At 55.1% G+C, this 115343-nt stretch carries 101 protein-coding genes and 1 riboswitch (1 of these 102 running past the window's edge); of the genes, 50 read left to right on the top strand and 51 right to left on the bottom strand.

The window, feature by feature from the left end; all coding sequences use genetic code 11:
* The 12 genes from alsB to KOSB73_RS03125 all read left to right on the top strand — a co-directional run.
* Window positions 1–128, top strand: the 3' end of a protein-coding gene (alsB, locus tag KOSB73_RS03180) for a D-allose transporter substrate-binding protein (RefSeq protein ID WP_004137475.1). 808 nt of this gene lie to the left of the window's left edge; only the last 128 of its 936 coding nucleotides appear in the window; its start codon lies beyond the left edge, outside the window; its stop codon occupies window positions 126–128.
* A 65-nt stretch (window positions 129–193) separates the two neighbouring features.
* On the top strand, window positions 194–1726 hold the full coding sequence (alsA, locus tag KOSB73_RS03175) for a D-allose ABC transporter ATP-binding protein AlsA (protein ID WP_024360215.1): 1533 nt from the start codon (window positions 194–196) through the stop codon (window positions 1724–1726).
* Window positions 1705–2685, top strand: coding sequence for a D-allose ABC transporter permease (gene alsC, locus KOSB73_RS03170; protein WP_004127887.1), 981 nt, complete (start codon window positions 1705–1707; stop codon window positions 2683–2685). The genes alsA and alsC overlap by 22 nt, the downstream gene beginning before the upstream one ends.
* A gap of 10 nt (window positions 2686–2695) precedes the next feature.
* Complete coding sequence (gene alsE, locus KOSB73_RS03165; protein WP_004137478.1) at window positions 2696–3391, top strand: D-allulose 6-phosphate 3-epimerase; 696 nt, start codon at window positions 2696–2698, stop codon at window positions 3389–3391.
* Window positions 3375–4301: an allose kinase gene (gene alsK, locus KOSB73_RS03160; RefSeq protein ID WP_098140221.1), complete on the top strand. Its 927-nt coding sequence runs from the start codon at window positions 3375–3377 to the stop codon at window positions 4299–4301. Before alsE ends, alsK begins: the two co-directional genes overlap by 17 nt.
* Window positions 4302–4583: 282 nt before the next feature.
* Window positions 4584–6569, top strand: coding sequence for an alkyl/aryl-sulfatase (locus KOSB73_RS03155; protein WP_098140220.1), 1986 nt, complete (start codon window positions 4584–4586; stop codon window positions 6567–6569).
* Window positions 6570–6789: 220 nt separating this feature from the next.
* The gene (locus KOSB73_RS03150) at window positions 6790–7065 is read left to right on the top strand and encodes a YtcA family lipoprotein (protein ID WP_024360211.1); all 276 of its coding nucleotides are present in this window, start codon (window positions 6790–6792) and stop codon (window positions 7063–7065) included.
* A 19-nt stretch (window positions 7066–7084) separates the two neighbouring features.
* On the top strand, window positions 7085–8116 hold the full coding sequence (gene mdtN, locus KOSB73_RS03145) for a multidrug transporter subunit MdtN (RefSeq protein ID WP_064411549.1): 1032 nt from the start codon (window positions 7085–7087) through the stop codon (window positions 8114–8116).
* A complete protein-coding gene (gene mdtO / locus KOSB73_RS03140) occupies window positions 8116–10158 on the top strand; it encodes a multidrug efflux transporter permease subunit MdtO (protein ID WP_098140219.1) in 2043 nt (680 codons plus the stop codon). The genes mdtN and mdtO overlap by 1 nt, the downstream gene beginning before the upstream one ends.
* Window positions 10155–11618 (top strand): MdtP family multidrug efflux transporter outer membrane subunit, encoded by a 1464-nt coding sequence (locus tag KOSB73_RS03135; protein ID WP_024360208.1) that lies wholly within the window; start codon window positions 10155–10157, stop codon window positions 11616–11618. Before mdtO ends, KOSB73_RS03135 begins: the two co-directional genes overlap by 4 nt.
* Before the next feature lie 198 nt (window positions 11619–11816).
* Window positions 11817–13964 (top strand): formate dehydrogenase subunit alpha, encoded by a 2148-nt coding sequence (gene fdhF / locus KOSB73_RS03130; RefSeq protein ID WP_098140218.1) that lies wholly within the window; start codon window positions 11817–11819, stop codon window positions 13962–13964.
* Between the two features lie 203 nt (window positions 13965–14167).
* Window positions 14168–14851, top strand: coding sequence for a tetratricopeptide repeat protein (locus KOSB73_RS03125; protein WP_024360207.1), 684 nt, complete (start codon window positions 14168–14170; stop codon window positions 14849–14851).
* Window positions 14852–14887: 36 nt separating this feature from the next.
* On the opposite strand, the gene gltP is transcribed toward KOSB73_RS03125, so the two are convergent.
* Window positions 14888–16201, bottom strand: a complete 1314-nt coding sequence (gltP, locus tag KOSB73_RS03120; protein ID WP_004109428.1) for a glutamate/aspartate:proton symporter GltP — start codon at window positions 16199–16201, stop codon at window positions 14888–14890.
* A gap of 411 nt (window positions 16202–16612) precedes the next feature.
* Between gltP and acs the strand changes: the two genes are divergently transcribed.
* The 3 genes from acs (at window position 16613) to actP (ending at window position 20714) form a co-directional block, all read left to right on the top strand.
* Window positions 16613–18571, top strand: coding sequence for an acetate--CoA ligase (acs, locus tag KOSB73_RS03110; RefSeq protein ID WP_004137496.1), 1959 nt, complete (start codon window positions 16613–16615; stop codon window positions 18569–18571).
* A 182-nt stretch (window positions 18572–18753) separates the two neighbouring features.
* The gene (locus KOSB73_RS03105; protein ID WP_004127871.1) at window positions 18754–19068 is read left to right on the top strand and encodes a DUF485 domain-containing protein; all 315 of its coding nucleotides are present in this window, start codon (window positions 18754–18756) and stop codon (window positions 19066–19068) included.
* Complete coding sequence (gene actP / locus KOSB73_RS03100; protein ID WP_004137497.1) at window positions 19065–20714, top strand: cation/acetate symporter ActP; 1650 nt, start codon at window positions 19065–19067, stop codon at window positions 20712–20714. The genes KOSB73_RS03105 and actP overlap by 4 nt, the downstream gene beginning before the upstream one ends.
* A gap of 42 nt (window positions 20715–20756) precedes the next feature.
* Here actP and KOSB73_RS03095 read toward each other — a convergent pair whose 3' ends face one another.
* The 7 genes from KOSB73_RS03095 to KOSB73_RS03065 all read right to left on the bottom strand — a co-directional run bounded on the left by KOSB73_RS03095 (window position 20757) and on the right by KOSB73_RS03065 (window position 28007).
* On the bottom strand, window positions 20757–21860 hold the full coding sequence (locus KOSB73_RS03095) for a type 1 fimbrial protein (protein WP_049089212.1): 1104 nt from the start codon (window positions 21858–21860) through the stop codon (window positions 20757–20759).
* Between the two features lie 22 nt (window positions 21861–21882).
* On the bottom strand, window positions 21883–22476 hold the full coding sequence (locus KOSB73_RS03090) for a fimbrial protein (protein WP_004137499.1): 594 nt from the start codon (window positions 22474–22476) through the stop codon (window positions 21883–21885).
* Between the two features lie 7 nt (window positions 22477–22483).
* Entirely contained in the window at window positions 22484–25075 is a 2592-nt protein-coding gene (locus tag KOSB73_RS03085) for a fimbria/pilus outer membrane usher protein (protein WP_049087475.1), read from the bottom strand.
* The gene (locus tag KOSB73_RS03080; RefSeq protein WP_049089215.1) at window positions 25029–25715 is read right to left on the bottom strand and encodes a fimbrial assembly chaperone; all 687 of its coding nucleotides are present in this window, start codon (window positions 25713–25715) and stop codon (window positions 25029–25031) included. The genes KOSB73_RS03085 and KOSB73_RS03080 overlap by 47 nt, the downstream gene beginning before the upstream one ends.
* A 55-nt stretch (window positions 25716–25770) precedes the next feature.
* Complete coding sequence (locus KOSB73_RS03075; protein WP_004137506.1) at window positions 25771–26307, bottom strand: fimbrial protein; 537 nt, start codon at window positions 26305–26307, stop codon at window positions 25771–25773.
* A gap of 607 nt (window positions 26308–26914) precedes the next feature.
* Window positions 26915–27604 (bottom strand): LrgB family protein, encoded by a 690-nt coding sequence (locus tag KOSB73_RS03070; RefSeq protein WP_024360202.1) that lies wholly within the window; start codon window positions 27602–27604, stop codon window positions 26915–26917.
* On the bottom strand, window positions 27597–28007 hold the full coding sequence (locus KOSB73_RS03065; protein ID WP_024360201.1) for a CidA/LrgA family protein: 411 nt from the start codon (window positions 28005–28007) through the stop codon (window positions 27597–27599). The genes KOSB73_RS03070 and KOSB73_RS03065 overlap by 8 nt, the downstream gene beginning before the upstream one ends.
* Window positions 28008–28110: 103 nt before the next feature.
* On the opposite strand from KOSB73_RS03065, the gene KOSB73_RS03060 reads away from it, so the two are divergent.
* A complete protein-coding gene (locus KOSB73_RS03060) occupies window positions 28111–29007 on the top strand; it encodes a LysR family transcriptional regulator (RefSeq protein ID WP_024360200.1) in 897 nt (298 codons plus the stop codon).
* A gap of 60 nt (window positions 29008–29067) precedes the next feature.
* Here KOSB73_RS03060 and KOSB73_RS03055 read toward each other — a convergent pair whose 3' ends face one another.
* The 3 genes from KOSB73_RS03055 to KOSB73_RS03045 all read right to left on the bottom strand — a co-directional run bounded on the left by KOSB73_RS03055 (window position 29068) and on the right by KOSB73_RS03045 (window position 32972).
* The gene (locus KOSB73_RS03055) at window positions 29068–30195 is read right to left on the bottom strand and encodes an NAD(P)-dependent alcohol dehydrogenase (protein WP_024360199.1); all 1128 of its coding nucleotides are present in this window, start codon (window positions 30193–30195) and stop codon (window positions 29068–29070) included.
* Window positions 30196–30294: 99 nt separating this feature from the next.
* On the bottom strand, window positions 30295–32004 hold the full coding sequence (locus KOSB73_RS03050) for a thiamine pyrophosphate-requiring protein (RefSeq protein WP_098140217.1): 1710 nt from the start codon (window positions 32002–32004) through the stop codon (window positions 30295–30297).
* Window positions 32005–32033: 29 nt separating this feature from the next.
* Window positions 32034–32972, bottom strand: coding sequence for an AEC family transporter (locus KOSB73_RS03045; protein WP_098140216.1), 939 nt, complete (start codon window positions 32970–32972; stop codon window positions 32034–32036).
* A 305-nt stretch (window positions 32973–33277) separates the two neighbouring features.
* Between KOSB73_RS03045 and KOSB73_RS03040 the strand changes: the two genes are divergently transcribed.
* A complete protein-coding gene (locus KOSB73_RS03040) occupies window positions 33278–34165 on the top strand; it encodes a LysR family transcriptional regulator (protein WP_098140215.1) in 888 nt (295 codons plus the stop codon).
* Between the two features lie 185 nt (window positions 34166–34350).
* Here the strand turns inward: KOSB73_RS03040 and KOSB73_RS03035 are convergent, their stop codons facing one another.
* The 4 genes from KOSB73_RS03035 to soxR all read right to left on the bottom strand — a co-directional run bounded on the left by KOSB73_RS03035 (window position 34351) and on the right by soxR (window position 39267).
* Entirely contained in the window at window positions 34351–35997 is a 1647-nt protein-coding gene (locus KOSB73_RS03035) for a Na+/H+ antiporter (protein WP_004137520.1), read from the bottom strand.
* A gap of 146 nt (window positions 35998–36143) precedes the next feature.
* Window positions 36144–37493 carry an NCS2 family permease gene (locus tag KOSB73_RS03030; protein WP_024360196.1) on the bottom strand — a complete coding sequence of 450 codons (1350 nt, stop codon included), beginning with the start codon at window positions 37491–37493 and terminating at the stop codon, window positions 36144–36146.
* Window positions 37494–37881: 388 nt separating this feature from the next.
* Window positions 37882–38550, bottom strand: coding sequence for a glutathione S-transferase family protein (locus KOSB73_RS03020; RefSeq protein ID WP_004137527.1), 669 nt, complete (start codon window positions 38548–38550; stop codon window positions 37882–37884).
* Window positions 38551–38808: 258 nt separating this feature from the next.
* Window positions 38809–39267 carry a redox-sensitive transcriptional activator SoxR gene (gene soxR / locus KOSB73_RS03015; protein ID WP_004097815.1) on the bottom strand — a complete coding sequence of 153 codons (459 nt, stop codon included), beginning with the start codon at window positions 39265–39267 and terminating at the stop codon, window positions 38809–38811.
* Between the two features lie 84 nt (window positions 39268–39351).
* On the opposite strand from soxR, the gene soxS reads away from it, so the two are divergent.
* Window positions 39352–39681 carry a superoxide response transcriptional regulator SoxS gene (soxS, locus tag KOSB73_RS03010; protein WP_004097813.1) on the top strand — a complete coding sequence of 110 codons (330 nt, stop codon included), beginning with the start codon at window positions 39352–39354 and terminating at the stop codon, window positions 39679–39681.
* Here soxS and KOSB73_RS03005 read toward each other — a convergent pair.
* The gene (locus KOSB73_RS03005) at window positions 39666–41270 is read right to left on the bottom strand and encodes an EAL domain-containing protein (protein WP_024360194.1); all 1605 of its coding nucleotides are present in this window, start codon (window positions 41268–41270) and stop codon (window positions 39666–39668) included. The genes soxS and KOSB73_RS03005 overlap by 16 nt on opposite strands.
* A 544-nt stretch (window positions 41271–41814) precedes the next feature.
* Here KOSB73_RS03005 and KOSB73_RS03000 point away from each other — a divergent pair.
* Window positions 41815–42096, top strand: a complete 282-nt coding sequence (locus KOSB73_RS03000) for a YjcB family protein (RefSeq protein WP_004097808.1) — start codon at window positions 41815–41817, stop codon at window positions 42094–42096.
* A gap of 145 nt (window positions 42097–42241) precedes the next feature.
* On the opposite strand, the gene iraM is transcribed toward KOSB73_RS03000, so the two are convergent.
* On the bottom strand, window positions 42242–42631 hold the full coding sequence (gene iraM, locus KOSB73_RS02995; RefSeq protein WP_024360193.1) for an anti-adapter protein IraM: 390 nt from the start codon (window positions 42629–42631) through the stop codon (window positions 42242–42244).
* A gap of 319 nt (window positions 42632–42950) precedes the next feature.
* Window positions 42951–45374 (bottom strand): outer membrane protein assembly factor BamA, encoded by a 2424-nt coding sequence (gene bamA, locus KOSB73_RS02990; RefSeq protein WP_024360192.1) that lies wholly within the window; start codon window positions 45372–45374, stop codon window positions 42951–42953.
* A 446-nt stretch (window positions 45375–45820) separates the two neighbouring features.
* On the opposite strand from bamA, the gene KOSB73_RS02985 reads away from it, so the two are divergent.
* The gene (locus tag KOSB73_RS02985; protein ID WP_004137534.1) at window positions 45821–46165 is read left to right on the top strand and encodes a helix-turn-helix domain-containing protein; all 345 of its coding nucleotides are present in this window, start codon (window positions 45821–45823) and stop codon (window positions 46163–46165) included.
* Between the two features lie 274 nt (window positions 46166–46439).
* Here KOSB73_RS02985 and KOSB73_RS02980 read toward each other — a convergent pair whose 3' ends face one another.
* Window positions 46440–48701, bottom strand: a complete 2262-nt coding sequence (locus KOSB73_RS02980) for a TonB-dependent siderophore receptor (RefSeq protein WP_082236843.1) — start codon at window positions 48699–48701, stop codon at window positions 46440–46442.
* A 606-nt stretch (window positions 48702–49307) separates the two neighbouring features.
* Between KOSB73_RS02980 and KOSB73_RS02975 the strand changes: the two genes are divergently transcribed.
* Window positions 49308–50834 (top strand): MltF family protein, encoded by a 1527-nt coding sequence (locus KOSB73_RS02975; RefSeq protein ID WP_098140214.1) that lies wholly within the window; start codon window positions 49308–49310, stop codon window positions 50832–50834.
* 86 nt (window positions 50835–50920) lie between these two features.
* Here the strand turns inward: KOSB73_RS02975 and ssb1 are convergent, their stop codons facing one another.
* Window positions 50921–51448: a single-stranded DNA-binding protein SSB1 gene (ssb1, locus tag KOSB73_RS02970; protein WP_004097799.1), complete on the bottom strand. Its 528-nt coding sequence runs from the start codon at window positions 51446–51448 to the stop codon at window positions 50921–50923.
* 246 nt (window positions 51449–51694) lie between these two features.
* Here ssb1 and uvrA point away from each other — a divergent pair, with 246 nt between their 5' ends.
* The 3 genes from uvrA (at window position 51695) to KOSB73_RS30770 (ending at window position 55083) form a co-directional block, all read left to right on the top strand.
* Window positions 51695–54520, top strand: coding sequence for an excinuclease ABC subunit UvrA (gene uvrA / locus KOSB73_RS02960; protein ID WP_004097797.1), 2826 nt, complete (start codon window positions 51695–51697; stop codon window positions 54518–54520).
* A 132-nt stretch (window positions 54521–54652) separates the two neighbouring features.
* A complete protein-coding gene (locus KOSB73_RS02955) occupies window positions 54653–54883 on the top strand; it encodes a hypothetical protein (RefSeq protein WP_065365704.1) in 231 nt (76 codons plus the stop codon).
* Window positions 54884–54918: 35 nt separating this feature from the next.
* A complete protein-coding gene (locus tag KOSB73_RS30770; RefSeq protein ID WP_004137542.1) occupies window positions 54919–55083 on the top strand; it encodes a hypothetical protein in 165 nt (54 codons plus the stop codon).
* A gap of 8 nt (window positions 55084–55091) precedes the next feature.
* On the opposite strand, the gene KOSB73_RS02945 is transcribed toward KOSB73_RS30770, so the two are convergent.
* From KOSB73_RS02945 to dnaB, 6 genes are all read right to left on the bottom strand, one after another.
* Window positions 55092–55445, bottom strand: a complete 354-nt coding sequence (locus KOSB73_RS02945; RefSeq protein WP_004127822.1) for an MmcQ/YjbR family DNA-binding protein — start codon at window positions 55443–55445, stop codon at window positions 55092–55094.
* A 2-nt stretch (window positions 55446–55447) separates the two neighbouring features.
* A complete protein-coding gene (locus KOSB73_RS02940; RefSeq protein ID WP_024360189.1) occupies window positions 55448–55864 on the bottom strand; it encodes a secondary thiamine-phosphate synthase enzyme YjbQ in 417 nt (138 codons plus the stop codon).
* A 141-nt stretch (window positions 55865–56005) separates the two neighbouring features.
* Entirely contained in the window at window positions 56006–56719 is a 714-nt protein-coding gene (gene aphA, locus KOSB73_RS02935; protein ID WP_004137547.1) for an acid phosphatase AphA, read from the bottom strand.
* A gap of 197 nt (window positions 56720–56916) precedes the next feature.
* Window positions 56917–58110 carry an aromatic amino acid transaminase gene (gene tyrB, locus KOSB73_RS02930; protein WP_064411557.1) on the bottom strand — a complete coding sequence of 398 codons (1194 nt, stop codon included), beginning with the start codon at window positions 58108–58110 and terminating at the stop codon, window positions 56917–56919.
* 214 nt (window positions 58111–58324) lie between these two features.
* Window positions 58325–59404 carry an alanine racemase gene (alr, locus tag KOSB73_RS02925; RefSeq protein WP_004137549.1) on the bottom strand — a complete coding sequence of 360 codons (1080 nt, stop codon included), beginning with the start codon at window positions 59402–59404 and terminating at the stop codon, window positions 58325–58327.
* Window positions 59405–59549: 145 nt separating this feature from the next.
* Entirely contained in the window at window positions 59550–60965 is a 1416-nt protein-coding gene (dnaB, locus tag KOSB73_RS02920; RefSeq protein WP_024360186.1) for a replicative DNA helicase, read from the bottom strand.
* 61 nt (window positions 60966–61026) lie between these two features.
* On the opposite strand from dnaB, the gene KOSB73_RS02915 reads away from it, so the two are divergent.
* Window positions 61027–62010 carry a quinone oxidoreductase gene (locus KOSB73_RS02915; RefSeq protein WP_098140213.1) on the top strand — a complete coding sequence of 328 codons (984 nt, stop codon included), beginning with the start codon at window positions 61027–61029 and terminating at the stop codon, window positions 62008–62010.
* A gap of 178 nt (window positions 62011–62188) precedes the next feature.
* Here the strand turns inward: KOSB73_RS02915 and pspG are convergent, their stop codons facing one another.
* From pspG to KOSB73_RS02900, 3 genes are all read right to left on the bottom strand, one after another.
* Window positions 62189–62431 carry an envelope stress response protein PspG gene (pspG, locus tag KOSB73_RS02910; protein WP_004137559.1) on the bottom strand — a complete coding sequence of 81 codons (243 nt, stop codon included), beginning with the start codon at window positions 62429–62431 and terminating at the stop codon, window positions 62189–62191.
* Between the two features lie 140 nt (window positions 62432–62571).
* Entirely contained in the window at window positions 62572–63570 is a 999-nt protein-coding gene (dusA, locus tag KOSB73_RS02905) for a tRNA dihydrouridine(20/20a) synthase DusA (protein WP_024360184.1), read from the bottom strand.
* Between the two features lie 104 nt (window positions 63571–63674).
* Window positions 63675–64163 carry a cupin domain-containing protein gene (locus KOSB73_RS02900; protein WP_004127806.1) on the bottom strand — a complete coding sequence of 163 codons (489 nt, stop codon included), beginning with the start codon at window positions 64161–64163 and terminating at the stop codon, window positions 63675–63677.
* 192 nt (window positions 64164–64355) lie between these two features.
* On the opposite strand from KOSB73_RS02900, the gene zur reads away from it, so the two are divergent.
* The gene (gene zur, locus KOSB73_RS02895; protein WP_004137565.1) at window positions 64356–64871 is read left to right on the top strand and encodes a zinc uptake transcriptional repressor Zur; all 516 of its coding nucleotides are present in this window, start codon (window positions 64356–64358) and stop codon (window positions 64869–64871) included.
* A gap of 90 nt (window positions 64872–64961) precedes the next feature.
* Here zur and KOSB73_RS02890 read toward each other — a convergent pair whose 3' ends face one another.
* The 4 genes from KOSB73_RS02890 to KOSB73_RS02875 form a co-directional block, all read right to left on the bottom strand.
* Entirely contained in the window at window positions 64962–65171 is a 210-nt protein-coding gene (locus KOSB73_RS02890; protein ID WP_004137568.1) for a CsbD family protein, read from the bottom strand.
* Window positions 65172–65307: 136 nt separating this feature from the next.
* Window positions 65308–66624 carry an MATE family efflux transporter DinF gene (dinF, locus tag KOSB73_RS02885; RefSeq protein ID WP_024360183.1) on the bottom strand — a complete coding sequence of 439 codons (1317 nt, stop codon included), beginning with the start codon at window positions 66622–66624 and terminating at the stop codon, window positions 65308–65310.
* A gap of 72 nt (window positions 66625–66696) precedes the next feature.
* Window positions 66697–67305 carry a transcriptional repressor LexA gene (gene lexA / locus KOSB73_RS02880; RefSeq protein WP_004097774.1) on the bottom strand — a complete coding sequence of 203 codons (609 nt, stop codon included), beginning with the start codon at window positions 67303–67305 and terminating at the stop codon, window positions 66697–66699.
* A 122-nt stretch (window positions 67306–67427) separates the two neighbouring features.
* A complete protein-coding gene (locus KOSB73_RS02875; protein WP_004137572.1) occupies window positions 67428–67796 on the bottom strand; it encodes a diacylglycerol kinase in 369 nt (122 codons plus the stop codon).
* A 129-nt stretch (window positions 67797–67925) separates the two neighbouring features.
* Between KOSB73_RS02875 and plsB the strand changes: the two genes are divergently transcribed.
* Window positions 67926–70349 carry a glycerol-3-phosphate 1-O-acyltransferase PlsB gene (gene plsB, locus KOSB73_RS02870; protein WP_004137573.1) on the top strand — a complete coding sequence of 808 codons (2424 nt, stop codon included), beginning with the start codon at window positions 67926–67928 and terminating at the stop codon, window positions 70347–70349.
* Window positions 70350–70447: 98 nt separating this feature from the next.
* Here plsB and ubiA read toward each other — a convergent pair whose 3' ends face one another.
* The 5 genes from ubiA to malK form a co-directional block, all read right to left on the bottom strand.
* Window positions 70448–71317, bottom strand: a complete 870-nt coding sequence (gene ubiA / locus KOSB73_RS02865; RefSeq protein WP_024360182.1) for a 4-hydroxybenzoate octaprenyltransferase — start codon at window positions 71315–71317, stop codon at window positions 70448–70450.
* Between the two features lie 12 nt (window positions 71318–71329).
* Window positions 71330–71827: a chorismate lyase gene (gene ubiC, locus KOSB73_RS02860; protein ID WP_004137576.1), complete on the bottom strand. Its 498-nt coding sequence runs from the start codon at window positions 71825–71827 to the stop codon at window positions 71330–71332.
* Window positions 71828–72015: 188 nt separating this feature from the next.
* Complete coding sequence (gene malM, locus KOSB73_RS02855; RefSeq protein WP_004137577.1) at window positions 72016–72948, bottom strand: maltose operon protein MalM; 933 nt, start codon at window positions 72946–72948, stop codon at window positions 72016–72018.
* Window positions 72949–73055: 107 nt separating this feature from the next.
* Entirely contained in the window at window positions 73056–74342 is a 1287-nt protein-coding gene (locus KOSB73_RS02850) for a maltoporin (RefSeq protein WP_004137578.1), read from the bottom strand.
* A 98-nt stretch (window positions 74343–74440) separates the two neighbouring features.
* Window positions 74441–75550 (bottom strand): maltose/maltodextrin ABC transporter ATP-binding protein MalK, encoded by a 1110-nt coding sequence (gene malK / locus KOSB73_RS02845; protein WP_004097762.1) that lies wholly within the window; start codon window positions 75548–75550, stop codon window positions 74441–74443.
* 370 nt (window positions 75551–75920) lie between these two features.
* Between malK and malE the strand changes: the two genes are divergently transcribed.
* From malE to malG, 3 genes are all read left to right on the top strand, one after another.
* Entirely contained in the window at window positions 75921–77111 is a 1191-nt protein-coding gene (gene malE / locus KOSB73_RS02835; RefSeq protein WP_004137579.1) for a maltose/maltodextrin ABC transporter substrate-binding protein MalE, read from the top strand.
* A gap of 187 nt (window positions 77112–77298) precedes the next feature.
* Window positions 77299–78843: a maltose ABC transporter permease MalF gene (gene malF, locus KOSB73_RS02830; protein ID WP_004137580.1), complete on the top strand. Its 1545-nt coding sequence runs from the start codon at window positions 77299–77301 to the stop codon at window positions 78841–78843.
* A 14-nt stretch (window positions 78844–78857) separates the two neighbouring features.
* Window positions 78858–79748: a maltose ABC transporter permease MalG gene (gene malG, locus KOSB73_RS02825; protein WP_004137581.1), complete on the top strand. Its 891-nt coding sequence runs from the start codon at window positions 78858–78860 to the stop codon at window positions 79746–79748.
* A 191-nt stretch (window positions 79749–79939) separates the two neighbouring features.
* Here the strand turns inward: malG and psiE are convergent, their stop codons facing one another.
* Window positions 79940–80350: a phosphate-starvation-inducible protein PsiE gene (psiE, locus tag KOSB73_RS02820; protein ID WP_004097754.1), complete on the bottom strand. Its 411-nt coding sequence runs from the start codon at window positions 80348–80350 to the stop codon at window positions 79940–79942.
* A 144-nt stretch (window positions 80351–80494) separates the two neighbouring features.
* Here psiE and KOSB73_RS02815 point away from each other — a divergent pair, with 144 nt between their 5' ends.
* Entirely contained in the window at window positions 80495–81004 is a 510-nt protein-coding gene (locus KOSB73_RS02815) for a GNAT family N-acetyltransferase (protein WP_024360181.1), read from the top strand.
* 8 nt (window positions 81005–81012) lie between these two features.
* Window positions 81013–81468 (top strand): acyltransferase, encoded by a 456-nt coding sequence (locus KOSB73_RS02810; protein WP_082236846.1) that lies wholly within the window; start codon window positions 81013–81015, stop codon window positions 81466–81468.
* Window positions 81469–81513: 45 nt separating this feature from the next.
* Here the strand turns inward: KOSB73_RS02810 and pgi are convergent, their stop codons facing one another.
* Window positions 81514–83163, bottom strand: coding sequence for a glucose-6-phosphate isomerase (gene pgi, locus KOSB73_RS02805; protein WP_024360180.1), 1650 nt, complete (start codon window positions 83161–83163; stop codon window positions 81514–81516).
* Between the two features lie 352 nt (window positions 83164–83515).
* Window positions 83516–83749: riboswitch (Lysine riboswitch) on the top strand.
* Between the two features lie 180 nt (window positions 83750–83929).
* On the opposite strand from pgi, the gene lysC reads away from it, so the two are divergent.
* On the top strand, window positions 83930–85279 hold the full coding sequence (lysC, locus tag KOSB73_RS02795) for a lysine-sensitive aspartokinase 3 (protein ID WP_004137585.1): 1350 nt from the start codon (window positions 83930–83932) through the stop codon (window positions 85277–85279).
* A gap of 38 nt (window positions 85280–85317) precedes the next feature.
* On the opposite strand, the gene KOSB73_RS02790 is transcribed toward lysC, so the two are convergent.
* Entirely contained in the window at window positions 85318–86106 is a 789-nt protein-coding gene (locus KOSB73_RS02790; protein WP_049087486.1) for a nucleotidyltransferase domain-containing protein, read from the bottom strand.
* A 5-nt stretch (window positions 86107–86111) separates the two neighbouring features.
* Window positions 86112–87239 (bottom strand): slipin family protein, encoded by a 1128-nt coding sequence (locus KOSB73_RS02785; protein ID WP_049087463.1) that lies wholly within the window; start codon window positions 87237–87239, stop codon window positions 86112–86114.
* A 138-nt stretch (window positions 87240–87377) separates the two neighbouring features.
* On the opposite strand from KOSB73_RS02785, the gene KOSB73_RS02780 reads away from it, so the two are divergent.
* The 4 genes from KOSB73_RS02780 to KOSB73_RS02765 all read left to right on the top strand — a co-directional run bounded on the left by KOSB73_RS02780 (window position 87378) and on the right by KOSB73_RS02765 (window position 90779).
* Entirely contained in the window at window positions 87378–87581 is a 204-nt protein-coding gene (locus KOSB73_RS02780) for a hypothetical protein (protein ID WP_071830618.1), read from the top strand.
* A gap of 105 nt (window positions 87582–87686) precedes the next feature.
* Complete coding sequence (gene rtcR / locus KOSB73_RS02775; protein ID WP_049087462.1) at window positions 87687–89267, top strand: RNA repair transcriptional activator RtcR; 1581 nt, start codon at window positions 87687–87689, stop codon at window positions 89265–89267.
* 111 nt (window positions 89268–89378) lie between these two features.
* Window positions 89379–90320 (top strand): ketopantoate/pantoate/pantothenate transporter PanS, encoded by a 942-nt coding sequence (gene panS, locus KOSB73_RS02770; protein ID WP_004137589.1) that lies wholly within the window; start codon window positions 89379–89381, stop codon window positions 90318–90320.
* Window positions 90321–90506: 186 nt separating this feature from the next.
* Window positions 90507–90779 (top strand): YjbD family protein, encoded by a 273-nt coding sequence (locus KOSB73_RS02765; protein WP_004137590.1) that lies wholly within the window; start codon window positions 90507–90509, stop codon window positions 90777–90779.
* On the opposite strand, the gene rluF is transcribed toward KOSB73_RS02765, so the two are convergent.
* Window positions 90776–91648 carry a 23S rRNA pseudouridine(2604) synthase RluF gene (rluF, locus tag KOSB73_RS02760; protein WP_004137591.1) on the bottom strand — a complete coding sequence of 291 codons (873 nt, stop codon included), beginning with the start codon at window positions 91646–91648 and terminating at the stop codon, window positions 90776–90778. The two genes, KOSB73_RS02765 and rluF, sit on opposite strands and share 4 nt — an antisense overlap.
* 348 nt (window positions 91649–91996) lie before the next feature.
* On the opposite strand from rluF, the gene KOSB73_RS02755 reads away from it, so the two are divergent.
* The 8 genes from KOSB73_RS02755 to KOSB73_RS02715 all read left to right on the top strand — a co-directional run bounded on the left by KOSB73_RS02755 (window position 91997) and on the right by KOSB73_RS02715 (window position 98706).
* A complete protein-coding gene (locus KOSB73_RS02755; RefSeq protein WP_049087461.1) occupies window positions 91997–92944 on the top strand; it encodes a sugar-binding transcriptional regulator in 948 nt (315 codons plus the stop codon).
* 70 nt (window positions 92945–93014) lie between these two features.
* Window positions 93015–93818 (top strand): SDR family oxidoreductase, encoded by an 804-nt coding sequence (locus KOSB73_RS02750; protein WP_049087460.1) that lies wholly within the window; start codon window positions 93015–93017, stop codon window positions 93816–93818.
* Window positions 93819–93827: 9 nt separating this feature from the next.
* Window positions 93828–94235, top strand: a complete 408-nt coding sequence (locus KOSB73_RS02745) for a mannose/fructose/sorbose PTS transporter subunit IIA (RefSeq protein ID WP_024360174.1) — start codon at window positions 93828–93830, stop codon at window positions 94233–94235.
* The gene (locus KOSB73_RS02740) at window positions 94235–94729 is read left to right on the top strand and encodes a PTS sugar transporter subunit IIB (protein ID WP_004137596.1); all 495 of its coding nucleotides are present in this window, start codon (window positions 94235–94237) and stop codon (window positions 94727–94729) included. Before KOSB73_RS02745 ends, KOSB73_RS02740 begins: the two co-directional genes overlap by 1 nt.
* Before the next feature lie 188 nt (window positions 94730–94917).
* Window positions 94918–95715: a PTS mannose/fructose/sorbose transporter subunit IIC gene (locus tag KOSB73_RS02730; protein WP_049087459.1), complete on the top strand. Its 798-nt coding sequence runs from the start codon at window positions 94918–94920 to the stop codon at window positions 95713–95715.
* A gap of 11 nt (window positions 95716–95726) precedes the next feature.
* Window positions 95727–96551 carry a PTS system mannose/fructose/sorbose family transporter subunit IID gene (locus tag KOSB73_RS02725; protein ID WP_004137598.1) on the top strand — a complete coding sequence of 275 codons (825 nt, stop codon included), beginning with the start codon at window positions 95727–95729 and terminating at the stop codon, window positions 96549–96551.
* A 123-nt stretch (window positions 96552–96674) separates the two neighbouring features.
* Window positions 96675–97904 carry an L-sorbose 1-phosphate reductase gene (gene sorE, locus KOSB73_RS02720; RefSeq protein ID WP_004137599.1) on the top strand — a complete coding sequence of 410 codons (1230 nt, stop codon included), beginning with the start codon at window positions 96675–96677 and terminating at the stop codon, window positions 97902–97904.
* The gene (locus KOSB73_RS02715) at window positions 97897–98706 is read left to right on the top strand and encodes a shikimate 5-dehydrogenase (protein WP_004138476.1); all 810 of its coding nucleotides are present in this window, start codon (window positions 97897–97899) and stop codon (window positions 98704–98706) included. Before sorE ends, KOSB73_RS02715 begins: the two co-directional genes overlap by 8 nt.
* A 31-nt stretch (window positions 98707–98737) precedes the next feature.
* On the opposite strand, the gene KOSB73_RS02710 is transcribed toward KOSB73_RS02715, so the two are convergent.
* Both KOSB73_RS02710 and KOSB73_RS02705 read right to left on the bottom strand, forming a co-directional pair.
* Window positions 98738–99055, bottom strand: a complete 318-nt coding sequence (locus KOSB73_RS02710; protein WP_004138474.1) for a CcdB family protein — start codon at window positions 99053–99055, stop codon at window positions 98738–98740.
* Window positions 99055–99348 (bottom strand): type II toxin-antitoxin system CcdA family antitoxin, encoded by a 294-nt coding sequence (locus KOSB73_RS02705; protein WP_004138471.1) that lies wholly within the window; start codon window positions 99346–99348, stop codon window positions 99055–99057. Before KOSB73_RS02705 ends, KOSB73_RS02710 begins: the two co-directional genes overlap by 1 nt.
* 236 nt (window positions 99349–99584) lie before the next feature.
* Between KOSB73_RS02705 and pepE the strand changes: the two genes are divergently transcribed.
* Window positions 99585–100274 (top strand): dipeptidase PepE, encoded by a 690-nt coding sequence (pepE, locus tag KOSB73_RS02700; RefSeq protein WP_004138468.1) that lies wholly within the window; start codon window positions 99585–99587, stop codon window positions 100272–100274.
* A 243-nt stretch (window positions 100275–100517) separates the two neighbouring features.
* Window positions 100518–101498: an IS110 family transposase gene (locus KOSB73_RS02695; protein ID WP_004138466.1), complete on the top strand. Its 981-nt coding sequence runs from the start codon at window positions 100518–100520 to the stop codon at window positions 101496–101498.
* Window positions 101499–101759: 261 nt separating this feature from the next.
* Here KOSB73_RS02695 and KOSB73_RS02690 read toward each other — a convergent pair whose 3' ends face one another.
* On the bottom strand, window positions 101760–103391 hold the full coding sequence (locus KOSB73_RS02690) for a Na/Pi cotransporter family protein (protein WP_004127714.1): 1632 nt from the start codon (window positions 103389–103391) through the stop codon (window positions 101760–101762).
* 185 nt (window positions 103392–103576) lie between these two features.
* Window positions 103577–107260, bottom strand: coding sequence for a methionine synthase (gene metH / locus KOSB73_RS02685; protein ID WP_098140212.1), 3684 nt, complete (start codon window positions 107258–107260; stop codon window positions 103577–103579).
* Window positions 107261–107456: 196 nt separating this feature from the next.
* Here metH and iclR point away from each other — a divergent pair, with 196 nt between their 5' ends.
* Both iclR and KOSB73_RS02675 read left to right on the top strand, forming a co-directional pair.
* Window positions 107457–108284 (top strand): glyoxylate bypass operon transcriptional repressor IclR, encoded by an 828-nt coding sequence (gene iclR, locus KOSB73_RS02680; protein WP_024360169.1) that lies wholly within the window; start codon window positions 107457–107459, stop codon window positions 108282–108284.
* A gap of 9 nt (window positions 108285–108293) precedes the next feature.
* The gene (locus KOSB73_RS02675) at window positions 108294–108698 is read left to right on the top strand and encodes an ASCH domain-containing protein (protein WP_087829759.1); all 405 of its coding nucleotides are present in this window, start codon (window positions 108294–108296) and stop codon (window positions 108696–108698) included.
* A gap of 13 nt (window positions 108699–108711) precedes the next feature.
* Here the strand turns inward: KOSB73_RS02675 and aceK are convergent, their stop codons facing one another.
* The 4 genes from aceK to metA all read right to left on the bottom strand — a co-directional run bounded on the left by aceK (window position 108712) and on the right by metA (window position 114682).
* Entirely contained in the window at window positions 108712–110454 is a 1743-nt protein-coding gene (aceK, locus tag KOSB73_RS02670) for a bifunctional isocitrate dehydrogenase kinase/phosphatase (protein WP_004138461.1), read from the bottom strand.
* 101 nt (window positions 110455–110555) lie between these two features.
* A complete protein-coding gene (gene aceA, locus KOSB73_RS02665; protein ID WP_004138460.1) occupies window positions 110556–111860 on the bottom strand; it encodes an isocitrate lyase in 1305 nt (434 codons plus the stop codon).
* 31 nt (window positions 111861–111891) lie between these two features.
* Window positions 111892–113493: a malate synthase A gene (aceB, locus tag KOSB73_RS02660; protein ID WP_049130453.1), complete on the bottom strand. Its 1602-nt coding sequence runs from the start codon at window positions 113491–113493 to the stop codon at window positions 111892–111894.
* 259 nt (window positions 113494–113752) lie between these two features.
* Window positions 113753–114682 (bottom strand): homoserine O-acetyltransferase MetA, encoded by a 930-nt coding sequence (gene metA, locus KOSB73_RS02655; protein ID WP_004138454.1) that lies wholly within the window; start codon window positions 114680–114682, stop codon window positions 113753–113755.
* 156 nt (window positions 114683–114838) lie between these two features.
* On the opposite strand from metA, the gene KOSB73_RS02650 reads away from it, so the two are divergent.
* A complete protein-coding gene (locus KOSB73_RS02650; RefSeq protein ID WP_004138452.1) occupies window positions 114839–115276 on the top strand; it encodes an acetyltransferase in 438 nt (145 codons plus the stop codon).
* Window positions 115277–115343: the final 67 nt, after the last annotated feature.

Genomic DNA, 115343 nt, shown 5'->3' with positions numbered 1-115343 from the left:
AGAACCCGGCGGATATCGGCGCGACGGGCCTGAAGCTGATGGTCGATGCCGAGAAGAGCGGCAAGGTGATCCCGCTGGATAAAGCCCCGCAGTTTACGCTGGTGGATTCCATTCTGGTGACGAAGTAAGTCTGTAAATCCCCTTTTCCTTTGGGAGAGGGGAATTCACCCAGAGGTAATGAAGGAAATTTTCTATGCTCACGCCATATATTTCAATGGCGGGGATCGGCAAATCCTTTGGCCCGGTTCACGCATTAAAATCGGTTGATTTAACTATTTACCCGCACGAAATACATGCGTTATTAGGGGAAAATGGTGCCGGTAAATCAACGCTGATGAAAGTATTGTCGGGAATCCATGAACCGACCAAAGGCACCATTACCATTAATAATGTCAACTACGACAAGCTGGACCATAAATTAGCGGCCCAGCTCGGCATCGGCATTATTTATCAGGAGCTCAGCGTCATTGATGAATTAACGGTGCTGGAGAATTTATATATTGGCCGTCATCTGACGAAAAAAGTCTGCGGCGTTAACGTCATCGACTGGCGAGAGATGCGCGTGCGGGCGGCAATGATGCTGCTGCGCGTCGGGCTGAAGATCGATTTAGACGAAAAGGTGGCGAATCTCTCCATCAGCCATAAGCAGATGCTGGAAATAGCCAAAACGCTGATGCTCGACGCCAAAGTGCTGATCATGGATGAGCCGACCTCCTCGCTGACCAACAAAGAGGTGGACTATCTGTTCCTGATCATGAACCAGCTGCGTAAAGAGGGCACCGCCATTGTTTATATCTCGCACAAGCTGGCGGAAATACGCCGCATCTGCGACCGCTACACGGTGATGAAAGACGGCAGCAGCGTCTGCAGCGGAATGGTCAGCGAAGTGAATAACGACGACATCGTACGCCTGATGGTCGGTCGCGAGCTGCAAAACCGCTTTAACGCCATGAAAGAGAGCACCGGCAATATCGTCCGCGAGACGGTATTCGAAGTGAAAAACGTTACCAGCCATGACAAGAAAAAGGTACGCGATATCTCGTTTAGCGTGAATCGCGGCGAAATTCTCGGTTTTGCTGGGCTGGTCGGCTCCGGGCGCACGGAGCTCATGGACTGCCTGTTTGGGGTTGATAAACGTAGCGGCGGTGAAATTTATCTCAATGGCAAAGCGATCTCCCCCCGCTCGCCGCTGGACGCCTTAAAAAAAGGGATGGGCTACATCACCGAAAGCCGCCGGGAAAACGGCTTTTTCCCCAATTTTTCCATCGCTCAGAACATGGCGGTCAGCCAGAGCCTGAAGCGCGGCGGCTACAAAGGGGCCATGGGGCTGTTCCGCGAAGGCGACGAACGCAAAACGGCGGAAGAGCAGCGCAAGCTGCTGGCGCTGAAGTGCCATTCGGTCGATCAGAACATCACCGAGCTTTCCGGCGGCAACCAGCAGAAGGTGCTGATTTCCAAATGGCTGTGCTGCAGCCCCGAAGTGATCATTTTTGACGAGCCGACGCGCGGTATCGACGTCGGCGCGAAAGCCGAAATTTATAAAGTGATGCGCCAGCTGGCCGATGACGGAAAAGTCATCCTGATGGTGTCATCCGAACTACCTGAAATTATCGCCGTCTGCGACCGCATTGCCGTGTTCTGCGAAGGGCGACTGACGCAAATCCTGACCAATCGCGACGACTTGAGCGAAGAGGAGATTATGGCATGGGCACTACCACAAGAGTGAAAGGCGATATGGACGAGAAAAAACCGTTTAACTTCGCGCTATTCTGGGATAAATACGGCACCTTTTTTATCCTCGCCATTATCGTCGCGATCTTCGGCACCCTGTCGTCAGAGTACTTTCTGACGACCAACAACATTACGCAGATCTTCGTCCAAAGTTCGGTTACCGTCCTGATCGGCATGGGCGAATTCTTCGCGATCCTCGTCGCCGGGATCGATCTGTCGGTCGGGGCGATCCTCGCGCTCTCCGGGATGGTCACCGCTAAGCTGATGCTGGCGGGCGTCGATCCGTTCCTCGCGGCGCTGATTGGCGGCGTGCTGGTCGGCGGCGCGCTGGGCGCCATCAACGGCTGCCTGGTCAACTGGACCGGCCTGCACCCGTTCATTATCACCCTCGGCACCAACGCTATCTTTCGCGGTATCACCCTGGTGATTTCCGATGCCAACTCGGTATACGGCTTCTCGTTTGATTTCGTTAACTTCTTCGCCGCCACGCCGCTGGGTATACCGGTTCCGGTGATTTTCTCGCTGATTGTGGCGGTGATCCTCTGGTTCCTGACCACCCGCATGCGCGTGGGCCGCAACATCTACGCGCTGGGCGGTAACAAGAACTCCGCTTTCTACTCCGGTATCGACGTCAAATTCCACATGCTGCTGGTGTTCATTATCTCCGGCGTTTGCGCCGGGCTGGCGGGCGTGGTCTCCACCGCGCGTCTCGGCGCGGCGGAACCGCTGGCGGGGATGGGCTTTGAAACCTACGCCATCGCCAGCGCCATCATCGGCGGCACCAGCTTCTTCGGCGGCAAAGGACGCATCTTCTCGGTGGTCATCGGCGGCCTGATTATCGGCACCATCAATAACGGACTGAACATTCTGCAAGTACAAACCTACTACCAGCTGGTGGTAATGGGCGGATTAATCATCGCGGCTGTCGCCCTCGACCGTCTTATCAGTAAGTAAGGAATTTATAATGAAAATTGCTCCCTCTTTAATGTGTATGGATCTGCTGAAATTCAAAGAACAGATCGAGTTTATCGACCAGCACGCAGACTATTTTCACATCGACATTATGGACGGTCATTTTGTACCGAACCTGACCCTGTCGCCGTTTTTCGTCGGCCAGGTGAAAAAGCTGGCCAGCAAGCCGCTGGACTGCCATCTGATGGTCACCCGCCCGCAGGACTACATTAGCCAGCTGGCGCAGGCGGGGGCGGATTTTATCACCCTGCATCCGGAAACGATTAACGGCCAGGCCTTCCGTCTGATCGAAGAGATCCGCCGCCACGGCATGAAGGTCGGGCTGATCCTCAACCCGGAAACCCCGGTCGAGGCCATGAAGTACTACATTCATAAAGCCGACAAAATCACGGTGATGACCGTCGATCCGGGCTTCGCCGGGCAGCCGTTTATCCCGGAGATGCTGGAAAAAATCGGCGAACTGAAAGCCTGGCGCGAGCGCGAAGGGCTGAACTACGAGATCGAAATCGATGGCTCCTGCAATAAAGCCACCTATCAAAAACTGATGGCGGCGGGCGCGGACGTCTTTATCGTCGGCACTTCAGGCCTCTTTAATCACGCCGAGAAGATTGAAGATGCGTGGCAGATCATGGTCGAGCAGATCCTGGCGGCGAAACACGAGGTACTGCCTCATGCAAAAACAGCGTAACGTTGTTGCGGGCGTGGATATGGGCGCGACCCATATCCGCCTTTGCCTGCAAACCGCGCAGGGCGAAGCGCTGCACTGCGAAAAGCGGCGCACCGCGGACGTGATTAGCGCCGACGGCCTGGTCAATGGCATTAAAAACCTGTTGCAGCAGCAGCTGACCCTGCACGACGCCCGTTGCTGCGGGCTGGTGATGGGGTTCCCGGCGCTGGTGGCAAAAGACAAGCGGACGATTATCTCAACGCCCAATCTACCTCTCGCCGCCGACGACCTCTACAACCTGGCCGACCGGCTGGAAGCAGCGCTATGCTGCCCGGTGGAGTTTTCGCGCGATGTGAATCTGCAGCTCTCTTTTGATGTACAGGAGAATGGCCTGCAGGAGCAGGAGGTGCTGGCGGCCTATCTTGGCACCGGTATGGGCTTCGCGGTCTGGCTGAACGGCGGGCCGTGGACCGGCGCGCACGGCGTGGCGGGCGAGCTGGGGCATATTCCGCTGGGCGATGACGCCCTCACCTGCGCCTGCGGCAACCCCGCCTGTCTGGAAACCGTTTGCTCCGGCATTGCGCTCAAGCGCTGGTATGAACAGCAGCCGCGAGCGTACGAGCTGGGCGAACTGTTCGTCCACGCCGAGCAGGAGCCGTTTGTCCAGACGTTGCTAAACCACGCCGCCCGCGCTATCGCCACCAGCGTCAACCTGTTCGATCCCGACGCGGTAATTCTTGGCGGCGGTGTGATGGATATGCCCGCCTTCCCGCGCGATGCCTTAATCGCGATGGTCAAAACCTACGTTCGCCGTCCGCTGCCGTATCAGGCCGTACGCTTTATCGCCGCGTCATCATCAGCGTTTAACGGCGCCCAGGGCGCGGCGGCGCTGGCACGCAGCCGTTATTTACCCCTTCCTGTTACAGTATGATATTTAACGTCAGGCCAGATGCCGCTCATATCGGTATCTGGCCCATAATATGACCATAAATCATATGCAGTTAAATGCCCCTGATTTTATAAATCATAATTGAATGTAATAACTTCATTAATCACCCTATCGCAATCCGCACAAATACCTCATAAAAAGAGGTGCCCATCTCACATTTCTTATTCTATAAACATAAAAAACCATCTTATTATGGGAAAGAAATAAAGCAGCCCTTCTTTTAACTAAATAGATTCACAATGCAAATGATAAATGGAGATTTATATGAATAACTTGCAGTTATTCCGTTTGAACAGGACTTTTATTGCCATTGCTGTCGCAACAGGGTTATTAGTTAACACCTCTTTTGCGAGCGAGACCGCCCAGCCAGCCACGCAATATACGCAGCAAATTAACCAGAAATATACCCAGTCGCTACCCTTTAACGACCGTCAGGACTTTGATGATGCGCAGCGGGGATTTATCGCCCCGCTTCTCAATCAAGGTATTCTGAAAAATGCTGATGGGAAAACCTATTATCGGGGGGAGGATTATAAATTCGATATCAATGCGCCAGCCCCCGACACGGTGAACCCCAGCCTGTGGCGGCAGTCGCAAATCAACGGTATTTCCGGCCTGTTTAAAGTCACCGAACGCATGTATCAGGTCCGCGGCCAGGATATTTCCAATATTACCTTTATTGAAGGCGATACGGGTATCATCGTTGTTGATCCCCTTGTCAGCCCGGAAGCCGCAAAATCCAGCCTCGACCTCTACTATCAGCATCGCCCGCAAAAACCTATTGTTGCCGTCATCTATACCCATAGCCACACCGATCACTATGGCGGCGTCAAAGGTATCGTCAGCGAAGAGGATGTTAAAACAGGCAAAGTGCAGGTTATTGCTCCAGCCGGGTTTATGGAAGAAGCCATCAGCGAAAACGTGCTGGCCGGGAATATTATGAACCGTCGGGTTCTCTACTCTTATGGTCTGTTGCTACCCCATAACGCTCAGGGCAATATCGGCAATGGTCTGGGCGTCACCATCAGCGCGGGCAACCCAACGATCATCGCCCCGACCAAATCGATAACCAAAACCGGTGAAAAACTGAATATCGATGGCCTGGAATTTGACTTTTTAATGGCGCCGGGCAGCGAGGCGCCATCAGAAATGCACTTCTATATCCCGGCGCTTAAAGCATTATGTACCGCAGAAAATACCACCCATACGCTGCATAACTTCTACACCCTGCGCGGCGCTAAAACGCGCGATACCAGTAAATGGACCGATTACCTGAATGAAACGCTCGATATGTGGGGCAGTCAGGCTGAAGTACTGTTTATGCCGCATACCTGGCCGGTCTGGGGTAACCAGCACATTAACGACTATATCGGCAAATATCGCGACACCATCAAGTATATCCATGACCAGACGCTCCATCTGGCTAATCAGGGCTATACGATGAACGAAATCGGCAACATGATTAAGTTGCCCCCAGCGCTGGAGAATAACTGGGCCAGCCGCGGCTACTATGGTTCCGTAAGCCACAACGCCCGCGCGGTTTATAACTTCTATCTCGGTTACTTTGACGGCAACCCGGCCAACCTCAACCCCTACGGCCAGGTCGATATGGGTAAACGCTACGTCGAAGCGCTGGGCGGCGCAAAACAGGCAATTGAGCTGGCGCAAAAAGCTTATGACAAGGGCGACTATCGCTGGACGTCAGAACTGCTCAAGCAGGTGATTGCCGCCGAACCGCAAAACCAGGCGGCAAAAGATCTGCAAGCGAATTCCTTTGAGCAATTGGGTTATCAGGCGGAGTCCGCAACCTGGCGCGGTTTCTACTTAACCGGCGCGAAAGAGCTGCGCGAAGGCGTGCATAAACTCACCCACAATACCTCAAATTCACCCGACACCATCAAGGGTATGACGGTCGAAATGCTGTTTGATTACATGGCAGTCCGTCTGGATAGCGAGAAAGCGGCAGGCAAAAATATCAGCCTGAATTTCAATCTTGATCGAGGCGAAACCCTGAATCTGACGCTGAACAATAGCGTGCTCAACTATCGCCAGGCTTCTCAGCAGAAGCCCGATGCATCCTTCACTATCAGCCGTGCTGACCTGCACGACGTGTTGACCGGCCAGGCCAAAATGGCCGATCTGCTGAAAACAGGGAAAGCCAAAGTCACCGGCGATGCGGCAAAGCTGGATGAAATCTTCTCCACGCTCGATCAATTTGAACTGTGGGTGAATATCGTTACGCCTAATTAATCAGGCTCGCTTCCGGAAATTTCTATTCTTTTCCGGAAGCGAATACATCCATGAGGGAAATATAAACACCTAAAAACAATAAAAAATATAAATAAGTTATGAATGCGGATGATTAATAAAGACATTTCACTCTCAATTAAAAATGGGGATACTGTGACCTCTTTTTCCTGTTTTACATTCACACGGGATATTTTTCGCAATAGACAGGATGTATTTCATTATGCAAACGGTTAAATCCAGTATTGTGATGCAGCTAAAAAATATATGCTGGCTCACTCCGGCCGCATTGTTGACGGGATGTACATTATCTCCGGCAATTCCGGTCATTGGCGCCTATTATCCTGGATGGCTCTTCTGCATTATTGCCGGAGTCATCCTTACGCTCATCACGCGGCGGGTTATTCTGCTCAAATATAAAATGCCAGCGCTTGCAGGCGTTATTTATACCGCCCTCTTTGCTCTCTACTCCATGCTGTTCTGGCTGGTATTTTTCTAACCCCTATTGAGATGCACTCATGGAAAGTTCGTCGAAAAAAATTCCTCGCAATAAATTACCGGCTCTGCTTCTGGTACTACTGGCCGTCGTCGTTTTACTCTTTGTCATCTGGCGACTGGATAGCGCGCCCGCTACTAACGACGCCTACGCTTCAGCGGATACGATTGATGTGGTTCCGGAAGTCAGCGGCCGCATTGTCGAACTGGCGGTTAGCGATAACCAGCAGGTCAAGCAGGGCGATCTGCTGTTTCGCATCGATCCCCGGACCTATGAAATGAACCTGGCGAAGGCCGAAGCTTCTCTTGCCGCGCTGGATAAACAGATTATGCTCACCCAGCGCAGCGTAGACGCGCAAAAATATGGCGCTGACTCCGTTCAGGCGACGGTCGCCAAAGCCCGCGCGGCGGCTAAACAGGCCAGCGATACCCTGCGCCGCACCGAGCCGTTGCTCAAGGAAGGTTTTGTTTCCGCAGAGGATGTCGATCGCGCCAGAACGGCGCAGCGCGCCGCCGCAGCCGACCTTAATGCGGTATTGCTCCAGGCGCAACAGGCCGCCAGCGCGGTCAGCGGCATCGATGCGCTGGTTGCCCAGCGAGTCGCCGTTGAAGCAGATATCGCGCTCACTAAACTACATCTTGAAATGGCCACGGTTCGCGCACCGTTCGATGGACGGGTGGTCGCATTAAAAACCTCCATCGGCCAGTTTGCCTCCGCTATGCGTCCGCTCTTTACCCTGATTGATACCCGCCACTGGTACGTCATCGCCAACTTCCGCGAAACGGAGTTGAAAAACATCCACACCGGTACACCCGCGACTATTCGCCTGATGAGCGACAGCGGCAAAACCTTCGCCGGTAAAGTCGATTCCGTCGGCTACGGCGTACTGCCTGACGACGGCGGTCTGGTGCTGGGCGGTCTGCCGCGGGTTTCCCGTTCGATTAACTGGGTTCGCGTGGCCCAGCGTTTCCCGGTAAAAATCATGGTGGATAAACCCGACGCAGAGATGTTCCGCATCGGCGCATCGGCGGTCGCCACTCTCGAGCCGCAATGATGAACGCGCTTAATTACCTGCCGCTGCCGCTGGTCAAAGCGCTGGTTTTTTTTCGCGAGGAATTAAGCGAAGAGCGCCCCGGCAGAGTGCCGCAAACCATGCAGCTTTGGGTTGGCTGCCTGCTGGTGGTGCTGATCTCAATGACCTTCGAGATCCCCTTTCTGGCGCTTTCGCTGGCGGTGCTGTTTTACGGTATCCAGTCCAACGCCTTCTATACCAAATTCGTGGCGATCCTGTTCGTGGTGGCCACGGCGATGGAAATCGGCAGCTTATTTCTGATCTACAAATGGTCTTATAGCTATCCGCTCGTGCGGCTGATCGTCGCTGGCGTAATTTTGCTGGGCTGTATGTTTATGATGCGCGCCCATCGCCTGGGGCTGGTCTTCTTCGCCGTGGCGATTGTTTCAATCTACGGGCAATCTTTCCCCGGAATGCTCGATTACCCCGAAGTCGTCGTTCGTCTGACGCTATGGTGTATCGTCGTGGGACTCTACCCGACGCTGCTGATGGTACTGATCGGCGTCCTGTGGTTTCCCGCCCGCGCGGCGGATCAGATGCGCGCAGCCCTGTGCGCGCGGCTTGATGACGCCGCCAGCCGCCTGACGCAATCCGCCGAACCGCTACCTGAAAAGCGCATTGAACAGGAAGCGTTAGCGCTGCAAAAACTGAACGTCTTCTGTATGGCCGATGATGCCGACTGGCGAGCAAGAAGCGCATGGTTGCAAACCTGCGTCACGACGGTGACCTACCTTTACGCCACGCTGAACCGCTACGACGCCGCCGCCTTTGCCAAAAATCAGACAATCGATTCTCTACGGCAAAAGCTGCAAAGCGAAATCGCCGCCCTGAAAAACGCCATTAGCGACGGGGAGACCTGGCATAGCGAGTGGCAACTGAGCGCTGAAGAGACCGCTGCGGCACGCGAATGCGGGCTGGAGAATGCCTGTCAGATTCTGCGACAGCTGGGTCAAATGGACCCGGACACGCCGCCCACGCCTGCAACCAAACCACCCTCCATGGCGCCGGATGCTTTCACTAATCCGAACTATATTCGTTACGCCCTGAAAACGCTGCTGGCGTGCATGATCTGCTACGTCTTTTATTCCGGCGTCGATTGGGAAGGGATTCACACCTGCATGCTGACCTGCATCATCGTCGCTAACCCCAATCTCGGCTCGTCGTATCAGAAAATGACCCTGCGCTTCGGCGGCGCATTCTGCGGCGCGGTTCTCGCCCTGCTGATGACCATTTTTGTGATGCCCTGGCTGGATAATATCGTTGAACTGCTGCTGGTGCTGGCGCCGGTTTTTCTCATCGCTTCATGGATCGCCACCGGCTCAGAACGCTCTTCATACATCGGTACGCAAATGGTGGTCACCTTCGCGCTGGCGACGCTGGAAAATGCCTTCGGTCCGATTTACGACCTGGCGGAAATCCGCGATCGCGCCTTCGGTATTATGATTGGCATCGTCGTTTCAGCGGTGCTTTACACCTTTATCTGGCCGGAAAGCGAAGCGAAAACTCTGCCGCAAAAGCTGGCGGGCGCGCTGGGTCTGCTTGGCAAATTGCTCCGCGTTCCGCGCCAGCAGGAAGCCGCCGCTCAGCGAACCTATCTGCAACTGCGCGTCGGCGTTCATGCGGCGTTGAATAGCTGCGAAGAGATCTGCGAGCGGGTGGCGCTGGAGCGCCAGCTTGACGATGACCAGCGTCTGCTGCTGGTGAAACGTAGCCAGGCGGTTATTCAGCAGGGGCGCGAAATCCTCTACGCCTGGGATGCCGCCTGGAATGACGCCCAGGCGCTGGATAATTCGCTATTGCAGGAGCGGGCCGGGCGTTTTGCCGATGCCCTGGAAAAATACGCCGCCGGGCTGGCCGCCGCAGCCAGCACGCCCCCGGTCATCGAGCTTATCGACACCGCCATTTCACCCACGCTATATCAACAGGAGCAACGCGTCATGCAGCAAATGGCCCGTTTACCGGACTGGACTCGCCCGGCGCTGACGCCAGCCGAAGAGCAAGTGCAAGGAGCCGCTCAACTATGACCCGTAACCTTTCACGCTTACTACTCTGCGGCCTGCTCGGTAGCGCTACGGCGCTTTCCGGCTGCGCGCTGGTGCGCAAAGATTCCACGCCGCATCAACAGCTGCAGCCAGAGCAGATTAAGCTGGCCAGCGATATCCATCTCGCCAGCCAGGGATGGCCGCAGGCGCAGTGGTGGCGTCAGTTCAATGACCCGCAGCTGGACGCCTTAATTCAGCGCTCGCTTTCCGGGTCACACACGCTTGCCGAAGCGAAACTGCGTGAAGAAAAAGCGCAATCGCAGGCCGATCTGCTGGAAGCCGGTACGCAGCTTCAGGTTGCCGCCATGGGGATGCTCAACCGCCAGCGCGTTTCGACCAATGGTTTCCTTGGCCCGTTCGCCGACCAATCCGACAGTCGGCTCATGCCGATGGACGGCCCCTACTATACCGAGGGCACCGTTGGGCTGCTCGCCGGTCTGGATCTGGATTTATGGGGCGTCCACCGTTCTGCCGTTGCTGCGGCTATCGGCGCGCAAAACGCCGCCGTCGCCGAGACAGCCACCGTAGAGCTGGCGATCTCCACCGGCGTCGCTCAGCTTTACTACAGCATGCAGGCCAGCTATCAGATGCTCGACCTGTTGCAACAAACCCGCGAAGTCATTGAGTATGCGGTAGAAGCGCACCAGAGTAAGGTTGCCCATGGCCTGGAGGCGCAGGTGCCTTATCACGGCGCCCGAGCGCAGGTGCTGGCGGTCGATAAACAGATCGCCGCGGTAAAAGGGCAGATCGTCGAAACTCGTGAAACTCTGCGCGCCCTGATCGGCGCGGGGGCTGGCGATCTCCCTGCGATCAAGCCCGTATCTCTGCCGCGGGTGCAAACCGGTATTCCAGCTACGCTCTCCTACGATTTGCTGGCCCGACGTCCGGATCTACAGGCTATGCGCTGGTATGTCCAGGCTTCGCTGAATCAGGTGAACGCCGCGCGCGCCCTGTTCTACCCGAGCTTTGATATCAAAGCGTTCTTCGGCGTCGATTCCATTCACCTGGATAAACTGTTCGAAAACCGCAGCAAGCAGATCAACTTTATTCCTGGCCTGACGCTGCCGCTGTTTGATGGCGGACGCCTGAATGCGAACCTCGAGAGCACCCGCGCCTCCAGCAACATGCTGATTGAGCGCTATAACCAGTCGGTGCTCGACGCCGTGCGCGATGTCGCTATCAACGGCACGCGCCTGCAAACGCTGAACGATGAGCGCACAATGCAGGCTGAGCGGGTCAGCGCTTTCCGCTACACCCAAGCCGCCGCCGAAGCGGCCTATAAACGCGGGCTTAGCAGCCGTTTGCTGGCGACCGAAGCCAGACTGCCGGTGCTGGCGGAAGAGATGTCGTTACTGATACTCGATTCCCGGCGTGTAGTTCAGAGTATTCAGCTGATCAAAACGCTAGGCGGCGGCTACCAGGCGCCGGTAGCCAAAAAATAACCCTCACGCCGCGTGACGTCCGTCGCGCGGTATTTTCATCGACACGTCAAAACTGACGATAGCCTGCTTTTCGTCATCATTTCGCCCAAAAAAACGACGTATTATCAGTCGATACCCACAATGAAAACATGGCATAGAAGATGCATATTGATGGCGCGATAGCGCGTGTGCGCCAATTGATTAACTGGAGCAAGACCGATGAAAAAAGTCGTCACGGTTTGCCCGTATTGCGCATCAGGTTGCAAAATTAACCTGGTGGTCGATAACGGCAAAATCGTCCGGGCTGAGGCGGCACAGGGGAAAACCAACCAGGGTACCCTGTGTCTGAAAGGCTATTATGGCTGGGACTTTATTAACGATACCCAGATCCTGACCCCGCGCCTAAAAACCCCCATGATCCGTCGCCAGCGCGGCGGCAAACTGGAATCCGTCTCCTGGGATGAGGCGCTCGACTACGTCGCCACTCGTCTCAGCGCCATTAAAGAGAAGTATGGCCCGGACGCGATTCAGACTACCGGTTCGTCCCGTGGGACGGGTAATGAAACCAACTATGTGATGCAAAAATTCGCGCGCGCCGTTATTGGTACCAATAACGTTGACTGCTGCGCTCGCGTCTGACACGGCCCTTCGGTTGCAGGTCTGCACCAATCGGTCGGTAACGGCGCTATGAGTAATGCCATCACCGAGATCGACAACACCGACCTCGTGTTTATCTTCGGGTACAACCCGGCAGATTCACACCCTATTGTGGCGAATCACGTGATTAACGCCAAACGCAATGGGGCGAAAATCATCGTCTGCGATCCGCGTAAAATCGAAACCGCGCGCATCGCCGATATGCACATTGCGCTGAAAAACGGCTCGAACATCGCGCTGCTCAACGCCATCGGGCATGTCATTATCGAAGAGGATCTCTACGATAAATCCTTCGTCGCCAGCCGTTCCGAGGGCTTCGAAGAGTATCGCAAAATCGTCGAAGGCTATACGCCGGAGTCGGTGGAAGAGATTACCGGCGTCAGCGCTCAGGAGATCCGCGCCTGCGCCCGCATGTACGCCAACGCAAAGTCCGCCGCGATCCTGTGGGGGATGGGCGTGACCCAGTTCTATCAGGGCGTGGAGACCGTGCGTTCGCTGACCAGCCTGGCGATCCTGACCGGCAACCTCGGCAAGCCGAGCGTCGGCGTTAACCCGGTACGTGGCCAGAACAACGTTCAGGGCGCCTGCGATATGGGCGCGCTGCCGGATACCTATCCGGGCTATCAGTACGTCAAGTTCCCGGAAAATCGCGAGAAGTTCGCCAAAGCCTGGGGCGTTGAAAGCCTGCCGGAACATACCGGCTATCGCATCAGCGAGCTGCCGCACCGCGCGGCGCACGGCGAAGTGCGGGCAGCGTACATCATGGGGGAAGATCCACTCCAGACCGACGCCGAGCTGTCCGCCGTGCGTAAGGCTTTCGACGATCTGGAACTGGTTATCGTCCAGGATATTTTCATGACCAAAACCGCCTCAGCGGCCGACGTCATCCTGCCGTCCACCTCGTGGGGCGAGCATGAAGGCGTCTATACCGCAGCGGACCGCGGCTTCCAGCGCTTCTTTAAAGCGGTAGAGCCGAAGTGGGACCTGAAAACCGACTGGCAGATCATCAGCGAAATCGCCACCCGTATGGGCTATAAGATGCACTACAACAACACCCAGGAGATCTGGGACGAGTTGCGTCATCTGTGCCCGGATTTCTACGGCGCCACCTACGAGAAAATGGGCGAGCTGGGCTACGTGATGTGGCCATGCCGCGATGAGTCCGACGCTGACCAGGGGACCTCTTATCTGTTTAAAGAGAAGTTTGATACCCCGAACGGTCTGGCGCAGTTCTTCACCTGCGACTGGGTCACGCCGATTGACAAGCTCACCGACGAGTATCCGATGGTGCTGTCGACGGTGCGTGAAGTCGGCCACTACTCGTGTCGTTCGATGACCGGCAACTGTGCGGCGCTGGCCGCGCTGGCGGATGAACCGGGCTACGCGCAGATCAACACCGCCGATGCCGAGCGTTTAGGCATTGAGGATGAAGCGCTGGTGTGGGTGAACTCGCGTAAAGGCAAAATCATCACCCGCGCGCAGGTCAGCGATCGCCCAAATAAAGGGGCGGTTTATATGACCTACCAGTGGTGGATTGGCGCCTGTAACGAGCTGGTTTCTGAGAACCTGAGCCCGATAACCAAAACCCCGGAGTACAAGTACTGCGCCGTCAACATTGAGCCGATTGCCGACCAGCGGGCCGCCGAGCAGTACGTGATTGACGAGTACAACAAGCTGAAAACCCGTCTGCGCGAAAGCGCGCTGGGCTAATCAGGCCGCCTCCCCGGAGGCGGCGCTTCGCACCTGTCCGGGCTACAGAATCCGTAGCCCGGGCAAGGCGTTTACGCCGCCCCCGGGAAACAGACGGCACGACTCTTCGGGTAAAACATAAGTATTCCCCACAAGTTCCCGTCGTTTTCTTCTCCTTCACCTGCCTTTATACTGCTCACTATGTCCTCTACCGATAATAAAAAATGAAATACCTCTTTTTACTGCTGGTGATGGCAAGCGTCGCCGCAGGCGCCATGGAACCCGGCAGCCAATACAAACCGCAGGCCGAAGCGGGCGACCCGCGCGCGCAGTATTACCTGGCGGATACCTACGTTAGCTTCGGCGATTTTCCGCAGGCCGAATACTGGGCGCAGAAAGCGGCGGACAACGGCGACGGCGATGCGCTGGCGCTGCTGGCCCAGCTCAAAATCCGTAACCCGCAGCAGGCCGACTATCTCCAGGCGAAAGCGCTGGCGGAAAAATCCATCCAGACAGGTAGCAGGGCGGGAGAAATAGTCCTCGCCCGGGTGCTGGTAAATCAGCAGGCCGGTACGCCGAACTATCCGCACGCCATCTCCCTGTTACAGCATGCCGCCCAGGATCCGGAAAGCGACTCCGCCGTCGATGCCCAGATGCTGCTGGGGCTGATCTACGCCAGCGGCGTTCATCCGCCGGAGGATGACGCAAAAGCGACGCAGTATTTCAAAGAGAGCTCCGCCCTCTCCCGCACCGGCTACGCCGAGTACTGGGCCGGGATGCTTTTCCAGCAGGGAGAAAAAGGCTTTATCGAACCGAACAAGCAAAAAGCGCTGCACTGGCTCAACGTCAGCTGTCAGGAGGGGTTTGATACCGGCTGTGAAGAGTTCGACAGGATCAGTAAACGATAAGAAAAAGCCCGGTGCGATGTCACCGGGCCTGCTGTTTTATTGCGCCGTTTTATCAAATTTGCCCAGCACTTCACGCTCATACGCCAGCGCTTTTTTGCGGTCAAATTTATGTTCCCACTTGGCGATAACCAGCACCGCCAGCGCGTTACCCACCACGTTCAGCGCGGTACGCGCCATATCGAGGATCCGGTCAACGCCGGCGATAAAGGCCAGACCTTCCAGCGGAATGCCCACGCTGCCCAGCGTCGCCAGCAGCACCACGAAGGAGACGCCCGGCACGCCGGCAATCCCTTTCGACGTCACCATCAGCGTCAGCACGAGGGTAATTTCCTGCCAGATGGAGAGGTCGATACCGTACAGCTGGGCAATAAAGATCGCCGCAATGCTCTGATACAGCGTTGAGCCATCGAGGTTAAACGAGTAGCCGGTCGGCACCACGAAGCTGGTGATCGACGCCGGCGCGCCATAGGCTTCCATCTTCTCAATAATACGCGGCAGCACGCTCTCGGAGCTGGCGGTAGAGTAGGCCAGAATCAGCTCATCCTTCAGAATGCGGATCAGGGTCCAGATGCTCAGTCCGCACACCCGCGCCACGATGCCTAAAACCACCAGCGCGAAGAACAGGATCGCGAAGTAAACCAGAATCACCAGCTTCGCCAGCGGCCACAGCGAAGCGAAGCCGAAGGTCGCCACGGTCACCGAGATCAGCGCGAACACGCCGACTGGCGCATAGCGCATCACCATGTGCGTCACTTTGAACATGGTTTCAGAGATAGAGCGGAACACCGTAACCAGCGGTTCGCGGTGGGTGGCGGGCAGCGAGGAGAGGCCGAGACCAAACAGCACCGAGAAGAAGATGATCGGCAGCATGTCGCCTTTCGCCATCGAGGCCACGATATTGGTCGGTACCAGCGAGAGGATCGTGCCCATCAGGCCATGCGCGTGGCTCTGCACTTCCGCCGTGGTGTTTTGATACTTTGAAATATCCACCGCCGCCAGCTGCGACATATCGATCCCGCTCCCCGGCTGGAAGACGTTGGCCAGGGTAATCCCCAGCACGATAGCCACCGTGGTGATCACTTCAAAATAGATAATGGTTTTCGCGCCGATACGGCCCAGCTGCTTCGCATCGCCCACGCCCGCAATACCGACCACCAGGGTCGAAATAACGATCGGTACGACGATCATTTTAATCAGATGGATAAAGATATCGCCCGCCGGGGTCAGCAGATTCGAGATCAGCCAATCACGGCTTTCGGCGTGGTAATGCAGGTAACTGCCCAGAAGTATGCCCAGCACCAGGGCCAGCAAAATTTGCCAGGCCAGGCTGACTTTTGTTTTTTTCTTCACTACAGACTTCCTCAATGAAAGGCACCATTCCAGGAGGTAATGGCGCCCACTGAAAGGGGTATGAATTGTGTTGCGTTGCTTTATAGGGTTATTTAACGCGCAATATCAGTATCATTTGCACGGCATGCTGCGCAAGTCTTTAAGAACAGCGGTTTACTCTGATTTTATGCATAAACCCGCTAATATCCCCACCTTATGTTGCATAAGTATTTGTTATAAAAAATATTTAATATATTCAATTTCTATAAATCCATTTCTGAAATTATTTCACCTCAAAGTTTCATTTGATTGCTTTTCATTCAATTTATTTATTGCGTGATCTGCCCCCCAAATAGCAAACAAAGCCGCCAAAGCCCCTACTATTAACGTTTATTTGACATATATTTAACAACCTACAGGAGAAAAAAAGCCATGAGCCAAATACATAAACACCCTATTCCCGCTACTATTGCGGAACGTTGCCTGATTAACCCGGAACAGTACCAGGCGCAGTATCAGCAGTCCGTCACCGACCCTGATGCCTTCTGGGGCGAGCAGGGCAAAATCCTTGACTGGATGAAACCCTACACGCGCGTGAAAAACACCTCATTCGCGCCGGGCAATATTTCGATTAAATGGTACGAAGACGGCACGCTGAACCTCGCCGCTAACTGCCTCGATCGCCATCTGGCGGAGCGCGGCGACCAGACGGCCATCGTCTGGGAGGGCGATGACGCCAGCCAGAGCAAAAACATCACTTATCGCGAGCTACACCGCGATGTCTGCCGCTTTGCCAACGTCCTGCTCGATCTCGGCATTAAAAAGGGCGATGTTGTCGCTATCTATATGCCGATGGTGCCGGAAGCGGCGGTGGCCATGCTGGCCTGCGCCCGCATCGGCGCTATCCATTCGGTGATTTTCGGCGGCTTCTCGCCGGAAGCGGTCGCCGGACGTATTATCGATTCAAACTCCCGCCTGGTGATCACCGCTGATGAAGGGCTGCGCGCCGGTCGCGCGATCCCGCTGAAGAAGAACGTCGATGACGCGCTGAAGAATCCGAACGTCAAAAGTATCGAAAATGTGGTGGTGCTCAAGCGTACCGGCGGCAAAATCGACTGGCAGGAAGGGCGCGACCTGTGGTGGAGCGATCTGATTGAGAAAGCCAGCGCGGAACACCAGCCTGAAGAGATGAACGCCGAAGATCCGCTGTTCATCCTGTATACCTCCGGTTCCACCGGTAAGCCAAAAGGCGTGCTGCACACCACCGGCGGCTACCTGGTCTATGCGGCCTCGACTTTTAAATACGTGTTCGACTACCATCCGGGCGACATCTACTGGTGTACCGCCGACGTCGGCTGGGTCACCGGTCACAGCTACCTGCTGTATGGCCCGCTGGCCTGCGGCGCGACGACGCTGATGTTCGAAGGCGTACCGAACTGGCCGACCCCGGCGCGCATGTGCCAGGTGGTGGATAAGCATCAGGTCAACATTCTTTATACCGCCCCTACGGCGATCCGCGCGCTGATGGCGGAAGGCGATAAGGCTATCGAAGGTACCGACCGCTCTTCCCTGCGCATACTCGGCTCCGTCGGCGAACCGATTAACCCGGAAGCCTGGGAGTGGTACTGGAAGAAAATCGGCAACGAGAAGTGCCCGGTAATGGATACCTGGTGGCAGACCGAAACCGGCGGCTTTATGATCACCCCGCTGCCCGGCGCCATCGAGCTAAAAGCCGGCTCCGCCACGCGTCCCTTCTTCGGCGTCCAGCCGGTGCTGGTAGATAATGAAGGCACGCCGCTGGAAGGTGCGACCGAGGGCAACCTGGCGATCGCGGACTCCTGGCCGGGTCAGGCGCGCACGCTTTTTGGCGACCACGAACGCTTCGAGCAGACCTATTTTTCCACTTTTAAAAATATGTACTTCAGCGGCGACGGCGCGCGCCGTGACGAAGATGGCTACTACTGGATCACCGGTCGCGTCGATGACGTGCTGAACGTTTCCGGCCACCGTCTGGGTACCGCCGAAATTGAATCGGCGCTAGTGTCGCATCCGAAAATCGCCGAAGCGGCGGTGGTCGGCATTCCGCATAACATTAAGGGCCAGGCCATCTATGCCTACGTGACCCTCAACCATGGCGAAGAACCGACGCCGGAGCTCTACGCCGAGGTACGCAACTGGGTACGTAAAGAGATCGGACCGCTGGCGACGCCGGACGTGCTGCACTGGACCGATTCCTTACCGAAAACCCGTTCGGGCAAAATTATGCGCCGTATTCTGCGCAAAATTGCCGCGGGCGATACCAGTAATCTCGGCGATACCTCAACGCTTGCCGATCCGGGCGTGGTGGAAAAACTGCTCGAAGAGAAGCAGGCCATCGCGATGCCATCGTAAACCAACCGATCCCCTACACCCTCTCCCCTTCGGGGGAGAGGACATAAATACATACTCCCGAAGGATTTCAGGTAGCAGGAATGCGGTAAACAGGCTGATTCCCGACAGTTAGCTGCCGGGCGGATGAGTGTTGCCGACGACCGGCGCGTGAATGACAAAAGGGAACCTCTGGAGACGCTACGATGAACGATCAGATTTGTCAGCGGATAGAAAATAGTGCGCATTTTAAGGAGCTTGTTGCAGCCCGGCAAAGGTTTGCCGCCATCCTGTCACTGATTATGCTGGTGATATATGTGGGCTTTATTCTGCTTATCGCCTTCGCCCCTGGCTGGCTGGGCACACCGCTGCATGCGGGCACCAGCGTCACCCGGGGTATTCCGATTGGTATCGGCGTGATCGTTATCTCTTTCGTATTAACCGGAATATACGTCTGGCGGGCAAATGGTGAATTTGATCGGCTGACGAAGAGCATTCTCAGCGAGGTTAAAGCATCATGAAGAAAGTCCTGACGGCGCTCGCCGCCACGCTCCCTTTTACCGCCAATGCCGCGGATGCTATCACCGGCGCGGTACAGCGCCAGCCGACCAACTGGCAGGCGATTATCATGTTCCTGATATTCGTCGCCCTGACGCTCTATATCACTTACTGGGCGTCAAAACGCGTACGTTCGCGCAGCGATTACTACACCGCGGGCGGCAATATCACCGGTTTCCAGAACGGGCTGGCGATTGCCGGCGACTTTATGTCAGCGGCCTCGTTCCTCGGCATTTCCGCGCTGGTTTACACCTCCGGCTACGACGGGCTAATCTACTCGCTCGGTTTCCTCGTCGGCTGGCCGATCATTTTATTCCTGATCGCCGAACGCCTGCGTAACCTCGGGCGCTATACGTTTGCGGACGTGGCGTCCTATCGTCTTAAACAGGGGCCGATTCGCACCCTCTCCGCCTGCGGTTCGCTGGTGGTGGTGGCGCTCTATCTGATCGCCCAGATGGTCGGCGCGGGTAAGCTTATCCAGCTGCTGTTCGGCCTCAACTACCACATTGCGGTCGTCCTGGTCGGCGTGCTGATGGTGCTCTACGTGCTCTTTGGCGGCATGCTCGCCACCACCTGGGTGCAGATTATCAAAGCGGTCCTGCTGCTTTTCGGCGCCAGCTTTATGGCCTTTATGGTGATGAAGCACGTCGGCTTCAGCTTCAATAATCTGTTCAGCGAAGCGATGGCGGTCCACCCGAAAGGCGCAGCGATTATGAGCCCAGGGGGACTGGTGAAAGACCCGATATCGGCGCTGTCGCTCGGCCTCGGGCTGATGTTCGGTACCGCGGGCCTGCCGCATATTCTGATGCGTTTCTTCACCGTAAGCGACGCTAAAGAAGCGCGTAAGAGCGTGTTTTACGCCACCGGTTTTATGGGTTACTTCTATATTCTGACCTTTATCATCGGCTTCGGCGCGATCATGCTGGTGGGGGCGAATCCAGCGTTCAAAGATGCGGCCGGTCAGCTTATTGGCGGCAACAACATGGCGGCGGTGCATCTGGCGGACGCGGTCGGCGGCAATCTGTTCCTCGGCTTTATCTCGGCCGTCGCCTTCGCTACCATTCTGGCGGTGGTGGCCGGTTTAACGCTGGCGGGCGCTTCGGCGGTCTCTCACGACCTGTACGCGAACGTGTTCCGTAAAGGCGCGACCGAACGTCAGGAGCTGAAGGTCTCGAAGATTACCGTGCTGATCCTTGGCGTAGTGGCGATTCTGCTGGGCATTCTGTTCGAGAATCAGAACATCGCCTTTATGGTCGGCCTGGCGTTCTCCATCGCCGCCAGCTGTAACTTCCCGATTATCCTCCTGTCGATGTACTGGTCGAAGCTGACCACCCGCGGAGCGATGATTGGCGGCTGGCTGGGTCTGCTGACCGCGGTGATACTGATGGTCCTCGGCCCAACAATCTGGGTACAGATCCTCGGTCACGAGAAGGCGATATTCCCGTATGAATATCCGGCACTGTTCTCTATCGCCGTTGCCTTCATCGGTATCTGGTTCTTCTCCGCCACCGATAATTCCGCGGAAGGATCGCGCGAGCGCGAGCTGTTCCGCGCCCAGTTTATCCGTTCGCAGACCGGGATTGGTATCGAGAAAGGTCAGGCGCATTAATCACACCGGTTCCCCGGCCCGATGGTCGGGGAACGCTTTACTCTAATTATAGCTAAAGGTTATCGTTCCGCTGGCATTGGCCGTTCCCGGTGTTATTTCAGAGCCGGTTTTATAATAGTTAGTCGAAAATACCAGCTGGTTCGATGCCGCAGCTCCACCGGTGTTAGCAGGATCGGCGAATATCGTATAACCAGCCTCTGCGCCGGGATTCGTCACCGTCGTTCTGTTGACGGCATCGAAGACCCTGTATGTAGAATTGTTTACGGATAGCGGCGCGCCGTTGATATTCAACTGCACCCCCACGCCGGTCGCGACATTGTCGCCTGGCGTTAACGCAATCACGGTATGATCAGGGTTATCACCTTCCGCTTCTGTCGCCGTAATACGCATCGTCACGTTGGTTCCTGGCTCGCAGCTCAGGGTAAGCGTTTGCTGAGCAAAACCGGCTTTAGCAGAGAGATTGAACGCGTTCGAGTTAACTGAGCCCATCGGAAAATTCAGCGCGGTTGTGCTCGCTGTACAGCCCATCGGCGTCAGCTGGATTTTTGTCGTACCGCTCACGTGCAGTTGGGAAATAACCATCAACTTATTGTCATCTCTAATCGAAACCGATGAGACGGGATCCTTCAATGTCAGGGCGCTATTGCTGGCTATCGCTCCGCCAGTAGCAACCAGCTGCAGCTGATATTTTGGCGTATAATTTGTGCTGGCCCAACTATCAAGAAATCCAGTTGGTTTTCCCAAATACATGTCTGCATCACCGATATAATGTTGGCTATAATCGGCATTAAAATCATCAGAATCGCCATTATATTCCCCGGTAATATTTAACCACACTTTTACCCGCAGACCGATACCTGGTACGTTAGTCGAATATATTCCATCGCTAACAGATGAGACGATATTCCCGGAAGACCATGCAAATTGAGCGTATATATTCCCTTGACAGTTAAGCACGCTGGTTTGCGAACGCGTTATTTGCCCTGAATCATAAAGAATCGTTCCTGCCGAGTAGCTTCCCGCATTAATCAATATTTTTTCAGGTAGATTCGTCATCGACACATCGCCATAATTAGTGCCCGTATCGCATGACCAGCCATAAATAGGGAAGCCTAACGCCAGTAGTAATAAAATAGTCTTAAACATATCTTTCCCTGCACGTTATGCATTATTTGTAAGACACATTAAATGTCGCGGCATAAATTACGCCCCCGGCAGTTATCTGGCCATAGGGGGTATACATTCTGGCAATCATGTCAAAAGTGTGACCGCCCTCGCCGTCACTGAATGTGTAGATATATTGATCACCTGGCCCCAGAGACTTTGAATCCTTGAGGCTAAATAGCTGTAAACCAACGCCTTTCGCTCCGCTACTATCGGTCTGGGCATTTTTATATATCATTGAATAAGTACTATCATACCCCGAGCCGCTGAAGGTAATAGTGACCGAGGCTGTACCTTGAGCGCAATTTTCAAACTGAAGATAAACAGGGACGTTTTCGCTATTAGCGCCCGCTTTTCCGGTCATATGTTGATAAGATACCGTACCTAAGTCGATATTTTCAGACGGTTTTATCGACACCTCACAGGAGGGTTCTTCTATCGTGCCGGTAACATTAAAATTCACGGTGCTATTGGCATCATAGGCCCAGGCCGCAGCGCTCACGAAGAGCTGAATAGTACAGCATAATACCAAAAGAGCGATATTCCTCGCCCGTGAAGCGTACTTCATTCCCGCCGTTAAAATAGGGTGTCTATTCATAGATTACTCATCGACAGTTCGCCTGATAAAAAATAATATCGTCGGTTGATTTATTGCCTGAAAAATCATAATTAAAACGGCATTGGGAATTCTGTTCATCGCCCCATTTCACCAACATGCGGCCTTTTTCTGGTAGACCCGTCAGATAAACCTGCCCGGCATCACCCACAATAGCGCTTCTGCTCTCTTTAGCATCCTGGCTTTCATCACTCAGTGAAACGATCGCGCCAAAAGGCACTTCTTTGTTACCAAAGCGCAGGGTCATCATTGCCTTATAGCCAATCCAGGTATCATATTTAACCTTGACGATAGCGTTACGCGTCGGTACCACCGTTCTGACGATGTTATCAATTTCCGCTCCTGAGACCTGCTGCTCATCAAGGGAGAGACTATTTTCGTGATAGGGCCGGACAAAAGGCACGACAGCGTATCCGGCGGAATCGGTCATGACGTTGGTCTGGCCGCGTACCGCCACATCGCTGACGCCGGGGGCTTCAATCAGCGCCACGCTCTCTCCAAGATAACGGGATAGCGTTATTCCACCGGAGTGCGCGAGCATCCCGCCGCGCAGCGAGTAATTATAGTGAGAGCTATAGCTGTCATAGCCATATCCGGCGGCCACCTCGCCTTTAGACCCCTGGTAGTTCAGGTTGACGTTGCCTGAGGTGCTCTTGTCGCTGGCGTTGTACCCTTCCTGCACATTCCAGTTCAGAGATCGGTCCGCAAAAGCCGCGCCGCTCAAACCAAGGCTGTGGGTAGTGTCCCCCATCCGGCTGCTGTTCATGTTGTAGTTGGCTGAGGTATTCGCGCCAAACGGTACGCTCACCGTGAGCGAGATAATATTATCGCTGGATGGCGAACTGTCGCTGTTCTGGCTGGAGCTTTGCACATTTCGGTTATAGGAGTAGTTGATGAAATATGACACCTGCCCAAGGGTATTGCTGTAACTGACACCCAGTGACTCCATACGTGAATCATCCCAGTAAGACTCGCTTACCAGCGACAGGGAGAGTGAACCAAAGCCTGAGAGAATCTGCGAGGCCGAGGCGTCAAAGCGATTTTTCGTCCGCCCGTTTGATGAACAACAGCTGCTATTAGCTGTGGCGTTATCGATGAAATTCTGCAAAGAGTAATAACCATGCGTTGAATAGCGATACCCTGCGACGGAAAAGTTGGTTCCCGTTAATGGAAAGTCTTTACTAAACCGCACGCGGTAAGACTGCCCCTCGCTGGAAGAGGTTTTATCCGCTTCCGGGTTTTCTTTTATCTCAGCCCAAGACTGGGAAGCATCAAATGAGAGCGCGCCGACAGAACCCAGATTAAACCCGGCCCCCAGCAGCGCATTGCTATATTTATCTTCCAGCTGCTGAAAACCACCGTACAGCGTGACGTTGCTCAATGCCCCCCAGGCGACGGTAGACTGCAGGAAATTGAATTCTTTTCCGCCTGAGCTTCCGGAGCGAGTTTTCCCGCTGCTGAAAGCATATTCTACCTGCCCCTCTCGCTGCAGAATCGCCAGCGAGGCAAAAGGCACAACAAAGCTCTGTTCACTACCATCAGATTCTTTCACCTTAACAAAGAGATCGCCCGCGCTCCCGGTGGGGTAAAGGTCGTTTATCTCGAATGCTCCAGGAGAGACCGTGGTTTTATAGATGCTGTATCCGTTCTGATAGACTGTAACGTCCGCCGTAGTACGGGCGATCCCTTTTATCACGGGAGCAAAACCATTCATGCTGTCCGGCAGCATCTCTTTATCAGAGTTCAACTGCAAACCGCTGAAGCTAATGCTGTCAAAGATGCCTGATGAAGTATAAGTCTGCCCTAATATCAGTTGGCCTTTCAGGGCGTGGATATCGCGAGAAATATAGCTATAGACGGAGTCCCACTGGTTGCCGTCCTCATTATGATTAAGGGTACTGTAATTACGTAAACGCCACGGCCCTACGTTCAGCCCCGGTTGCAAGCTGACAAACTGGCTGGATGTCGATTCACCACCGTGCCGCGGATCGGTTTTTTGCCCGGAAATGTTGTAATTTAGCAGCCCGGCAGTGATACCCTGCTGCCACAGGCTTTCCGGGACGTAACCCTGCGGACGGTGCCGCAGGGCGACCTGCGGTAATGTAAAATCGATTCGCTGGCGTGGAAGCAAGACCGAGGTCTCCCATCCCGGGATCGCAGACAATTTTGCGCATTCAGAGCCCGCCACCGTGAGCGCAGGGTAGTCTTCAACTTTAATCGACCAATCTTTTAGGTGCGCTACGCTGATACAAGGCTGAGCAGAAGCGCCATCACCTTCATTTTGCGGCTTAAAAACGATAGATTCAGAGGTAATAAATTTTTCGTTAATATAGACATCGAGGTTATATTTACCGGGAGGCACGCTTGCCTGGGAAATATAGGATAAATCTACGACTGATGCGCCGGTTTCATTGACTTCAAGTAAGTGGGGATTAAAATATTCCCCAGCGGAAGTCGATAACGGAAATGCGCCAAGACAGCAGAGGATGGCGACATAGCTGCTTTTCAATGAAAATGCATGATTCCATCTTACGTTATTGGATGATGGCGGTATATTTCGGCCCTGACATACCATAATCATTGATCACACTCCATGTGACTTCTCTTTTCCCAGACGAAGTTGCACTTGCTACCGGTATTTTTATTGTTGAATAAGGAGCGACAAACCACGCCTCAGGTAGCGCCTTGCCATTAATATAAATTGCGGAGAAATTCATATATAATGGAGAGTTATTTTTCACCTTGATTTCTCTTCCTTCACTGGACCACTGCAGTTTTTCAGAGAAATTTTCCGGAATCGCGTTTTTTAGGGCTGCGGGCCGATAAATAAGCTTAATCCGGGAATTAATTGCAAATTGCACCATGTTTTTGTCTGGTTCGTTGTCCATGGCCGGAATCCCTTTAACGTTGAGCCAAAACATAGATTCCCGATCTTCCGGTAGGGGTTTACCCGAGCGGAGAATGCGAACAAACCCCTGCTCGCCCGCTTTCAATCTGAACAGAGGGGGGGTAGTAATAAATGAATCTTTCGCAGGTGAGGTATCATCAACGATAGAGATCCAGGATTGCACTATATTTGTTACATTATCTTTATTTTGAACAGATACCGTCGTGGTCTTTTTTGTTCCATCGAAAATAACTCGCGTACCGCCAACGACCACGCTCGCCTGCGATACTGAAATGCAGAAAAAAAATAAGACAAAGCATAATAATCTGTTCATAACCGTGTCCAAACAGGGAAAGCAGTTGCTTTCCCTTTATGTATTTATCACTTAATCAATAATAGGTGACGTTATAAGTTACTGTTGTACTTACCGGACCTTTAGTTGGGTCGGCGGCGCCAGACTTAGCCATTTTTACGGTAAACGGAACGGTGGCTTCGCCAGTGGAAATATCCACATCAGAACCTTCGGTATTGTTCTTCTGTAAATTTCCGGCGTTATCAAAAATAGCGACAGCAACATTGGTAGCTGGAGACACTGAAGCCTGGTTTTTAAAATAATCACTATTGTAAGAATCTGCTTCACCACCAAAGGTAATTTTGGCTTTAGTCAGTGCACCAGCATCCGTAGGGCAGCCGGTCAAAGTGAAAGAGAAACTCTTTGCTGCGCTATAGGTGTTAGCTTTTAAATCTGCTACCGAAACAGTGCCCATTTCAATAGCTGTAACGCCATTATCGATAGTAGCGGTACAAGTCGTATCGGCAACGGTTCCGGTGAACTTTATGGTGTTATCCGCATGAGACATTGCAACCAGAGAGCATCCTGCAGATAAGGCCAGGATTTTAGCTAACGTTTTCACATTGGTTTTCATTTGTATTCCCCTATTTATCCAGATGAACAATCAATCCATCAATTGTTTATGGGCATATATTAGCGAATGAGATTGGATACCAACTTAACTACCGTCGGTATATTTTAGGGGAATGAATCGCTTGCATTATATTCACTAAAATACAAGAGCTTTACTTCCACATGAATCCATTCATTAATAAAAGCTCACAGCCCAAATATAACTCAACGCAGGGAAATCCTCAAGAATGAGATAAGGTGTCCTTCAGGATCATAAATAGTTCACATTAATAACCATTAAATATAATTTAAAAATAATCAAATAAAATCAGGTGATTATAAATCTCACATATTCACATAAAAAATATCACAATTAATATAAATTCAAATAACAAATAAATGCCTTCAAAAATGACACATTTAGTTACAAATAAAACGTAAAGTCATTAAGAATATTCGTGAACACATTTAAGAATAAAACACCAGCGCATCCAAATGCTATCATCCACGCAACTGATTGAATTATTACCGCTAAAAGAAAAATAACGCATAGTGCTAAACTTCGTCATTAGAAGCATTCAAAAAATCACCCCTCATCAGGCTCATCTGCCAAAAAGAGCTCAATGATGTCAGAACAGCGCCCAGCGTACCAACGGCGCCGCCAGCACCATGACTACCCCGGAAAGCATCATCACCAGGCTGGCGATGACACCCTCCTGCGGCCCCAGTTCATAAGAACGCGCGGTACCAGCGCCGTGCGATGCCGCGCCAAACCCTGCCCCTTTGGCCATCCCCTCGCGGATAGAAAGACGCAGAAACAGCACATCGCCCACCGCCATGCCAAATACCCCGGTAACCACGACAAACAGAGCGACTAAATCAGGCTGGCCGCCCAGCGGTTTGGCTGCCGCCAGCGCGAAGGGCGTGGTAACCGAACGTACCGCCAGGCTGCGCTGGATCTCATCGGGCAAGGTAAACAGTCGCGCCAGCCACACCGAACTGGTGACCGCGACAACCGATGCGGTCGTCACTCCGGCAGTCAGCGACATCCAGTGGCGCTTAATGATCGCCAGATTGTCATACACCGGTACGGCAAAAGCGATCGTCGCCGGCCCCAGAAGCCACAGCAGCCAGTGGGCCTCTCCCATATAGCATTGATAAGAGATATGACCGAAAATCAGCAATATGACCAGCAGAATCGGGGTAAAAACTAGCGGCATCAAGGGCAGTTTATGGAAGCGACGATAAAGCCGCTTGTTGGAAAAATAGAGGCCTAGCGTGACCAGAAGACACAGGACGCTTAGCTGAAAATCACTCATGTTTCATCCTACTCACTTCATAGCGATATACTTTATCAACCACCCACGCCGTTGCGCCCAGCACCATCATGGTACTTAAGCCAATCACCAGAAAGATGCGCCAGCCATCAACCATCAGCAACTGCGCGTAGTTAACGACCGCCACCACCGCCGGCACGAAAAACAGCAGCATCTCCGCCAACAGCCAGCGGGCGCCGGCCCGTACCCAGTTTAGGGGGATAATGCGGCAAACAATCAGCGCCAGCAGCATCAGCATGCCGACCAGATTCGCCGGAAGCGGCAGATGCAGCCAGTTAACTAAATATTCAGCGCAGACAAACACTCCGGCGTAGATCAGGACCTGAACCGGTACCTGCAGGCGTTGCATAATACAAGGCGTCACGCGAGCCAGCGCAAAGGCCATGAGCGGCATTCCATAAAAAGAAGACAGGCGGGTAGTATAGAGAGCCGCCAGCCCCGGCAGAAATGAATTAAAATCATCACAGGTATAGTCTCAGGGAATAATTATGGATATTCGAACGCTGCGCTATTTTGTCGAGGTCGTTCGCCAGCAAAGCTTTACCCGCGCGGCGGAAAAACTATTCGTCACGCAACCCACCATCAGCAAAATGCTAAAAAATCTGGAAGATGAGCTGAGCTGCACCCTGCTGATCCGCGACGGGCGCAGGCTGCTGCTGACCGATACCGGAAGGGTGGTTTTCGAGCGCGGGCAGGCTATTCTTGGCGAATTTCATCAGCTGGAGTCGGAGCTAAGCGATATAAATCATCTGCATAAAGGCGTGCTGCGCCTCGGCATCCCACCGATGGTCGGGATGCTGATGGCTGAACCAATTAGCCGCTTTCGCCAGCGCTATGCGGGCGTCGAACTGAAAATCGCCGAATTTGGCGGGCTGACCGTGCAGCAAGCGGTAAGCAACGGCGAGCTGGATTTAGCCATGACGGCGCTCCCGGTTGACGAGGCCAGCGGCCTGACCACGCTATCTCTGTTCAGCCATCCGCTCTGCGTGCTGACGCCGAGGACGGCGCAGTGGGAAAGCATTGCGTCATTGTCGCCAGAAGCGCTCGCCGCGTATCCGCTGGTGATTTACAACGAGGATTTCGCCCTCAGCCAGCAGCTGATGCGGCTATTTGCTCAACATGACGTCAAGCCGAGCATCGCCGTGCGCAGCGGACAGTGGGATTTTCTGGCCGCCATGGTGCAGACAGGGATTGGCGTTGCGATTTTGCCGGAACCGATTTGCCAGCGTCTCGACCCGCGGAGCTTTTGCTGGATCCCATTACAGAGCGAGCTGCGCTGGGAGCTGGGAATGATTTGGCGGGAAGGCGTGTATATGTCGCACAGCGCGCGGGCGTGGCTGGAATGTAGTAAGGCATTTTGGTTGAGCGACGATATCGCTGGATAGATCTTGTGGGAAGCATACCTTTCGCCAAAAGCTCGGCAGGTATGCTGCGCTAGCCTGCCTTTATCCGATTCGAATAACGGGTTTAATGGTTTTCCCACACTCGCTATCGTGAGCAGCCTGGTTAATCTCCTCGAAGGGATAAAAACGTATCAGCTTATCAATGGGGAAACGCCCTTGCACATACAGCTCTACCAGCTGCGGGATAAATATATCCGGGATGCTGTCGCCCTCAACGATGCCGCGCAATACCTTGCAGTTTTGCATCACATCATTCATATCCAGCGCGAACGTGGTCCCGGTTTTTGAGGCGCCGACAATACCGCACATACCACGTGGGCGTAGCGCCTCAACGGCGGCGCGGACAATCTCAGGCCGCCCGGTAGACTCCAGGCTAAAGTCAACGCCATCGCCAGTGATATGCCGGATAGCTTCAACGGGATCTTCTTTCTTACTGTTAATCACATGCGTTGCACCCAGCTCACGCGCTAATGCCAGGCGCTCCTCAACCACGTCAATGACGATGATAGTTGTTGCCCCGGCGACGTAGGCAGCCATGACGCCGCTTAATCCCACCGTTCCGCCGCCAAAGGCGGCAAAAGAGCTTCCGGCTGCTACTTTTAATGCATTCAACACCGCTCCGGCGCCGGTCTGGATACCGCAACCCAACGGCCCAAGCAGCTCCAGCGGCGCATCCGGGCGAACCTTAACAAGATTACGCTGATCGACCACGGAGAACGCGGCGAAAGATGACTGGCCGAAAAAGCGATCGTGCAGCGTTTGGTTGCCATGGTGGCATAGCGCATGGCTGCCATCACTACGCTGGCCGGAAAAATTCAGGGCATTAAAGTTTTGACAACTGGCCGGCACGCCCTCAAGACAAGGACGGCAAGCGCCGCAGGATAAAAATGTCAGTACGACATGATCGCCGGGGACCACTTTTTGTACTTCCGCCCCGACGGCCTCCACCACTCCTGCCCCTTCATGGCCCAGCACGATAGGCTGCGGGATCGGATAGAGCCGATCGCGGGCAACCATATCGGTATGGCACATCCCCGTCGCCACGATACGAACAACGACCTCATGAGGCTGAAGCGAATTTAACTGGACGGTTTCCAGTTCAAAAGGGCCGCCCGGCTGACGGACAACGGCAGCCTTAAACGATCCCGGTAAAGCGCAATGCTCGGTCATACAATCTCCTTAATTAACCTTCCCCAAAGCCAGAAGAGAACGCGTCGTCATCTCTGGCATACCACCGCCAGCAACAAGGCGGCGGCCGCCAGTCAGGTATTATTTCCCGAGAATGACGTCAACCAGCACCGAACGCTTCTGAGTACGAATAATATTGACGGCTTCCTCCAGGGTATCGAGTAAGTCCTCAGCGCGATCTACCTTCATCGCGGCCGCGCGGCTTGATGCAGCGATAGCTGCCAGATCGGGCGATAACGTAAATGATGTCGCCGGAACCTTATCCATTTTCGCCGCATAGCCGTCCGGATATAGCGCCAGCGTTCCACCGGCCACCGCGCCCCATCCAGCGTTATTGCCAACGACAACCAGCACGGGAAGCTTCATTACCTCGGCAATGTGATGGCATACCGCGGGATTGGAAAACAGATAAGAACCATCGCCAACGGCGGCGATCACTAATTCATCGCGATTGGCTAGCTGTAATCCCAGGGCGATAGGGAATGCTTCACCCAGTCCGCCGGAGAGTGCTTCCTGATAATAGCTTTCCGGCTGAATGAAGTTGGCGAACTGCGGTAATGTGGTTAATTCAGATGTGATTTTACCGTTGTATTTATTAGCCAGCGCTCCCAGACAATAGCTTAACCATGGCTTGCCGATAGGCCCTGCGTTTGCGGAATCAACAACGTTATCTCTTGTGGTTCTTTCTTTTTTATTATGCGCAGCGACATGGGAATAGCGCTCCTCGACGCTCGCGCTTTTCTCCTCCAGATAAGGTTTTAATGCATTATCCAGTAATTTGAATATCGTATCCGTTTCACCAGCCAGGTTAACATCAGATTGATACCCGCGAACCGGGTAGCGTGAGAAGAGCGGGTCGGGACCAATTTGAATAACCTTGCAGTCCGGATTAACGTTCATACTCTCAATCATCCAGGGCGCCTGCGAGTCAATGACGATGACCACATCCGCTTTTGACAACCAGTAAGCTGGCTCATTGCCGGCATACATCGGATGGGCAGCGGAAATGGTCACCTCGGTCCCCCAATATTCCACCACCGGAATCGCCCACTGTTCGACGAAGGTGCTAATCAGGTCGAAGGCTTGCCGGGTCCTTGCGCCTCTTTGCGAGAAGATAACCGGGTGCCTGGCGTTGGCAATCAGCGTGGCAGCCATTGACAGCGAGTCCGGAGCCGGGGAAAAACTTATCGGCTGCTGGGAGGGGCGGCAGTTCAGGGCGGCCGAGTCGGTGGCAAAAGTTTCGCACAAAGGCTCGCGTGGCAAGCTTAAATAAACCGGTCCTTTGGGCAAAGAGTTCGCAATCGCCCAGGCGCGATCGACATGTTCCCCGGCCTGATCGGCATAACGCAATTCAAAATCCCATTTAACCGATTCACGAACCAGCGCGGCCTGATCGCGCATTTCCTGGCCATAGCCGATAGGCGTATTCCGACAGCCGAAATGAGAATGTTCACTGATGGGCGTGCGCCCGCCAAAAATGATTACCGGTATATTACTATTGGCAAGATTAATAATCCCGCATGCGGCATTAGCCAACCCGACATTCGTATGCACCATCACAGCTTGCACTTTACCGGTTGCCAGATAGTATCCATGGGCCATGCCAATCGCGGCGTTTTCATGCGGGCAAACAACAAATTCAGGAACCAAACACCCTTCGCTTTTTAAGCGAGAGTAGGCCTCAACCATCGGCGGATAATCCGTTCCTGAATTGATAAAGATGAATTCAACGCCAAGCGCCTGCAAACGATATAATATCATTTCCGCGGCAGATATATTAATTAATTGCATATTCTCACCTGATTATTCTATCTGCATAATTAAAAGGTTAACAGGATGAATCCACCCATGGTCAGGATCGAGGCAATAATACTCAACGCCATGGTCGAGGCCATTTCTTGTTCACCCGTTTTATATTGCATTGCAATAATGATAGCAATCGATCCCACTGGAATAGCCATCGTCAATACGACTTCTTTAATTTGCTCCATTGAGAAACCGAGGCCGACCAGCGCGAAATAACACAGTCCGGGAACGATAATATTTCTGGCTATAACGGTAATAATAGTAGGCAGCGTAATCACTACACTACGCGCATAGAGCACAATACCCGCCGAGAACAGCGCCAGTCCCCCGGTTGCTTTACCCAATAATCCTAACGGCATGGCCACGGTCTCGGGAATATGGATATCCATTATCACGAGAATAAGAGCCAGAACCGGCGACCAGACTACCGGCTGTTTAATAGCATTAATCACGCTAGAGATAAACGATGTATTATTTTTGTCGCCGGAAGCATACGACATTAATATCATAACCAGCGGAAGTTGAAAAACGTTTTGCGTAATGCTTGATACCGTAATCAGCGATGCGCTTACCGTGCCAAATAAAAAAGCCAGCACCGATGTCCCAATAAAAGGAACGGCAGGAGAACCAATCGCCAGCGCCTGCAGCGTGCTTAAAGAGAGATCCCGCCTGCAGATATAACGCGCAACAAGCAATGGAATTAAAAAACTTACAATTAGCGCAACGATAATCGCGGCGGCAACGGGCCCCATATTCATAACAATACTACGCGGGGTCATCACCATATTACTAAAAATACTAAGGGGGAGAGCATAGAGCATGACGAGTTTATTTATCGCGCCAGCCTGCTCCCACGCAAAATCTTTTCGCTTACCGCTGATGTAACCAAGCAAAACGGTTACTATTACAGGTAAGATGGCACCAAGAATTAAGAGAATACTGTTATTTGTCATAGTGTCATTTCTCTTCAGAACCGATTTTCAGGTATATGTGATTTAAAACCGAACAGATTAAAACTCTTACTAAGGACTCCTTCCCGCTATCGCCATGATACTTCTCTCGCAGGCACACATTGTATTCTTACGCGTCAGGCATGAATATAAGATTACAATGAGCAATTAATTAGTTTAATGAATAATTACCCATCACTTTCAGGAAAATTTATTTTCTTGATGCTGTCTACATAATTTCCATTGATAGTAATATAGAATAAAATTGATATACAATGCGAAAACGTACCGTTTAATGAGTATTTGACATGTCTATAAAAATGAAGCAAATACAGGCATTTATCATGGTATCCTCAGAGGGTAACCTCACTCTTGCGGCAAGCAAACTTGGAATAACGCAATCTGGCCTGAGCCGACTGTTATCCGGCCTTGAGTCAGATTTGAATGCCACGCTATTTGAACGGCATAAGCATGGGGTCTCACTGAGCGAGCTGGGCACGGCCTTTTTACCTCATGCCATTACCTTAATGAACACCGAGCGAAAAGCGCGCCAGGAACTGGATCTTATTAATGGTTCAGGGAAAGGAATAGTCAGAGCTGGCTGCGTATCCAGTTTTCTATCCAGCCATTTTATCGAGAAAGTAAACAACTTCCATCAGGCCTTTCCTGATATTTATATTAAGATCCAGGATCGCATAGATTCAGAGCTTTTTAAATCATTATTAACTCATGGCATCGATATCGCCATATGCGGCCCGTTGCCGCATAATGATAAAATCATCGAGCGTGGAAAAATAAACTTCACGGATAGCATACAGATTATTTCGCGTAGCAACCATCCGTTACAGGGCAAAAAAAACTTGAAATTACAGGACACTGAAGAATATTCGTGGATTATGCCGCCAAATGATAGCACCCCTATGCAGATATTAACCGAAGTCTATCATGATAATAACATGACGCCGCCAAAACCGATTATCGAATGCTCTTCATCATCCGCGATAAAATCCCTCATATGCAACAGTGATTTATTAACCTCGATGCCAGCCCCGATATATCACCTCGAACTTACCGCCGGCCTAATTAAACCGCTAGCAATTGAAAATACCATTTTCATAAGAGATTTCTTTATTTATACTCATTTTGGCATTCTTTCTGAAACCTCTAAAAAATTCATCCAGTTTCTAAAAAGATAACGCCTTTATTTTATTCACTACTCTGCAATTACGCAGATCTTCTAATCTGCCAGGCACTCCCTTTCTTCGCACAGGCAAATAAAATCCGTGATGATAGCGTACATAATGTTGCGGGTTCATCGGCTAGCGCATCGTGAAATCCCGGTTCCCCGAGCGGCGAAGGCCATCGGGGAACCGGGAAAAGTTTAGCGATCTTCGATTAACAGGGCTTCCAGCAGGTCGAGGTCGTGCAGCAGCTTCTGCAGCGTCTCGTTACTGATCTGCCGGGTAGCGCGCAGGTGGTACAGCTCCCCGCGTTCTGAGCGCAGCGCCGCCAGACGGAACCGGCGTTCGAGGCTCTCTTCCAGCATCGAGGTTTCAACATCGTTGCGCCCATCGGCGCGACGACGCAGGTTACCAATGACCCTGGAACTGACCTCGGTCAGCAGCTGATTATCGATATTCTCTTTGGTATCCGCAGCCAGGCGCTCTTCCATTTTCTGAATCGCGACAATCGCCACATCCGCGGTTGCCGCCCGCGCCAGACGCTCCTCTTTGCGCTGCTGGACATGATCGCTCGACTCGATATGCCGCAGCAGAATCGGCAGCACAATCACGCCGACGAACAGCGAGAACAGAATCACCCCGGCAGCGAGGAACACCAGCTCATAGCGCGCCGGGAAGACGTTGCCGTCCGGCAGCAGCAGGGGAATCGACAGCACGCCGGCAAGGGTAATCGCCCCGCGGACGCCGGCGACGGAGGAGATCAGCAGCTCGCGCGTGGTCCAGGAGCCGAACTCCATCGGTTTCTTTTTCAGGAAACGCTGGCTGAGTTTGCGCATCGTCCACAGCCAGCCAAAACGCACCAGCATCAGGGCGGCATAAATCAGGATGATATCGGTAAACAGCATCCAGGTTTCGACGTTGGGATCCGCTTCCGCGGCCACCAGCGAAGTGGAGAGAATATCCGGCAGCTGCAGGCCCAACAGCAGGAAGACCATGCCGTTAAACACGAACTCCAGCATCGCCCAGGTGCTGTTGGCGCGCAGGCGCATCGCCAGCGGCGCGCTGCGCATCACCCCGGAACGCGTGATGGTCATCCCCGCCGCGACCGCCGCCAGGATTCCGGAAAAGCCGATATGCTCGGCGATCAGGTAAGAAGCGAACGGCAGCAGGAACAGCAGCACAATTTGCGTCGCCGGTTCATCGCCGCCCCAGCGGCTGAGGAAGCGCATCGAGCGCCCGTACAGCCAGCTGACCACGAAGCCCGCGAGAATACCGCCGACAGCCACCTTGAAAAACTCCACCGTCGCGCCGCCGACGGTAAAGACCATCGTGCCCATCGCCACCGCAACGGCAAACTTCAAGGAGACCAGGCCGGAGGCATCGTTCATCAGCGCCTCGCCCTGCAAAATCCCCATAATTTTTTTCGGGATGCGCCCTTCGCCGACAATCCCGGACAGCGCCACGGCATCCGTTGGCGACAGTACCGCCGCCAGAGCAAAAGCCGGAATCAGCGGAATACCCGGAACGATCCAGTAGATGAGGTAGCCAATACCGACCACCGTCACCACCACCAGCGCTAGCGCCAGACCGAAAATTTCTCGCCCATGCTCAATGAACTCGCGGGTCGGCGTCTTCCAGCCGTCGGCAAAAAGCAGCGGCGGAATGAACAGAACCAGAAAGAGTTCAGGGTCGAATTCGACATGCAATCCGAAGGTAGGCCAGGCCAACAGCGCGCCGATGCCGATTTGGATTAAGGGGAGTGGAACCTGAAAGGGCAGTACGCGTGTAACCACCCCGGAGAGAGAGACCACGAGGGTCATGATGAGTATGGTAAAGAATATTTCCATGTGTTCCCTGTTTGCTGCGTTTCTTTTTTTACATCTGAGGCGTCATGTCTCGGCATAATACGCTACTCAGATTAACGCAAAAGGAAACAGGATGTGGCTTAAAAATTAAGCGGGCGGCCAAAGCCGCCCGTTGTTAGCAGGAAAAGTTAAATCGCCCAACCGCCGGCGTAGAAGATAACCAACGCCGCGGCGATGATCACCGTACCCAGGTTTAGCTTACGCCATTCGCCGGACACCAGGCGTCCAATCACCAGCGCCGCAAAGCCGATCATGATACCGGTCACGATGTTGCAGGTCAGCACGATAAAGACCGCGGTAATCAGGCCCGCCATCGCGTCGACGAAGTCGTTGAAATCGATTTTCGCCACATTGCTCAGCATCAGCAGGCCGACGTACATCAGCGCCGGAGCGGTGGCATATGCCGGAACCAGATAGGAGAGCGGCGAGAGGAACAGGATCAGCAGGAACAGCACGCCAACGGTCACTGCCGTCAGGCCGGTTTTGCCGCCCGCCGCCGTACCGGCAGCCGATTCGATATACACCGCCGCCGGCGCCGCGCCCACCAGGCCGGAGAAAACGCTGCTCAGGGAGTCGGTGGTCAGCGCTTTGCCGCCGTTAATAATTTGCCCGTCTTTATCCAGCAGGTTCGCCTGACCGGCCACCGCGCGGATAGTACCGGTGGCGTCAAACACCGCGGTCATCACCAGCGCAAGCACGCTTGGCAGCACGACCGGGTTCAGCGCGCCCACGATATCCAGGCTACCGATCAGCGAGTTGCCTTTATCGTCGCTCAGCGACGGCATGGCGAAAATCCCGGTGAAGTGGACGTTAGGATCGAAGATCAGGCCGATAATCGAGACGCCGATAATCGTCAGCAGGATACCGCCCGGTACTTTCAGTTTTTCAAGGCCGATAATCACCGCCAGCCCGATCAGCGACATAATCACCGGGAAGCTGTCAAAATGACCCAGCGCCACCGGCAGACCATCCAGCGGGTTTTTGATAACCAGGCCCACGCCGTTGGCGGCAATCAGCAGCAGGAACAGGCCGATACCAATCCCGGTGCCGTGCGCCACGCCCTGCGGCAGGTTACGCAGGATCCAGCTACGAATACCGGTTGCGGAAATCACCGTAAACAGCACGCCCATCAGAAAGACCGCGCCCAGCGCGACCGGAATGCTGATCTGCTGACCCAGCACCAGGCTGAAGGCGGTAAACGCGGTCAGCGAGATGGCGCAGCCAATCGCCAGCGGCAGGTTCGCCCACAGGCCCATCACCAGCGAGCCGACGCCGGCAACCAGACAGGTGGAGACAAATACCGCTGCCGGCGGGAAACCCGCTTTACCGAGCATACCCGGCACCACAATGACGGAATAGACCATCGCCAGAAAGGTGGTAAGACCGGCAACGATTTCCTGACGCACGGTGCTGCCGCGAGCAGAAATTTTAAACCAGGCGTCCAATGAACCGCCGGTACGCGCAGAAGGCGTAGACATAGAAAACTTCCCCTGAGAATTTTTATCGTTCGTCTGGATGCGTGGTGGACCATCCACTGCCAGTTAAACGCGATCTCCTTGTGCTACATCGCAGCGCCAGGGGCTGTGAAAAGCAAACGTTTAACTCCGCGCATCCAATACGGTGTGAAGAATGACTTTGCTCCCCCCTGTTAGCAGAGGAAATGATGAGCAAAATAAAAAGGCAAACGATTATCCAGCCTTTAGACGGGCCTTTTCAACTGAAGTTTGTCGTATTTCGCTAAATTTCGCTTATGACGTTCAGGAAATAACCAGCCGATGCGCAAACGTTATCGTCCATGCGCAATCCGGTAACATTTTTGTATTGCGCTGATAGCAATTTTCGTCGGTCATCGGCTTTAGTAATAGTTTACTCGCCGGGTAAGGTAAACGGCCCCCCGCGCTCAATCGCCTTCTGCCAGGCCGGGCGCTGCTCTACGCGCTGAACCCACTGCGTCAGATGCGGTAAATCATCCACGCCGCCGCGCGCCAGCAGCGCCATCGCCGGAAAGCTCATCTGAATATCGGCCATACTTAGCTCCGCGCCGGCAAACCAGCGCTGGCGGGAAAGGTGCGCCTCAATAAAGCGGGCATGGGTTTCCAGCTGACGGTTAAGCCACGCCTTTTGCACCCCTTTGCCCAACGCATTGCCCAACGTGCGCATGCCAAACGGCACCGGGGGTTTACCCAGGCTGGCAAATACCAGCTTCATCAGCAGCAGGGGCATTAGCGAACCCTCGGCGTAGTGCAGCCAAAAACGATATTGCAGCTTATCTTCCACCGACTCGGGCTTTAAGCGCCGGGCGCTATCATAGGTTTCCTGTAAATACTCCAGAATGGCGCCGGATTCCGCCAGAATATGGCCGTTATCCTCGACAACCGGCGATTTGCCCAGCGGATGAACGCTTTTTAATTCCGCCGGGGCGAGCATATCCTTTCCCCGCTGATAAGAGACAACCTGATAAGGCAGCTGCAGCTCTTCCAGCGCCCATAATACGCGCTGCGATCGTGACTGATTGAGATGATGTACCGTTAACATGGGCCTCTCCCGCTGTTTGTTCAAATTAACTATAGGAACAGGCGGCGAATGACGGGAATTTTTCGGCAAACGGAAGAGGCAAATTCAGAGAAAAGAGCCACACTTAAAGTGTCGGCGCAAACCGGAACCTCCATCAAAGATTGCGCAATACTGAGGTGAGCCGACGTCGGGGGAAACCCTCCTGCGTACCAGCGGGATAGAGCGAAAGACCAAGACCGGAAAACAACTAAAGCGCCCTGTTGTGGCGCTTTAGTTTTTTTAGTCATCTTCCAACAATCGCGCGCCGGTCCCCTCTTCGCCCAGCTTATCGCCCGGGTTGCGTAACGGACAGTCGCGGCGCGACAGACAGCCGCAGCCGATGCAGCCGTCGAGCTGATCGCGCAGCGCGGTCAGGGTATGGATGCGCCGGTCCAGCTCTTCCCGCCACTGGGACGACAGCATCTTCCACTCTTTAGCGCTGAGGTTATGCCCTTCCGGCAGTACGCCGAACGCGTCGCCGATGGTTGCCAGCGGGATACCAATACGTTGCGCAATCTTAATGATCGCCACCGCGCGCAAGACGTCGCGCCGGTAGCGCCGCTGATTGCCCGCGTTGCGCTGGCTGTGGATCAGCCCTTTGCTTTCATAAAAGTGCAGCGCGGAGACGGCCACGCCGGTTCGTTTTGCCACTTCGCCGGGCGTCAGCAGCATTTTGATGCGGGGTGATTTCTTTTCCATAAAGCGCTTTACCTCAAGTTAACTTGAGGAATTATACTCGCCCGCAGACAAAACGACGAATCGAGAATTGAGAGAGGCCGCTTTATGTCCCATCAGGATATTATCCAAACGCTTATTGAATGGATTGATGAACATATCGATCAACCACTTAACATTGATATAGTCGCCAGAAAATCGGGATACTCGAAATGGTATCTACAGCGGATGTTCCGTGCCGTGATGCATCAAACGCTGGGAGATTACATTCGCCAGCGCCGCCTGCTGCTCGCCGCGGAAGCGCTAAGAACCACCCAACGCCCTATTTTTGATATCGCGATGGATCTCGGCTACGTGTCGCAGCAGACCTTCTCGCGGGTGTTCCGCCGCGAATTTGACCGTACGCCTACCGCCTATCGCCATCAAATTTCTGCCTGATAAGGCTGCTGATAAGGGCAGAGGCTGATGCGGTCATTCGCCAGCCACTGCATGAACTCCTGCGGCGGCATCGCTTTCGCAAAGTGCCATCCCTGGCAGTATTGCACGCCGCGCTTTTGGAGCCATGCGACCTGCTCTGCCGTTTCGACGCCTTCAGCCACGATTTTTAAGCGCAGGCTGTTCGCCATCTGGATAATATGCTCGGCAATCATGTGGCTGGTGGTGTTGCTCGTCAGCATGTCGACAAAAGATTTATCAATCTTAAGGACATCGACGTTGAGCGCATGGAGGTTGTTCAGGTTGGAGTACCCGGTACCGAAATCATCAATAGCGATTTCATATCCCGCCTCGCGGAACGCCTGAATCACCGGCGTCGTTTTCGCCACGTCGATAAACCCGCGTTCGGTCACTTCAATTTTAATTTGCTCCGCCTTGACCGCGTAGCGGCGGATCTTCTCGTTGATGTTCTCAATCAGGCGCGCAGAATGGAAATCGGAAGCGGAAAGGTTAATCGCCACGTACAGATGCGGCTGCCGTGCCAGAAACTCGCCAAGATCGGCAAAAACCTCTTCTATCACATAGTCGGTGACCTGCGCGATCATCCCTTCGTTTTCCGCCAGCGGAATAAACTCCGCCGGGCTCATCACCGGGCCATCAAAACCCGGCCAGCGCAATAATGCTTCGGTACCGACGCAGCGGTGATTTTTAATATCGATAACCGGCTGATAGTGCAGGCACAGCTGGCGACGGCTCAACGCCCGCTGCAGCATCTTACGCGGAGAGTGGTACTGCTGCCGGGTGCGCGACCACACCAGTAAAAGCAATACGCTGCAAATCAGCCCCAGCGGTAACGTCAACGTGACCTGGTTATAAAAATTCTGATAATAGCTGACGCGCGAGGTCGACATAATGACGGCTATCGGGCGAACGCTGGAATGGGCGATGGTATAAACGCGGCCATCCTGATGAAATAAAGCCTCTTCAGCGCGAATCAGACGATGCAGCTCAGCGGGGTCGGCATTCTTGCTGACGGAAAAAAACTGCCGGGTTTTGGTGTCAAAAACGCCCCAGGCGAGGTTGCGGTCGCTGGTTATCAACGCGCTGTATGAGAGCGGATTCACCACCACCACATAGTTGCCGCGCTGCATATAGTTCATCGCGTAGTCTGGGTAGAAAGGCGTTTCGCGGTAGTAGTAAATCGCGATATCCGGCTTTTTGGTATAGGTTGCGGCCGGAATTCGCCACCCCGTCGGGCGGCGTACCGTGGTGGAGCAGAAAAAATGGGTGCCGTTGGCGTAGATTAAATCGTCGATATAGAGCAGGCCGCGAACAATCCCGAGCAGATATTGCTGATGCTGCGGCGAACATATCTCTCCCTGATACAAACGGGCTTTATCCCGCGCTTCGTCGGCCTCACGAATCACCAACTCCGTTTTTTGCAGCGCCAGCCGAGAAAACAACCGCAGCTGATCGCCGGTTTCCGCTTTGGCGCGTATCTGCGCAAACCACAACGCCAGCAGCACCGGTAGCAGAATGACTAACACGATACCAAATATTCTCAACGCCTTACGTGGCGCGCTATGATTCATTTCCGCTTCTTATCCATGCGATACGCCTTAATCAAGGTGAGCTACCCCGATGACTCTGCTTACTTTGATATAAATCAGGGCATCTCAGCAACCCATGCTTTGACGTAAAAACCTCATGACGATGAATTATGAATAATACTGGCTTATAGAAGTCTGGAGAAACATTCTCAACAGAATGAGATTAGCTCCACTATGTTATTCGGTTTATCCGTATAATTAGCCGGAATAAGTAACAAAATCCGTAGAACATAAACCTATATAAAAAAGAAAAGTCGCCGGGAATCCCTTATAATCGGCCTTCACGCTGAAAGAAGAATCCTACCCCTCCCTATTAACCATGCTATTTGAATGGTTAATAGGCGCCATAAAAGACCTTTTTTGGGCTGGTCAATAAAAGAACAAGTGTGATATAGTTCACATTAGTTGATGAAACAAAAACGTTGTTTCATTACGATCTTGTTTGCCTGAAGATAGCCAGAGCACCGTACCATCGTCAGTCTCACCCGGTTGTCACAGGCTCCCAAATTTCGTTGAGGATAGGTTGATGGCTTCCATTACTACCAGTGTCGTACTTTTGCGCTGGCCGCTCGTGAGCGCAGTGCTGATGTTTCTGGCCAGCTCGTTAAACATTCAGCTACGTAAAAGCGATTATGCCGGTTTAGCGGTGATTTGTAGCTGTATGGGCCTGGCCGCGGCCTGCTGGTTCGCCACCGGTCTGTTAGGCATCACGCTGCTGGACGTGGCGAAAATCTGGGGCAATATCAAGGACGTGATGATTGAAGTCATGAGCCAGACTCCGCCTGAATGGCCGATGATGATGACCTGATGTCCGCCCGCCCTGGCCGGGCGCCGGTGTACCTGTCCGGGCAGTAACGCCCTGGCCCGGACAGGTGCGCAGCAATTCCCTCCTCTGCGACAGCTAAATACATCACCAGCATAAACCGCAGCGATGGCAAGGTAGCCGCCAGGTTTTAACGCATCCGCTGGCCCAGATCGCGCTGCCCCGACGGCAGCCCCGGTACTGCGCGTGGAAAGTCGTTCGGGCAGCGTTTTATGGCACAGAGCGCCTGGTAACGGCAGGAGTCTGCCGTCGTGGCGGTAGAATGATAAGGGCAGGAAGGCCGCTCCCGCAGCTTCTCCCACTGCGCCTCATCGTATCGGGTGATGTTATAAACTTTTACCGCGTGATATTGCTCGTTGATTAACACACTCGATGAGTAGAGTTTTATCGACTCGCCCGGCAGTAATAAAATGTCGGCCTCATACCAAAGAATAAACTTTAAAAACCGTAGGCTGGAAATTGAGGAAAAAGCCACCCCGGAATGTGGGCAGACAAGAGTATTATGAATAGTCCATTTCATTTTCTATCCTTGCGTGCATTGCTGATTAATGACTCTATTATTGATAGCATTCATCATAGCTAACCGCAAGGCGATCGATTAATAATGTGATATCAGACAATACTCAAAGTGCTTTATACTCACTAAGATGTAGCGTGAATATTGCATTATAACAATGAATGGTTAGTCATAATAATCAACGGCAGCGCCAGTCATGAGCATACATAAATAAGAATATATTGACAATAAATTACAGGCTACCAACAGCAGTAGCCTGTAATATTACACTGGGAATAAATCAAAAATATCTAAGCTATTGTGCGCATATTAAACGCCGGTATCACCATGTTTTACCAATATTAAACTGGAACTGTTCAGCTTTATCCCCATCGTATTTTTTAAACGGCTCGGCCCATGAGAATACCAGCGGGCCTAATGGCGACATCCACTGCACCGCAATCCCGGCGGACATCCGGATATGCGACGGATCGCCATAGTCAGGGATCCCGGCCGCCAGCGTCTGGGCGGTATTTTGCCAGGAGGTGCTCCATACCGTACCGGCATCGAGGAACAGCGACGTCCGCAGGCTGTCAGCGTATTTGTCATTCACAAACGGCGTCGGCACAATAAACTCGCTGTTCAGTACCGCCATCGCATTACCGCCAACCGCATCGGATGATGAGTCCAGCGGACAGGCGCTGTAGCTGCTTTCAGAACCATTACAACGATAATAAGCCGCTTTTGGGCCAATCGTATTCGACGAAAAACCGCGAACCGACGACGATCCGCCAGCATAAAAATTATCATAAAACGGTACCGATTTGCCGTTCAGCCCATCGGCATAGCCCGCGCGCAGGTGCTCCATCCACACCCAGCTTTTGCTCTCGGTCAGCGGCATATATTGGGTGGTATCGAAAGTGACTTTGTAATAGCTGTTATCCGAACCGGGCACGGTAACCTTGGCGGTCAGGCTGCTTTTATTCCCCGCGCGCGGGAAGAAGCCGCGATCGAGGTTGTTATAGCTCCAGCCAACGCTGGCAAAATAGTCATTGGCGCTATAGGTGGCGCCGCTGTCGCCATCTTTGGTGACGACGTCAGGATAGATACCCCGCGAGTTAAGATAGCGCCAGGTGGTGAGCTCCGGGTCCATATTGGTCAGGCGGTTATGGACATAGTCCAGGCCCAGGTTAAGAGCGTTATTCTCGCTAATCGGGAACCCCAGCGTACTGCCAACGCCGTAGCTTTGCTGGTTGTAGCTGCCGGAATCGGCATCAGAAGCATCGTAACTGTTGTAGAAGATTTTGCCGCCGAGGCTGATGCCATCCACGGTGAAGTAAGGATTCGTCGCCCCCAGCTCAATATAGGACTGGTAGCTGTTGCGCGTGCCGTTGAAGCTGACGCTATTGCCGCTCCCCAGCCAGTTATCCTGCGTGACGCCAAGCTGGTAGCTCACGCCGCTGTCGGTACCGAAGCCCAGACCCACGTTAAAGGAGCCGGTATTGCGCTCCTTCACCTTATAGACCACGTCCACCTGATCCTGACTACCGCTAACCGGAACGATCTGCTTGTCGACGGTTTCGAAAAATCCGCTACGATCCAGCCGCGTTTTTCCCTGCTCGACCTTCTCGTCATTCAGCCACGCGCCTTCCATCTGGCGCATTTCGCGACGCAGCACTGCATCGCGGGAAGTATCGTTACCCTCAAAGCGAATCTGACGCACCGAATAACGGCGGCCGGCATCCACGTTAATATGCAAAACGACGTTTTTTTTCGCCTCATCAATATCCGGCGCGGTGTTCACCTGCGGCCAGGCATAGCCGTATTTTCCCAGTAGCGTCTTAATGCTGTTCTCAGACGCCGTAATTTCCGCGCCGCTGTACCATTTCCCCGCTAAAGGCTTCACCAGCGCTTCAATTTCCTGGCTATGCTGCGCCATGTCGCCGGTCACGACCGTACTGGTCACTTTATAACGATCGCCTTCGCTAAGATTGATCGTGATATACAGCGATTTTTTATCCGGGGTAATACTGACCTGACTCGAATTAATGGTAAAACGCGCATAGCCGCGATCGAGATAATAGCTACGAATGGTCTCCAGATCCGCCGCCATCTTTTGCTTTTGGTATTTCTTATCGCCAATCACGTTCCACCACGGAACGCTGTCGCGTAGCTGCAGCTGGTCCAGCAACGTTTCTGTGCTAAAAGCCTGGTTGCCAATAATATTAATTTGCGCGATTTTTGCCGATACCCCTTCCTGAAATACAAAGGTTAAATCAACGCGATTACGCGGCAGCGGCGTGACGACAGCGTGAACCTGAGCGCTATATTTCCCGACGCTGTAATAAAAATCCTGGAGCCCTTTTTCTATTTCCGTGAGCGCATTGCGATCCAACGCGCTGCCCTCTTCAATACCTGTGGCGGCCAGATTCTCTTTGAGGGCATCATCCTTAACGGATTTATTCCCGGAAAAGCTGATTTTAGCGATGCTTGGCCGCTCTGTAACCTGCACCACCAGCGTGCTGCCATCGCGCAGGATCTGCACGTTCTCAAAGTTGCCGCTGGCATAGAGGGCGCGGACCGAATCGCTGATATCCTCATTAGAAACCTCTTCTCCCGTATGAACAGGCATGCTCAGTAGCGCAGCGCCAACGGTAACGCGCTGTAGCCCCTCGAAACGAATGTCATCTACCGTATAGGCGGTTGATGCGTAAAGCGTTAAAGGGGAAATCAATAGACCGGCGATGAGACTCGTTTTTTTTAGCATGGAGGTGTCGTCTAAAAGATATTTGGCAATAGCAGATATCCTGCTGGGAATAATGCAGTTCAGTGCGCCAGACAAATTCTGACGCAGTTTTAAATAACCTGAACGAGGCGCAGAATTGCACGCAATTATGACGAGAAAATGGAGAAAAAATGGATGTGTGAGAATGTTGAAAAAATTATTTTTTAATGGAACTTTCTTTCCCCCACCCAGTCAGATAAGCATTTCCAGGCAACATTAAAATTCTACACCGCCTGTTTTTTAATTAAAAAAATAAAAAGCCCCCTTTCGCATTGGTTGAAAGGGGGAAAAAGATCTTGTTAGGAATGATGCTCTCTGGGATAAACCAGGAACAGCCACAAACTAACCTATAACCCCGTAGATAAAATGAAGAGATAGTGAATAAATTATGCAGCCAGATTGCCATCATAATGAAATGAGTCGATATCATGCCACGAAATGAAATTCAGCGCTCAGTGCTGAGCGAGCTGGTGCGCTGGATAAAAAACAACCTTGAGAAGAAGCTCACCATGCGGGCGCTGAGCCTCTTTTCCGGCTATTCCGAATGGCACCTATTTCGCCTGTTTCGTCACTATTTTAATATGTCGCCAATGGCCTATATCCGCCAGCAGCGGATGCAATTAGCCCTTGATTTATTAAAGGTTAAACCGGCTTTTCGCATCGTTGATATTTGTATTCTGGCGGGCTATGAAGATATCAGCGCCTTTAACCGCACCTTTAAAAGGTACTATATGATGACGCCAGCCCAGCTGCGCAAAATCCTGAATATATGATGATAGAGGCTCCCCCTCCTCCGCATTGCTGCGGTTGGGAATGGAAGGGGGAAGAGGAACAACTTTAGAATGGAAATGGCAGGATGCCACCGTTAATCGTTTCTGGGATCAGGCAGACCCGATCAACAGGAAGCAGTGTAAGCTGCTATGTTGAATTAATTGTGTAGAGGCCATGGAGATTTTGTCATAATTTATATCCGAACCCAATGTCCTTGACGCTAAAATAAAAAAAACCGGAATAGTTCATTATTCCGCCGGATGATTGGGTGGTTGATCAGAAATGCGTATTCACGCTGATATAAAACGTCCGGCCCGATTCATTATAGGTCTCCGCCCCTGCGCCATACAGATAAGCGCCGGTCGTCGAATTCCCCGTTGTCTGCGCATTACCGGCACGGTAGTGACGAATATCGAACAGGTTATCCACTCCGCTGGTCAGGCTCAGGTTTTTATTCACATCCCAGGTCGCGCTGAGCCCGACAATGCTGTACGGGCTCACTTCATTTAATTCGCTGCCGGATACCGCCTCGCCTTTATAGTTGAAACGTTTAGGTTTCTGACGGCCGTACCAGGTGAAAGTGCTCTGCAACGAAAGATCGTCGCGTACCTGCCAGCTGACGGTCGAGTTCAGCGTAAACTGCGGGATCACCGACAGGCGATCGCCGGTGGTCTTGTTCTTACTCTGCAGCATCCACGTCAGGTTGTTGCTCCAGTTGACCGTTTCACTTACCGGGAGATTCAGCGAACCTTCCAGCCCTTCAACCAGCGCCTTCGGTACGTTTTCCCATTGGTAAATATTGGTGGTGCCATTGCTGGCCGTCCCCACCGCCGAGTAGCCCGACTCAATCTTGTTATGGTAGTCGTTACGGAACCAGGTCAGCCCCGCCTGATAGCCGTTGTGCTTATACTCAAGGCCAATCTCTTTATTGACGCTGGTTTCCGCCTTCAGATCGCTGTTCCCCATCAGGTAACAGGCTGAGCTGCTGGCATAACAGCCCTGGCCGTTGCTGTAGAGAATATAGTTCGGGTTGAGCTGGTAAAGGTTCGGCGCTTTATACGCGCGGGCGATGCCAAGCTTCAGCGTCCAGTCATCCGACAGCCCCTGCGAGAGATTCAGCGAGGGGCTCCAGTTATTGCCGACGATGCTGTGATGGTCGAAGCGTAGGGCCGGTGTCAGCATAGTGCTCTCGGTCAGCGCGATATTGTCTTCGGTAAACAGCGAGAAAATCTCGGCGCTGGAATAGGGGCTGCGTCCGGTTGCCGACATACCGTCAATGGAGCCATAAGAGAGCGACTGGGTGGTCGACACGCCATCTTTCATCCGCTGCTGGTTCCACTCGGTACCCAGCGTCAGATTCTGTTCGAATCCCAGGGTAAACGGAATATTCACCTCGCTGTGCAGCAGCACATCCGACAGGTCGATATCGGAGAATTCGCTGCTGGAGAAGATCCCTTCCGTTCCGCCCGCCAGTCCCTCATTCATACGCGAGTTACGGGTGTGCTCATACTGCGCCCAGGTATTGCTGGTCACGCCGTTATCCCAGCCGCCGGTCCACGTGACGCCATACGTCTGGCGATAGAGGCGGTTGGTCTCTTTCCCGTACAGACTTTTCACCAGCGTGCTGGTGTTGGTATTCTGCGTGTCGCCTGCATACAGGTTGCCCTGGCGACTGTAGCCGGTTTCAAACTCCAGCGCCTGCATCGGCGCAAATTCCCAGCGCAGCTTACCGTGGATATCTTTATTCACCACGCCTTCGCGCCCTGCAGGATACGATCCCGCATAGCTACCGGTTCGCGCCGCTTCGTGGCCAGCGTTGATATCCTGGGCATCGGCCTGCGTTTTGCTCAGGTTTCCCCATAAATTAAAGCTGACCTCATCCGATAGCGGACCATTGAGGCTGAAGTTTGTCCGCTTCGTCGCGCCCTCTTTACGATGCTGAGGTGCGTTCATATAGGTATTCCAGGACCCATGCCACTCGCTGGTGGCCGGTTTTGTGACGATATTCACCACCCCGCCCATCGCGCCGTTACCGTAGCGGGCCGCCGCAGGGCCGCGAATCACGTCGATATGATCGATCATTTCCGCCGGTACCCAGCTGGTATCACCGCGCGTATCGCGGTCGCCGCGCCAGCCATAGCGCACGGAATTACGACTGGTCACCGGTTTACCATCCACCAGAATCAGGGTGTTCTCCGGTCCCATGCCGCGAATATCGACCTGGCGGTTATTACCGCGCTGGCCGCTGGTGGAGTTACCGGTGAGGTTGACGCCGGGCTGGGTACGAATCAGCTCGGAGACATCACGCGCGGGCGGATGTTTACGGATCTCCTCAGCGGTGATGGTCGATACGCCGGGGGCTTGCAGCGTCTGCGCCGCCGCGGTGACCACCATCGTTTCATCGTCATTTACCGCAGCCGTTTCAGATATCTTCGTATCGTCTGGCATGCTGCCATCAGCGGCCTGAACCGGCAGCGTCCCTCCCCAGATGACCATCGGGATTAGTACGGCCAGCGAGTAGTGTGAATCGTATTTCATGGAATATGCCCTGTTTTTCTTTTTAGCTGTCGGGGCACGTCTTCTTCATCAGTCAGATAAACAACGGTAATGACTTTTATGCAAGCGCAGTATCTCTGCTTTTGGCGTAGCCGGGCCCTCCCGCTTAAATAGCGGAATAGCAATAAATAATGAGCAGCCAAAATAGATTTATTACTCTGGCAAAAATGAAGAAATAAACGCACCGTGCTATTCTTTGACAGCATTCGCCGAACAGCAGTAATAGGAGTCTTGTGCCACACAACGTTATTAGAAATGAGATTTATTATCAAGTGGATAATTATCCACCGCACGGATAATTTTTAACAAATCAATAAAAACAAAAAGATAAGAGAGCTAAAGTCGTTTTTTATTTTTAGAACAGTTAAATAACTGAAGTATATCCACATTAAAAAAACACAATTCAGACATATTATCTCCATAATTAATTAGGGCGTGTGGGTTTATTATTTCACGATAAATATCGTCATTGTAAATTAATAGAATAATTAAAATAGCGGACTAGCCGACTCGCATACGCGATCGCCGGGGATGCTAACGGCGTGGAATTGACTAAAATAAGAAAATCCCCCTGCGGAGCACCGCGCCATGAACACTTCATCGTTCTATCGATACCTTGTCGGCGGGCTCGCATGCTTTGCCGCCCTGCTATGCTTCACCTCCGTTTACGCCGCCGCTGAGAACAAACTGTCAGAGCCAGAGGAACGAGAGGCCCTGAAGGTCGACGTTGACGATATGCTACAGCCCTGGAAGGGAGATTTACCCGGAATGCTCGACCGGCGAACTATTCGCGTATTAACCACCTTCAGCAAAACCTTTTTCTTTATTAACAAAGGCACTCAGCGTGGCGCCACTCACGATATTTTTATGGAATTTGAACGTAGCCTTAACCAAAGCCTGGCGAAGGAGAAAAAGCTTAAACATCGTCATCTTAAGGTCCGTATCATCTTTGTGCCAGTTGCCCGCGACCAGCTCATCAGCGCGCTTAACGCCGGTAAAGGGGATATTATCGCCGCCAACCTGACGGAGACCGCTGCCCGCCAGCAGGAGATGACCTTTACCGCGCCGATATACTCTCACGTTCAGGAGCTGCTCCTTTCCGGCCCGGGTTCCCCCAAAGTGGAAAATCTGCAGCAGCTTTCCGGTAAAACGGTCTTTGTGCGTACCTCATCGAGCTATTACGAGAGCCTGGTTGCGCTCAACGCGCGCTTTGCGCAGCAATCTTTGCCTCCCATCACCCTCACATCGGCGCCCGAAGCGCTGGAGGATGAAGATCTGATAGAGATGCTCAGCGCGGGCCTGATTCCCTTGACCGTCGTCGACCGCCACAAGGCACTGTTCTGGAAGCAGGTCTTCCCCAGCATTCAGGTTCATCAAAACATCATTCTGCGCAACGAAGGCAATATCGGCTGGGCGGTACGCAACAACAGCCCGCAGCTGCTGGCCTTGCTTAATGAATTCATCAACAAAAATCGTCAGGGCAGCAAGCTGGGTAATACGATTCTGCTGCGCTACCTGAAGGATGCCCGATACGTTAAAAACGCGGCAGCGCAAAAAGAGCGGCGTAAATTTCTGACCATGGTGGAGATCTTCCGCAAATATGGCGATCGCTACGACGTTGACTGGCTGCTGATGGCGGCGCAGGGCTATCAGGAGTCGCGGCTTAATCAGTCTGTACGTAGCCACGTCGGCGCAATTGGCGTTATGCAGGTAATGCCGGGCACCGGCAGGGAGCTGAACGTCGGCGATATTAAACTGCTCGACCCCAATATTCATGCCGGGGTGAAATATATGCGCTGGATGATAGACCGCTATTATGGCGATGAACCGATGACCCAGCTTGATAAGGCGCTTTTCTCGTTCGCCTCCTATAACGCGGGCCCCGCGCGCATTGCCCGGCTACGGGCGGATACCAAAAAACGCGGTTTTGATCCAAACGTCTGGTTTGGCAACGTGGAGTATCTGGCCGCCGAGAAGATCGGTTCCGAGACCGTAAGCTATGTCAGCAATATCTATAAATATTACATCGCTTACCGGCTGATTGTGGATGAAATGGCGCGCAAGCAGCTGGCGACAGCTACGCCAGCCGCTGCGGCCACGCCCGCTTCACGGTGAAATAGCGCTGAAAAACCGCGTTTCAAAATAGAAAAAGCCCCGGGCTGGGGCTTTTTCAGAACTGACTTCACAACGGTTAATCGCGATTAGAACGGGATATCGTCGTCAAAGTCCATCGGCGGCTCATTGGAAGGGGCTGCCGGAGCCTGCTGCTGCGGACGAGACTGCGCGCCGCCGCTGAACTGGTTTCCGCCCTGCGGCTGCTGAGGCTGACCCCAACCGCCCTGCTGCTGACCGCCGCCTGCCGGGGCGCCTGCGCCCTGCTGACGACCGCCGAGCATTTGCATCGTGCCGCCAACGTTAACCACAACTTCGGTGGTGTATTTTTCCTGACCGGATTGGTCAGTCCATTTACGCGTACGCAGCTGGCCTTCAATGTAGACCTGAGAACCTTTACGCAGATACTCGCCGGCCACTTCCGCCAGTTTGCCGAACAGCACAACGCGGTGCCATTCGGTCTGCTCTTTCATCTCACCGGTCGCTTTATCACGCCAGGATTCGGAAGTAGCCAGCGTAATGTTGGCAACTGCGCCACCACTCGGCATGTAGCGTACTTCCGGGTCCTGGCCCAGATTACCGACGAGAATCACCTTGTTTACGCCTCTGCTGGCCATGTTTGTGTCTCCTGAATGCGTTTCTTAATAGTGTAAACGCGCGAGTGTACCATTTCCAGGTGCTATGTTGATAGCTGGGAAGTAGGTTCCAGATAACTCTCGCGGTGCGACATTTTTACACATCCCGCCGGAAAATGCATTCCAATACTGTATATTCAAACAGGTTAAATTGTGTCATAATTAGCCGTTTCTGCCGTTTGTCCTTCTAACAAACCAGGCAATCCGCGTATCTACCGGGAAAGGTGAATGGATAAGATCGAAGTTCGGGGCGCCCGCACCCACAATCTCAAAAATATCAACCTCGTCATCCCGCGCGACAAACTCATTGTCGTCACCGGGCTTTCGGGTTCAGGCAAATCCTCATTGGCTTTCGACACGTTGTATGCCGAAGGGCAGCGTCGCTACGTTGAGTCGCTCTCCGCCTACGCGCGGCAGTTCCTGTCGCTGATGGAGAAACCCGATGTCGACCATATTGAAGGGCTGTCGCCGGCGATTTCCATTGAACAGAAATCAACGTCCCACAACCCCCGTTCAACGGTAGGCACCATTACCGAAATTCACGACTACCTGCGCCTGCTGTACGCTCGCGTCGGCGAGCCGCGTTGCCCGGATCACGACGTCCCGCTGGCGGCGCAGACCGTGAGCCAGATGGTCGATAACGTGCTCTCCCAGCCTGAAGGCCAGCGCCTGATGCTGCTGGCGCCAATCATTAAAGAGCGCAAAGGCGAACATAACAAAACCCTGGAAAACCTTGCCGGGCAGGGCTACATCCGCGCGAGGATCGACGGCGAGGTCTGCGATCTCTCCGATCCGCCAAAGCTGGAGCTGCAGAAGAAACACACTATTGAAGTGGTGATTGACCGCTTTAAGGTGCGCGACGATCTCAGCACGCGCCTGGCCGAGTCTTTTGAAACCGCGCTGGAGCTGTCGGGCGGCACCGCCATCGTCGCCAATATGGACGATCCGAAAGCTGAAGAGCTGCTGTTTTCCGCCAACTTCGCCTGCCCGATTTGCGGCTACAGCATGCGCGAACTGGAACCGCGCCTGTTCTCCTTCAACAACCCGGCGGGCGCTTGCCCGACCTGCGACGGCCTCGGCGTGCAGCAGTATTTTGACCCGGAACGCGTGATTCAGAACCCTGAGCTGTCGCTGGCGGGCGGGGCGATTCGCGGCTGGGATCGGCGCAATTTTTACTACTTCCAGATGCTGAAGTCGCTGGCGGAACATTATGAATTCGATGTTGAAGCCCCCTGGGGCACGCTGAATAGCAGCGTACAAAAAGTGGTCCTGTACGGCTCAGGCAAAGAGAATATTGAATTCAAATATATGAACGATCGCGGCGATACCTCGGTGCGCCGCCATCCGTTCGAAGGCGTGCTGCATAACATGGAACGCCGTTATAAAGAGACGGAATCCAGCGCGGTACGTGAAGAGTTAGCGAAATTCATCAGCAACCGTCCCTGCACCAGCTGTGAAGGGACCCGCCTGAAGCGCGAAGCGCGGCACGTGTTCGTGGAAAATACCCCGCTGCCGACCATCTCGGACATGAGCATCGGCCACGCGATGGACTTCTTCAACAACCTGAAGCTCTCCGGCCAGCGTGCGCAAATTGCTGAAAAAGTTCTGAAAGAGATTGGCGATCGCCTGAAGTTCCTCGTCAACGTCGGTCTGAACTACCTGACGCTCTCCCGTTCGGCGGAAACCCTCTCCGGCGGCGAAGCGCAGCGTATCCGCCTCGCCAGCCAGATCGGCGCGGGCCTGGTCGGCGTGATGTACGTACTGGATGAGCCCTCTATCGGCCTGCACCAGCGCGATAACGAACGCCTGCTTGGCACCCTGATCCATCTGCGAAATCTCGGCAACACCGTGATCGTCGTTGAGCACGATGAAGACGCTATTCGCGCCGCCGACCACGTTATCGATATCGGCCCGGGCGCCGGGGTACACGGCGGTCAGGTCGTGGCCGAAGGCAAGCTGGAAGATATTATGGCGGTGCCGGAATCGCTGACCGGCCAGTTCATGAGCGGCAAGCGTAAAATCGAAGTGCCGAAACAGCGCGTGCCCGCCAATCCGGAGAAAGTGCTGAAGCTGTCCGGCGCGCGCGGCAATAACCTGAAAGACGTGACCCTGACGCTGCCGGTAGGCCTCTTCACCTGCATTACCGGCGTTTCCGGGTCGGGTAAATCCACGCTGATCAACGACACGCTGTTCCCGATTGCCCAGCGTCAGCTCAACGGCGCCACTATCGCCGAACCGGCGCCGTACCGCGACGTGCAGGGGCTGGAACATTTCGACAAAGTCATTGATATCGACCAGAGCCCCATCGGTCGTACGCCGCGTTCTAACCCGGCAACCTACACCGGCGTCTTTACGCCGGTCCGTGAACTGTTTGCCGGCGTACCTGAATCGCGTTCGCGCGGCTACACGCCGGGCCGCTTCAGCTTTAACGTGCGCGGCGGTCGCTGTGAAGCCTGCCAGGGTGACGGCGTGATCAAAGTCGAGATGCACTTCCTGCCGGATATCTACGTGCCGTGCGACCAGTGCAAAGGCAAGCGCTATAACCGCGAAACGCTGGAGATAAAGTACAAAGGCAAAACGATTCATGAAGTGCTGGATATGACCATCGAAGAAGCGCGTGAGTTCTTCGATGCGGTACCGGCGCTGGCGCGTAAGCTGCAAACGCTGATGGACGTCGGCCTGACCTATATTCGTCTGGGCCAGTCAGCGACTACCCTCTCCGGCGGCGAAGCACAGCGCGTCAAGCTGGCGCGCGAGCTGTCCAAACGCGGTACCGGGCAAACGCTGTATATCCTTGATGAACCGACCACCGGTCTGCACTTTGCCGATATTCAGCAGCTGCTGGAAGTTCTGCACCAGCTGCGCGACCAGGGCAATACCATCGTGGTGATTGAACACAACCTGGACGTCATCAAGACGGCTGACTGGATCGTTGACCTTGGGCCGGAGGGCGGAAGCGGCGGCGGGGAGATCCTCGTTTCCGGTACCCCGGAAACGGTCGCCGAGTGCGAGGCCTCCTATACGGCTCGCTTCCTCAAGCCCATGCTGAAGTAATCTCATCTGCCTCTTCCCGTCCCGGGAAGAGGCATCATTTCCTCTCATTTTTTCCCGCTGATATTTTGTGATTTGCGGCCGGACGGCATCTGTTATCAGATAGCACCACAGCCATAAATTGCAGGATGCATCATGTATTTACAGCCTGGAGTTTATCGCCTGCCCCTCGCCGCGGCGCTGTTTTTGATGACCGCCTGCAGTTGGGTTGATAGCTACAGCAGCACGGCATATCAGCAGCTGCTGGTGCTGGTGCTGGAAGAACTTATCTGCAGTTCATCAGCGATGCAGCGGCCGCGCCGGTCGACCGACAATGACTCAGGCAAGAAGATCGCCAGATTCGTCAGCAAGTTAGCCTGGCGTTAAGCGATAGCGATGCGCTATGACAGAATAATCTACGCGTGCAGGAGAAAACGCGCGGCTGGTTAACCCATGACGACCTGGCTCTGCTTCTGCAAGGGCAGCGCGATATTGCCCGCATTCGCGCCAACAACGCGCATATCGCCATGCAGACGCATCTTCAGTCGACGCTGCTTCGTCTGATCGATATGGCGCTGCTGGGTTGAATATCGCTTTATGACAACAGCTTACGCTTGTTCTCAGTAAGAGAATCAAGCGCCTGCTGATATGACGCATCCACCAGATAGTAAATTTGTGAATCAGGCAAGGAGCCATCAAGAAACACCGTGCTCCAGTGGGCTTTATTGAGATGTTTGCTGGGGCGCACATCGCGATGCTGCTGCCTCAGCAGCTCTGCGAGCTCGGGGCTGGTTTTTAACGAGACCGCGGGCCGGTTGTCCTCCACCTCTTTTATCATCGCAAACAGTACGTCAGCCGCTTTGATTTGCGTCGCTTTCCAGTCGCTATGTACGCTTTGTTCCGCGCCCGGCTTAGCCATGCAGTACTGCAATAAATCCGAAATTGTCATTTTTATTCCCCCATCAGCGTCGCGATGATATGGCGCGATCCGCCATGAATACGATGCTCCCCGAGCCAGATACCCTGCCAGGTCCCCAGCCTGACGCGCCCATCCCGAACGGGCAGCATCAGCGATACGCCCAACATCGACGACTTAATGTGCGAAGGCATATCATCAGGACCTTCATAATCGTGTTCATACGGCGCGTTATCCGGTACGGCAGTAAGAAAATGCTGCTCCATATCGTAACGGACGGTCGGATCGCAGTTTTCATTAAGCGTCAGGGAAGCAGATGTATGCTGGAGCAGCAAATGCAGCAGGCCCGTTTTCACCCGCGACAGTTCACGGATTTGACCGAGAATTTCATCAGTGACCAGATGGAAGCCCCGTGATTTTGGGCCTAACGTCAGGGTTTGCTGATGCCACATAGGCGACTCCTTCTACTAATGAACCTTCCTAAGTGTGCAGCAATAAGCGAAAAGGTAAAACCTTTGGCACGCTATTTTGCACAAAAAAACGGCAGCTCGCTGGCTGCCGTTTTAGCAATTCATAATTAAGCCGTCGTCAGCTTAATATTCTGAATTCACAATCACCTCTTCTCCCTGAGCGCCCGCCATCGGCAGCGGCTTATAGGAAGAGTTGGATGCCCGCAGGACGCGGATCCCGCGTGCGCCAACCTCACGGGCGGCAGAAATATCGTTATCCGAATCGCCGTAGAAGACTTTAATGCCCTTCTCCTGCAGCCACTGCGTTTTGGTGTTCTGACCAGGCTTATCGCCGGCAAAAATAACCGGATTCATGTTCGCTGCCGGGATGAGAAAATCGTCTTGCAGGGTTTTTGATACCGTTTCGGTTTTGGTCTGGCTGCGTCCGGTGACAAAATAGATGCTATCGCCGCGCTTCACATGCATCGCAATCAGCTGGCGCGCCACCTCTTTCGGCATGCTGAATTCATCCCAGCCGTTGTTCATTTTTTCCCAGAACTGCGGATTTTTCAGGTAGTCATCGCTGCCGGGTGAATAGGTTTTCTGCCCGCGCCAGAAGCCCGGACTGGAGAACAGGACGGTATCATCAATATCAAAGCCGACCGCCATCGGTTGGCGTCCCAGCAGGCTATTTTCAATCTGAGCCACGGAAACCCAATGTATTGGCGCCTGTTCGGCGAGTTTCGCCATATTGGTGCCCGTCCACAGCGGCTGCGGTGTGGAGGCGCGAGCAACGACAGAGCTATTTAGCGTGAACAGTAAGCAGATGGCCCCAAAGGCCAGGGTGATCTTGCGCATATTTTTCCCTAAATAATCGAATCGTTATAGTTTTCAATAATGTGTACGCTTATTAATGCACCAAGACCTTACCCCCCGCTGAGGCGGATAGGAAGGTTTTTCTGCTCAGATGTCATATAAAAAGAGAATGATCACACTTCAGGGAGGGAATTACCCTCACCAAAATATTGGCGAGGGTAAAAGCGGTCAGTAAGGATTTATATTACCGCGGCAAAGGCCTGCGCCACGCGCTGTACGTTGCGTGAATTCAGCCCCGCGACGCACATGCGGCCGCTGGCAATCAGGTAGACGCCAAACTCATCGCGCAGGCGGTCGACCTGGGCCGGGCTGAACCCGGTATAGCTAAACATTCCGCGCTGCTTCAGAAGATAGTCAAAATTACCGCCCGGCACCGTCTCTTTAAGCACATTAACCAGCTCCTGACGCATGGCCAGAATACGGGTACGCATCCCTTCCACTTCCGCCAGCCATGAGGCTTTCAGCTCGCTGTCGCTCAGCACCGCAGCAACCACCTGCGCGCCAAAGTTCGGTGGGCTGGAGTAGTTGCGACGTACGGTCGCTTTTAATTGCCCCAGCACGCGAATCGCGGTTTCAGCGTCTTCACAGACGATCGACAGCCCGCCAACGCGCTCACCGTACAGGGAGAAGATTTTTGAGAACGAGTTGCTGACCAGCATTGGCATACCGGCGTTCGCAATGGCGCGAATAGCGTAAGCATCCTCTTCCATTCCGGCGCCAAAGCCCTGATAGGCGATATCGAGGAAAGGAATCAAATTACGCGCTTTCAGTACCTCAACCACCTGATCCCACTGGGCGTTGCTGAGATCGGCTCCCGTTGGGTTATGGCAGCACGGATGCAGCAGCACGATATCGCGCTCCGCTAGCGAATTGAGTTTTTCCAGGAACGCCGCGAAACGCACGCCATTGGTCTTCTCATCAAACCAAGGGTAAGTACTTACTTCGAATCCTGCCCCTTCAAATATAGCGATGTGGTTTTCCCACGTCGGGTCGCTCACCCATACGCGCGAGCCCGGGAAGTAGCGTTTCAGGAAATCAGCGCCCACCTTCAGGGCGCCGGAACCGCCCAGCGTTTGAATGGAGGCCACGCGATTTTGCGCCAGCACCTGATGATCGGCGCCGAACAGCAGCGGCGCGATAGCGTGACGATAGGTGTTCAGCCCTTCCATCGGTAAATAGACCGAGGCGCCGTGCGGCTGGGCATTGAGGCGCGCCTCCGCTGCGGCAACCGACTGCAGCTGCGGAATAATCCCGTCCTCGTTGTAATAAAGACCGATGCTGAGATTTACTTTGTCACTACGCGGATCGTCTTTGAAACGCTCCATCAGGGAGAGAATGGGGTCGCCAGCGTAGGCGTCAACTTTCTGAAACACGGGATGTTTCTCCAGGTTTACATGGGCTCGTCATAACACAATAAACCGGATGTGAAAGAAGGTCGAGAGGATGTTGGCGTATGGCTGGGTTTGATCGCCCATCCCGGATGGCGGCTTAAAACGCCTTATCCTGGCTACCGGCCCGCAGCCGGTAGCGAACCCGTAGCCCCGGTAAGGCGTCAGCCGTCACCGGGAGAAAGAGCGCTGGCTGAAATCAATCCACGTACTTCATTGATACCCGCGAAGTCAGGCGGGTAATAAGTTCGTAAGCACTTACTTTTGTGATTGCGGCAATACGCTCGACGGGCAGGCCTTCGCCCCACAGCACGACCGGGTCGCCCGATTTATCCTGCGCTTCGGGCCCGAGATCGACGCAAATCATATCCATCGCCACGCGTCCGACAATCGGCACTTCGCGGCCATTGACCAGCACCGGAGTTCCGGACGGCGCGGCGCGCGGATAACCATCGCCGTAGCCCATCGCCACCACCCCTAAACGCGTATCACGCTCGCTGATCCAGGTTCCGCCGTAGCCCACCGGCTCCCCGGCTTTATGCTCGCGCACCGCGATCAGGCTCGAGGTCAGAGACATCACCGGCTGGCAGCCAAAGTCCGCGCCGGTAGAGCCACCGTCGAGCGGCGACACGCCGTAGAGAATGATCCCCGGACGCGCCCAGTCGAAATGCGACTGCGGCCACAGCAATATACCGCCGGATGCGGCGATAGAGCGCAGCCCCGGTTTCCCTTCCGTGAAGGTGGTAAAGATATCCAGCTGACGTTCGGTCGCGCCGCACTCGGGCTCATCCGCACGGGCAAAATGGCTGACCACGTTGACCGGCTGGCGGACGTTTTTACACTGGCTGAGACGCTGATAAAACGCTTCGGCCTGTTCGGGCAGAACGCCTAATCGATGCATCCCGGTATCCAGCTTCATCCATACGGTGACCGGCTCGGGTAAATCTGCCTCCTCCAGCGCCGCCAGCTGTTCCGGGCTGTGTACCGCCGTGTGCAGGCGCTGGGTGGAAATCACCGGCAGGTCGGCGGCCTCAAAGAACCCCTCCAGCAGGAGAATCGGCTGGGCGATACCGCCCGCGCGCAGGCGTAGGGCTTCTTCAAGACGGGCGACGCCAAAAGCATCGGCGTCAGGGAGCGTTCGCGCGGTCTCAAGAAGACCGTGTCCGTAGGCGTTCGCTTTCACCACCGCAACCAGTTTGCTGGCGGGCGCCAGTTCACGCAGACGTTGCAGGTTGTGTCGCAGAGCGCGGCGGTTAATGACTACAGTTGCCGCTTGCATTTGAATTCCTTAATAAAAGAATCTCCTGAATCCTTCGCGTTGCAGGAAGGCGACAAGCCTGAGAATCCCCGGGAGCTTAGTAAACTAAGTGACCGGGGTGAACAGGCGTAGTCAACGCATCTGCGGCATGAAGGATGACGGAGATTTATTCGTCGTCGTATTGTGGCCCAGCATAATTATCAAAACGCGACCACTGACCGTTAAACGTCAGGCGCACCGTCCCGATAGGGCCGTTACGCTGTTTACCAATAATAATTTCGGCGATGCCTTTTAAATCACTGTTCTCGTGATAAACCTCGTCACGGTAGATAAACATGATTAAGTCGGCGTCCTGCTCAATGGAGCCGGATTCACGCAGGTCGGAGTTCACCGGACGCTTATCCGCACGCTGTTCCAGCGAGCGGTTAAGCTGCGACAGCGCCACCACCGGCACCTGCAGCTCCTTCGCCAGCGCCTTGAGCGAGCGCGAAATTTCGGCGATTTCCAGCGTACGGTTATCGGAGAGCGACGGCACGCGCATCAGCTGCAAGTAGTCGATCATGATAAGCCCGATCCCCCCGTGCTCGCGGGCAATACGCCGCGCACGGGAGCGCACTTCCGTCGGCGTCAGGCCGGAGGAGTCATCGATATAAATATTGCGCTTTTCCAGGAGGATCCCCATGGTGCCGGAAATACGCGCCCAGTCTTCGTCATCCAGCTGGCCGGTACGAATGCGGGTCTGGTCAACGCGCGACAGCGAGGCCAGAGAACGCATCATAATCTGCTCCGAGGGCATCTCGAGACTGAAGATGAGTACCGGCTTATCCTGCAGCATCGCCGCGTTTTCCACGAGGTTCATCGCAAAGGTCGTTTTACCCATCGACGGACGCGCAGCGACGATAATCAGGTCTGACGGCTGAAGACCGGCGGTCTTTTTATTGAGATCGTCATAGCCGGTATTCACCCCGGTGACGCCGTCATGCGGCTGCTGGAACAGCTGCTCAATACGCGCCACGGTGGCGTCCAGCACCTCGGCGATATTCTTCGGCCCTTCGTCTTTATTCGCGCGGCTTTCGGCAATTTTAAACACCCGGGATTCGGCGAGGTCGAGCAGATCTTCGCTGGTGCGGCCCTGGGGGTCGAAACCGGCTTCGGCGATTTCATTCGCCACGGAGATCATTTCGCGTACGACCGCGCGTTCACGAACGATATCGGCATAGGCGCTGATATTCGCCGCGCTTGGCGTATTTTTCGATAGTTCGGCCAGATAGGCGAAGCCGCCGACGCTGTCCAGCTGACCCTGACGCTCCAGCGATTCCGCGAGCGTAATCAGGTCAATCGGGCTGCCAGACTCCTGCAGACGCGCCATTTCGGTGAAAATATGGCGATGCGGACGGGTATAAAAATCTTCCGAAACAACGCGCTCGGCAACGTCGTCCCAGCGTTCGTTATCCAGCATTAAACCGCCCAACACCGACTGTTCCGCTTCAATCGAGTGCGGCGGGACCTTCAACCCATCGAGCGGATAGTCTCGCACGCGGGGTTCAGTCTGTGGTTTGTTGAAGGGTTTATTTCCTGCCATAGTGAATGGAGTTACCGAGATAGTGAATGGGTCGAAAGATTACCACATTTATGGGGGAAGCATGGCAACACGAATTGAATTTCACCAGCACGGAGGGCCTGAAGTTCTGCAAGCGGTAGAGTTCACGCCGAAAGATCCCGCAGAGCACGAAATTCAGGTAGAGAATAAGGCCATCGGCATCAACTACATTGATACCTATATCCGCAGCGGCCTCTACCCGCCGCCATCATTGCCGAGCGGTCTGGGCACCGAAGCCGCTGGCGTGGTGAGCAAAGTTGGCAGCGGCGTGAAGCATATTAAAGCCGGCGATCGGGTGGTCTACGCGCAATCGGTGCTGGGGGCCTATAGCGCCGTGCACAACGTCCCCGCCGATAAGGCCGCTATTTTGCCGGACGCAATCTCTTTCGAGCAGGCGGCGGCCTCATTCCTGAAAGGGCTCACGGTCTATTACCTGCTGCGTAAAACCTACGAAATCAAAGCGGGCGAGCCGTTCCTGTTTCATGCGGCGGCCGGCGGCGTCGGGCTCATCGCCTGCCAGTGGGCAAAAGCGCTGGGGGCTAAACTGATCGGTACCGTCGGCAGCGCGCAAAAAGCAGAACGCGCTAAACAGGCCGGCGCCTGGCAGATCATTAACTATCGCGAAGAGAATATCGTCGAGCGCCTGAAAGAGATCACCGACGGTAAGAAAGTCCGCGTGGTGTATGATTCCGTCGGTAAAGATACCTGGGAAGCCTCACTTGACTGCCTGCAGCGTCGGGGGCTGATGGTAAGCTTCGGCAACTCTTCCGGCCCGGTGACCGGCGTCAACCTCGGGATCCTCAATCAAAAGGGTTCGCTGTACGTCACCCGCCCTTCTCTGCAGGGCTATATCACCACGCGTGAAGAGCTGACGGAAGCCAGCAACGAGCTGTTCTCGCTGATCGCCAGCGGCGTGATAAAAGTGGATGTCGCGGAGAGTCAAAAATATGCGTTAACCGACGCCAGACGCGCGCATGAGGTGCTGGAAAGCCGGGCGACGCAGGGTTCGAGCTTGCTCTTGCCGTAATGGCCGGAGCACAAAAGTTTAGGGCTTCCACATGGGAAGCCCTTACTTTTTTTTGTTCGGCTGTATGTAGGGTACAGCGCGATGAATTCGTTAACGCGCTAATAGTGACAGATTTAATAAGCAAAGCCTACGCTGTTTTATGCAAAAATCTTCAGGTTGTGACATACCGCTCAATACCTTAGTAACGCCAGCGGTTATTACCGCGATAGCGGTTCGCGGCTGGCGATTTTATCGCCCGAATCACCCAAACCACGACAATGGCCAGCAGCAGCCACGGCAGCAGTTTAATCATTAACGCAAACAGACCGCCGACGAACATCAGCGCGGTCGCGACCACAATCGCGGCAATAATGCCCAGCAGCGACACGCCGGTGACCAACAGCATGACAAAAAAGCCAATTACAAATAAGAGTTCCAGCATCGTCTTTCCCCTAAAGAAATTTTATCTACCTTGCCGGATATTACAAAAATCGTGCCAAATATAACTTATTGAATAAAAACAAAAACGCCCAACACGATACGTGCAGGGCGTGGTGAATTTGACCAGGTTTTAGCGAAAAACTAACGCTTATCGGCAACCAGCTTCAGCGCCTGTTCCAGCACGTTGATATCCGCCCCGGCTTTATGCGCATTTTCGCTCAGATAGCGACGCCACTGGCGCGCGCCGGGGATCCCCTGAAACAGCCCCAGCATATGGCGTGTCACATGTCCCAGATAAGTCCCGTTGCTAAGCTCGCGCTCGATGTAGGGATACATCGCCCGGACCACGGAGACCGGATCGGCATCAACGCCGTCCACGCCGAAAATTTCCCGATCCACCGCGGCCAGAATGCCCGGATTCTGATAAGCCTCACGACCGACCATCACGCCGTCCATATGCTCAAGATGCAGCTTTGCCTCTTCCAGCGACTTAATGCCGCCGTTAATCGCCATGGTCAGATGCGGGAAATCACGTTTAAGCTGGTAGACGCGCGGATAATCCAGCGGCGGGATCTCGCGGTTTTCCTTGGGGCTCAGACCTGAAAGCCAGGCTTTGCGCGCGTGGATGATAAACATCTCGCATTCGCCTTTCCCGGATACCGTTTCGATAAAATCACACAGAAACGCGTAGCTGTCCTGGTCATCAATGCCAATACGGGTTTTCACCGTGACCGGGATCGATACGACGTCGCGCATCGCTTTAATGCAGTCGGCAACCAGCTGCGCGTTCCCCATCAGGCAGGCGCCAAACATACCGTTCTGCACGCGATCGGACGGGCAGCCGACGTTCAGGTTAATTTCATCATAGCCGCGCGCCTGCGCCAGCTTCGCGCAGTGCGCCAGCGCAGCCGGATCGCTGCCGCCGAGCTGCAGGGCGACCGGATGCTCTTCTTCGCTGTAGGCCAGATAGTCGCCCTTGCCGTGAATAATCGCACCGGTGGTCACCATTTCGGTATACAGCAGCGTATGGCGCGACAGCTGACGCAGAAAATAACGGCAGTGTCTGTCGGTCCAGTCGAGCATCGGCGCGATGGAAAAACGGTGAGCGGCGAAAGCAGTAGGCGTTGATTCTGACATCATGGCGAATAAATAAGCATCCGGGTAAAAAGGGGCGCTACTATAGCACAAAGATAAACCACTGACGCATAGCGTCAGCGCTCACCTTTTTTATCCCGCCATAAACGCTATATTTTCCGCGGCTTCCCGTCGTGAGGGCCAAAAAACTGCGGCGGATGGTCAACCCAGCGATCCTGACGCGTGGCGGCATAGCCGGGGTTCAGCGGGTAGTAGATGCGATTGAATTTCTTATTTGCCTCACCAACGACTAACAGGCGCACCTCCTGCTCGGTGTTATTGAGGAAGGTGTGGCAAATGCCGGTTCCGGCAGGAAAACCGACGCTATCCCCCGGCTCCAGCTTCCAGAGGTAGCCGTTAATCCACACCTCAGGATAGCCGTCCAGCACGTAGATGAACTCTTCTTCATCGCTTTCCGCATGCGGGTAAGAGGTACGACGCCCGGGCGGCAGACGTTCATGGTGGATCCCCAGACGATTCAGCCGCAGGCCGCGCGCCAGCGGCGCGCCGATGGAGAAAAGCTCAGTACTGTCGGGATAGGTGGAATCATCCGCACCTTCCAGTTCACGCCAGTGTCGTATGCAATCAGGTCGTTTCATCGTTTTCTCCCGAAAATGAGATGCTTCAGGTATAGCATAAGGCGGCAAGATAGCGCGCCCCAGAAGCGTATGACCGGGGCGACCAACGCACATGTCACACGAAGTGTGACGGCTATATCCCGCCGGGTCTCGGCGTTTTACCGGTATCGTGATAAAGTAACAGTTTCAGATTCACGCGACCAGAGGACGCTCATGGATAAGACCACTTCGCAACAAATGTTAGCGCATGCTGAAAAGCTGTGCGCGCAGCGTGGCGTGCGCCTGACCCCGCAGCGCCTCGAAGTATTGCGTTTGATGAGCCTGCAGCAAGGGGCAATCAGCGCCTATGACCTGCTCGATCTCCTTCGTGAAAAAGAACCTCAGGCGAAACCGCCGACGGTATACCGGGCGCTGGAGTTTTTACTGGAGCAAGGGTTCGTACATAAGGTGGAATCCACCAATAGCTACGTGCTGTGTCACCTTTTCGATCAGCCAACCCACAGCTCGGCGATGTTTATCTGCGACCGCTGCGGCGGCGTCAAGGAAGAGTGTGCGGAAGGCGTCGAAGATATTATGCATACGCTGGCGGCAAGAATGGGGTTCGCTCTACGCCACAACGTCATTGAGGCTCACGGCCTGTGCGCCGCCTGCGTTGAAGTGGAAGCCTGCAGTACGCCGGGCCACTGCCACCACGACCATACCATCCAGATCAAAAAGAAAGCCCGCTGAGGCGTTAGCCGCAGCGGGAAACAAGGGTATCGGCACCTCCATGTACCGATCGTGCAAGCAATAACAGTGGGTTAAAACACGGCGTTTTCGCTACCAGCGATAGTCGTTTTTGGTTTCCCAGTCGGTCACTTCTTTCTCTGCCTGGTCTTTGGCGTAACCGTAACGTTCCTGAATTCTGCCCACCAGCTGGTCGCGTTTGCCTTCAATGACGGTCATGTCATCGTCGGTCAGCTTGCCCCATTTTTCTTTCGCTTTACCTTTGAACTGTTTCCAGTTACCGCCGATTTCGTCTTTATTCATCATGCATTCCTCATCGTTCGGTTATCGTTCGGTGAATGAACAGCCCGCTGTGTACCGGACATGACTTAACTATAGATGAGTATTCTGAGTAAGATTTATTATTCGGAATCTTTAACCATCAGATGAACTAAATGCACTATGAAAACCAGGTTCCACGCTGCCAGTGCCGCCGCCAGATAACCGCCAGGGAAGCGCCGCGCAGGGCGAGAAATACCGCCAGCGCCAGCCACAGCCCGTGGTTACCGAGCGCCGGTACGGTTAACAGCGTCAGGGCAAACCCTGCCGCCGCGACCGCCATGCTGTTGCGCATCTCCGCGCCGCGCGTCGCGCCGATAAACATACCGTCCAGCAGGTAACACCAAACGCCGATGACCGGCAGGATCATCTGCCAGACCAGATAGCGATCGGCCAACTGCTGTAGCGAAGGCAGCGAGGTCAGCAACGCGATAATTTGTTCACCGGCAAGGCCGTAAATCAGCGCAAACGCCAGCGCCACCAACCCTGACTGGCGGCAGGCCGCATGCCAGACCGCAAGCAGTTGGCTGTCGTCACGCGCGCCGTAGGCCTGCCCGGAGTGTGCCTCAACGGCATAGGCAAAGCCGTCCAGCGCATAGGCGGTAAAGGTCAGCATCGTCATGAGGACCGCATTGACCGCGACGATATCGGCGCCGAGGCGGGCGCCAAATACCGTCACCGCCCCGAAGCAGAGCTGTAGCAGCAGCGAGCGCAGCATGATGTCGCGATTCAGCGCCAGCAGACGGCGTATATCGCCGCGCCAGGCGTTTTTCAGCATCGACAGGGATACGCCGCGCAGCGCCAGTACGCGCCGCGCCATAAGCAGTCCGATAAAGAAAGTGGCGTATTCTGCCATGACCGTCGCCAGCGCCGCCCCCTGCACGTTCATATGCAGGCCCATCACCAGCCATAAATCGAGCACAATGTTGAGGACGTTGCCGACCACCAGCAGAATCACCGGCGCTCTGGCGTACTGTACGCCCAGCAGCCAACCCAGCAGAACCAGATTCGCCAGCGAGGCCGGCGCGCTTAGCCAGCGAATCTCAAGGAAGCGTCGGGCCTGTTCAAGCACCGCTTCGCTACCGCCGACAATATGCAGCGCCAGGTTTATCAACGGGATCCTGAAAAGCACAATCGCCAGCCCGGCGGCCAGCGCCAGGCCCAGCGGCTGCACCAGCGCGCGCGCCAGCCGCTGCGGATCCCTGGCGCCAAACGCCTGCGCCGTCAGCCCGGTGGTGCTCATACGCAGAAAAAGGAGCAGCATAAAGAGGAAGCTGGTCGCCGTTGCGCCAACCGCCACGCCGCCCAGATAAATCGGGCTGTCGAGATGACCAATAACGGCGGTATCCACCAGCCCCAGCAGCGGAACGGTGATATTGGAGAAGATCATGGGCAGCGCTAAGCGCCACAGGGCTTTGTCGGCGGCGTTAAAAAGCATGGAGAAAGCGCCTAAATGAGGAAAAACGACGCAGCATCATGCTTCAGATGATGATGCTGCGAGATGAAGAGATTATTGCCAGTTGCCGTTGCGGATAACGCCGACGGCCAGGCCTTCAATAGTAAAGCTTTGTTCGCGAAGGTCGACCACGATCGGCGAGAATTCGCTGTTTTCCGGCAGCAATTCCACGACGTTACCCTGTTTTTTCAGACGCTTCACGGTCACTTCTTCGTCGATACGCGCCACAACCACCTGACCATTGCGCACATCCTGCGTTTTATGGACAGCCAGCAGGTCGCCATCGAGAATACCGATATCCTTCATCGACATACCGCTAACACGCAGCAGAAAATCGGCGTTCGGCTTAAACATGGCCGGGTCCACCTGGTAGTGGCCTTCAATGTGCTGCTGCGCTAGCAGCGGCTCACCTGCCGCGACGCGGCCAATAAGCGGCAGACCGGTTTCTTCTTCCGTCAGCAGACGAATACCGCGGGAGGCGCCGGAAACGATCTCGATTGCGCCTTTACGCGCCAGCGCTTTCAGATGCTCTTCCGCCGCGTTTGGGGAGCGAAACCCCAAGCGCTGAGCAATCTCCGCACGCGTCGGCGGCATGCCCGTCTGGCTGATATGATCCCGAATGAGATCAAACACCTCTTGCTGCCTGGTCGTTAACGCTTTCATTCCGCCCCCTGGGTGTATATACAGTTATGCTGTGAGTATATACAGCTAACGGTGATTTTGGAACCACATTTCACACAAAAATCAGGAGTTTCTTTCCGTTTTGCGAGCAGCTACGACAAGACTTAGCGGTAGTTCGCCCACAGCAGCGTTCCCCACGCGATCAGCGCGATGATAATCGCCAGCAGTACCGCCGCCGATCCCATATCTTTCGCTCGCCCCGAAAGCTCATGATGCTCGGGACCGATACGGTCAACCACCGCCTCAATCGCGCTATTGATAATTTCAACTATCATCACTAACAGGACCGAGCTAATGAGCAGCACCCGCGTGATGGCATCGACGTCCAACCAGCAGGCGATCGCCACGGCAATAATGGCCGCGATGCCTTCCTGACGAAATGCGGCCTCATTGACCCACGCCGCACGGAATCCTTTCCAGGAATACCCGGCCGCTTTAATAATTCGGGTTAACCCAGTGGTATTATTGGCCATCAAACAAACCTTTTTATGTAAATGACGTCAATGAGTGTACGCGTTTGCCGCGTTACAACGGAAATTTTGCGCACTTTCTGTTATTCTTGCGGCGCATTTGCATGATTAACCAGAGGCTTCACATCGTCTATGTCTGGCTGGCAACGAATTTACTATAAATTACTGAATTTACCATTAAGGGCGCTGGTAAAAAGCAAGTCGATTCCGGCGCAACCTGCGCAGGAATTAGGCCTGGATACCTCGCGTCCCATTATGTACGTCCTGCCCTACAATTCGAAGGCGGACCTGCTGACGCTGCGCGCGCAATGTCTGGAACATGAGTTACCGGACCCGCTGGAGCCGCTCGAGATCGACGGCGCCCTGCTTCCGCGCTACGTATTTATCCACGGCGGGCCGCGCGTGTTCACCTATTACACGCCGAAAGAAGAGTCTATCAAGCTCTTTCACGACTATCTGGATTTACACCGCAATCATCCCGATCTTGACGTGCAGATGGTGCCGGTTTCGGTGATGTTCGGTCGCGCGCCGGGGCGTGAAAAAGGCGAGGTTAACCCGCCGCTGCGTATGCTCAACGGCATTCAAAAATTCTTCGCCGTTCTGTGGCTGGGCCGCGATAGCTTCGTCCGTTTCTCGCCTTCGGTCTCGCTGCGCAAGATGGCGGACGAGCACGGTACCGATAAAACTATCGCTCAGAAGCTGGCCCGCGTGGCGCGCATGCACTTCGCCCGCCAGCGCCTGGCGGCGGTTGGCCCGCGCCTGCCTGCGCGCCAGGATCTGTTTAATAAACTGCTGGCATCAAAAGCCATTGCCCGCGCGGTAGAAGACGAAGCGCGCAGCAAGAAAATTTCCCATGAGAAGGCTCAGCAAAACGCTATCGCCCTGATGGAAGAGATCGCCGCGAACTTCTCCTATGAGATGATTCGCTTGACCGACCGCGTGCTGGGCTTTACCTGGAACCGGCTGTATCAGGGTATCAACGTCCATAACGCCGAGCGTGTCCGCCAGCTGGCGCACGAAGGCCACGAGATAGTCTACGTCCCGTGCCACCGCAGCCATATGGACTATCTGCTGCTCTCTTACGTCATTTATCATCAGGGCCTGGTGCCGCCGCATATCGCTGCCGGCATCAACCTGAACTTCTGGCCCGCCGGGCCGATTTTCCGTCGCGGCGGCGCGTTCTTTATTCGCCGCACGTTCAAGGGCAATAAGCTCTACTCAACCGTATTCCGCGAATATCTTGGCGAGCTGTTTAGCCGCGGCTATTCGGTGGAGTACTTCGTTGAGGGCGGTCGTTCACGTACCGGTCGTCTGCTGGATCCGAAAACCGGCACCCTGTCGATGACCATCCAGGCGATGCTGCGCGGCGGTAACCGCCCTATCACCCTGGTGCCGATTTACATCGGCTACGAGCACGTGATGGAGGTCGGCACCTACGCCAAAGAGCTGCGCGGCGCGACGAAAGAGAAAGAGAGTCTGCCGCAGATGCTGCGCGGCTTGAGCAAGCTGCGCAATCTCGGCCAGGGCTACGTTAACTTCGGCGAACCGCTGCCGCTGATGGCCTATCTGAACCAGCACGTGCCGGACTGGCGCGAATCTATCGACCCTATCGAAGCGGTCCGTCCTTCCTGGCTGACGCCGACGGTGAATAACATCGCCTCGGATCTGATGGTACGCATCAATAATGCCGGCGCGGCAAACGCCATGAACCTGTGCTGTACCGCGCTGCTGGCGTCGCGTCAGCGTTCGCTGACCCGCGAGCAGCTCACCGAGCAGTTGGAGTGCTATCTCGCCCTGCTGCGCAACGTGCCATATTCAGCGGATGCGACCACGCCTGCGGCCTCAGCCAGCGAGCTTATCGACCACGCGCTGCAGATGAACAAGTTCGAAGTCGAGAAAGATACGATTGGCGATATCATCATTCTGCCGCGCGAGCAGGCCGTCCTGATGACCTATTACCGCAACAACATCGCCCATATGCTGGTGATGCCGTCGCTGTTAGCCGCCATCGTCACTCAGCATCGTCGTATTACCCGCGCCGAAATTCTGCGTCACGTCGAGATGTTCTATCCGTTCCTCAAGGCCGAGCTGTTCCTGCGTTGGGAAAAAGCGGAGCTGGCGGGCGTCGTCGATGCGCTGATCGCCGAGATGCAGCGTCAGGGTCTGATCGCCCTGAACGACGATGAGGTGAGCGTTAATCCGTCTCACGCCCGTTCTCTGCAGCTGCTGGCCGCAGGCGCGCGCGAAACGCTGCAGCGCTACGCCATCACCTTCTGGCTGCTGAGCGCCAACCCGTCAATCAACCGCAGTTCGCTGGAGAAAGAGAGCCGCACCGTGGCGCAGCGCCTGTCCGTTCTGCACGGCATCAATGCGCCGGAGTTCTTCGATAAAGCGGTGTTCAGCACGCTGGTGCTGACCCTGCGCGACGAAGGCTATATCAGCGATACCGGCGACGCCGAGCCGGAAGAGACGTTGAAGATCTACCGCATGCTGGCGGATCTGATTACTTCTGATGTGCGGTTAACGATTGAAAGCGTTACCCAGGATGAAGCGTAACGTTTAACAAGATATCCCGGCCTGCGCCGGGCTACCGGACCATGCGGTTTTGTAGCCCGGCTTTGGCGTTTACGCCGCAAGCCGGGAAACCCACAGCGCTACTGCATATATCCCATCGCCAGGCCAAGAAACAGCACCAGCCCAACGTAGTTATTGTTCATAAACGCCTTAAAGCAGGCATCGCGTTCGCGTTTAAATATTAGCTTCTGCTGCCAGGCGAACAGCGCCGCGGCGATAAACAACGACCAGTAATACTCCCAGCCCAGCCCGCTCAGCCAGCCCACCGCGGCCATCAGGCCCAGTACCGCCACCTGTAAGATACCAATGATTAAGCGATCGTTGTCGCCAAACAGGATCGCCGTCGATTTGATACCGATTTTGACGTCATCATCGCGATCGACCATCGCATACTGGGTGTCGTAGGCCACCGCCCACAGGATATTGGCGAGGAACATCAGCCAGCAGCTCAGCGGCAGCGACTCGCTCACCGCCGAAAACGCCATCGGGATCGACCAGCCGAACGCCGCGCCCAGTACGACCTGCGGCAGGTGGGTGTAGCGTTTCATAAACGGATACACCCACGCCAGGGCCAGCGCCGCTATCGACAGCAGAATGGTCATGGTGTTCAGGGTCAACACCAGCAGGAATGAAAGCAGCACCAGCACGACAAACAGCGTTCGCGCCTCTTTTTCGCTCACATCGCCGCTCGGCAGCGGGCGGCGGGCCGTACGTTTGACGTGACCGTCAAACTTGCGATCGGCATAGTCGTTGACCACGCAGCCTGCGGCGCGCATCAGCCAGACGCCGGCGACGAAAACGGCGAGGATCCATAGCGGCGGTATCCCCGGCGTCGCCACCCATAGCGCCCACAGCGTCGGCCACAGCAGCAGCAGCGCGCCGATCGGTTTGTCAGTACGCATCAGGCGATGAAACGCCAGCAGCTTGTTCTGCGTCAGACTCCACTCCATTTCATTTTCCTCTCAATACAACGGCGATGCAGGCAAAAACAGTTCCGTCAGCAGCAGCGGTTTGCCGCTCAACCGGAGGCGGGAACGGCGCCCCCACAGCTCTGCATGACGACCAATTTCAATAAAATCGCGGGTTAGCGTCGATGACGTGAAGAGATAGCGGCCCAACGGCGTTTGTCCCAGCTGTTGTAGCGCCAGTTCAGGGCCGCTCAGCGTTGATTCCGGCACGATGGTGCGACCGGCCAGCCAGGGTTCACCGTTGGCGCAAAGAATGATTTCCCGCAGCCAGTAGCGGGGTTCGCTCGGTAACAGGGACTCCTCACCGGCCAGCGCCTCGCATCCAACAAAGCCTTCGTTAACCATGATGACGCTGACTTTCTTCCCCTGCTGCTCAAAGCGTTTGGTCATTGAGTCTTCCAGCAATAGCCAGTCGCGCAGATGCGCATCCAGCGGGGGTATCTCGGCAAAATAACGCAGCGCACGCAGTTGCGTAAGCGCGGAATGTGGCATGCCTGAATCTCCGGTACATAACGTAAAGGTATTGTATCGCAGAATGGAGGATGGGGGGCGGGCAAACGTCAATATACGATCATCCGCGCAACAGCCGTGCAACAGAGGCCGCCGCGCGCTAAAAAAAAGTGCGCCCGAACGGACGCACCTAAAGGCTGTGCCTAAACATCAGCATTGCGGGGAGACGGTCACCCCTTGCCTTTTACACTGCTGATAAAGGTGGAACGAGCAGATTTCGAGCCAAGACGTTCAGCTTCGTTCATCAATTTCAGGGCCTTGTCGATATCGCCTTTCGCAACCGCCTGCTTGATACCGTTGTTGAAGTAGGTTTCGGTATCGTCGAGCATCGGTTCGCTTTTCGCCGCTGGAGCCGGGGCCGGAGCGGCGACCGGCGCGCTATAGGCAGGAGCAGCGGTATTACCGACGGTAACAGGCCCCGGACCTGACGAACCGAACAACGGGCCAACCAGTACGCTGGAGGCGGTAGAGGTTTTCACCTTCAGGCTAATGGTACCGTTTGTAACGTGTTTCGCGATGGGATCCGGAATATCCGGCACCGCATTGCCGGTACCTTTGGCGTAAGCCTTCGCCGGATCGATTAATTTAGTGGTCTGCTGCAAATCCTGCGGCGTGGTAAAAACCAGCACATAAATTTTCTGCTGTCCCAGCGCCGGAGTCAGGCGCATTACGCCTTCCAGACGATCTGAACTCATCACTCCCGGTTCAAGATAGGTAAAGTAGCTGCTGGGGAAGAACGCGGATGGCGTCATATTTTGGTCAAGAATCAGCACGTTCGGCGCATATACCGCAGTTTGTTTTTCCACTTCGCTGGTTAACGTAATATTGAGCTCGCCAATATTCGCCGGAACGCTGTATGCGGCGACCGGGCCACTGATACCGGGGACATTGAGCGTCTGTCCGGCCACGGCGAGCTTTGTCGTCTGCGTTTTGGATTGATCGACCGGAGTCCAGGTTAGCTGCTGCAACGCAGAGGCCGGAATCGACGGCGCGGCAGAGGTGTTCTGCGGCACGAAATTAACATCAGCAAAACTGACTGCGGGTACGCAGGCCATCAGGCCGACGGACAGGCAGAGGGCAACGAGACTTTTCTTCATTTTCATTGTTATCACCTCAATTCCAGTGGCCAAGCGGTAGCCAGGCAATAGCGCGCTGGGCCTAAGATAGAGGGGCTTACGCCCCTCTTTTAGTTACGAACGGTTAGATTCGATTACCACCAGATTTCCATCTGGGCACCGAAGGTCCACTCGTCGTTATCGCCACGGCTAAAGGTTTTAGCGCTGGTGTCGTTGTACGCTACGCCGCTATCGTTATAGCCCCATTTCTCATCCCATTTGGCGTACGTTGCGAATACGCGGATTGCCGGACGGGACCAGATGCTGTCCCCAGCCTGCCACTGTTGTGCCAGAGTTACTTTATACTGGCTGTTACGATCGCTGGTGCGTTGAGATTTGACGTTGTCGTAGCCGATTTCCATCAGGGTGCTCATGATAGGCGTCCACTTGTACATTGGACGAACGCCGACGGTCCACCACTGGGTACCATTGTTGTTGTCGCGGTCGATATCCTGGTACATACCGACGTACATCAGATCCCAGCTATCGCCGAGAGAGATCGCACCGTGGTCCAACACGCGCCACATAGATCCATCGTTATTAATGCTGCCGCCCTGCGGAACACCTTTACCGCTGGAGGTCATAGAGTCAGTCGCATACTGCAGAACAAATTTGTTAAAGCCTTTCAGCATGCTCTGAGTATGCTCAGCGGTGAGCATCCAGCCGTCTTTGGAAGCGCCCGGCTGCAGTGAGTAATCATCAGGGATGTTTGTGTGGCCGTAGTCAACGCCCAGTTCCAGCGTGCCGCCCGGGTTAGTTTCCAGACCGGCTAAACGCACGTCGAATACATCATTCGGCACGATATTGTCATAGACGCGATTACCGAACTTGTCGCGATCGGCGAAGGTGCCGGAGCCGCCGGATTCAGAAGAACGCGTTGCTGCCAGAGAGAGTTTACCGAAGCCCAGATCGATGTTTTCAATACCCGCACCAGGACCAGAAATATCCCAGTAGTAGAAGTCGATCATATGAACGTCATGACGCTGGTAGAAGCGCTTACCGGCCCAGATGGTGGAGCCTGGCAACCATTCGATCAGGTTTTTACCCTGCACGTTAGCTTCACGGAATGCCGGACTGGTGGATTCCCAGTCGTTCTGCTGTGACACAGAGTAAGCGACGTTGGTATCGAAGTAGAAGCTCTTATCACCTTCTTTCCATACTTCCTGGCCCAGCTTCAGTTCCGCATAGGTTTCACATTCGTTACCCAGACGGTATTTACTTTGAGCGCCGGTTGCCTGGAAGCACTGTTGTTCACCGCCGCTGCCGGTCCAGCCGATACCAGAACGAGCATAGCCGTGGAAATCAACGGCCAGCGCCTGAGCAGACATAACGCCTGCCGCAACGGCGACCGCCAGTGGAAGTTTGCGCAGAGTAATCATCATTCTATCTCCTGAGATCATTGCTTTTCTTTGAACGCTTCGCCTGTTGTTGCGCCTGTTTTTCGACGCTGCAGGGTGCACGTTTTTTTTAATGGGAAGCCTTACACGCCCGGCTCTTTATGCAGCCGACGACAAGCGGTGCCATCCTCACGGAATAAATGGCAGCGCTCCGGCGGCAAACCGATGGCGAATGTGGCTCCCTCTTCTACCAGCACCACGTCATTCTGGCGGTAAACCAGGTTTTGACGGATGGATGGGATCTGGATATGAATTTGCGTTTCGTGGCCGAGCTGTTCGACCACCTGAACTTCACCTTCAAGGGTGACGTCGGCGATATCGCTGGGCAGCAGATGTTCCGGGCGAATACCTAAGGACATGTTGGCGCCGACCTGAACACGGGCGCTGTCCACCGGCAGCCAGACCTGCTGACGGTTCGGCAGCTCCACCTGCACCTGCTCAATGGCGGTAGCGGTGACCTTAACCGGCAGGAAGTTCATCTTCGGCGAGCCGATAAAGCCCGCGACGAAGCGATCCGCCGGGTAGTGATAGAGTTCGAGAGGCTTGCCGACCTGCGCGACGCGACCGGCGTCGAGCACCACAATTTTGTCGGCGAGGGTCATCGCTTCGACCTGGTCGTGGGTCACGTAAATCATCGTGCGGCCAAGACGCTTATGCAGACGGGAAATCTCAATGCGCATCTGTACGCGCAGCGCGGCATCAAGGTTAGAGAGCGGTTCATCCAGCAGGAAAACGCGCGGTTCAGCCACCAGGGTACGACCAATCGCCACGCGCTGACGCTGACCACCGGAAAGCGCTTTCGGTTTACGCTCCAGCAGGTGAGCCAGCTGCAGCACTTCCGCCACCTGGGTCACGCGCTGGTTAATCAGCTCTTTTTTGGCGCCAGCCAGCTTCAGGCCAAAAGACATGTTTTCCGCGACGGAAAGATGGGGGTAAAGCGCATAAGACTGAAACACCATCCCGATACCGCGCTCGGCGGGCGGGACATCATTCATTCGGGTATCGCCAATCAGCAGATCGCCGCTGGTCACCGTTTCCAGCCCGGCAATCATACGCAGCAGGGTGGATTTGCCGCAGCCTGATGGCCCAACAAACACGACGAACTCCCCATCCTGGATCTCGAGATTGATATCTTTTGATACCACCACGTCACCCCAGGCTTTCGTTACATTTCGCAGCTGTACGCTCGCCATGCCCTTCTCCCTTCGTTACAACCTGTCACTTAACGACACATTCAAGATGGGGTGACTATGCGGCATTCATTAGTCTGGTAAATCCTCCACCCCCCGGCTTTTTCATGGGGGAGGAGACGGGAGGATGAGAGATGACGTCTCGCCGCCGGGGGGGACGGGTCGATACCGATTTCGTGATGCAGCCTGCAAAATTGGCCGCCTTTTTATGTGCTCCAGGACTCATAACCGGCATTTCTGCTATGGAGATCACACAATCGGGGGATGGGGCGTAGACATGGGGAGGATGGAAAGAGGTTGTTAAAAAAGGAAACTCATCACCGTTAAGCCACTCAAGTGTATCCACGAGCACATCACCAAATAGGACGGGTATATGAAAATCAAAACTGGCGCTCGCATCCTCGCGCTGTCTGCATTGACCACGATGATGTTTTCCGCCTCTGCCCTCGCAAAAATCGAAGAAGGTAAGCTGGTTATCTGGATTAACGGCGACAAAGGCTACAACGGCCTCGCTGAAGTGGGTAAAAAGTTTGAAAAAGACACCGGCATTAAAGTATCCGTAGAACATCCGGATAAGCTGGAAGAGAAATTCCCGCAGGTTGCCGCGACCGGCGACGGCCCTGACATCATTTTCTGGGCCCACGACCGTTTTGGCGGCTACGCCCAGTCTGGCCTGCTGGCGGAAATCTCCCCGGACAAAGCTTTCCAGGACAAACTCTATCCGTTCACCTGGGACGCGGTTCGCTATAACGGCAAGCTGATTGCCTACCCGGTTGCCGTCGAAGCGCTGTCGCTGATCTATAACAAAGACCTGGTGCCAAATCCGCCGAAAACCTGGGAAGAGATCCCGGCGCTGGATAAAGAACTGAAGGCGAAAGGTAAGAGCGCGCTGATGTTCAACCTGCAAGAACCGTACTTCACCTGGCCGCTGATCGCTGCCGACGGCGGCTATGCGTTCAAGTTTGAAAACGGCAAGTACGATGTGAAAAACGTGGGCGTGGATAGCGCTGGCGCGAAAGCTGGCCTGACCTTCCTGGTCGACCTTATCAAGAACAAGCATATGAACGCCGACACCGACTACTCCATCGCGGAAGCGGCATTCAACAAAGGCGAAACCGCGATGACCATCAACGGTCCGTGGGCGTGGTCTAACATCGATAAGAGCAAGGTTAACTACGGCGTTACCCTGCTGCCGACCTTCAAAGGCAACGCGTCTAAACCGTTCGTTGGCGTACTGAGCGCCGGTATTAACGCCGCCAGCCCGAACAAAGAACTGGCGAAAGAGTTCCTCGAAAACTACCTGATGACCGACCAGGGTCTGGATGAAGTGAACAAGGACAAACCGCTGGGCGCGGTCGCGCTGAAATCCTTCCAGGAGAAACTGGAAAAAGATCCGCGTATCGCCGCCACCATGGCGAACGCCCAGAAAGGCGAAATCATGCCGAACATCCCGCAGATGTCCGCCTTCTGGTATGCCGTTCGTACCGCAGTGATCAACGCAGCTAGCGGTCGCCAGACCGTCGAAGCGGCGCTGAAAGACGCACAGTCTCGTATCACCAAGTAATACGGTTTCCCTTATTTCTTAGAGAATAAGGTTTGTTGAATACGTTGTTACACGAAATCATTCGCGCTACATCGAGGCGGCAAGGATGACAAATCCCCAGGCGCTTACATCAGTAAGTGACTGGGGTGCGCATCCGCAGCCAACAAAGAGGTAGCGCGAAGGATAAAGTGTAAAGAGGATGATCCCCATGGATGTCGTGAAAAAGAAGCACTGGTGGCAAAGCCCGCAGCTCACATGGTCTGTGATCGGCTTGCTGTGCCTGCTGGTGGGTTACCTTGTTGTTTTGATGTACGCCCAGGGGGAGTACCTGTTTGCCATCATGACGCTGATTTTAAGCTCGGTTGGCCTGTATATTTTTTCCAATCGCAAGGCCTACGCCTGGCGCTATGTTTATCCGGGTCTCGCCGGGATGGGGCTGTTCGTCCTGTTCCCGCTGATCTGCACGATCGCAATCGCTTTCACCAACTACAGCAGCACTAACCAGCTGACCTTCGAACGCGCCCAACAGGTACTGATGGACCGCTCCTTCCAGGCGGGCAAATCCTACAACTTCGCGCTCTATCCGGCGGGAGATGAGTGGAAGCTGGCGCTGACCGACGGCGAAAGCGGCAAAAACTATCTTTCCGACGCCTTTAAATTCGGCGGCGAGCAGAAACTGGCCTTAAAAGAGGCTGACGCCCTGCCGGAAGGCGATCGCGCCACGCTGCGCGTGATTACGCAAAACCGTACCGCCCTGAACCAGCTGACCGCCGTGCTGCCGGATGAAAGCAAAGTCATTATGAGCTCCCTGCGTCAGTTCTCCGGTACTCAACCGCTGTACGCGCTGGCCAATGACGGTACGCTGACCAACAACCAGAGCGGCGTAAAATATCGTCCCAACGCCGAGGTCGGTTTCTATCAGGCGATCAACGCCGACGGCAGCTGGGGCAGCGAAAAGCTCAGCCCGGGCTACACCGTAACCATCGGCTGGGATAACTTCACCCGCGTGTTCCAGGATGAAGGGATCCAGAAACCGTTCTTCGCGATTTTCGTCTGGACGGTGGTGTTCTCCGTTCTGACCGTGATTCTTACCGTTGCGGTCGGCATGGTGCTCGCCTGTCTGGTCCAGTGGGAAGCCCTGAAGGGCAAAGCGATTTACCGCGTACTGCTGATTCTGCCATATGCCGTACCGTCGTTTATCTCGATTCTGATTTTCAAAGGCCTGTTCAACCAGAGTTTTGGCGAGATCAACATGATGCTCAGCGCGCTGTTCGGCATCAAGCCGGCCTGGTTTAGCGACCCGACCACCGCGCGCACGATGATTATCATCGTCAACACCTGGCTGGGCTATCCGTACATGATGATCCTGTGCATGGGCCTGCTGAAAGCGATTCCTGACGATTTATATGAAGCCTCGGCAATGGATGGCGCTACGCCGTTCCAGAACTTCTTCAAAATTACGCTGCCGCTGCTGATCAAGCCGCTGACGCCGCTGATGATCGCCAGCTTCGCCTTTAACTTTAACAACTTCGTGCTGATTCAGCTGTTGACCAACGGCGGGCCGGACCGGCTCGGCACCACCACGCCGGCGGGCTACACCGACCTGCTGGTGAGCTATACCTACCGCATCGCCTTTGAAGGCGGCGGCGGTCAGGACTTCGGCCTCGCGGCGGCTATCGCCACGCTGATCTTCCTGCTGGTAGGCCTGCTTGCGATTGTTAACCTGAAAGCCACACGTATGAAGTTTGATTAAGGGAGATAACGATTATGGCTATGGTTCAACCCAAATCTCAGAAGCTGCGCCTGTTTACCACGCATCTCCTGCTGCTGGTTTTTATCGCGGCGATTATGTTCCCGCTGCTGATGGTCATCGCTATCTCTCTGCGCGAAGGGAACTTCGCCACCGGTAGCCTGATCCCTGAAAGTATCTCCTGGGAGCACTGGCGGCTGGCGTTAGGCTTCAGCGTTGAACACGCTGACGGTCGCGTCACGCCGCCCCCCTTCCCGGTCCTGCTGTGGCTGTGGAACTCCATCAAGGTGGCCGGCATTACCGCCATTGGCATCGTCGCGCTCTCTACCACTTGCGCTTACGCTTTTGCCCGCATGCGCTTTCCGGGTAAAGCCACGCTGCTGAAAGGGATGCTGATTTTCCAGATGTTCCCCGCGGTACTGTCGCTGGTCGCGCTGTATGCCCTGTTTGACCGCCTCGGCCAGTACGTACCGTTCGTCGGCCTGAATACCCACGGCGGCGTCATCTTCGCCTATATGGGCGGTATCGCGCTGCACGTCTGGACGATTAAAGGTTACTTCGAAACCATCGACGGCTCGCTGGAGGAAGCGGCGGCGCTGGACGGCGCCACCCCGTGGCAGGCTTTCCGCCTGGTGCTGCTCCCGCTGTCGGTACCGATTCTGGCGGTGGTGTTTATTCTGTCGTTCATCGCCGCGATTACCGAAGTACCGGTGGCCTCCCTGCTGCTGCGCGATGTGAACAGCTATACCCTGGCGGTCGGAATGCAACAGTATCTCAACCCGCAGAACTATCTGTGGGGCGACTTTGCCGCTGCAGCGGTGCTCTCCGCTATTCCGATTACCGTAGTGTTCCTGCTGGCCCAGCGCTGGTTGGTCAACGGCCTGACGGCAGGCGGAGTGAAAGGTTAATTTTTTTGTAACACCCGCCCCAAATTTCAGATGAGGGCCGGCGGTTTAGCGGCAATGCGCGTCCCCAACCGGGCATTGCCGCCGCCGCCCTCAGCTGAAAAAGTAAGGCAAATGCCACTGCTATCCTCAACTGGACCCTACATAAATTCTATTTGTGACTGTTGGTCAGCGGCCCTAGAGGCCGCTTTTTTTTATTCGCGTTTCAGGCGGTTGGAATTACACAGCCAAAGCGTAATCACCAGAATCAGGATCGCAGCGGAGTAAATCAGCACCGCCATAGGCGACTCATGATCGATAATGATCAGGCGGACGATGGCGGTGATGCCGATATAGACAAAGTAGCGCAGCGGGAAGTGAAATCCCGACTCAAAATACTTCACTATCAGCGCGATAAACTCGAAATAGAGGAAGTAGACGACCAGCCCCTCCACCAGCTTGTACTTGCTGACAGGCTCCGGCGTAAACAGGACGTGCGCCAGATGCAACGTCTCCTTGCCCAGAAATACGATCAGAATGACCCCCAGGCACAGCAGGCCAAGATTCAAAACGGTTTGCATTGCGGTTGCAATAAAACTCACCAACGGACGATAAACCGGCGGCATAGATACACCTCATAATCATCATTATTTGTGACCTGTATAACGCAAAAGTGTGATCCAGATCGACATTATTCGTTAACTTTTTGCCACCGGCGGCGTAAATGTAACAATCACTTGCCACACTGACAGGTTAAAAAGGAAACAACCATGTTCAAAATTCGTATTGCAGGGCCAGAAGATGCAGCCTTGCTCAACGAAATGGCCAATGCCAGCTATCGCCACCACTTTGCCCATCTCTGGCACAACGCCGATGAACTGGAGCACTACCTGCAGCAAGAATATTCCATGGCCGCGCTGGCGCCCAGCCTGGCCGATCCGCAGTGCTGTTGGTTGATTGCGGAAGCCGCGCGTCCTGTCGGCTTTGCTAAATACGCCTGTGGTCAGAATATTCATCCCGAGGGTCCCTCCGGCACGCTGCTGCATAAGCTTTATCTGCTGCCCGACGCCACCGGACATCGCTACGGCGAGCAGATTTTCCGCGCCGTCGAGACGCGAGCAAAAGAGAAGGGTGAACGCTGGCTATGGCTGGAAGTGCTCGCCGCGAATACCAGCGCCCGCCGTTTTTATGAACGCCAGGGGATGCAGCACGTGAAGGATGTGGCATTTCATTCTGCAACCCAGGAAAGCACACTCCATATTCTGGCTAAACCAATCTGAGAGGCAGCATGCATACCCTTCGTGAAACCGCCATTCGCAACGTCGCCAGCGGCGAAAACGTGGTGATTTACCAGCCCGCCAACCTCTACGACTGCACGCTTGGCGATAACGTCTTCGTCGGGCCATTTGTGGAGATTCAGGGCCATACCCGCATCGGCAACGACAGCAAAATTCAGTCCCACACCTTTATCTGCGAGTACGTGACCATCGGCGCGCGCTGTTTTATCGGCCACGGCGTGATGTTCGCCAACGATATGTTCCGCGAGGGAAAACCCAACGCCGACCGCGAGAGCTGGGGAAGAATTGTGATTGGCAACGATGTGTCTATCGGCAGCGGCGCAACCATTCTGGCGGTCAGCATCTGCGATGGGGTCGTGATTGGCGCGGGCAGCGTGGTGACCAAATCCATTACTGAGAAAGGCGTGTGGGCCGGGAACCCGGCAAAGCTGCTGCGCCGGCTATAACAAAAATGCCGGCCACATGGGCCGGCATTGCGAACGTTTTAGCGATTATGCGCGCCAGGATTTATAGCGGTTAATCAGGCCGTTAGTGGAGCTGTCGTGGCTGCTCACTTCGGAACCATCTTTCAGCTCCGGCAGGATGCGGTTAGCCAGCTGTTTGCCCAGCTCCACGCCCCACTGGTCGAAGGTGAAGATGTTCATAATCACGCCCTGGGTGAAGATTTTGTGCTCATACAGGGCAATCAGCGCGCCCAGGCTGAACGGCGTAATTTCACGCAGCAGGATGGAGTTGGTCGGGCGGTTGCCTTCAAACACTTTGAACGGCACCACGTGTTCCAGGGTCGCCGGATCTTTACCCTGATCGCGATACTCCTGCTCAACCACTTCGCGGGATTTACCAAACGCCAGCGCTTCGGTCTGGGCAAAGAAGTTAGACAGCAGCTTCGGATGGTGGTCGGACAGCGGGTTGTGGGTAATCGCCGGGGCGATAAAGTCGCAAGGCACCATTTTGGTCCCCTGGTGAATCAGCTGGTAGAACGCGTGCTGACCGTTGGTACCCGGCTCGCCCCAGATGATTGGGCCCGTCTGGTAATCCACGGCGTTGCCGTTACGGTCAACGTATTTACCGTTGGATTCCATGTTGCCCTGCTGGAAGTAGGCGGCAAAGCGGTGCATATACTGGTCGTACGGCAGAATCGCTTCGGTTTCAGCACCGAAGAAGTTGTTGTACCAGATACCGATCAGCGCCAGCAGTACCGGCAGGTTTTTCTCAGGCGCGGTCGTGGAGAAGTGTTTATCCATCGCGTGCGCGCCGGAGAGCAGCTCAACAAAGTTGTCGAAGCCGACGGACAGGATGATGGACAGGCCGATGGCTGACCACAGAGAGTAACGGCCGCCAACCCAGTCCCAGAATTCAAACATATTGGCGGTATCAATACCGAACTCGCCAACCGCTTTACCGTTGGTCGAGAGCGCGGCGAAGTGTTTCGCTACGTGCTTCTCATCGCCGGCGGTCGCCAGGAACCAGTCGCGCGCGCTGTGAGCGTTGGTCATGGTTTCCTGAGTGGTAAAGGTTTTCGACGCGACCAGGAACAGCGTGGTTTCCGGGTTCACCGTTTTCAGCACTTCGGCGATGTGGGTCCCATCGACGTTGGAAACAAAGTGCATGTTCAGGTGGTTTTTGTACGGGCGCAGCGCTTCGGTCACCATGAACGGGCCGAGGTCGGAGCCGCCGATACCGATGTTCACGACGTCGGTAATCGCTTTACCGGTGTAGCCTTTCCAGTTGCCGGAGATAATGGCTTCGGAGAAGGTTTTCATCTTCTCAAGCACGGCGTTCACTTCCGGCATCACGTCTTTGCCATCAACCAGAATCGGAGTATTGCTGCGGTTACGCAGCGCAACGTGCAGCACCGCGCGGTCTTCCGTGCGGTTAATCTTCTCGCCGGAGAACATGGATTTAATGGCGTCTGCCAGGAAGGTCTCTTTGGCCAGGTCCTGCAGCTTAGCCAGCGTCTCTTCGGTGATGCGGTTTTTGGAAAAATCCACCAGCATCAGATCGTCGAACGTGGCGGAGAATTTAGAGAAACGATCGCTATCCTTCGCGAACAGATCCGCGATGGTAACGTCTTTCATTTCATCAAAGTGTTTCTGTAATGCCTGCCAGGCAGAGGTCTGCGTTGGGTTGATGTTTTTCATTAGCAATACTCTTCTGATTTGAGAATTGTGACTGCGGTCGATTGTAGCGCCGGTGACGAAAAATTGTGATGATTTTTATGTTATGCCGATGATACGCGTCAGAAATTGGACCGATTTGGCGCAAAACGCCCCTGATAGTATAGACATCATAAGGCTTTTTTCTGTCAGCGACCCGCCCATGAAAAATCCGCATAACCCTGACGTTGACATACTTCGCCTGAAGCCTTTATATAACGGCAGTATTTACGTATACGTAGGTATGTATGGATCGCGCATTTCACGCTACAGCGAAAGGGTATTGCAGGGGGGTATAATGTCCCGCGTCCCCCTGGCAAAGTGAAAGACGTCGGTAATTGCCAGAAGAGGTGCGTTGCCCAGGTAACCGTATTGGAGGAGCCAGTCCGGGGAAAATACGTGAGGGGGAGCAACGCCGAGGTGAATAAGCGTCTGGTTACGCTCATCACCGGCCACAGGGGCTGAATCCCCTGGGTTGTCACCAGAAACGTTCGCAGTCGGGCGTTTCATACTCGCCAGCTGATACAAAGCATCGGCAAGCGGGTCTACAAGGTGGAGCACTTCTGGGTGACATCGTAGTTTGTTTATCGCTCTGCGCCCACCCTGTTTTTCGCTCTTCCCTTGTGCCATGGCTGAATAATTTGGCCTGGCTTATTAAGACATTTTATTGCAATCCGGTTGCGTCCAGCCCCGCCAGGATTGGTTTTCTGGAATCGTTTTAATAAGTCAGGCCCCCTGACACGAGGTTGTTATGACAGATTTAGTTGTAGCCAAGTTCGGCGGCACCAGCGTTGCCGATTTTGATGCCATGAACCGCAGCGTAGACGTCGCGCTGTTGGATGCCAATACCCGCGTGGTGGTGCTTTCCGCCTCAGCGGGCGTGACCAACCTGCTGGTCGCATTAGCGGAAGGGCTGGAACCCGGCGAACGTTTCGCGAAACTCGATGCCATGCGTCAAATCCAGTTCAATATTCTGGAGCGTCTGCGCTATCCGAACGTGATCCGCGATGAAATAGAGCGCCTGCTGGAAAACATCACCACCCTGGCGGAAGCTGCCTCCCTGGCCAGTTCAACCGCGTTAACCGACGAGCTGGTCAGCCACGGCGAACTGATGTCTACCCTGCTGTTTGTCGAGATCCTGCGCGAGCGCGGTATCGCCGCCCAGTGGTTCGACGTACGCAAAATTATGCGCACCAACGACCGCTTTGGCCGCGCGGAACCGGATATCGCCGCCTTATCTGAATTAACCCAGCAGCAGCTGACCCCGCGCCTTGCGGAAGGGCTGGTGATCACCCAGGGCTTTATCGGCAGCGAAGCCAAAGGCCGTACCACTACCCTGGGCCGCGGCGGCAGCGACTATACCGCCGCGCTGCTCGGCGAAGCGCTAAACGCCACCCGCGTCGATATCTGGACCGATGTTCCTGGTATCTACACCACCGACCCGCGCGTCGCGCCGGCAGCCAAACGCATTGACGTTATCGCTTTTGAAGAAGCGGCGGAAATGGCGACCTTTGGCGCGAAGGTCCTGCATCCGGCCACCCTGCTCCCCGCCGTGCGCAGCGATATTCCGGTATTCGTCGGCTCCAGCAAAGAGCCGAAGGCCGGCGGCACGCTGGTGTGCAAAAACACCAAAAACCCGCCGCTGTTCCGCGCGCTGGCGCTGCGCCGCAAGCAGACGCTGCTAACCCTGCACAGCCTGAATATGCTGCACTCGCGTGGTTTTCTGGCCGAAGTGTTTAGTATTCTGGCGCGTCACAGCATCTCCGTCGATCTGATCACCACGTCGGAAGTGAGCGTGGCGCTAACCATGGATACCACCGGTTCAACGTCAGCTGGCGATACCCTGCTCACCCAAGGGCTGTTGACCGAACTTTCCTCTCTGTGCCGGGTTGAGGTCGAGCAGGATCTGGCGCTGGTCGCCATCATTGGTAATGAGCTGTCGAAAGCGTGCGGCGTCGGTAAAGAGGTGTTTGGCGTGCTGGATCCGTTCAACATTCGAATGATTTGCTATGGCGCATCCAGCCACAACCTGTGCTTCCTGGTGCCGGGAGCGGATGCCGAAAAAGTGGTGCAGAAGCTGCATCATAATCTGTTCGAGTAATGGCGAAAAAATGGCCCGTCATTTCTGCCGGGCCATTTTTAGTTCCCCATCACCGTGGTCATCAGCAATCTGTCCAACTCCCTAATATCCCCTGTCCGGCTATCCGGCAGCGCGGGAGGGATCGCGCCTCTGAGCAGCTCGGACTGAATAAACGCATGCAGTAATGGTCGCCGCGGGCCGTACTCCGCCTCTCCCGCACGTTGTTTACGTTCCAGCAGCGCGTTTATTTCCTCACGCAGCCCCGTTTCCAGCTCGCTTCCCGCCAGCAGTTGATCAAAGCGCATCGGCGGTACGCCTTTTCCCGCCTCAACCCAGCGGACGGCCAGCAGCGGGCGCAGTACGTAAAAGTACTTTTTCAGCCGCACGTGTTCGCCTTGCAGATAGCCGCGAAAATTTTTCCTGGCCATCGAGTAGTAATGCCAGCGGGCGCGTACCGGAGAAAACCAATGCGGGATGAGTTTTTTAAGCGCCTTAACCGTCGCGTCATCCTGCCGATACACCACCGGTGAATCCAACCATTCAATCAGCGTCGGATTCGCCCCTTTCAGCAGACCCAGCGCTTTGCGCCACTCCCAGCCGCAGACGTCCAGCTCATCGGCGATGGGCAGCTCGATAACATCGCGCGGCGCGTCCACCCGCAGATACCACTCCAGCGGGTGAACGTAGAGAAACCGCACATCATAATCGCTGTCCGGCGAGGCAAAGCCCCAGCCTCGGCTACCGGATTCACAGGCGTAGAGCACTCTGACGCCGTAGCGCCGCTCCACGTCCGTTAACTGCCGTTGCACCTTATGGCGCATAGCGGCATTCACACCGTGATACGTCATTTTCATTATCCTTTTAGATTCACCAGGCCATGCAGCACCTGGTCCAGACCGCCAAAGACCGAGATTTTATCGATACGTTCCGCCACTCTTTCCAGCGTTTCCAGCTCTTTTAAGCGCAGCGCGACAGGGTTATTTTCCATCACCTTCGCGGTGTTGAGCAGCGAACGGGTCGCCGCGGTCTCTTCACGGCGGCGGATCACATTCGCCTGCGCCGATTTCTCCGCTTCCACCAGCTGCGACAGAATGGCTTTCATGTCGCCGGGCAGCACAATATCCTTCACGCCCAGCGAGGCGACGTCGATGCCAAATGCCGCCATGCGCTCGGTAACCTGCGCGCTCACCACCTCATCGATGATTTTCTTATCTTCCAGCAGCTCGTCCAGCGTTCGCGTCCCGACGGCTTCACGCAGCGCAAACTGCAGCTCGCGATACAGATGATCCAGCGGCTTCGTCAGCTGTCCGAACGCCTGCAGCACATCGCTGTAGCGCCAGTTCGCCGCCAGATTTAAACGCAGGTTCACTTTATCTTTGGTCAGAATCTCCTGGCCGCCAACCTCCAGCACCTGCAGGCGGGTATCGACCACTTCCGCTTCCACCAGATGATTGACCTTCCAGTACGCGCTCAGGCCAGGCTGCAGCAGCGATTGTGTCTCGCCGTCGATTTTCAGCACCCCGACGTGCCACGCCGGCACCGATACGGTGAGGATCGCTTCGCGGCCTTTTACCGCCCCGTGACGTCGCGGCTGCAGCACCGCATTCATGATGTCAGCCGGAACCTCAACCTGGCGGGTATCGATACGTAGCAGCCGCATCTCGTCACCGGCGGACCAGTACAGCCGGCGCGTCGAAGGCGGTAAAATGTCCTGCAGCACACCGTTGGCATACAGCGCCCCGGTTTCGATATCCGTCAAATCCGCCGCCAGGCAGTAGCGTTCAACCCATTCAGGCTGAAAGCGCCGTAAATACTCCGCCAGCGCTTCCGGCACCTCGCTGCCGTCCCGGTTTACGATCAGCACGTCAGGAACGTTGAACCACGGCAGGCGGTGCTCGCCTGCTTCCAGAACCTGATAGTAGTCACCCTGGCGGGATAAAAGGCCAAGCTGACCTTTACGTACCGTAATTTTTTTCGTCATTTTTTATTCCTTAACAGTTAATCAGGCGCGGGTGCAGGGGCGGAGCCGCAGGGGAACTCCCTTTTGCCTGCGGCACGGCGCCTTTACCGGCGGCCTGCTTTGGGGAGTGCCGACTGCGCACAACCCCGTTGTGTTTTTATGATTAACAACCAGTTTTCATTGGAGATGAAATCGGGAATCGAACCCATTGGTGGTCATCGGCTGACAGAACGCGCCCGAAAAACGGTCTGTACCGTTCCTGGCGTGCCGGCGGGGTTTAATCCCCTGCGTCTTCAGCATCGTGACGAAAGGACTATTGCCAGATGCGTGCCAAAAACAAAAATGGCGAAAGTTATTTTTTAACTAATTAATTAGTAAAGTTTTTATTTTTAAAGCACACCGTGACGCTTGCTCACGCCAGCAGGTTTTTTTATCTTGAAATATCGATACTTATCTTTTGGGATAAACATGAAAAAGCGGCGAGTGGTGATAGGCGTCCTCGGAACGGTACTGGATAAACGCGGCAAGCGAGCGAACCGCTTTAAAAAATGGCGGCCCACCGTGGGGCTATGCCAGCAGGCCGATTTTCCCGTCGACCGGCTGGAGCTCCTCCACCAGCCGCGTGATGAAAGCATGGCGCAAAAGCTGATTGACGATATCGCCCAGCTTTCGCCGCATACCGAAGTGCGCCCGCATACGGTTGAGATAAACGATCCCTGGGATTTTGAAGAGGTCTACGCGGCGTTTCTCGACTTTGCCAACCGCTATCGCTTTGATACCGAAAACGAAGAGTATCTGGTGCATATCACCACCGGGACCCACGTGGCGCAGATCTGCTGGTTCCTACTGACCGAAGCGCGCTACCTCCCCGCCAGCCTGCTGCAGACCAGCCCTGCGCCGAAAAGCGCAGCGGATGAAGCCGTCGCCGCCGGTATTTACTCGGTGATCGATCTGGACTTAAGCCGCTATACGGCGCTCACCAGCCGCTTTCAGCGCGAGCAGCAGCAGTCCGTCTCCTTCCTGAAGGCAGGCATCGAGACGCGGAACGCGACGTTCAACGCGCTTATCGATCGTATTGAGCGCGTGGCGATCCGATCGACCGATCCGATCCTGCTTACCGGCCCAACGGGCGCTGGTAAATCCGTCCTCGCCAAACGTATTTTTCAGCTTCGTCAGTCGCGGCATCGGGTGGCGGGAAAATTCATGGCGGTGAACTGCGCCACGCTGCGCGGCGATAACGCCATGTCCACGCTGTTTGGCCATGTCAAAGGCGCGTTTACCGGCGCGGTGACGCCTCGCGCCGGGCTATTACGCGAAGCCGACGGCGGCGTACTGTTTCTCGATGAAATCGCCGAGCTGGGGCTGGATGAGCAGGCCATGCTGCTGAAGGCCATCGAAGAAAAAACCTTTTTTCCGTTTGGCTCGGATAAAGAGGTGCACAGCGACTTCCAGCTGATCGCCGGCACGCATCGCGATATGCAGCAGTGGGTGGCAGAGGGGCGCTTTCGCGAAGATCTTTATGCGCGCATCAATATGTGGCGCTTTGCCCTCCCCGGCCTGGCGCAGCGGCGGGAAGATATTGCGCCGAACGTGGAGTATGAATTACGCCGACTGGCCAACGAGCGGCAGACGCAGATCCGCTTCGATAAAGACGCCCGCGAGCGCTATCTGGCCTTTGCCTGCTCGCCGCAGGCGCAATGGCGCGGCAATTTCCGCGAACTTAGTTCGTCCGTGACGCGCATGGCGACCCTGGCCGAGCAGGGGCGCATTACGCTGGCCGTTGCGGAAGAGGAGATAATGCTGCTGAAAGCGAGCTGGCAGCTCACGACATCTTCTCCTGATATTGCGATGGAAATCGATCTGTTCGATCGCCGCCAGCTGGAAACGGTGCTGGCGGTCTGCCAACGCAGCGCTTCGCTCTCCGAAGCCGGACGCGAGCTGTTCGCCGTCTCCCGGCAGAAAAAGGCCAATCCCAACGATGCCGACCGTCTGCGCAAGTATTTAGCGCGCTTCGGACTCAGTTGGGAGATCGTCCGCAGCGGAACATGAGCATAATTTGTTTGAATAATATGTCTTAGCACGATAAACAATAGCGATGGCCGGGCTCGATCCCGGCCGGTCTATAACAAGCAAACACAACTTACGTGCAAGGAAAACAACATGCTCGCCACGCTTACGCGGCTGTTCCCATTATGGGCGCTGCTGCTCTCGGTTATCGCCTATTACACGCCATCCACTTTCACTCCCGTTGGCCCGTGGGTCCCGACGCTGCTGATGCTGATTATGTTCGGTATGGGCGTGCACCTGAAAGTCGACGATTTTAAGCGCGTGCTTTCCCGCCCCGCGCCGGTCGCCGCAGGCATTTTTCTCCACTACCTGGTGATGCCCCTCGCCGCCTGGCTGCTGGCGCTGATTTTTCATATGCCGCCGGAGCTCTCCGCCGGGATGGTGCTGGTCGGCAGCGTCGCCAGCGGTACGGCATCCAACGTGATGATCTTTCTGGCAAAAGGCGATGTCGCGCTTTCGGTCACCATCTCGTCGGTTTCCACGCTGGTCGGTGTGGTCGCCACGCCGTTGCTGACGCGTCTGTACGTAGATGCGCATATTCAGGTGGACGTGATGGGGATGCTGCTCAGCATTCTGCAAATCGTGGTGATCCCGATTGCGCTGGGGCTGGTCGTGCATCATCTGCTGCCGAAAGTGGTCAAGGCGGTTGAGCCGTTCCTGCCGGCCTTTTCGATGGTCTGCATTCTGGCGATTATCTGCGCCGTGGTGGCCGGTTCCGCGTCGCATATCGCTTCCGTAGGCTTTGTGGTGATTATCGCCGTCATCCTGCATAACACCATCGGCCTGCTCGGCGGCTACTGGGGCGGACGGCTGTTTGGCTTTGACGAGTCCACCTGCCGCACGCTGGCGATCGAGGTGGGAATGCAGAACTCCGGCCTTGCTGCCGCGCTGGGGAAAATCTACTTTGGCCCGCTGGCCGCGCTGCCCGGCGCGCTGTTCTCGGTCTGGCACAACCTGTCCGGCTCGCTGCTGGCCGGTTACTGGTCAGGAAAGCCTATTGTTGATAAATCGCGTAAAACGGTAAAAGAGAGCTAACAACCCGTAATTTTCCCGGCTTGCGCTGCGCTTAGCCGGGCTACGGTCCGTGCAGCTTGCGGGTTTTGTAGCCCGGACAGGTGCGCAGCACCGCCTCAGGGATTTTCTGCGAGGCACAATAATTTACCGTGAGACGTCAGCCCCAATACCGTACACTGAAGCCATAGGCTAACTGAGGGCACGACTATGGCACTCCCCCGCATCACCCAAAAAGAGATGACCGAGCGCGAACAGCGAGAACTGAAAACCCTGCTCGACCGCGCGCGCATCGCCCACGGCCGTCCGCTGACTAACGCGGAAACCAATAGCGTGAAAAAAGAGTACATCGATAAGCTGATGCTCCAGCGGGAAACCGAGGCGAAAAAAGCCCGCCAGCTGAAGAAAAAGCAGGCATACAAACCGGATGCAGAGGCCTCGTTTTCCTGGTCGGCCAATACGCCGACCCGCGGCAGACGTTAACGCCCTTTCTTTCTGCGCCCCGGCGCGGTAAAGCGTTTGCCGTTCGACGCCGGGCGGGAAGATTTCTCGCCGCTTTTTTCAATCGCCACCACCGGGCGCTTGATGCCGGCCGTTTTCGGCTTTGCTTTTGCCTTCGGTTTCGCTTCTGAAGACGAGCTCTCAATCAGTTTAAAGAGATCGATCAGCTCATCATCGGTCAGATCGCGCCACTCTCCCAGCGGGATCCCCGTCAGGCTGACGTTCATGATCCGCGTCCGTTCAAGCTTCGTCACTTCATAGCCAAAGTGTTCGCACATCCGGCGAATCTGGCGATTCAGCCCCTGCACCAGGGTGATGCGAAATACAAACGGCGCTTCTTTTTTCACTTTGCACTTCTTCGTCACCGTGCCGAGAATCGGTACCCCCGCGCCCATACCGCGGATAAACTCATCGGTTATTAGCTTATCAACGGTGACCAGATACTCTTTTTCGTGATCGTTACCAGCGCGCAGGATCTTATTCACCAGATCGCCATGGTTGGTCAGAAAGATCAGCCCCTGGGAGTCTTTATCCAGACGACCGATTGGGAAAATGCGTTTACTGTGGTTAACGAAATCCACAATATTGTCGCGCTCGCCGTCTTCGGTGGTGCTGACGATGCCAACCGGTTTATTCAGCGCAATCAGGACCAGATCGTCCGCTTCGCGCGGCTCAATCAACCGGCCATTGACCTTTACCACGTCGCCAGCTTTAACCTGGTCGCCAATGGTGGCGCGCTTGCCGTTGATAAAAACGTTGCCTTGTTCAATAAAGCGATCGGCTTCACGGCGCGAGCAAATTCCGCTCTCGCTGATGTATTTATTAAGTCGGGTTGATGAGTCGGGCAGCATAAAATCTCCTGTAAAAGCGAAATATACCCTACCTTGCGGGCGATAAAAAAGAATCGCGCGCGCGTCGCCTGGCGCTAAGTGTGATCTGCCCCGCCTTTCAACACAAAAGTGTACTCTTGAGATCCCGGCAACTTTACTCAGCGAAATAACGCAGAATCAGGCTGTTAGCATGCCTGGCACAAACGTGCCGTCGACCTCATGCCAGCAAAGCAAATGTGCAACACAAACGGTCAGAACACCCTCTTGAAATAGAGGAAAATTTCTTTGAAGCGGGCCGCTGATGGGGTTATATCAGATCATGACAGCCATTCTCTCATTTGCACAAATGTGCAGGAGCCGACAGTGACGATGGAAAACAGCGACGATATTCGTCTGATCGTGAAAATCGCCCAGCTCTATTACGAGCAGGATATGACCCAGGCGCAGATAGCCCGCGAACTGGGGATATATCGCACCACCATCAGCCGCCTGTTGAAACGCGGCCGCGAGCAGGGCATCGTCACTATCGCCATCAACTATGACTACAACGAAAATCTGTGGCTTGAGCAGCAGCTAAAACAAAAATTTGCCCTCAAAGAGGTGGTGGTGGCGGCCAGCGACGCTCTACAGGAGGAGGATCAGCTCAATCTCATCGGCCAGCATGGCGCGCAATTGGTTGATAGGCTGCTGGAGCCGGGCGATATCATCGGCTTCTCCTGGGGGCGGGCGGTGCGCGCGCTGGTGGAGAATCTGCCACAGGCCGGTCAGTCCCGCCAGGTTATCTGCGTGCCGATTATCGGCGGCCCCTCCGGCAAACTGGAAAGCCGCTACCACGTGAATACGCTGACCTACGGCGCAGCGGCGAAGCTGAAAGCGGAATCTCATCTCGCCGACTTTCCGGCACTTCTCGATAATAAATTGATTCGCAACGGTATTATGCAGTCACAGCACTTTAAAACGATTGCCTCCTACTGGGATAACCTGGACGTCGCGCTGGTGGGGATTGGTTCCCCGGCGATCCGCGACGGCGCAAACTGGCACGCGTTTTACGGCAGTGAAGAGAGTGACGATCTTAACGCCCGCCAGGTTGCCGGAGATATCTGCTCACGCTTTTATAATATTGATGGCCTGATGGTAGAGACCGCCATGAGTGAGAAAACGCTCTCTATTGAGATGGCGAAACTCAGACAGGCGCGCTATTCGGTAGGCATCGCGATGGGCGCGGAAAAATACTCCGGCATTCTTGGTGCCTTAAACGGTCATTACATTAACTGTCTGGTGACGAATCGAGAAACCGCTGAGTCATTACTGAAGTAAATTTCAGGAATATGTTTTCACGCAGCGCTGCTGCGGGGGATCCCTTTATCTAAAGAAACAGGAGTCGATAATGAATACATGGTTAAATTTAAAAGAAAAAATAATTATCGTGACCGGCGGCGCATCAGGAATTGGCCTGGCGATTGTCGATGAGTTATTAGCCCAGGGCGCGAACGTGCAGATGATCGATATTCACGGTGGCGATAAGCATCAGAGTAGCGGTAATTATAACTTCTGGCCTACCGATATATCCAGCGCCAGCGAAGTACATAAAACCGTCGACCATATTATTCAACGTTTTGGCCGCATCGATGGTTTAGTCAATAACGCTGGCGTTAACTTCCCGCGCTTATTAGTCGATGAGAAAGCACCGTCCGGTCGCTATGAATTAAATGAAGCGGCATTCGAAAAAATGGTCAATATCAACCAGAAAGGCGTATTCCTGATGTCGCAGGCGGTGGCGCGCCAGATGGTTAAACAGCGCAGCGGCGTGATTGTTAACGTCTCGTCGGAAAGCGGCCTCGAAGGCTCGGAAGGCCAGAGCTGCTATGCCGCGACCAAGGCCGCGCTGAACAGCTTTACCCGCTCCTGGTCGAAAGAGCTGGGCAAGCACGGTATCCGCGTGGTGGGCGTCGCGCCGGGCATTCTGGAAAAAACCGGTCTGCGAACCCCGGAGTATGAAGAAGCGTTGGCCTGGACCCGTAATATTACCGTCGAACAGCTGCGCGAAGGCTATAGCAAAAATTCTATTCCTCTTGGCCGCTCCGGTCGACTCACTGAAGTGGCTGATTTTGTTTGCTATCTACTCTCAGAACGCGCCAGCTACATGACCGGAGTAACCACTAACATCGCCGGCGGAAAAACGCGCGGCTAAGGGGGGAAAATGGTTAACGTCATCTTCTGCGCCCACGGCCAGCTAGCCTGCGCCATGCTCGACTCGGTGCGCATGGTCTACGGCGATGTCAACGTTAGCGCCGTGGAATTTGTACCGGGAGAAAACGCGGGCGATATCGCCGATAAGCTTGAAAAGTTGGTAAGTACTCACAAAGAGGAGGAGTGGCTTATCGCCGTCGATCTCCAGTGCGGCAGCCCGTGGAACGCCGCCGCCGGGCTGGCGATGCGCAACCCGCGGCTCCGGGTCATCAGCGGCCTGTCGCTACCACTGGCTCTGGAGCTGGTGGATAACCAGCAAACGATGCATGCAGAAGAACTGTGCCAACATCTTGAGACCATCGCCAGCCAGTGCTGCGTCACCTGGCGGCAGCCGGAAACCGTTGAGGAGGATTTCTGATGAACATTACGCTCGCACGCATTGATGACCGCCTGATTCACGGCCAGGTCACCACCGTTTGGTCAAAAGTGGCTAACGCCCAGCGCATTATTATCTGTAATGACGACGTTTATAATGACGACGTTCGCCGCACGCTGCTTCGCCAGGCCGCGCCTCCGGGCATGAAGGTCAACGTGGTGAATCTTGAGAAAGCCGTCGCCGTTTATCACAACCCGCAATATCAGGACGAAACCGTTTTTTATTTATTCACCAACCCGCAGGACGTACTAACCATGGTGCAGCAGGGCGTCAACATAGCCACCCTGAATATTGGCGGCATGGCCTGGCGTCCGGGTAAAAAACAATTAACCAAAGCGGTCTCATTAGACGAAGCGGATATTAATGCCTTTCAGCAGTTAGATAAGTTGGGTGTTAATCTTGATTTACGCGTCGTAGCCTCGGATCCGTCAGTTAATATTCTCGATAAAATAGCAGAGCAGTCCGTAACAGAATAATAAAAGGCTCCTGTTTTATTACACACTGTCATTCTGGATGCATCGCGGCGACAAATGAGCGAGTCACCAGCAGCATAGATAACTATGTGACTGGGGCGAGAAAGTGTCGTCAACAAAGAGGCAGCCTGAAGGACAGCGTGTAAATGCCGTAACAGGCAGGGATTTCTATACCCTCAAGGTGAAAAATTATGGAAATAAGTACCCTACAAATCATCGCCATATTTATTTTTTCCTGTATTGCCGGGATGGGCAGCGTGCTGGATGAATTCCAGACTCATCGCCCATTAATCGCCTGTACCGTGATTGGCTTAATTCTCGGCGATTTAAAAACCGGGATTATGCTCGGCGGCACGCTGGAGCTGATCGCGCTCGGCTGGATGAACGTCGGCGCGGCGCAGTCTCCGGATTCGGCGTTAGCCAGCATTATCTCCGCCATCCTGGTGATCGTGGGCCAGCAAAGTATCGCTACTGGAATAGCGATTGCGCTGCCGGTCGCCGCGGCGGGCCAGGTGCTCACCGTGTTCGCCCGTACCCTTACCGTGGTGTTTCAGCACGCGGCGGATAAGGCAGCAGAAGAAGCGCGCTTCGGGACAATCGATCTGCTGCACGTATCGGCGCTGGGCGTTCAGGCGCTGCGCGTCGCCATTCCCGCACTCATCGTTTCTCTGTTTGTCAGCGCGGATATGGTCAGCAATATGCTCAACGCCATCCCAGAATTCGTTACCCGCGGTCTGCAAATCGCCGGCGGTTTTATCGTGGTGGTCGGCTACGCCATGGTGCTGCGCATGATGGGCGTGAAGTATCTGATGCCCTTCTTCTTCCTCGGCTTCCTTGCGGGCGGCTATCTCGATTTCAGCCTGCTGGCCTTCGGCGGCGTAGGGGTCATCATCGCGCTGATTTATATCCAGCTCAATCCACAGTGGCGCAAATCCGAACCGCAGGCTGCCGCCACCTCTTCCACCGCCCTTGACCAGCTTGACGACTGATGGAGCCCAACATGGAACAGAGAAAAATTACCCAAGGCGACCTGGTGAGCATGTTTCTGCGCTCCAACCTGCAGCAGGCGTCATTCAACTTCGAGCGTATTCACGGGCTTGGCTTTTGCTACGACATGATCCCGGCCATCAAGCGCCTCTATCCGCTGAAGGAGGATCAGGTCGCCGCGCTGAAGCGCCATCTGGTGTTCTTTAACACCACCCCGGCGGTGTGTGGGCCGGTGATTGGCGTGACCGTCGCGATGGAGGAAGCGCGGGCCAACGGCGCCGCTATCGACGATGGCGCCATCAACGGGATCAAAGTCGGCCTGATGGGCCCGCTGGCCGGGGTGGGTGACCCGCTGGTGTGGGGCACGCTGCGGCCGATTACCGCCGCCCTCGGCGCTTCGCTGGCGCTCTCCGGAAACCTGGTTGGCCCGCTGCTGTTCTTCTTTATTTTCAATGCGGTGCGTCTGGCTATGAAGTGGTACGGGCTGCAGCTTGGCTTCCGTAAAGGGGTCAATATCGTCAGCGAGATGGGCGGTAACCTGCTGCAAAAACTGACCGAAGGCGCCTCCATTCTTGGCCTGTTTGTGATGGGCGTGCTGGTCACCAAGTGGACCACTATCAATGTACCGCTGGTGGTCTCGCAAACGCCGGGCGCCGATGGCTCGACCGTCACCATGACCGTACAGAACATCCTCGATCAGCTCTGCCCCGGCCTGCTGGCCCTGGGCCTGACCCTGCTGATGGTGCGTCTGCTCAATAAGAAAGTGAACCCGGTATGGCTGATTTTCGCCCTGTTCGGTTTGGGGATACTCGGTAACGCGCTGGGCTTCCTGTCCTGATTATTCCGCCCCGACGATGCCGGGGCTACTTCAACAAGTTAGCCCCAACAGATTTCGCAGTACGGCAAGGCGGCAACCGAACGTACCCGTAATGTGAAAGATGAAGGGGATGAGGTGGTAAATATGCAAACAACAGCCCTGCGCCTGTACGGCAAACGCGACCTGCGCCTGGAAACCTTCGAACTCCCGGCGATGCAGGATGATGAAATCCTCGCCCGGGTGGTCACCGACAGCCTGTGCCTCTCCTCATGGAAAGAGGCGAACCAGGGCGAGGACCACAAAAAGGTGCCGGACGATGTGGCGACCAACCCGATCATCATCGGCCATGAGTTCTGCGGGGAAATTATCGCCGTCGGCAAAAAGTGGCAGCACAAGTTTCGCGCTGGTCAACGCTATGTTATTCAGGCCAACCTGCAGCTGCCGGATCGCCCGGACTGCCCCGGCTATTCCTTCCCGTGGATCGGCGGCGAAGCCACCCACGTGGTGATCCCCAACGAGGTGATGGAACAGGATTGTTTGCTTTCCTGGGAAGGCGATACCTGGTTTGAAGGCTCGCTGGTGGAACCGCTTTCCTGCGTGATCGGCGCGTTCAACGCCAACTATCATCTGCAGGAAGGCAGCTATAACCATGTGATGGGCATTCGCCCACAGGGGCGCACGCTGATCCTCGGCGGCACCGGCCCGATGGGGCTGCTGGCTATCGACTACGCGCTGCATGGCCCGATCAATCCGGCGCTGCTGGTGGTCACCGACACCAATAAGCCCAAGCTCAGCTATGCGCGCCAGCACTATCCCTCCGAGCCGCAAACGTTGATTCACTATCTTGATGGGCGTGACGCCAGCCGCGAAACGCTGATGGCGCTCTCCGGCGGCCACGGTTTTGACGATATCTTCGTCTTCGTCCCAAATGAACAGCTCATCACCCTGGCTTCCTCGCTGCTGGCCGCAGACGGCTGCCTGAACTTCTTCGCCGGTCCGCAGGATAAGCAGTTCAGCGCGCCGATCAATTTTTACGATGTGCATTACGCCTTTACCCACTACGTTGGCACCTCCGGGGGCAATACCGACGATATGCGCGCCGCCGTCGCGCTGATGCAGGCGAAAAAAGTCCAGGCCGCGAAGGTGGTGACACATATTCTGGGGCTGAACGCGGCGGGCGAGACGACCCTGGATTTACCGGCGGTTGGCGGCGGTAAAAAGCTGGTCTATACCGGGAAAAATATCCCGCTGACGCCGCTGGGAGAAATCCGCGATCCGCAGCTGGCGGCGATCATGGAGCGCCATCACGGTATCTGGTCAAAAGAGGCGGAGGAGTATCTGCTGGCCCACGCGGAGGATATTGCTCATGATTAATCGCGATACGCAGCTGTGCATGTCGCTGGCCGGTCGCCCGGGCAACTTCGGCACCCGCTTTCATAACTATCTGTATGAAAAGCTCGGGCTGAATTATATCTATAAAGCCTTTACCACCCAGGACATTGCCGCGGCGGTAAACGGCGTGCGCGCATTAGGCGTTCGCGGCTGCGCGGTCTCGATGCCGTTTAAAGAGAGCTGTATACCGTTTCTCGACGCGCTTGACCCTTCGGCAAAGGTGATTGATTCGGTCAACACCATCGTCAACGACGACGGCAGGCTGACCGGGCTGAATACTGACTATATCGCGGTAAAAAGCCTGATTGACAGCCATCGGCTCGACGCCTCCGCCAAAGTGATGATCCAGGGCAGCGGCGGGATGGGCAAAGCGGTCATCGCCGCCTTCCGCGATGCCGGTTTCCGCGATGTGATTATCGCCGCCCGCCATCGCGAGCGCGGCCTGGCGCTGGCGAAGCAGTACGGTTTTCAGTGGCAGCCCAGGCCGGAGGGAATGGCGGCGGATATTCTGGTTAACGTCACCCCGCTCGGTATGGCGGGCGGTGCGGAAAGCGAAACCCTGGCCTTTAGCCAGACAATGGTGGAACGGGCCGCCGTGGTATTTGACGTGGTCGCGCTACCGCCGGAAACCCCGCTTATCAGGCTGGCGCAGAGGCTGGACAAGCGCGTTATCAGCGGCGCGGAGGTGATTGCCCTGCAGGCGGTGGAGCAGTTTGCGCTCTACACCGGCGTGCGTCCGGACGCGGCGCTTGTCGCTGAAGCCGCGGCCTTTGCCAGAGGGTAGGGGCAAAACGGTGAGCGCCAGGGAGGGCGCTCTAATAACCGTTGATCAGAAAGTCGATTGCATCGCGCAGCGCAGCCCTGTCCGCCGTCAAATCAGCAACGCACTTGCCCAGTTCTTTTTGCTGCAAACCCGCCATCATATGCGTCATCACAATATAAGTTTGACCGGCAATCGTAATCACGGGGCAAATTTTGGTCGGAGGCTGGGTATCAGGTAGTTGGTTTTGTTCTATCACAGGGGCAACCAGGATATGCTTCAGGACATTCGCGACCGGATGCTGCAGGTTGATTAAATAAGGGAAAACCTTTTTACCGCTTCCCGTATTCTCATAAGCGCAATATTGTTCCATCAGAACGGCCTTTGAAAATCACTAAACGAACCGTTTTCTTCTACCCATTGGTTAATCGTATCGATCGATTTCTTATTGTCTCGTAACCACTCTTCACGTTTGTGCTCACGAAATTTCTCAAGTAAAGCTTCCGTTAAAACCGCCGAAATGTTGATTTTAAGTTTACGCGCCTCTTCCAGGATTTCAGGCGAAAGCGAGACATTGACTGATTTTTTAACGTTCGACGTAGTGCGCATGATAGCCCCCATGGTAATGCGCATGACATGCCTCAGATTAGCGTAATAAACGAGCATTTTCTATTCCTTTGCCTGTGAATCATCAACGTAAAACTAAGCGGTTCCCGCTAACCTGTCACGCCCGGTAGAGTCAGTCTGCGAGGCGCTTTCCAGATTAATTCAGAGAGTCGCTGCGCCAATAATCGCCGTTCCGCTATGCTCAGCGCGTCTCAGCGTGAGCCACGTCAGCAAGCGGTAAGATATCCTGTGATAACATCCCTGCCCGAATAATCATCTGGCCAAATGGAGAAATGATGGAACTGCTGCTATTGAGTAACTCAACGCTGCCGGGCAAAGCCTGGCTGGAACATGCGCTGCCGACCATTGCCGGGCAGCTAAACGGCCGCCGTTCTGCGGTATTTATTCCTTTCGCCGGGGTAACGCAAACCTGGGACGATTACACCGCGAAAACCGCCGCCGTCTTCAGCCCAATGGGCGTCACGGTCACCGGTATTCACAGCGTCGCGGACCCGGTGTCGGCGATTGCGAATGCGGAGATAGTTATCGTCGGCGGCGGCAACACCTTTCAGCTGCTGAAAGAGTGCCGCGAACGCGGCCTGCTGGCGCCGATGGTGGATGTGGTGAAGCGCGGAGCGCTGTATATCGGCTGGAGCGCGGGCGCTAACCTGGCCTGTCCGACGATTCGCACCACTAACGATATGCCGATTGTCGACCCTAACGGTTTTGCTGCGCTGGGGTTGTTCCCGCTGCAAATTAACCCGCATTTCACCAACGCGCTGCCGGAAGGCCATAAAGGCGAGACCCGCGAGCAGCGGATCCGCGAGCTGCTGGTGGTTGCGCCAGAGCTGACGATTATCGGTCTGCCGGAAGGCAACTGGATTCAGGTGACGCAGGGCCACGCCACCCTCGGCGGCCCGAATCCGACGCTGGTGTTCAGAGCCGGAGAAGAAGCAGTAACCCTCAACGCTGGTCATCGTTTCTGATCCCTGCTTGCTCTTGTCCCGGAGGCGGCGCGTTGCGCCTGTCCGGGCTTGTATGATTAACCCGTCAGAAAGAACCGGCCAGTTCTCTCTGATGGCGGTCCGGATGCCGTGTCCGGGCTTAGGCTTTCGCGCCTGTTCCGTAGATCCTTTGCACCGGACCGCCGTTCTTTCTCATGTGATAAACCGGACAGTATCATGGACCGGCTTTCACCGGTAACCCGTATTCGCAAGGTTGGTTTCACTATGGAAAATGAACTCCACTTCATCGGTATTGATGTCGCCAAAGCTAAACTGGATGTCGATATTCTTCGCCCTGATGGCCGGCATCGTTGTAAAAAATTTGACAATACCCTCTCCGGGCACGAAGCGCTGGTCCGCTGGCTTCGCGGCCATGATGTGAACCGTGCCCATGTCTGCATGGAATCCACCAGCACCTACATGGAAGACGCGGCCGCGCATCTGAGTGATGCCGGGTATACCGTGTCCGTCATCAACCCCGCCCTCAGTAAAGCTTTCGCACAGAGTGAGGGGTTGCGCAGTAAAACCGACAAAGTGGACGCCCGTATGCTGGCTCACTTCTGCCGGGAAAAACGCCCGCCAGCCTGGGAGGCCCCCCATCCGACAGAGCGGGCACTGAAAGCCCTGGTGTTACGCCATCAGGCGCTGACAGAGATGCAGACACAGGAGAAAAACCGGCGGGAAACCGCGCCGGAAGTTCAGCTGACCAGCATTGATATCCTGCTGGGGTGTCTGAGCGCGGAGCTGGCGCGTATCGAAAAACAGATAAAAGACCTGACGGATAATGACCCGGATATGAAACAACGGCGGAAGCTGCTGAACAGTATCCCGGGCATCGGAGAGAAAACGGCGGCGGTTCTGCTGGCGTATACGGGCCTGAAGCTGAAGTTCGGTACAGGGCGGCAGTTCGCGGCGTATGCAGGACTGACGCCGGTGCAGCATGAGTCAGGCAGCAGCGTGATGCGGGCGAGCCGGATGAGCAAGGCGGGACCGGTTCATCTGCGCAAAGCGCTATACATGCCAGCGTTATCGGCGCTGTACCATACGGCGTGGGGAAAAGCGTTCAGGAAAAGGCTGGAGGGGAATGGTAAGCGTGCGAAAGTCATCACAGGGGCGATGATGCGAAAGCTGGCGCAGGTGGCGTACGGTGTACTGAAGTCAGGAAAGGCGTTCGATGCGTCACAGCATGAGCTGTTGATAGCGTAAGAAAGCGTGCCGGATGAAACGACAGCGCGGGATGTCGCTGTCGTTGTTGTGCCTGTCATCCGGGAGCCGGAGAAGATGACAGTGGTGAAAAGAGTTGCAGGCGTTCACAGTATCTACCGTTCCGCAGATGTCCGTGGGCCAGCGCATTCCCCGGGTTGCGGCGTAAACGCCTTACCCGGGCTACCGGCCCGCAGACGGCGGTAATCCTGTAGCCCGGCTAAGCGCAGCGCGAACCGGGGATGTCAGGCGGCTCATCAGCGCTTAATAATCATCGCGCTCATCGTCCTCATCCGGCTGCTCCATCACGCTATAGGCTACTGAGCAGAACAGCGAGTTAAGACGTTTCATATCGCCCAGCAGCGCGAGGTGCAGCGTACTGGTTTCAATACTCTGCACGTTTTGCTGATGCAGACGGTCAACGTGCGCGTGTGAGTAGCGGCGGTTCATAATGCGAAAACGATGCTTGCTGCGTCGCAGGCGGCGGGCGCTCGGCACGTCGCCGGAGAAGAAGACCGACATCGCCAGCTGCAGATTGCTGAGCAGCTGATCGTAGAGCGCGTCCAGCTCTTTCAGCCCCTCCATAGAGAATGCGCGGCGCGCGGCCAGCGATTTATCGGCGATTTCGCTCCCCATCCTTTCGACAATATCCGAAGCCTGCTCGAGGTTGAGCGCCATTTCGATAATTTCCGCCCAGCGGCGGGACTCCTCATCCGCCAGCTCCTCTTTCGGCATCCGCGCCAGATAGAGCTTAATCGCGGTGTAAAGCACGTTGATATCATCCGCCATCCGCCGTAGCTCTTTCTCCTCACGCGGCTCGCCGTGCATCACTTTACGCAGGCTTTCCAGCATCTGCTCCATGGCATCGCCGATACGCAGGGTTTCACGGGCGGCATTGGCCAGCGCCAGCGCGGGCGTATCCAGCGCCGAAGTATCCAGGTGCTTCGGCTTCAGTCGCGCATCCAGCTCCGGCTCATCGCGAATCAGGCGCTTACAGAGATTCGCCATCGGCCCGGCGAACGGCACCATGGCGATACAGCGGATCAGGTTGTAGAAGACGTGGAAATAGATGACCAGCTCGGATTTTTGCAGCGGGAGTTCATCCATGACGTTTGCCAACAGATGCACAAACGGCAGGATAATCAGGCTGCCCACCAGCTTAAACAGCAGGCTGCCGAGCGCAACGCGGCGCGCGGCGGCATTGGCGCCGCTGTTGTTTAACATGGCCAGCAGTCCGGAGCCGAGGTTGGCGCCGATCACCAGGCACAGCGCCACCGGAAACGAAATCACGCCGGTGGCGGTTAACGTCGCGGTCAGCAGCACCGCCGCCAGACTGGAATAGCTGATGATGGCAAACACCGCGCCGATCAGCGCATCCAGCATAATATCGCCGGTCAAAGAGGCGAAAATCACCTGTACCCCGTTGGCCTGGGTGATGGGATGCACCGCCTGGACGATCAGCTCCAGCGCCAGCAGAATCAGTCCTAAGCCAATCCCCACGCGCCCAAGCTGGCCCGCGCGCGTTTGTTTGCGGCCAAGGAAGAAAATCACGCCGATAAAAATCAGCAGCGGCGAAAGCCACGACAGGTCGAAGGTCAGCACCCTCGCCATCAGCGCGGTACCGACGTCAGCGCCCAGCACCATCACTAGCGCAGGGGCCAGCGCCACCAGATCCTGGGCGACAAAAGAGGTGACCAGCATAGTGGTGGCGTTGCTGCTCTGGACCAGCGCGGTAACGCCGATCCCCGCGCAGAAGGCGAGCGGTTTTTTCTCTACGCTGCTGCTGAGCACGCTGCGCAGGCGAGCGCCGTAGACGCGCATCACGCCAGTACGGACGATATGGGTGCCCCACACTAGTAGAGCGACGGCGGACAACAGGTGTAGCAGAGTTAACACGGAATCAGCTTCTCCTTATATTTATTCGTTCCCGAACTCATAAACCGTTACAGGCCGGATGGCGCTTCGCTTATCCGCTCCACAACGATCTCAAGCTCTTAAGTATAAGGGTTTACGCTCAATAAAGAGACAGGGCGCTCATTGAGCGCCCTGTTAGTTGTAAGAAAAGGTGACCACTTTACAAATTAATCAGCGTCATACCCCAGATTAGGCGCCAGCCAGCGCTCCACTTCCGCCACGCTCATTCCTTTTCGTAACGCGTAGTCTTCCACCTGATCGCGCTGAATTTGCGCCACCGCGAAGTACTTGCTGTCAGGATGGCTGAAGTACCAGCCGGAAACCGACGCGCCGGGCCACATGGCAAAGGACTCCGTCAGCTTCATGCCGGTGTGTTTTTCCACCTCCAGCAGCGCCCAGATCGTCGCCTTTTCAGTGTGCTCCGGGCAGGCCGGATAGCCCGGCGCCGGGCGAATCCCCTGGTAGTTCTCGCGGATCAGCTCTTCGTTGCTGAGGTTCTCGTTCGCCGCATAGCCCCAGTAGACCTTGCGCACCCGCTCATGCAGATATTCGGCAAAGGCTTCCGCCAGGCGGTCGGCAATCGCCTTCACCATAATCTTGTTGTAATCATCGTGCTGCGCTTCGTAGGCGTCGGCCAGCGCGTCTTCCTCAAGGCCGCCGGTCACCGCAAAGGCGCCGATATAATCCGCTTTTCCTGACAGTTTCGGGGCGACAAAATCCGCCAGGCAGTAGTTGGCAAAACCAACTTTTTCGGTCTGCTGGCGTAAATGATGCCCCACCGTCAGCACGTGCGTGCGAGTTTCATCGCGATAGATTTCGACATCGTCGCCGACGCGGTTAGCCGGGAACAGCCCCACTACGCCTCGCGGATTCAGGGTCTTCTCGGCGCTGAGCTTATCCAGCAGCTCATTGGCATCGCTGAACAGGCGCTTCGCCTCTTCGCCCACCACTTCATCTTCCAGAATGCGCGGATATTTCCCGGCCAGCGACCAGGTCATAAAGAACGGCGTCCAGTCGATATAGTTACGCAGGGTTTCGATACTGGCTTCCACTTCCTGCACGCCCAGGCGATGGGCCACCGGCGGCGTATAGCTTTCCCAGTCAAAGGCCAGATCGTTATCGCGCGCGGCTTCCAGCGTGACCGGCGGGGTGCGCGGCTTTTTACGCCCGTGCTGAATACGTACCGTTTCGTACTCTTTGCGGGTTCGGGCGACAAAATCATCACGCTGGGTCGCGGACAGCAGCGCAGCGACCACGCCGACGGTACGCGAGGCGTTCTGTACGTAGACCGTCGGGCCGCTGTAGTTCTGCTCGATTTTCACCGCCGTATGCGCTTTCGAGGTAGTGGCGCCGCCGATCAGCAGCGGAATAGTAAAGCCCTGACGCTCCATCTCCTTCGCCACGTTGACCATCTCATCCAGCGACGGCGTAATCAGCCCGGAGAGGCCAATCAGATCGGCGTTCACCTCACGGGCGGTTTTGAGGATTTTATCCGCAGGCACCATCACGCCAAGATCGACGATTTCGTAGTTATTACACTGCAGCACCACGCCGACAATGTTCTTACCGATGTCGTGAACGTCGCCTTTCACGGTGGCGATCACCATCTTGCCGTTGCTGGAGCCTTTCTCTTTGCTGGCTTCGATATAGGGTTCAAGGTAGGCCACCGCCTGCTTCATTACGCGGGCGGATTTCACCACCTGCGGCAGGAACATTTTCCCCTCGCCGAACAGATCGCCGACCACGTTCATGCCGTCCATCAGCGGCCCTTCGATCACCTCAATCGGACGCGCGGCCTGTTGGCGAGCTTCTTCGGTATCCAGTTCGATAAATTCGGTAATGCCCTTCACCAGCGAGTATTCGAGGCGTTTTTTGACGTCCCAGCTGCGCCACTCCGCCTGCTGGGCGTTGGCAGTGTCATCCGTTTTGCTGCCGCGATATTTTTCCGCCAGATCGAGCAGGCGTTCGGTGCCGTCATCGCGGCGGTTCAGAATCACATCTTCAACCGCGTCGCGCAGCTCGGCGGGCAGATCGTCGTAAATCGCCAGCTGGCCGGCGTTGACGATACCCATATCCATACCGTTGCGGATGGCGTAGTAAAGGAATACCGCGTGAATCGCCTCGCGCACAGGGTCGTTGCCGCGGAAGGAGAACGACACGTTAGAAACGCCGCCGGAAATGAGCGCGTGCGGCAGTTCGCGTTTGATATCTTCGCAGGCGCCGATAAAGTCCTGGGCGTAGTTGTTGTGCTCTTCAATTCCGGTCGCCACGGCGAAAATATTCGGGTCAAAGATGATATCTTCCGGCGGGAAACCCACCTCTTCGGTGAGAATTTTGTACGCCCGGCGGCAAATTTCAATTTTCCGCTCGCGGGTATCGGCCTGGCCCACTTCATCAAAGGCCATCACCACCACGGCGGCCCCGTAGCGGCGCACCTTTTTCGCGTGCTGGATAAACGGCTCAACGCCCTCTTTCATCGAGATGGAGTTAACGATGCCTTTACCCTGAATACACTTCAGGCCTTTTTCGATAACTTCCCATTTGGAAGAGTCGATCATAATCGGCACGCGGGCGATATCCGGCTCACCGGCGATCAGGTTGAGGAAACGCGTCATCGCCGCTTCGGCGTCGAGCATCCCCTCATCCATATTGATATCGATAATCTGCGCGCCGCTTTCGACCTGCTGGCGCGCTACATCCAGCGCTTCGTTATATTTTTCTTCTTTAATCAGGCGCTTAAATTTCGCCGAGCCGGTGACGTTGGTGCGTTCGCCAACGTTCACAAACAGGCTGTCGTCGCCGATATTCAGCGGCTCCAGGCCGGAAAGACGGCAGGCAACGGGGATCTCCGGCAGCTGGCGCGGCGGCAGGCCGGCCACCGCGTGGCTCATGGCGGCGATATGTTCCGGCGTGGTGCCGCAGCAGCCGCCGACAATATTCAGGAATCCGGCTTCAGCCCATTCGCGAATTTGCGCCGCCATCGTGTCGGCGTCCAGATCGTATTCACCAAAAGCGTTTGGCAGACCGGCGTTCGGGTGGGCGGTGACGTAGCACTCGGCGATACGCGACAGTTCCTGCACGTACTGGCGCAGCTCATCCGGCCCGAGGGCGCAGTTGAGGCCGAACGTCAGCGCATCGGCGTGGCGCAGCGAGTTATAAAAAGCTTCGGTGGTCTGGCCGGACAGCGTGCGCCCGGAGGCGTCGGTGATGGTGCCGGAGATCATAATCGGCAGATCGACACCCAGCGCTTCGAACTCCTCTTTAACCGCAAAGATCGCCGCCTTGGCGTTGAGGGTATCGAACACCGTCTCAATCAGAATCAGATCCGCCCCGCCTTCCACCAGCGCTTTGGTGGATTCACGATAGGCTTCCACCAGCCCGTCAAAGGTGATGTTGCGGTAGGCCGGGTCGTTGACGTCCGGAGAAATAGACGCGGTGCGGTTAGTCGGGCCGAGAACGCCTGCGACGTAGCGCGGTTTTTCCGGCGTGCGGGCGCTCCAGGCATCGGCGCTGGCGCGGGCCAGTTTCGCCGCCGTAAAGTTGATCTCCGCCGACAGGGATTCCATCTGGTAATCCGCCATCGCGATGGTCGTCGAGTTAAAGGTGTTGGTTTCAATGATATCCGCCCCGGCCTCGAAATAGGCATCGTGGATAGCGGTTATCACTTCCGGCTTGCTGAGAACCAGCAGGTCGTTGTTGCCCTTCAGGTCGCACGGCCAGTCGGCAAAGCGTTCGCCGCGAAAGTCCTGCTCACTCAGACGATAGCTCTGGATCATGGTGCCCATGCCCCCATCCAGAACCAAAATACGTGCTTTTAACTGCTGACGCAGTTGCTCAACTTTGCTGCTCACACTCGCTCCCGACAACGCTCAACCAGACCGAAAAAACTCAACAGACCATACTGGCACAAACCGAAGGGGTGGAAAAGAGAACAGCGGGCAAGATGAGACATGTTCAGCTTCACTCATCCGATCAGTCGGGTAGTGATTGCATTATCGCCAAATAAAACGAAAATCATTTCCACGATACAGAAAAAAGGAGTCCGCGATGGCGACCCCCGCTCCCGCAAAACGCGGCAGAAAACCTGCCTCTCCCGCCGCCGCTCCGGCTGGCGGACAAGTTCAGTCCCTGACTCGCGGACTGAAACTGCTTGAATGGATTGCTGAATCCCACGGCAGCGTGGCGCTGACCGAGCTGGCCCAGCAGGCTGGTTTGCCTAACTCCACGACGCACCGCCTGCTGACGACCATGCAGCAGCTGGGTTTTGTTCGTCAGGTCGGTGAGCTGGGACACTGGTCGGTAGGCGCGCATGCTTTCGTCGTCGGCAGCAGCTTCCTGCAAAGCCGTAATCTGTTGGCGATCGTCCATCCGATTTTGCGTCAGCTGATGGAAGACTCCGGCGAAACGGTTAACCTCGCGGTGCTGGACCAGAGCGACCATCAGGCGATTATTATCGATCAGGTGCAGTGTACCCAGCTGATGCGCATGTCGGCGCCGATTGGCGGTAAGCTACCGATGCACGCTTCCGGCGCCGGAAAGGCGTTTTTGTCGCAACTGAGTGAAGATCAGGTCACCGGTCTGCTGCACCGTCAAGGCCTGCACGCTTATACCCACGCCACGCTGGTATCGCCGGTGCATCTGAAAGAGGACCTGGCCCAGACGCGCAAACGCGGCTACTCGTTTGATGATGAAGAACACGCGCTTGGCCTACGCTGCGTGGCGTCATGCATTTATGATGAACATCGTGAGCCGTTCGCCGCCATCTCTATTTCCGGGCCCATTTCCCGCATTACCGATGATCGCGTGACCGAGTTCGGCGCGATGGTGATTAAGGCGGCGAAAGAAGTCACGCTGGCCTACGGCGGAGTACGCTAAATGAGCGATCTGAAATCCTACTGGCAGGATAAATACCCTTCCGCTTTTTGCTGGTCTTTCGGCGATTCCGCGGCGCTGGCCGACGAGCTGGCGGCCCTGGTCGTCGCGGGGAAAAAGCGCGGCACCTGCGGCTCGCTTGTCAGCTATCAGCAGGAACAGCCGCCCGTGACGCCAGGGGCATATCACATTGTGCTGGACGGCAAAGGGAAAGCCGTCTGCGTGATACGCACCCTGACGCTCAGACTCATCCGTTTTAACGAAATGAGCCCGGAGCTCGCCGCGCTGGAAGGCGAAGGCGATTTGAGCCTCGCCTACTGGCAATCGGCGCATCAGGCCTTCTTTGAACGAGAGGGCACCTGGGCGCCGGATATGGAGCTGGTATACGAAGAGTTTGCCGTTATCGAAGCGGCCTGAGCCAGCCCGCCTGTTACCCCGCCTGCTGCAGATTGCCGTAACGCACGCAAAAGCGCTGACGGCGGCGATAGGCGTAGACATCTTCCACGTGGCCGTTGCGGATGCGCGTTTGCAGCTCCCGCCAGTAGTCGGCGCGCAGCAGGTCGGCATGCATCTCTTCAAATAGCGGCCCGATGCGCGGATCGGCGCACAGCCAGTGGCGAAACTCTTCCGGGAAAACATCGCCCGGCGAGACGCTATACCAGGGCTCGCTGGCGAGTTCATCTTCCGGGTAGCGCGCCGGCGGGATCTCGCGGAAGTTCACTTCCGTCATATAGCAAATTTCATCATAATCGTAGAACACCACCCGGCCGTGACGCGTGACGCCAAAGTTTTTAAAGAGCATATCGCCGGGGAAAATATTGGCGGCAGCCAGCTGTCGAATGGCGTTCCCGTACTCCTCCACCGCATCGCGCAGCGCCTGACCGTCGACCTGCTCCAGCCAGATATTGAGCGGCACCATCCGCCGCTCGATATAAAGATGGCTGATGGCGATGCGATCGCCGAGATCGGTAATTTTCGCTCCGGCCTCGGTTTGCAGCAGGGTCATCAGTTCGGGCGCAATTTGCCGTTTCTCCAGCACGAAGTTCTCAAACTCCTGGGTATCGGCCATCCGTCCCACGCGGTCGTGCTCTTTGACCAGCTGATAGCAGGCGCGCACGTGGGCGGCGGTCATCTCTTTTTGCGGCGCGAAGCGGTCCTTAATGACCTTAAATACCCGGTCAAATCCCGGCAAAGTAAACACCAGCATCACCATTCCACGGATCCCCGGCGCTTCAATAAATTGCTCATCGCTGCGGGAAATGTAGTGCAGGTATTCCCGATAACTCTCGGTTTTCGCATGCTTCTGGCAGCCAATCGCCATATACAATTCGGCGGTGGTTTTACCCGGGAGAATCTCGCGCAGCCACTCAACCAGCGCGCCGGGCAGCGGCGCGTAAACCATAAAATAGGAGCGGGCGAAGCCAAAAACGATGCTGGCTTCGGCGTGCGTCGTCAGACAGGCATCGACAAACAGTTCACCTTCATCGGAACGATGGATGGGGAGAAGAAAAGGCAGCGTCGCCATCGGCGTGACGAGTTTACCCACCAGCCAGGCCGCCTTATTGCGATAAAACAGTTCATTCGCCACCTGCAGATGCGAGCGGGAAAGCAACTCGCTGCCGAGCGCTTCCTGCAGGCAAGCGGTGATATATCCGATGTCGCGCGCGCTGTTTTGCCACGGCAGACGGAGAGGAAGATCGGATAACACTTTGCGTAATAACGTGTCCCAGCCCCGGTTCGGGAAGAAATCTTTAGCCAGCGGCCGCGGGATGGAACGTAAGCGCCGCTCCGGCTGCGAGCTGAAAATAAAAAGCCGCTCGGGAGTCAGCGAGCGGTGGTCAAACAACCGGCAATAGACGGAATTAAAAAAGCTCTCCGCAATTTCGAAGCGAGGGTAATCCGGCAGCAGGCGGGTATAGTGCTCTTTCACCCGCAGCAAAAATTCGGTATCGGTATTTTTACCATCGGTAATGCAGCGCAGCTGTTCGACGACCAGGCCGACATGGTGATCGTAAAGGTGAATACGCTGCTTCATCGCCTGCTGGACGGCATGCCAGTCAGCCTGTTCAAAGCGCTGCTGGGCGCCGGAAGTCACTTCAAGAAAACGACCATATTGGGCGTCAAAACCCTGCAAAATAGTTTGAGCAATCAATAATTCCAGGCCACGCGTCATCGCTTTCCCCCATCCAGCATCCGGTCATGCCGGTTGGCGCGTACGCTTATCCGGCCTACCGCTTTCGTAGGCCCGGTAAGCGCAGCGCCACCGGGCAGCAATCAGAACTGCGACTCTTCCGTCGAGCCGGTCAGCGCCGTCACCGACGATGTTCCGCCCTGGATAATGGTGGTCACCTTATCGAAGTAGCCGGTACCCACTTCCTGCTGATGAGAGACAAAGGTGTAGCCATCTTTAGCCGCCGCGAACTCCGGCTGCTGGACTTTCTCAACATAATGCTTCATGCCCTCGCCCTGGGCGTAAGCGTGCGCCAGATCGAACATGTTGAACCACATGCTGTGGATACCGGCCAGGGTGATGAACTGATACTTGTAGCCCATATCCGCCAGCTGCTGCTGGAAGCTGGCAATGGTTTTATCATCCAGCTTTTTCTGCCAGTTAAACGACGGCGAGCAGTTGTAGGCCAGCAGTTTGCCCGGATATTTCGCGTGAATCGCATCGGCAAAGCGCTTTGCCAGCTCAAGGTCCGGGGTGGAAGTTTCACACCACACCAGGTCGGCATAGGGCGCGTAGGCCAGCCCGCGGCTGATCGCCTGTTCGATACCGGCATGGGTGCGGAAGAACCCTTCGCTGGTACGGTCTCCGGTGATGAACTGACGATCGTAAGGATCGCAGTCTGAGGTAATTAAATCCGCCGCATCGGCGTCAGTACGGGCGATCACCAGGGTCGGCACGCCCATCACGTCCGCCGCCAGGCGCGCGGCAACCAGTTTCTGAATCGCTTCTTGCGTGGGTACCAGTACTTTGCCGCCCATATGGCCGCATTTCTTCACCGATGCCAGCTGGTCTTCGAAGTGTACGGCCGCTGCACCGGCCTCAATCATCGATTTCATCAGCTCGAACGCATTAAGCACGCCGCCAAATCCCGCTTCCGCGTCGGCGACGATCGGCAGGAAATAATCGGTATAACGCGGATCGTTCAGCTCAATGCCCGCAGACCACTGGATCTGATCCGCGCGGCGGAAGGTGTTGTTGATCCGATCGACAACTGCCGGTACCGAGTTTGCCGGATAGAGCGATTGATCCGGATACATGCTGGAAGCCAGGTTGGCGTCCGCCGCGACCTGCCAGCCGGAAAGATAAATCGCTTCAATGCCCGCTTTCGCCTGCTGCAGCGCCTGCCCGCCGGTCAGCGCGCCCAGGCTGTTGATGTAGCCTTTTTTCGCTTCGCCGTGCAGGAGTCGCCACATCTTTGCCGCGCCCAGCTGCGCCAGGGTACACTCTGGATTGACCGAGCCGCGTAGCTTCACCACGTCCTCGGCGCTGTATGGGCGGGTAATCCCTTCCCAGCGCGGTTTCGTCCACTCTTTGTTTAATTCTTCGATTTGTTGGGTACGAGTCTTCATGTGCAGATGCTCCATATTGTTGTGTGGTGAATTAGGCCAGAAGGCGATAGCCCGGCAGGGTTAAGAAATCGATCAGCTCGTCGGAGGTGGTGATCTGTTCCATCAGGCGAGCGGCTTCATCAAAACGCCCGCTGCTGTAGCGGTGCTCGCCCAGTTCGTCCTGAATCACCCGCATCTCTTCGGCCAGCCACTGGCGGAACAGCGCTTTGGTTACCGGTGTGCCGTTACTGAGGGTTTTCTCATGATGGATCCACTGCCAAATCGAGGTGCGGGAGATTTCGGCCGTTGCCGCATCTTCCATCAGGCCATAGATCGGTACGCAGCCATTACCGGAGATCCACGCCTCGATGTACTGCACCGCCACGCGAATATTGGCGCGCATGCCCTCTTCGGTTCGTTCGCCCTCGCAGGGGGCCAGCAGCTGTTCAGCGGTAATCGGCGCGTCGTCTTCGCGGGTAACCGACAGCTGATTTTTGTTCTCGCCCAGTACACCGTTAAAGACGGCCATCGCGGTGTCAGCCAGCCCGGGATGGGCGATCCAGGTACCGTCATGGCCGTTATTCGCCTCCAGCGACTTATCGGCTTTTACTTTATTCAGCACCTGATTGTTGCGTTCAGCGTCTTTACTGGGGATAAAGGCCGCCATACCGCCCATCGCAAACGCGCCGCGCTTGTGGCAGGTCTTAATCAGCAATCGCGAATAGGCGCTGAGGAAAGGTTTGTCCATCGTCACTACCTGACGATCCGGCAGAACGCGGTCAGGGTGGTTCTTCAGCGTTTTGATATAGCTGAAGATGTAGTCCCAGCGCCCGCAGTTCAGGCCAACAATATGGTCGCGCAGGGCATGCAGGATTTCATCCATCTGGAATACGGCGGGCAGCGTTTCAATCAGCAACGTGGCTTTAACGGTGCCGCGCGGCAGCTCAAAACGGTCTTCCGTAAAGCTAAAGACTTCACTCCACCACGCCGCTTCCTGCCAGGCCTGAGTCTTCGGCAGATAGAAATAGGGGCCGCTGCCTTTTTCCAGTAACGCTTTGTAGTTATGGAAGAAATAGAGTGCGAAGTCGAACAGGCTGCCGGGAATGGCTTCACCGCGCCAGGTCACATGTTTTTCCGGCAGGTGCAGACCGCGAACGCGGCAGATCAGTAGCGCCGGGTTCGGCTTGAGCTGATAAATCTTGCCGGCTTCATTGGTGTAGCTGATGGTGCCGTTAACCGCATCGCGCAGGTTAATTTGCCCATCAATGACTTTGTTCCATTCGGGCGCCAGCGAATCTTCGAAATCCGCCATGAACACTTTCACATTCGCATTGAGCGCATTGATCACCATCTTGCGCTCAACCGGCCCGGTGATTTCCACCCGCCGATCCTGCAAATCCTCCGGAATGCCGCGGATTTTCCATTCACTATTACGAATGGAAGCTGTTTCCGAAATAAAATCAGGAAGCTTTCCGTCGTCAATTGCCTGCTGCTGCTGGATACGCGCCGCCAGGAGTTTGTTGCGCTCTGGCGTAAAGCGGCTCACCAGCTCGGTCAGAAACTCCACTGCCTCAGGCGTTAAGATTTGCTTTTCCTGGTCGCCATATGGCTGGCTAAAAGCCAGTTCGTCAGTAATTGTCGCCTGCTGCGTCATGTGCTGCTCCTCTTGGTTGATCCAGTTGGCGCGAACGTAAGATCGTTGTGTAGTTTTCGTTCAGCACAATTAAGACTACGCATTTATTTTTCAAAATCAAAAACAATTTCCATTTTTAATTTAATTACAATTTAACCCATTGATAACAATATGAATAAAGTTTAATTACAATATGAGCTGCGTTTCGGAAATAAAAAAGGCACCCGAAGGTGCCAGAGGCAAAATGCTGAAACGCTTTAGGATCGCGTTGTGTAGAAGATTAATCCAGAGTCGGATTCATATGGCGTAGATCGTATGGCGTGATCTGGTAGACGTAATAATTCAGCCAGTTGATAAACAGCAGATTGCCATGGCTTCGCCATGTGGCGCGCGGTTTGTTCTGCGGATCGTTTTGCGGGAAATAATTGTACGGAACCTGCGGATCGAGGCCCGCTTCCACATCGCGGAAAAACTCGCTGGCCAGGGTATTGGCGTCATATTCCGGGTGACCGGTTACGAAGGCGATGCGTTTATCTTTACTGGCGAACAGGTAGGCGTCCCCCTCTTCCGTCTCCGCCAAAATCTCCAGGTCGGTGTAGTCGCGAATCAGCGCCGCCGGAAAATCGGCATAGCGCGAATGCGGGGCCAGAAAGCTATCGTCAAAGCCGCGGGTTAACAAGGCATGAGGTTGCAGGATATGGTGTTCATATACGCCGGAAATCTTTTCAGAGCGGGTCTGTTTAGGAATACCGTAGAGAATATTAAGGGCAGCCTGTACCGCCCAACAGACAAACAGTGTGGAGGTGACATGATCTTTTGCCCACTCCAGTACCTGCTTGATCTGCGGCCAGTAGGCAACGTCATTAAACTCAACAAGCCCTAAAGGCGCGCCGGTCACAATCAGGCCGTCAAAGTTCTGATCGCAAATATCTTCAAAGTTGCAGTAAAAGTTGTTGAGGTGTTCCGCCGGGGTATTACGCGATTCGCGAGCATCGATGCGCAGCAGCTGGATATCAAGCTGCAGAGGAGAGTTGGAAAGCAGTCGCAGAAACTGATTCTCAGTCTCGATTTTCTTCGGCATCAGATTAAGGATGAGCACCTTCAGCGGGCGGATTTCCTGAGTCGTCGCGCGAGTTGTCGTCATCACAAAGACGTTTTCATTACGCAAGAAATTGACGGCCGGTAGCTCGTCCTGCACCCGAATTGGCATAACTTTATTACCTCATAGCATACGTATAAACGTTTAGACATCCAGACAGCTGAAGATACCCAGGAATAAGGTGAATGTCGAGCCTGCAGGTGCAGGGTGAGAAAATTTCACGGAGATTTTTAGGTTAGAATATAAGAACAAATAAAAGGAGCAATTATGGTTATTAGTATCCGCCGTTCACGGCATGATGAAGGGGAAAAACTGGTTGCGATCTGGCGTCGGTCGGTTGATGCCACACACGATTTCCTGTCAAAAGAGTATAGAGTGGAACTCGAAACGCTGGTGAGTTCATTTCTACCCGAAGCGCCGCTGTGGGTGGCGGTAACGGAGAAAGATGAGCCCGTCGCCTTTATGCTTCTTACGGGTGAACATATGGATGCGCTATTCGTTGACCCTACGGTCCGCGGCTGTGGAGTCGGTAAATTACTGATTGAACACGCGCTAACGCTGGCGCCAAAGTTGACGACCAACGTTAATGAGCAGAATGAGCAAGCGGTCGGATTTTATCAGAAGATGGGCTTTAAGGTGACGGGGCGTTCAGAGACGGACGATCTTGGTAAACCTTATCCGTTATTGCATCTGGTACATGAGTAAAATATGGGGCCGGATAAGGATCAACTCCTGTCCGGTCATTCGCAGACCACAAAAACGCAAAAAGCCC

This window comes from Klebsiella grimontii, from assembly GCF_900200035.1.
In the GTDB taxonomy this organism is placed as follows: domain Bacteria; phylum Pseudomonadota; class Gammaproteobacteria; order Enterobacterales; family Enterobacteriaceae; genus Klebsiella; species Klebsiella grimontii.
This window is presented reverse-complemented; position numbering and strand designations above follow the sequence as displayed.

Coding starts and splice junctions, on each gene's coding strand:
- alsA (WP_024360215.1), top strand. CDS start 194: ATGCTCACGCCATATATTTCAATGGCGGGGATCGGCAAATCCTTTGGC.
- alsC (WP_004127887.1), top strand. CDS start 1,705: ATGGGCACTACCACAAGAGTGAAAGGCGATATGGACGAGAAAAAACCG.
- alsE (WP_004137478.1), top strand. CDS start 2,696: ATGAAAATTGCTCCCTCTTTAATGTGTATGGATCTGCTGAAATTCAAA.
- alsK (WP_098140221.1), top strand. CDS start 3,375: ATGCAAAAACAGCGTAACGTTGTTGCGGGCGTGGATATGGGCGCGACC.
- KOSB73_RS03155 (WP_098140220.1), top strand. CDS start 4,584: ATGAATAACTTGCAGTTATTCCGTTTGAACAGGACTTTTATTGCCATT.
- KOSB73_RS03150 (WP_024360211.1), top strand. CDS start 6,790: ATGCAAACGGTTAAATCCAGTATTGTGATGCAGCTAAAAAATATATGC.
- mdtN (WP_064411549.1), top strand. CDS start 7,085: ATGGAAAGTTCGTCGAAAAAAATTCCTCGCAATAAATTACCGGCTCTG.
- mdtO (WP_098140219.1), top strand. CDS start 8,116: ATGAACGCGCTTAATTACCTGCCGCTGCCGCTGGTCAAAGCGCTGGTT.
- KOSB73_RS03135 (WP_024360208.1), top strand. CDS start 10,155: ATGACCCGTAACCTTTCACGCTTACTACTCTGCGGCCTGCTCGGTAGC.
- KOSB73_RS03125 (WP_024360207.1), top strand. CDS start 14,168: ATGAAATACCTCTTTTTACTGCTGGTGATGGCAAGCGTCGCCGCAGGC.
- acs (WP_004137496.1), top strand. CDS start 16,613: ATGAGCCAAATACATAAACACCCTATTCCCGCTACTATTGCGGAACGT.
- KOSB73_RS03105 (WP_004127871.1), top strand. CDS start 18,754: ATGAACGATCAGATTTGTCAGCGGATAGAAAATAGTGCGCATTTTAAG.
- actP (WP_004137497.1), top strand. CDS start 19,065: ATGAAGAAAGTCCTGACGGCGCTCGCCGCCACGCTCCCTTTTACCGCC.
- KOSB73_RS03095 (WP_049089212.1), bottom strand. CDS start 21,860: ATGTTTAAGACTATTTTATTACTACTGGCGTTAGGCTTCCCTATTTAT.
- KOSB73_RS03090 (WP_004137499.1), bottom strand. CDS start 22,476: ATGAATAGACACCCTATTTTAACGGCGGGAATGAAGTACGCTTCACGG.
- KOSB73_RS03085 (WP_049087475.1), bottom strand. CDS start 25,075: ATGATTATGGTATGTCAGGGCCGAAATATACCGCCATCATCCAATAAC.
- KOSB73_RS03080 (WP_049089215.1), bottom strand. CDS start 25,715: ATGAACAGATTATTATGCTTTGTCTTATTTTTTTTCTGCATTTCAGTA.
- KOSB73_RS03075 (WP_004137506.1), bottom strand. CDS start 26,307: ATGAAAACCAATGTGAAAACGTTAGCTAAAATCCTGGCCTTATCTGCA.
- KOSB73_RS03070 (WP_024360202.1), bottom strand. CDS start 27,604: ATGAGTGATTTTCAGCTAAGCGTCCTGTGTCTTCTGGTCACGCTAGGC.
- KOSB73_RS03065 (WP_024360201.1), bottom strand. CDS start 28,007: ATGGCCTTTGCGCTGGCTCGCGTGACGCCTTGTATTATGCAACGCCTG.
- KOSB73_RS03060 (WP_024360200.1), top strand. CDS start 28,111: ATGGATATTCGAACGCTGCGCTATTTTGTCGAGGTCGTTCGCCAGCAA.
- KOSB73_RS03055 (WP_024360199.1), bottom strand. CDS start 30,195: ATGACCGAGCATTGCGCTTTACCGGGATCGTTTAAGGCTGCCGTTGTC.
- KOSB73_RS03050 (WP_098140217.1), bottom strand. CDS start 32,004: ATGCAATTAATTAATATATCTGCCGCGGAAATGATATTATATCGTTTG.
- KOSB73_RS03045 (WP_098140216.1), bottom strand. CDS start 32,972: ATGACAAATAACAGTATTCTCTTAATTCTTGGTGCCATCTTACCTGTA.
- KOSB73_RS03040 (WP_098140215.1), top strand. CDS start 33,278: ATGTCTATAAAAATGAAGCAAATACAGGCATTTATCATGGTATCCTCA.
- KOSB73_RS03035 (WP_004137520.1), bottom strand. CDS start 35,997: ATGGAAATATTCTTTACCATACTCATCATGACCCTCGTGGTCTCTCTC.
- KOSB73_RS03030 (WP_024360196.1), bottom strand. CDS start 37,493: ATGTCTACGCCTTCTGCGCGTACCGGCGGTTCATTGGACGCCTGGTTT.
- KOSB73_RS03020 (WP_004137527.1), bottom strand. CDS start 38,550: ATGTTAACGGTACATCATCTCAATCAGTCACGATCGCAGCGCGTATTA.
- soxR (WP_004097815.1), bottom strand. CDS start 39,267: ATGGAAAAGAAATCACCCCGCATCAAAATGCTGCTGACGCCCGGCGAA.
- soxS (WP_004097813.1), top strand. CDS start 39,352: ATGTCCCATCAGGATATTATCCAAACGCTTATTGAATGGATTGATGAA.
- KOSB73_RS03005 (WP_024360194.1), bottom strand. CDS start 41,270: ATGAATCATAGCGCGCCACGTAAGGCGTTGAGAATATTTGGTATCGTG.
- KOSB73_RS03000 (WP_004097808.1), top strand. CDS start 41,815: ATGGCTTCCATTACTACCAGTGTCGTACTTTTGCGCTGGCCGCTCGTG.
- iraM (WP_024360193.1), bottom strand. CDS start 42,631: ATGAAATGGACTATTCATAATACTCTTGTCTGCCCACATTCCGGGGTG.
- bamA (WP_024360192.1), bottom strand. CDS start 45,374: ATGCTAAAAAAAACGAGTCTCATCGCCGGTCTATTGATTTCCCCTTTA.
- KOSB73_RS02985 (WP_004137534.1), top strand. CDS start 45,821: ATGCCACGAAATGAAATTCAGCGCTCAGTGCTGAGCGAGCTGGTGCGC.
- KOSB73_RS02980 (WP_082236843.1), bottom strand. CDS start 48,701: ATGAAATACGATTCACACTACTCGCTGGCCGTACTAATCCCGATGGTC.
- KOSB73_RS02975 (WP_098140214.1), top strand. CDS start 49,308: ATGAACACTTCATCGTTCTATCGATACCTTGTCGGCGGGCTCGCATGC.
- ssb1 (WP_004097799.1), bottom strand. CDS start 51,448: ATGGCCAGCAGAGGCGTAAACAAGGTGATTCTCGTCGGTAATCTGGGC.
- uvrA (WP_004097797.1), top strand. CDS start 51,695: ATGGATAAGATCGAAGTTCGGGGCGCCCGCACCCACAATCTCAAAAAT.
- KOSB73_RS02955 (WP_065365704.1), top strand. CDS start 54,653: ATGTATTTACAGCCTGGAGTTTATCGCCTGCCCCTCGCCGCGGCGCTG.
- KOSB73_RS02945 (WP_004127822.1), bottom strand. CDS start 55,445: ATGACAATTTCGGATTTATTGCAGTACTGCATGGCTAAGCCGGGCGCG.
- KOSB73_RS02940 (WP_024360189.1), bottom strand. CDS start 55,864: ATGTGGCATCAGCAAACCCTGACGTTAGGCCCAAAATCACGGGGCTTC.
- aphA (WP_004137547.1), bottom strand. CDS start 56,719: ATGCGCAAGATCACCCTGGCCTTTGGGGCCATCTGCTTACTGTTCACG.
- alr (WP_004137549.1), bottom strand. CDS start 59,404: ATGCAAGCGGCAACTGTAGTCATTAACCGCCGCGCTCTGCGACACAAC.
- dnaB (WP_024360186.1), bottom strand. CDS start 60,965: ATGGCAGGAAATAAACCCTTCAACAAACCACAGACTGAACCCCGCGTG.
- KOSB73_RS02915 (WP_098140213.1), top strand. CDS start 61,027: ATGGCAACACGAATTGAATTTCACCAGCACGGAGGGCCTGAAGTTCTG.
- pspG (WP_004137559.1), bottom strand. CDS start 62,431: ATGCTGGAACTCTTATTTGTAATTGGCTTTTTTGTCATGCTGTTGGTC.
- dusA (WP_024360184.1), bottom strand. CDS start 63,570: ATGATGTCAGAATCAACGCCTACTGCTTTCGCCGCTCACCGTTTTTCC.
- KOSB73_RS02900 (WP_004127806.1), bottom strand. CDS start 64,163: ATGAAACGACCTGATTGCATACGACACTGGCGTGAACTGGAAGGTGCG.
- zur (WP_004137565.1), top strand. CDS start 64,356: ATGGATAAGACCACTTCGCAACAAATGTTAGCGCATGCTGAAAAGCTG.
- KOSB73_RS02890 (WP_004137568.1), bottom strand. CDS start 65,171: ATGAATAAAGACGAAATCGGCGGTAACTGGAAACAGTTCAAAGGTAAA.
- dinF (WP_024360183.1), bottom strand. CDS start 66,624: ATGCTTTTTAACGCCGCCGACAAAGCCCTGTGGCGCTTAGCGCTGCCC.
- lexA (WP_004097774.1), bottom strand. CDS start 67,305: ATGAAAGCGTTAACGACCAGGCAGCAAGAGGTGTTTGATCTCATTCGG.
- KOSB73_RS02875 (WP_004137572.1), bottom strand. CDS start 67,796: ATGGCCAATAATACCACTGGGTTAACCCGAATTATTAAAGCGGCCGGG.
- plsB (WP_004137573.1), top strand. CDS start 67,926: ATGTCTGGCTGGCAACGAATTTACTATAAATTACTGAATTTACCATTA.
- ubiA (WP_024360182.1), bottom strand. CDS start 71,317: ATGGAGTGGAGTCTGACGCAGAACAAGCTGCTGGCGTTTCATCGCCTG.
- ubiC (WP_004137576.1), bottom strand. CDS start 71,827: ATGCCACATTCCGCGCTTACGCAACTGCGTGCGCTGCGTTATTTTGCC.
- malM (WP_004137577.1), bottom strand. CDS start 72,948: ATGAAAATGAAGAAAAGTCTCGTTGCCCTCTGCCTGTCCGTCGGCCTG.
- KOSB73_RS02850 (WP_004137578.1), bottom strand. CDS start 74,342: ATGATGATTACTCTGCGCAAACTTCCACTGGCGGTCGCCGTTGCGGCA.
- malK (WP_004097762.1), bottom strand. CDS start 75,550: ATGGCGAGCGTACAGCTGCGAAATGTAACGAAAGCCTGGGGTGACGTG.
- malE (WP_004137579.1), top strand. CDS start 75,921: ATGAAAATCAAAACTGGCGCTCGCATCCTCGCGCTGTCTGCATTGACC.
- malF (WP_004137580.1), top strand. CDS start 77,299: ATGGATGTCGTGAAAAAGAAGCACTGGTGGCAAAGCCCGCAGCTCACA.
- malG (WP_004137581.1), top strand. CDS start 78,858: ATGGCTATGGTTCAACCCAAATCTCAGAAGCTGCGCCTGTTTACCACG.
- psiE (WP_004097754.1), bottom strand. CDS start 80,350: ATGCCGCCGGTTTATCGTCCGTTGGTGAGTTTTATTGCAACCGCAATG.
- KOSB73_RS02815 (WP_024360181.1), top strand. CDS start 80,495: ATGTTCAAAATTCGTATTGCAGGGCCAGAAGATGCAGCCTTGCTCAAC.
- KOSB73_RS02810 (WP_082236846.1), top strand. CDS start 81,013: ATGCATACCCTTCGTGAAACCGCCATTCGCAACGTCGCCAGCGGCGAA.
- pgi (WP_024360180.1), bottom strand. CDS start 83,163: ATGAAAAACATCAACCCAACGCAGACCTCTGCCTGGCAGGCATTACAG.
- lysC (WP_004137585.1), top strand. CDS start 83,930: ATGACAGATTTAGTTGTAGCCAAGTTCGGCGGCACCAGCGTTGCCGAT.
- KOSB73_RS02790 (WP_049087486.1), bottom strand. CDS start 86,106: ATGACGTATCACGGTGTGAATGCCGCTATGCGCCATAAGGTGCAACGG.
- KOSB73_RS02785 (WP_049087463.1), bottom strand. CDS start 87,239: ATGACGAAAAAAATTACGGTACGTAAAGGTCAGCTTGGCCTTTTATCC.
- KOSB73_RS02780 (WP_071830618.1), top strand. CDS start 87,378: ATGATTAACAACCAGTTTTCATTGGAGATGAAATCGGGAATCGAACCC.
- rtcR (WP_049087462.1), top strand. CDS start 87,687: ATGAAAAAGCGGCGAGTGGTGATAGGCGTCCTCGGAACGGTACTGGAT.
- panS (WP_004137589.1), top strand. CDS start 89,379: ATGCTCGCCACGCTTACGCGGCTGTTCCCATTATGGGCGCTGCTGCTC.
- KOSB73_RS02765 (WP_004137590.1), top strand. CDS start 90,507: ATGGCACTCCCCCGCATCACCCAAAAAGAGATGACCGAGCGCGAACAG.
- rluF (WP_004137591.1), bottom strand. CDS start 91,648: ATGCTGCCCGACTCATCAACCCGACTTAATAAATACATCAGCGAGAGC.
- KOSB73_RS02755 (WP_049087461.1), top strand. CDS start 91,997: ATGGAAAACAGCGACGATATTCGTCTGATCGTGAAAATCGCCCAGCTC.
- KOSB73_RS02750 (WP_049087460.1), top strand. CDS start 93,015: ATGAATACATGGTTAAATTTAAAAGAAAAAATAATTATCGTGACCGGC.
- KOSB73_RS02745 (WP_024360174.1), top strand. CDS start 93,828: ATGGTTAACGTCATCTTCTGCGCCCACGGCCAGCTAGCCTGCGCCATG.
- KOSB73_RS02740 (WP_004137596.1), top strand. CDS start 94,235: ATGAACATTACGCTCGCACGCATTGATGACCGCCTGATTCACGGCCAG.
- KOSB73_RS02730 (WP_049087459.1), top strand. CDS start 94,918: ATGGAAATAAGTACCCTACAAATCATCGCCATATTTATTTTTTCCTGT.
- KOSB73_RS02725 (WP_004137598.1), top strand. CDS start 95,727: ATGGAACAGAGAAAAATTACCCAAGGCGACCTGGTGAGCATGTTTCTG.
- sorE (WP_004137599.1), top strand. CDS start 96,675: ATGCAAACAACAGCCCTGCGCCTGTACGGCAAACGCGACCTGCGCCTG.
- KOSB73_RS02715 (WP_004138476.1), top strand. CDS start 97,897: ATGATTAATCGCGATACGCAGCTGTGCATGTCGCTGGCCGGTCGCCCG.
- KOSB73_RS02710 (WP_004138474.1), bottom strand. CDS start 99,055: ATGGAACAATATTGCGCTTATGAGAATACGGGAAGCGGTAAAAAGGTT.
- KOSB73_RS02705 (WP_004138471.1), bottom strand. CDS start 99,348: ATGCTCGTTTATTACGCTAATCTGAGGCATGTCATGCGCATTACCATG.
- pepE (WP_004138468.1), top strand. CDS start 99,585: ATGGAACTGCTGCTATTGAGTAACTCAACGCTGCCGGGCAAAGCCTGG.
- KOSB73_RS02695 (WP_004138466.1), top strand. CDS start 100,518: ATGGAAAATGAACTCCACTTCATCGGTATTGATGTCGCCAAAGCTAAA.
- iclR (WP_024360169.1), top strand. CDS start 107,457: ATGGCGACCCCCGCTCCCGCAAAACGCGGCAGAAAACCTGCCTCTCCC.
- aceK (WP_004138461.1), bottom strand. CDS start 110,454: ATGACGCGTGGCCTGGAATTATTGATTGCTCAAACTATTTTGCAGGGT.
- aceA (WP_004138460.1), bottom strand. CDS start 111,860: ATGAAGACTCGTACCCAACAAATCGAAGAATTAAACAAAGAGTGGACG.
- aceB (WP_049130453.1), bottom strand. CDS start 113,493: ATGACGCAGCAGGCGACAATTACTGACGAACTGGCTTTTAGCCAGCCA.
- metA (WP_004138454.1), bottom strand. CDS start 114,682: ATGCCAATTCGGGTGCAGGACGAGCTACCGGCCGTCAATTTCTTGCGT.
- KOSB73_RS02650 (WP_004138452.1), top strand. CDS start 114,839: ATGGTTATTAGTATCCGCCGTTCACGGCATGATGAAGGGGAAAAACTG.